The sequence below is a fragment of the Nonomuraea sp. NPDC049129 genome (genome assembly GCF_040648495.1).
Classification (GTDB): domain Bacteria; phylum Actinomycetota; class Actinomycetes; order Streptosporangiales; family Streptosporangiaceae; genus Nonomuraea.
Genome location: NZ_JBEZDU010000030.1, coordinates 1 through 111,868, shown reverse-complemented (window position 1 = coordinate 111,868; position 111,868 = coordinate 1). Strand labels below are relative to the sequence as shown.

At 69.6% G+C, this 111,868-nt stretch carries 104 protein-coding genes and 1 pseudogene (1 of these 105 cut by a window edge); 54 read left to right on the top strand and 51 right to left on the bottom strand.

What is annotated here, in order from left to right:
* The 7 genes from AB0B64_RS51670 to AB0B64_RS51640 form a co-directional block, all read right to left on the bottom strand.
* Window positions 1-155: the 5' portion of an ABC transporter ATP-binding protein gene (locus AB0B64_RS51670; protein WP_357946131.1), read on the bottom strand. The gene continues 856 nt to the left of window position 1, outside the view; only the first 155 of its 1,011 coding nucleotides appear in the window; it begins with the start codon at window positions 153-155; its stop codon lies beyond the left edge, outside the window.
* Window positions 152-1,141, bottom strand: coding sequence for an ABC transporter ATP-binding protein (locus AB0B64_RS51665; protein ID WP_357946133.1), 990 nt, complete (start codon window positions 1,139-1,141; stop codon window positions 152-154). Before AB0B64_RS51665 ends, AB0B64_RS51670 begins: the two co-directional genes overlap by 4 nt.
* Window positions 1,142-1,143: 2 nt before the next feature.
* Window positions 1,144-2,049, bottom strand: a complete 906-nt coding sequence (locus AB0B64_RS51660; protein WP_357946135.1) for an ABC transporter permease — start codon at window positions 2,047-2,049, stop codon at window positions 1,144-1,146.
* Entirely contained in the window at window positions 2,046-3,053 is a 1,008-nt protein-coding gene (locus AB0B64_RS51655) for an ABC transporter permease (RefSeq protein ID WP_357946137.1), read from the bottom strand. Before AB0B64_RS51655 ends, AB0B64_RS51660 begins: the two co-directional genes overlap by 4 nt.
* 3 nt (window positions 3,054-3,056) lie before the next feature.
* Entirely contained in the window at window positions 3,057-4,880 is a 1,824-nt protein-coding gene (locus AB0B64_RS51650) for an ABC transporter substrate-binding protein (protein WP_357946139.1), read from the bottom strand.
* Between the two features lie 150 nt (window positions 4,881-5,030).
* Complete coding sequence (locus AB0B64_RS51645) at window positions 5,031-5,993, bottom strand: zinc-binding alcohol dehydrogenase family protein (protein WP_358197731.1); 963 nt, start codon at window positions 5,991-5,993, stop codon at window positions 5,031-5,033.
* Window positions 5,994-6,008: 15 nt separating this feature from the next.
* Entirely contained in the window at window positions 6,009-7,199 is a 1,191-nt protein-coding gene (locus AB0B64_RS51640) for a M20 family metallopeptidase (protein ID WP_357946144.1), read from the bottom strand.
* Window positions 7,200-7,252: 53 nt separating this feature from the next.
* Between AB0B64_RS51640 and AB0B64_RS51635 the strand changes: the two genes are divergently transcribed.
* Together AB0B64_RS51635 and AB0B64_RS51630 are read left to right on the top strand one after the other, a co-directional pair.
* On the top strand, window positions 7,253-8,041 hold the full coding sequence (locus AB0B64_RS51635) for an HAD-IIA family hydrolase (protein WP_225291503.1): 789 nt from the start codon (window positions 7,253-7,255) through the stop codon (window positions 8,039-8,041).
* A gap of 42 nt (window positions 8,042-8,083) precedes the next feature.
* Complete coding sequence (locus AB0B64_RS51630; protein WP_358197716.1) at window positions 8,084-8,707, top strand: hypothetical protein; 624 nt, start codon at window positions 8,084-8,086, stop codon at window positions 8,705-8,707.
* On the opposite strand, the gene AB0B64_RS51625 is transcribed toward AB0B64_RS51630, so the two are convergent.
* On the bottom strand, window positions 8,670-9,137 hold the full coding sequence (locus AB0B64_RS51625) for an NUDIX hydrolase (protein WP_357946149.1): 468 nt from the start codon (window positions 9,135-9,137) through the stop codon (window positions 8,670-8,672). The two genes, AB0B64_RS51630 and AB0B64_RS51625, sit on opposite strands and share 38 nt — an antisense overlap.
* 83 nt (window positions 9,138-9,220) lie before the next feature.
* On the opposite strand from AB0B64_RS51625, the gene AB0B64_RS51620 reads away from it, so the two are divergent.
* Window positions 9,221-10,141, top strand: coding sequence for an acyl-ACP desaturase (locus AB0B64_RS51620; protein WP_357946373.1), 921 nt, complete (start codon window positions 9,221-9,223; stop codon window positions 10,139-10,141).
* Window positions 10,142-10,165: 24 nt separating this feature from the next.
* Here AB0B64_RS51620 and AB0B64_RS51615 read toward each other — a convergent pair whose 3' ends face one another.
* Window positions 10,166-11,158: an aldo/keto reductase gene (locus AB0B64_RS51615; RefSeq protein WP_358197699.1), complete on the bottom strand. Its 993-nt coding sequence runs from the start codon at window positions 11,156-11,158 to the stop codon at window positions 10,166-10,168.
* Between the two features lie 117 nt (window positions 11,159-11,275).
* Here AB0B64_RS51615 and AB0B64_RS51610 point away from each other — a divergent pair, with 117 nt between their 5' ends.
* Window positions 11,276-11,839, top strand: a complete 564-nt coding sequence (locus AB0B64_RS51610) for an NAD(P)H-dependent oxidoreductase (RefSeq protein ID WP_358197692.1) — start codon at window positions 11,276-11,278, stop codon at window positions 11,837-11,839.
* A 13-nt stretch (window positions 11,840-11,852) separates the two neighbouring features.
* Here the strand turns inward: AB0B64_RS51610 and arfB are convergent, their stop codons facing one another.
* Window positions 11,853-12,260 (bottom strand): alternative ribosome rescue aminoacyl-tRNA hydrolase ArfB, encoded by a 408-nt coding sequence (gene arfB / locus AB0B64_RS51605; protein ID WP_225291497.1) that lies wholly within the window; start codon window positions 12,258-12,260, stop codon window positions 11,853-11,855.
* Window positions 12,261-12,373: 113 nt separating this feature from the next.
* Between arfB and AB0B64_RS51600 the strand changes: the two genes are divergently transcribed.
* On the top strand, window positions 12,374-13,201 hold the full coding sequence (locus tag AB0B64_RS51600) for a hypothetical protein (protein ID WP_358197682.1): 828 nt from the start codon (window positions 12,374-12,376) through the stop codon (window positions 13,199-13,201).
* Between the two features lie 44 nt (window positions 13,202-13,245).
* Here the strand turns inward: AB0B64_RS51600 and AB0B64_RS51595 are convergent, their stop codons facing one another.
* Window positions 13,246-13,524, bottom strand: coding sequence for a helix-turn-helix transcriptional regulator (locus AB0B64_RS51595; protein ID WP_358197675.1), 279 nt, complete (start codon window positions 13,522-13,524; stop codon window positions 13,246-13,248).
* 160 nt (window positions 13,525-13,684) lie between these two features.
* On the opposite strand from AB0B64_RS51595, the gene AB0B64_RS51590 reads away from it, so the two are divergent.
* From AB0B64_RS51590 to AB0B64_RS51570, 5 genes are all read left to right on the top strand, one after another.
* Window positions 13,685-14,503 carry a hypothetical protein gene (locus AB0B64_RS51590; RefSeq protein WP_358197665.1) on the top strand — a complete coding sequence of 273 codons (819 nt, stop codon included), beginning with the start codon at window positions 13,685-13,687 and terminating at the stop codon, window positions 14,501-14,503.
* The gene (locus tag AB0B64_RS51585; protein ID WP_357946166.1) at window positions 14,500-15,081 is read left to right on the top strand and encodes an HAD family phosphatase; all 582 of its coding nucleotides are present in this window, start codon (window positions 14,500-14,502) and stop codon (window positions 15,079-15,081) included. The genes AB0B64_RS51590 and AB0B64_RS51585 overlap by 4 nt, the downstream gene beginning before the upstream one ends.
* 102 nt (window positions 15,082-15,183) lie before the next feature.
* Window positions 15,184-16,965 carry an HSP90 family protein gene (locus AB0B64_RS51580; RefSeq protein ID WP_357946169.1) on the top strand — a complete coding sequence of 594 codons (1,782 nt, stop codon included), beginning with the start codon at window positions 15,184-15,186 and terminating at the stop codon, window positions 16,963-16,965.
* Window positions 16,958-18,685, top strand: a complete 1,728-nt coding sequence (locus AB0B64_RS51575; RefSeq protein WP_358197651.1) for a hypothetical protein — start codon at window positions 16,958-16,960, stop codon at window positions 18,683-18,685. Before AB0B64_RS51580 ends, AB0B64_RS51575 begins: the two co-directional genes overlap by 8 nt.
* Before the next feature lie 65 nt (window positions 18,686-18,750).
* The gene (locus AB0B64_RS51570) at window positions 18,751-20,277 is read left to right on the top strand and encodes an alkaline phosphatase D family protein (RefSeq protein ID WP_358197641.1); all 1,527 of its coding nucleotides are present in this window, start codon (window positions 18,751-18,753) and stop codon (window positions 20,275-20,277) included.
* Window positions 20,278-20,380: 103 nt separating this feature from the next.
* Here the strand turns inward: AB0B64_RS51570 and AB0B64_RS51565 are convergent, their stop codons facing one another.
* Window positions 20,381-22,045 carry an efflux RND transporter periplasmic adaptor subunit gene (locus AB0B64_RS51565; RefSeq protein WP_358197636.1) on the bottom strand — a complete coding sequence of 555 codons (1,665 nt, stop codon included), beginning with the start codon at window positions 22,043-22,045 and terminating at the stop codon, window positions 20,381-20,383.
* 177 nt (window positions 22,046-22,222) lie between these two features.
* Here AB0B64_RS51565 and AB0B64_RS51560 point away from each other — a divergent pair, with 177 nt between their 5' ends.
* From AB0B64_RS51560 to AB0B64_RS51535, 6 genes are read left to right on the top strand one after another with little or no spacing between them, the layout of a single operon-like run.
* Window positions 22,223-23,335 (top strand): biotin/lipoyl-binding protein, encoded by a 1,113-nt coding sequence (locus tag AB0B64_RS51560; RefSeq protein WP_358197624.1) that lies wholly within the window; start codon window positions 22,223-22,225, stop codon window positions 23,333-23,335.
* The gene (locus AB0B64_RS51555; protein WP_357946184.1) at window positions 23,332-24,063 is read left to right on the top strand and encodes an ABC transporter ATP-binding protein; all 732 of its coding nucleotides are present in this window, start codon (window positions 23,332-23,334) and stop codon (window positions 24,061-24,063) included. Before AB0B64_RS51560 ends, AB0B64_RS51555 begins: the two co-directional genes overlap by 4 nt.
* Complete coding sequence (locus AB0B64_RS51550) at window positions 24,060-25,334, top strand: ABC transporter permease (RefSeq protein WP_358197610.1); 1,275 nt, start codon at window positions 24,060-24,062, stop codon at window positions 25,332-25,334. Before AB0B64_RS51555 ends, AB0B64_RS51550 begins: the two co-directional genes overlap by 4 nt.
* A 22-nt stretch (window positions 25,335-25,356) precedes the next feature.
* The gene (locus AB0B64_RS51545; protein ID WP_357946190.1) at window positions 25,357-25,887 is read left to right on the top strand and encodes a hypothetical protein; all 531 of its coding nucleotides are present in this window, start codon (window positions 25,357-25,359) and stop codon (window positions 25,885-25,887) included.
* The gene (locus AB0B64_RS51540; RefSeq protein ID WP_225291483.1) at window positions 25,884-26,576 is read left to right on the top strand and encodes a response regulator transcription factor; all 693 of its coding nucleotides are present in this window, start codon (window positions 25,884-25,886) and stop codon (window positions 26,574-26,576) included. The genes AB0B64_RS51545 and AB0B64_RS51540 overlap by 4 nt, the downstream gene beginning before the upstream one ends.
* Window positions 26,577-26,602: 26 nt before the next feature.
* The gene (locus AB0B64_RS51535; RefSeq protein ID WP_358197595.1) at window positions 26,603-28,129 is read left to right on the top strand and encodes a HAMP domain-containing sensor histidine kinase; all 1,527 of its coding nucleotides are present in this window, start codon (window positions 26,603-26,605) and stop codon (window positions 28,127-28,129) included.
* A gap of 8 nt (window positions 28,130-28,137) precedes the next feature.
* Here AB0B64_RS51535 and AB0B64_RS51530 read toward each other — a convergent pair whose 3' ends face one another.
* The 3 genes from AB0B64_RS51530 to AB0B64_RS51520 all read right to left on the bottom strand — a co-directional run bounded on the left by AB0B64_RS51530 (window position 28,138) and on the right by AB0B64_RS51520 (window position 32,764).
* Window positions 28,138-30,405 (bottom strand): arylsulfatase, encoded by a 2,268-nt coding sequence (locus AB0B64_RS51530; RefSeq protein ID WP_358197584.1) that lies wholly within the window; start codon window positions 30,403-30,405, stop codon window positions 28,138-28,140.
* 137 nt (window positions 30,406-30,542) lie between these two features.
* Entirely contained in the window at window positions 30,543-31,307 is a 765-nt protein-coding gene (locus AB0B64_RS51525; protein WP_358197577.1) for a FadR/GntR family transcriptional regulator, read from the bottom strand.
* Complete coding sequence (locus AB0B64_RS51520) at window positions 31,304-32,764, bottom strand: amidase (RefSeq protein WP_358197569.1); 1,461 nt, start codon at window positions 32,762-32,764, stop codon at window positions 31,304-31,306. The genes AB0B64_RS51525 and AB0B64_RS51520 overlap by 4 nt, the downstream gene beginning before the upstream one ends.
* Window positions 32,765-32,883: 119 nt before the next feature.
* Between AB0B64_RS51520 and AB0B64_RS51515 the strand changes: the two genes are divergently transcribed.
* Genes AB0B64_RS51515 through AB0B64_RS51490 form a run of 6 tightly spaced genes read left to right on the top strand, consistent with a single transcriptional unit; the run spans window position 32,884 to window position 38,339 of the window.
* Entirely contained in the window at window positions 32,884-33,063 is a 180-nt protein-coding gene (locus AB0B64_RS51515; protein ID WP_357946204.1) for a hypothetical protein, read from the top strand.
* Window positions 33,060-34,586 carry an ABC transporter substrate-binding protein gene (locus tag AB0B64_RS51510; protein ID WP_358197558.1) on the top strand — a complete coding sequence of 509 codons (1,527 nt, stop codon included), beginning with the start codon at window positions 33,060-33,062 and terminating at the stop codon, window positions 34,584-34,586. Before AB0B64_RS51515 ends, AB0B64_RS51510 begins: the two co-directional genes overlap by 4 nt.
* 16 nt (window positions 34,587-34,602) lie before the next feature.
* On the top strand, window positions 34,603-35,553 hold the full coding sequence (locus AB0B64_RS51505; RefSeq protein ID WP_358197553.1) for an ABC transporter permease: 951 nt from the start codon (window positions 34,603-34,605) through the stop codon (window positions 35,551-35,553).
* Entirely contained in the window at window positions 35,550-36,428 is an 879-nt protein-coding gene (locus AB0B64_RS51500) for an ABC transporter permease (protein WP_358197545.1), read from the top strand. The genes AB0B64_RS51505 and AB0B64_RS51500 overlap by 4 nt, the downstream gene beginning before the upstream one ends.
* Window positions 36,425-37,474 carry an ABC transporter ATP-binding protein gene (locus AB0B64_RS51495; protein ID WP_358197536.1) on the top strand — a complete coding sequence of 350 codons (1,050 nt, stop codon included), beginning with the start codon at window positions 36,425-36,427 and terminating at the stop codon, window positions 37,472-37,474. Before AB0B64_RS51500 ends, AB0B64_RS51495 begins: the two co-directional genes overlap by 4 nt.
* The gene (locus AB0B64_RS51490) at window positions 37,467-38,339 is read left to right on the top strand and encodes an ATP-binding cassette domain-containing protein (RefSeq protein ID WP_358197527.1); all 873 of its coding nucleotides are present in this window, start codon (window positions 37,467-37,469) and stop codon (window positions 38,337-38,339) included. Before AB0B64_RS51495 ends, AB0B64_RS51490 begins: the two co-directional genes overlap by 8 nt.
* Window positions 38,340-38,448: 109 nt before the next feature.
* Here AB0B64_RS51490 and AB0B64_RS51485 read toward each other — a convergent pair whose 3' ends face one another.
* On the bottom strand, window positions 38,449-39,843 hold the full coding sequence (locus AB0B64_RS51485) for an FG-GAP and VCBS repeat-containing protein (protein ID WP_358197515.1): 1,395 nt from the start codon (window positions 39,841-39,843) through the stop codon (window positions 38,449-38,451).
* A 67-nt stretch (window positions 39,844-39,910) separates the two neighbouring features.
* Between AB0B64_RS51485 and AB0B64_RS51480 the strand changes: the two genes are divergently transcribed.
* Entirely contained in the window at window positions 39,911-41,140 is a 1,230-nt protein-coding gene (locus AB0B64_RS51480) for a cytochrome P450 (protein WP_357946223.1), read from the top strand.
* Here AB0B64_RS51480 and AB0B64_RS51475 read toward each other — a convergent pair.
* From AB0B64_RS51475 to AB0B64_RS51460, 4 genes are all read right to left on the bottom strand, one after another.
* A complete protein-coding gene (locus AB0B64_RS51475) occupies window positions 41,130-42,530 on the bottom strand; it encodes an MFS transporter (protein ID WP_357946225.1) in 1,401 nt (466 codons plus the stop codon). The genes AB0B64_RS51480 and AB0B64_RS51475 overlap by 11 nt on opposite strands.
* A 132-nt stretch (window positions 42,531-42,662) precedes the next feature.
* On the bottom strand, window positions 42,663-43,265 hold the full coding sequence (locus AB0B64_RS51470; protein WP_358197493.1) for a TetR/AcrR family transcriptional regulator: 603 nt from the start codon (window positions 43,263-43,265) through the stop codon (window positions 42,663-42,665).
* A 469-nt stretch (window positions 43,266-43,734) separates the two neighbouring features.
* Window positions 43,735-44,376 carry a biliverdin-producing heme oxygenase gene (locus AB0B64_RS51465; RefSeq protein WP_357946229.1) on the bottom strand — a complete coding sequence of 214 codons (642 nt, stop codon included), beginning with the start codon at window positions 44,374-44,376 and terminating at the stop codon, window positions 43,735-43,737.
* Between the two features lie 103 nt (window positions 44,377-44,479).
* Window positions 44,480-45,307, bottom strand: coding sequence for an alpha/beta hydrolase (locus AB0B64_RS51460; protein WP_358197483.1), 828 nt, complete (start codon window positions 45,305-45,307; stop codon window positions 44,480-44,482).
* Window positions 45,308-45,750: 443 nt separating this feature from the next.
* On the opposite strand from AB0B64_RS51460, the gene AB0B64_RS51455 reads away from it, so the two are divergent.
* The 4 genes from AB0B64_RS51455 (at window position 45,751) to AB0B64_RS51440 (ending at window position 49,531) form a co-directional block, all read left to right on the top strand.
* Complete coding sequence (locus AB0B64_RS51455; RefSeq protein WP_358197473.1) at window positions 45,751-46,605, top strand: SDR family NAD(P)-dependent oxidoreductase; 855 nt, start codon at window positions 45,751-45,753, stop codon at window positions 46,603-46,605.
* Between the two features lie 351 nt (window positions 46,606-46,956).
* Entirely contained in the window at window positions 46,957-47,901 is a 945-nt protein-coding gene (locus AB0B64_RS51450) for an acyltransferase domain-containing protein (protein ID WP_357946237.1), read from the top strand.
* A 34-nt stretch (window positions 47,902-47,935) separates the two neighbouring features.
* Entirely contained in the window at window positions 47,936-48,061 is a 126-nt protein-coding gene (locus tag AB0B64_RS51445) for a hypothetical protein (RefSeq protein ID WP_357946240.1), read from the top strand.
* 405 nt (window positions 48,062-48,466) lie between these two features.
* Entirely contained in the window at window positions 48,467-49,531 is a 1,065-nt protein-coding gene (locus AB0B64_RS51440; RefSeq protein WP_358197453.1) for an LLM class flavin-dependent oxidoreductase, read from the top strand.
* Between the two features lie 97 nt (window positions 49,532-49,628).
* On the opposite strand, the gene AB0B64_RS51435 is transcribed toward AB0B64_RS51440, so the two are convergent.
* The 5 genes from AB0B64_RS51435 to AB0B64_RS51415 form a co-directional block, all read right to left on the bottom strand.
* Entirely contained in the window at window positions 49,629-50,951 is a 1,323-nt protein-coding gene (locus AB0B64_RS51435; RefSeq protein WP_358197444.1) for a phenylacetate--CoA ligase family protein, read from the bottom strand.
* A gap of 151 nt (window positions 50,952-51,102) precedes the next feature.
* A complete protein-coding gene (locus AB0B64_RS51430) occupies window positions 51,103-54,873 on the bottom strand; it encodes a hypothetical protein (RefSeq protein ID WP_358197435.1) in 3,771 nt (1,256 codons plus the stop codon).
* A gap of 197 nt (window positions 54,874-55,070) precedes the next feature.
* Window positions 55,071-55,403: a hypothetical protein gene (locus AB0B64_RS51425; RefSeq protein WP_358197426.1), complete on the bottom strand. Its 333-nt coding sequence runs from the start codon at window positions 55,401-55,403 to the stop codon at window positions 55,071-55,073.
* Window positions 55,404-55,724: 321 nt separating this feature from the next.
* Complete coding sequence (locus tag AB0B64_RS51420) at window positions 55,725-56,381, bottom strand: response regulator transcription factor (protein ID WP_357946251.1); 657 nt, start codon at window positions 56,379-56,381, stop codon at window positions 55,725-55,727.
* The gene (locus tag AB0B64_RS51415; RefSeq protein WP_358197415.1) at window positions 56,378-57,643 is read right to left on the bottom strand and encodes a sensor histidine kinase; all 1,266 of its coding nucleotides are present in this window, start codon (window positions 57,641-57,643) and stop codon (window positions 56,378-56,380) included. The genes AB0B64_RS51420 and AB0B64_RS51415 overlap by 4 nt, the downstream gene beginning before the upstream one ends.
* Window positions 57,644-57,812: 169 nt before the next feature.
* Between AB0B64_RS51415 and lon the strand changes: the two genes are divergently transcribed.
* Together lon and AB0B64_RS51405 are read left to right on the top strand one after the other, a co-directional pair.
* Entirely contained in the window at window positions 57,813-60,173 is a 2,361-nt protein-coding gene (gene lon / locus AB0B64_RS51410) for an endopeptidase La (protein WP_358197408.1), read from the top strand.
* A gap of 107 nt (window positions 60,174-60,280) precedes the next feature.
* A complete protein-coding gene (locus AB0B64_RS51405; RefSeq protein ID WP_358197400.1) occupies window positions 60,281-61,423 on the top strand; it encodes a Fic family protein in 1,143 nt (380 codons plus the stop codon).
* Window positions 61,424-61,526: 103 nt separating this feature from the next.
* Here the strand turns inward: AB0B64_RS51405 and AB0B64_RS51400 are convergent, their stop codons facing one another.
* A complete protein-coding gene (locus AB0B64_RS51400; RefSeq protein WP_358197388.1) occupies window positions 61,527-62,069 on the bottom strand; it encodes a TIGR03086 family metal-binding protein in 543 nt (180 codons plus the stop codon).
* Here AB0B64_RS51400 and AB0B64_RS51395 point away from each other — a divergent pair.
* Window positions 62,068-62,940, top strand: coding sequence for a helix-turn-helix domain-containing protein (locus tag AB0B64_RS51395; RefSeq protein ID WP_357946263.1), 873 nt, complete (start codon window positions 62,068-62,070; stop codon window positions 62,938-62,940). The genes AB0B64_RS51400 and AB0B64_RS51395 overlap by 2 nt on opposite strands.
* A gap of 63 nt (window positions 62,941-63,003) precedes the next feature.
* Here the strand turns inward: AB0B64_RS51395 and AB0B64_RS51390 are convergent, their stop codons facing one another.
* Window positions 63,004-63,444, bottom strand: a complete 441-nt coding sequence (locus AB0B64_RS51390; RefSeq protein ID WP_358197378.1) for a MarR family transcriptional regulator — start codon at window positions 63,442-63,444, stop codon at window positions 63,004-63,006.
* 110 nt (window positions 63,445-63,554) lie between these two features.
* Here AB0B64_RS51390 and AB0B64_RS51385 point away from each other — a divergent pair, with 110 nt between their 5' ends.
* The 8 genes from AB0B64_RS51385 (at window position 63,555) to AB0B64_RS51350 (ending at window position 73,043) form a co-directional block, all read left to right on the top strand.
* Window positions 63,555-64,721, top strand: a complete 1,167-nt coding sequence (locus AB0B64_RS51385) for an FUSC family protein (protein WP_358197374.1) — start codon at window positions 63,555-63,557, stop codon at window positions 64,719-64,721.
* Complete coding sequence (locus tag AB0B64_RS51380) at window positions 64,705-66,000, top strand: alpha-amylase family glycosyl hydrolase (RefSeq protein ID WP_357946272.1); 1,296 nt, start codon at window positions 64,705-64,707, stop codon at window positions 65,998-66,000. Before AB0B64_RS51385 ends, AB0B64_RS51380 begins: the two co-directional genes overlap by 17 nt.
* A gap of 276 nt (window positions 66,001-66,276) precedes the next feature.
* Complete coding sequence (locus AB0B64_RS51375) at window positions 66,277-67,221, top strand: ATP-binding cassette domain-containing protein (protein WP_358197367.1); 945 nt, start codon at window positions 66,277-66,279, stop codon at window positions 67,219-67,221.
* A 241-nt stretch (window positions 67,222-67,462) separates the two neighbouring features.
* Window positions 67,463-68,119, top strand: a complete 657-nt coding sequence (locus AB0B64_RS51370; RefSeq protein WP_358197364.1) for a methionine ABC transporter permease — start codon at window positions 67,463-67,465, stop codon at window positions 68,117-68,119.
* 9 nt (window positions 68,120-68,128) lie between these two features.
* Complete coding sequence (locus AB0B64_RS51365) at window positions 68,129-68,953, top strand: MetQ/NlpA family ABC transporter substrate-binding protein (protein WP_357946281.1); 825 nt, start codon at window positions 68,129-68,131, stop codon at window positions 68,951-68,953.
* 133 nt (window positions 68,954-69,086) lie between these two features.
* Window positions 69,087-69,683 carry a hypothetical protein gene (locus AB0B64_RS51360; protein ID WP_358197357.1) on the top strand — a complete coding sequence of 199 codons (597 nt, stop codon included), beginning with the start codon at window positions 69,087-69,089 and terminating at the stop codon, window positions 69,681-69,683.
* 108 nt (window positions 69,684-69,791) lie between these two features.
* Window positions 69,792-71,327: an AMP-binding protein gene (locus tag AB0B64_RS51355; protein WP_358197355.1), complete on the top strand. Its 1,536-nt coding sequence runs from the start codon at window positions 69,792-69,794 to the stop codon at window positions 71,325-71,327.
* Window positions 71,328-71,699: 372 nt separating this feature from the next.
* Window positions 71,700-73,043 carry an MFS transporter gene (locus AB0B64_RS51350; RefSeq protein WP_358197349.1) on the top strand — a complete coding sequence of 448 codons (1,344 nt, stop codon included), beginning with the start codon at window positions 71,700-71,702 and terminating at the stop codon, window positions 73,041-73,043.
* 50 nt (window positions 73,044-73,093) lie between these two features.
* Here AB0B64_RS51350 and AB0B64_RS51345 read toward each other — a convergent pair whose 3' ends face one another.
* A complete protein-coding gene (locus AB0B64_RS51345; protein WP_358197343.1) occupies window positions 73,094-74,938 on the bottom strand; it encodes a serine hydrolase domain-containing protein in 1,845 nt (614 codons plus the stop codon).
* Between the two features lie 167 nt (window positions 74,939-75,105).
* Between AB0B64_RS51345 and AB0B64_RS51340 the strand changes: the two genes are divergently transcribed.
* From AB0B64_RS51340 to AB0B64_RS51315, 6 genes are all read left to right on the top strand, one after another.
* A complete protein-coding gene (locus AB0B64_RS51340) occupies window positions 75,106-76,257 on the top strand; it encodes a histidine kinase (RefSeq protein ID WP_358197336.1) in 1,152 nt (383 codons plus the stop codon).
* Window positions 76,235-76,888 carry a response regulator transcription factor gene (locus tag AB0B64_RS51335; protein WP_358197328.1) on the top strand — a complete coding sequence of 218 codons (654 nt, stop codon included), beginning with the start codon at window positions 76,235-76,237 and terminating at the stop codon, window positions 76,886-76,888. The genes AB0B64_RS51340 and AB0B64_RS51335 overlap by 23 nt, the downstream gene beginning before the upstream one ends.
* Before the next feature lie 89 nt (window positions 76,889-76,977).
* Complete coding sequence (locus tag AB0B64_RS51330; RefSeq protein WP_358197322.1) at window positions 76,978-77,817, top strand: MaoC/PaaZ C-terminal domain-containing protein; 840 nt, start codon at window positions 76,978-76,980, stop codon at window positions 77,815-77,817.
* Window positions 77,814-78,200, top strand: coding sequence for an OB-fold domain-containing protein (locus tag AB0B64_RS51325; RefSeq protein ID WP_357946302.1), 387 nt, complete (start codon window positions 77,814-77,816; stop codon window positions 78,198-78,200). Before AB0B64_RS51330 ends, AB0B64_RS51325 begins: the two co-directional genes overlap by 4 nt.
* Window positions 78,197-79,345 carry a thiolase gene (locus AB0B64_RS51320; RefSeq protein WP_358197313.1) on the top strand — a complete coding sequence of 383 codons (1,149 nt, stop codon included), beginning with the start codon at window positions 78,197-78,199 and terminating at the stop codon, window positions 79,343-79,345. The genes AB0B64_RS51325 and AB0B64_RS51320 overlap by 4 nt, the downstream gene beginning before the upstream one ends.
* Before the next feature lie 101 nt (window positions 79,346-79,446).
* Window positions 79,447-80,349 (top strand): SDR family oxidoreductase, encoded by a 903-nt coding sequence (locus AB0B64_RS51315; protein ID WP_358197309.1) that lies wholly within the window; start codon window positions 79,447-79,449, stop codon window positions 80,347-80,349.
* Window positions 80,350-80,629: 280 nt separating this feature from the next.
* Here AB0B64_RS51315 and AB0B64_RS51310 read toward each other — a convergent pair whose 3' ends face one another.
* Together AB0B64_RS51310 and AB0B64_RS51305 are read right to left on the bottom strand one after the other, a co-directional pair.
* A complete protein-coding gene (locus tag AB0B64_RS51310; protein ID WP_358197304.1) occupies window positions 80,630-82,138 on the bottom strand; it encodes an alpha/beta fold hydrolase in 1,509 nt (502 codons plus the stop codon).
* Between the two features lie 11 nt (window positions 82,139-82,149).
* Entirely contained in the window at window positions 82,150-82,392 is a 243-nt protein-coding gene (locus AB0B64_RS51305; protein WP_358197300.1) for a hypothetical protein, read from the bottom strand.
* 215 nt (window positions 82,393-82,607) lie between these two features.
* Here AB0B64_RS51305 and AB0B64_RS51300 point away from each other — a divergent pair, with 215 nt between their 5' ends.
* Window positions 82,608-83,021, top strand: coding sequence for a VOC family protein (locus AB0B64_RS51300; RefSeq protein WP_358197296.1), 414 nt, complete (start codon window positions 82,608-82,610; stop codon window positions 83,019-83,021).
* Window positions 83,022-83,053: 32 nt separating this feature from the next.
* Here AB0B64_RS51300 and AB0B64_RS51295 read toward each other — a convergent pair whose 3' ends face one another.
* From AB0B64_RS51295 to AB0B64_RS51275, 5 genes are all read right to left on the bottom strand, one after another.
* Window positions 83,054-83,350, bottom strand: coding sequence for a UTRA domain-containing protein (locus AB0B64_RS51295; protein WP_358197292.1), 297 nt, complete (start codon window positions 83,348-83,350; stop codon window positions 83,054-83,056).
* Window positions 83,347-83,472 carry a hypothetical protein gene (locus AB0B64_RS51290; RefSeq protein ID WP_358197287.1) on the bottom strand — a complete coding sequence of 42 codons (126 nt, stop codon included), beginning with the start codon at window positions 83,470-83,472 and terminating at the stop codon, window positions 83,347-83,349. Before AB0B64_RS51290 ends, AB0B64_RS51295 begins: the two co-directional genes overlap by 4 nt.
* Entirely contained in the window at window positions 83,469-83,789 is a 321-nt protein-coding gene (locus AB0B64_RS51285) for a hydrophobin family protein (protein WP_358197284.1), read from the bottom strand. Before AB0B64_RS51285 ends, AB0B64_RS51290 begins: the two co-directional genes overlap by 4 nt.
* A gap of 647 nt (window positions 83,790-84,436) precedes the next feature.
* Window positions 84,437-84,853, bottom strand: a complete 417-nt coding sequence (locus AB0B64_RS51280; RefSeq protein WP_358197280.1) for a DUF5713 family protein — start codon at window positions 84,851-84,853, stop codon at window positions 84,437-84,439.
* Between the two features lie 52 nt (window positions 84,854-84,905).
* Entirely contained in the window at window positions 84,906-85,265 is a 360-nt protein-coding gene (locus tag AB0B64_RS51275) for a hypothetical protein (protein WP_358197276.1), read from the bottom strand.
* A 371-nt stretch (window positions 85,266-85,636) separates the two neighbouring features.
* Here AB0B64_RS51275 and AB0B64_RS51270 point away from each other — a divergent pair, with 371 nt between their 5' ends.
* The gene (locus AB0B64_RS51270; protein WP_358197272.1) at window positions 85,637-87,163 is read left to right on the top strand and encodes a hypothetical protein; all 1,527 of its coding nucleotides are present in this window, start codon (window positions 85,637-85,639) and stop codon (window positions 87,161-87,163) included.
* Between the two features lie 185 nt (window positions 87,164-87,348).
* On the top strand, window positions 87,349-88,590 hold the full coding sequence (locus tag AB0B64_RS51265; protein ID WP_358197268.1) for a trypsin-like peptidase domain-containing protein: 1,242 nt from the start codon (window positions 87,349-87,351) through the stop codon (window positions 88,588-88,590).
* Window positions 88,591-88,677: 87 nt separating this feature from the next.
* Here AB0B64_RS51265 and AB0B64_RS51260 read toward each other — a convergent pair whose 3' ends face one another.
* The 7 genes from AB0B64_RS51260 to AB0B64_RS51230 all read right to left on the bottom strand — a co-directional run bounded on the left by AB0B64_RS51260 (window position 88,678) and on the right by AB0B64_RS51230 (window position 93,829).
* Entirely contained in the window at window positions 88,678-89,418 is a 741-nt protein-coding gene (locus tag AB0B64_RS51260) for an ABC transporter permease (protein ID WP_357962343.1), read from the bottom strand.
* Window positions 89,411-90,292, bottom strand: coding sequence for an ABC transporter ATP-binding protein (locus tag AB0B64_RS51255; RefSeq protein WP_358197260.1), 882 nt, complete (start codon window positions 90,290-90,292; stop codon window positions 89,411-89,413). The genes AB0B64_RS51260 and AB0B64_RS51255 overlap by 8 nt, the downstream gene beginning before the upstream one ends.
* Window positions 90,289-90,609, bottom strand: a complete 321-nt coding sequence (locus tag AB0B64_RS51250) for a transcriptional regulator (RefSeq protein ID WP_357962348.1) — start codon at window positions 90,607-90,609, stop codon at window positions 90,289-90,291. The genes AB0B64_RS51255 and AB0B64_RS51250 overlap by 4 nt, the downstream gene beginning before the upstream one ends.
* The gene (locus AB0B64_RS51245) at window positions 90,606-91,235 is read right to left on the bottom strand and encodes a hypothetical protein (RefSeq protein ID WP_357962351.1); all 630 of its coding nucleotides are present in this window, start codon (window positions 91,233-91,235) and stop codon (window positions 90,606-90,608) included. The genes AB0B64_RS51250 and AB0B64_RS51245 overlap by 4 nt, the downstream gene beginning before the upstream one ends.
* Before the next feature lie 82 nt (window positions 91,236-91,317).
* A complete protein-coding gene (locus AB0B64_RS51240; protein WP_357962354.1) occupies window positions 91,318-92,052 on the bottom strand; it encodes an FAD:protein FMN transferase in 735 nt (244 codons plus the stop codon).
* Window positions 92,049-92,474: an FMN-binding protein gene (locus AB0B64_RS51235; protein ID WP_357962357.1), complete on the bottom strand. Its 426-nt coding sequence runs from the start codon at window positions 92,472-92,474 to the stop codon at window positions 92,049-92,051. The genes AB0B64_RS51240 and AB0B64_RS51235 overlap by 4 nt, the downstream gene beginning before the upstream one ends.
* Window positions 92,475-92,485: 11 nt before the next feature.
* Window positions 92,486-93,829 carry a ferredoxin reductase family protein gene (locus tag AB0B64_RS51230; RefSeq protein ID WP_358197245.1) on the bottom strand — a complete coding sequence of 448 codons (1,344 nt, stop codon included), beginning with the start codon at window positions 93,827-93,829 and terminating at the stop codon, window positions 92,486-92,488.
* A gap of 100 nt (window positions 93,830-93,929) precedes the next feature.
* Here AB0B64_RS51230 and AB0B64_RS51225 point away from each other — a divergent pair, with 100 nt between their 5' ends.
* Both AB0B64_RS51225 and AB0B64_RS51220 read left to right on the top strand, forming a co-directional pair.
* Complete coding sequence (locus AB0B64_RS51225) at window positions 93,930-94,637, top strand: response regulator transcription factor (protein ID WP_358197242.1); 708 nt, start codon at window positions 93,930-93,932, stop codon at window positions 94,635-94,637.
* On the top strand, window positions 94,634-96,037 hold the full coding sequence (locus AB0B64_RS51220) for a HAMP domain-containing sensor histidine kinase (RefSeq protein WP_358197237.1): 1,404 nt from the start codon (window positions 94,634-94,636) through the stop codon (window positions 96,035-96,037). The genes AB0B64_RS51225 and AB0B64_RS51220 overlap by 4 nt, the downstream gene beginning before the upstream one ends.
* 61 nt (window positions 96,038-96,098) lie before the next feature.
* Here AB0B64_RS51220 and AB0B64_RS51215 read toward each other — a convergent pair whose 3' ends face one another.
* Entirely contained in the window at window positions 96,099-96,365 is a 267-nt protein-coding gene (locus AB0B64_RS51215; RefSeq protein WP_357962369.1) for a DUF1876 domain-containing protein, read from the bottom strand.
* 105 nt (window positions 96,366-96,470) lie between these two features.
* On the opposite strand from AB0B64_RS51215, the gene AB0B64_RS51210 reads away from it, so the two are divergent.
* Together AB0B64_RS51210 and AB0B64_RS51205 are read left to right on the top strand one after the other, a co-directional pair.
* Window positions 96,471-97,481 (top strand): HEAT repeat domain-containing protein, encoded by a 1,011-nt coding sequence (locus AB0B64_RS51210; RefSeq protein ID WP_358197230.1) that lies wholly within the window; start codon window positions 96,471-96,473, stop codon window positions 97,479-97,481.
* Window positions 97,482-97,527: 46 nt separating this feature from the next.
* On the top strand, window positions 97,528-98,193 hold the full coding sequence (locus AB0B64_RS51205; RefSeq protein ID WP_357962375.1) for an AIM24 family protein: 666 nt from the start codon (window positions 97,528-97,530) through the stop codon (window positions 98,191-98,193).
* 63 nt (window positions 98,194-98,256) lie between these two features.
* Here AB0B64_RS51205 and AB0B64_RS51200 read toward each other — a convergent pair whose 3' ends face one another.
* From AB0B64_RS51200 to AB0B64_RS51185, 4 genes are read right to left on the bottom strand one after another with little or no spacing between them, the layout of a single operon-like run.
* Window positions 98,257-100,368, bottom strand: coding sequence for an alpha-galactosidase (locus AB0B64_RS51200; RefSeq protein WP_358197224.1), 2,112 nt, complete (start codon window positions 100,366-100,368; stop codon window positions 98,257-98,259).
* An 11-nt stretch (window positions 100,369-100,379) separates the two neighbouring features.
* Window positions 100,380-101,237, bottom strand: coding sequence for a carbohydrate ABC transporter permease (locus AB0B64_RS51195; RefSeq protein WP_357962379.1), 858 nt, complete (start codon window positions 101,235-101,237; stop codon window positions 100,380-100,382).
* The gene (locus tag AB0B64_RS51190) at window positions 101,234-102,148 is read right to left on the bottom strand and encodes a sugar ABC transporter permease (RefSeq protein WP_357962382.1); all 915 of its coding nucleotides are present in this window, start codon (window positions 102,146-102,148) and stop codon (window positions 101,234-101,236) included. The genes AB0B64_RS51195 and AB0B64_RS51190 overlap by 4 nt, the downstream gene beginning before the upstream one ends.
* Complete coding sequence (locus AB0B64_RS51185) at window positions 102,145-103,470, bottom strand: sugar ABC transporter substrate-binding protein (RefSeq protein ID WP_357962385.1); 1,326 nt, start codon at window positions 103,468-103,470, stop codon at window positions 102,145-102,147. Before AB0B64_RS51185 ends, AB0B64_RS51190 begins: the two co-directional genes overlap by 4 nt.
* A gap of 200 nt (window positions 103,471-103,670) precedes the next feature.
* Here AB0B64_RS51185 and AB0B64_RS51180 point away from each other — a divergent pair, with 200 nt between their 5' ends.
* From AB0B64_RS51180 to AB0B64_RS51170, 3 genes are all read left to right on the top strand, one after another.
* Window positions 103,671-104,813 carry an ROK family transcriptional regulator gene (locus tag AB0B64_RS51180; RefSeq protein ID WP_357962388.1) on the top strand — a complete coding sequence of 381 codons (1,143 nt, stop codon included), beginning with the start codon at window positions 103,671-103,673 and terminating at the stop codon, window positions 104,811-104,813.
* Window positions 104,814-104,846: 33 nt separating this feature from the next.
* Window positions 104,847-106,565 (top strand): beta-galactosidase, encoded by a 1,719-nt coding sequence (locus AB0B64_RS51175; RefSeq protein WP_358197214.1) that lies wholly within the window; start codon window positions 104,847-104,849, stop codon window positions 106,563-106,565.
* Between the two features lie 138 nt (window positions 106,566-106,703).
* Complete coding sequence (locus tag AB0B64_RS51170; RefSeq protein ID WP_358197213.1) at window positions 106,704-107,696, top strand: aldo/keto reductase; 993 nt, start codon at window positions 106,704-106,706, stop codon at window positions 107,694-107,696.
* A gap of 66 nt (window positions 107,697-107,762) precedes the next feature.
* Here AB0B64_RS51170 and AB0B64_RS51165 read toward each other — a convergent pair whose 3' ends face one another.
* The 4 genes and pseudogenes from AB0B64_RS51165 to AB0B64_RS51150 all read right to left on the bottom strand — a co-directional run.
* Complete coding sequence (locus AB0B64_RS51165; RefSeq protein ID WP_357962396.1) at window positions 107,763-108,362, bottom strand: TetR/AcrR family transcriptional regulator; 600 nt, start codon at window positions 108,360-108,362, stop codon at window positions 107,763-107,765.
* The gene (locus tag AB0B64_RS51160; RefSeq protein WP_357962402.1) at window positions 108,359-110,698 is read right to left on the bottom strand and encodes a YhgE/Pip domain-containing protein; all 2,340 of its coding nucleotides are present in this window, start codon (window positions 110,696-110,698) and stop codon (window positions 108,359-108,361) included. The genes AB0B64_RS51165 and AB0B64_RS51160 overlap by 4 nt, the downstream gene beginning before the upstream one ends.
* Before the next feature lie 5 nt (window positions 110,699-110,703).
* Entirely contained in the window at window positions 110,704-111,261 is a 558-nt protein-coding gene (locus tag AB0B64_RS51155) for an ATP-binding cassette domain-containing protein (protein ID WP_357962399.1), read from the bottom strand.
* A gap of 332 nt (window positions 111,262-111,593) precedes the next feature.
* Window positions 111,594-111,868 (bottom strand): annotated as a pseudogene (locus tag AB0B64_RS51150) (hypothetical protein); the annotation flags it as partial.

Genomic DNA, 111,868 nt, shown 5'->3' with positions numbered 1-111,868 from the left:
AGCGTGGTCTTGCCGCAGCCCGACTCGCCGATGAACGAGGCGGACCCGCCCTTGGCGATCGCGAAGTCCACACCGCGCAGCGCCGGGACCTCCCGCTTGCCGAGCATGTTGCCGCGCTGCTTGAACGTCTTGGTGATGCCCGTCCCGGTAATCACGAAGCGTGCTCCTTCACCGTCACCGCGTGGCAGGCCACGAACCTCGCCCCGTCCGCCACCACCGAGGGATCGACGGTGTCGCACACGTCCATCCGCAGCGCGCAGCGCTCCCTGAACACGCAGCCCTCCTTGGGCACCGTCGCCAGCGTCGGCGGCCGTCCCGGCAGTGCGCGGGCCTCGTCGATGTCGCCGACCAGCCGGGGGATCGCGTTGATCAGGCCCCTGGTGTAGGGATGGCGGGGCGCGCCCAGCACCTCCCTGGTGGGCCCCTGCTCCACCAGGCGTCCGCCGTACATGACCGCGAGCCGGTCGGCCACCTCGGCCACCACGCCGATGTCGTGCGTGATCACCAGGGTGGTCAGGCCGCGCTCGGCGTGCACCTCGCGGACGATCTTCAGGATGTTCGCCTGGGTGATCATGTCCAGCGCGGTCGTCGGCTCGTCCAGCACCACCAGGTGCGCGTTGAGCACCAGCGCCAGCATGATGCCGACCCGCTGCCGCATGCCGCCGGACAGCTCGTGCTGGTGCGAGTCCAGCACCCTGGCCCCGTCGAGGCCCATCCGGCCCAGCAGTTCCCTGGCCTCGCGGACCAGGCCGGGCAGGTCCTGGACACCGTGCGAGCGGCCCAGGTCGAGCAGCTGCTTGCCGACCGTCTTGAGCGGGTTGAGGGAGTTCTGGGCGGCCTGGAAGACGTACCCGATGTGGGCGCCCCTGGCCTTGCGCAGCTCCTCGCCCGCGAGCCCGACCACGTCGCCGAGCCCGTCGATCTCCACGCTGCCCGCCGCGATCCTGCCCGGCGGCTGCACCGCGTTGAGCAGCGACAGGGCCAGCGTCGACTTGCCGGACCCCGACTCGCCGACGATGCCGGTGATCGTGCCGGGCTCCAGGGTCAGGCTGATGCCGCGTACGGCGGGCAACTCGCCCGCCGGCGTCTTGTAGACGACCGTGAGGCCGTCGATGCGCACTCCCGGCGCTTGGTCCGCCACTGCTACTCCTCACGCAGCCGGGGGTTGAAGATCTCGTCCATGGCGTCGACCACGAGCACGATGCCAAGGGTGAGCAGCAGGATCGCCAGCAGCGGCCCCAGCAGGTAACCGAGCGCGTTCGGCGTGATCATGGCGCCCGCCTGGAACACGGCCAGGTTGAGCATCACGCCCCAGTTGTTCGCCTCGTACGGCAGCACGCCCAGGAAGAACAGGCCCACCTGCGCGTAGACGGCGCCGGTGACCGCGATGAGCATGTTCATCGCGATGTACGGAGCCATGCTGGGCAGCAGTTCCTTGCTGATGATGTGCCTCGTGGACAGGCCCAGCCCGCGCGCGGCCTCGATGAAGCCGCGTTCGCGCAGGGAGAGCGTCTGGGCGCGGACGGCCCGCGCCACCCCGCCCCAGCCGAGCAGGCCGAGCACCAGGCCCATCTGGATCGGGCTGCCGAACTTCCAGACCATCGCCAGGACCAGCAGCAGCGGCAGGCCGGGGATGGTGAGCTTCATGTCGGTGATCCGCATGAGCACGCTGTCCCAGCGGCCCCGCTTGAACCCGGAGAACAGGCCGAGCGTGGTGCCGAAGACCACTGTGATGACCGCGGTCACCGCGGCGCTGAGCAGGACGTAGCGGGAGCCGGTGATGACCAGCGCGAGCACGTCCCTGCCCTGGGGATCGGTGCCGAACCAGTGCGCCCAGCTCGGCGCCTGGGTGATGGCGTTGGTGTCGCCCGGCAGCTGGTCCGGATAGAACATCGGCCCGAAGGCGCCCATGAACGCGAAGCCGGCGATGATGATCACCCCGGCCAGCCGGCTGGGCTTGCGCTTCATCACGCGCCAGACGCCGAGCCAGAAGTTACGGCGCATGGTCGCGGCGGCGGACGCCGTCTCAGGGATCAGCACGGTGCTCATGTCGAGTCCTCTCCGCTGCGCACCCGCGGGTCGATCACCGTGTAGAACAGGTCGGCCACGATGTTCGCCACGATGACGGCGGCGGTGATCAGCAGGAACGCCCCGCCCATCAGCGCGTAGTCGCGGGTGTTGATGCTCTCGATGAGCAGCCACCCGAGTCCCGGATAGTTGAAGATCTTCTCGATGAATACCGCGCCGCCGAGGAGCAGCCCCAGAGACAGGGCGAGGATGGTGAACAGCGGCAGGATCGCGTTACGCGCGATGTAGCGGAAGATGATCGAGCGCTTCATGCCGCGCAGCTCGGCGGCCAGGATGAAGTCGTCGCCGAGCACGGTGACCACGCTCGACTTCATCGCCAGCACCCAGCCGCCGTAGGCCGACAGCGCGTAGGTGGCGATCGGCAGCACCGCGTGCTCGGCCAGCGAGCCGAGGTAGCCGGCGTTGAAGCCCGGCTCGAACATGATGTCCACCGGCCCGTCGGCGGGCAGGATGGGGATGAGCGTGGCGAAGATGACCACGAGCAGCATCGCCAGCACATACTGCGGGATGCCGTGCAGCAGCGAGCCGGAGATGGCCAGGGCGTCGCCCAGCTTGCTCTTGCGCTTGATGGCCGCGTAGACGCCGAGGATGACGCCGACGAGGAAGCTGAGCAGCGTGCCCCCCAGCACCGGCAGGATGGTCCACTTGGCCGCCTCGCCGAGCACGCCGAGCACGGGCTGGCCCGGGCGGCTGACCGAGGTGCCGAGGTCGAAGTGGAGCAGCCCGCCGATGTAGTCGGTGTACTGCTGCCACAGCGAGCCCGTCGGCTGGAACCCGTACAGCACCTTGACGGCCTGTGTGGCCGCCTCCGGAGACATGCCGCTCTGGAGCAGCTTGTCGTACTGGGCCGCCATGGGGTCGCCCGGGATGTTGTTGATGATGAAGAAGCTGATCGTGGCTACCACGATGATCATGACGAAACCGCGGGCCAGGTGGCCCGCGAGTCGCCGTGCGATAAGCGTCATAAGTTACTGCTTCGACTTGACCATGCCGAGCTGGATCCACACACCGGAGGCGAGCACGCCGGTGCCGAGACGAAGGATCTCGTCGTCGTGGGGCCAGCCGGTGAATCGGCTGTTGTTGACGAACTGGTTGTTGACGTAGTCCCAGAGCTGGATGACCGGCAGGTCCTGGTTGGCCGCCGTCGCCAGCTGCGCCATGATCGGCTTGGCCGCCTCCTCGTTGGCCGAGTTCAGCTTGCCGGTCAGCTCACCCGGGTCGATCTTGGTGCCGTTGACGTCGATCTGCTCGGGGCCGCCCATCCAGTTGCCGTTCTTGCCCGCCGGGGAGTGCTCGATCTTGCCCGCGACGTTGGTCCAGCCGTTGGAGGCACCGTAGAGGCGCTGGAAGATGTCGTACGGCGCCGGGCCGAGCGCCATGAGCCAGAAGCCCACGTCGTACTTGCCGGCCGACAGCTCCTCAAGGTAGACGGGGTAGTCGGGGGTGGTCTGGATCTCCGCGTCGATGCCGGCCTTGATCAGCTGGCTCTTGATGTTCTCCTGCGCCGACAGCCAGTCGGAGAAGCCGGCCGGCGCGTGCATGGACACCTTCCACGGCTTGCCGTCGGCCAGCGTCCACTTGCCGTCCTTCTTCGTCAGCCCGGCCGACTTGAACTCCGCCTCGGCCTTCGCCGCGTCGGGCTTGTACGGGTCGAGCTTCGGCAGCGTGTCGGGGATCCAGGCCTGCGCGGCCTTCTGGTGGATGCCGCTGGTCGTGACGGCCGGCGTGCCGCCCTCGGGCGAGGCGACCTTGGTGACCTGGTCGCGGTCGATGAGGTAGGCGAGGCCCCTGCGCACGTGCACGTTGTCATAGGGCTTCTTGGACTGGTTGAAGGCCATGCTCACGGCCACCGGCGAGTAGCCCTTGATGACCTCGTTGCCCGGGCCCTGCTTGATCCGGTTCATCACGTCCGTGGGAGCGGCGACGAACCCGGACTGGTCGAGCTTGCCGGCGGTGAGGTAGTTCCAGATCTGCTCGTTGCCGGTGTAGTTGAGGAACTTCACCTGCGCCGGAGCCACGTTGGCGGCGTTGTAGAAGTTCTTGTTCTTGACCAGCAGGGCTTCTCCGGGGTTGACCCGCTCCAGCACGAACGGACCGGCGGAGACGTCCTTGGGCGGGGCGAAGGCGATCACCTTCTGGCCGATGGCGGTGATCTCCGTGCGAGCCGCCTCCGCCGCCGCGCCGTCACCCCGGGCGGCCTTGAGCTTGTCCCAGAAGTCCGCGGGAAGAACGCTGCTCCACACGTGGGCGGGCAGGACGGCCGTGTCGAGCACGCCGCGAGCGAACTTCGGACTGGGGTTCGCCATGTCCTGCGTGATCTTCAAGGTCTGGGGGTCGACGACCGTGACCTCCGCGGCGGTGCCCGCCGCGCCCGGGGTGACCGAGAAGGCGGTGCTCCCCTGCGTGTAGGCGATGCCGATGGACATCTTGACGTCCTCGGCGGTGACCGGCTTGCCGTCGGACCACTTGGCGTTCGGCTGGAGCTTCAGCGTGATCGCGGAGTTGTCCGGCGCGATCTCCCAGCTCGCCGCGATGCCGGGCAGGGCCTGGTTCGGGTCCGTCAGGTGGTTCTTGACCCACGCGATCCGCATCGCGTTGAAGCCCGAGAAGGAGTTGCCCTTGGGGTTGTACGGGTTGGCCGGCGCCGAGGCGTCGAGGCCGGGCCGGTTGACGTCGATCGTGGTGAAGAGCCCGCCACCACCGCCCGAGCTGGACTTGTTGGTGGAGCCACTGCTGCACGCTGTGGCAGTGGCCAGGCCCAGCAACGCTACTACCGCTGCTAGTCGCTTCATGTACCGCTCCGGGGAGTGTCGGACCTGCTTGAGGATCGCGTGGGATTAGCCGGACCCTACGGTCACGCACAGGTCACGTCAATAATCTCCAGGTGTTGTGAGGCTAATGTAACTTTCCTTCATGCCCCATGTCGATGGCGCTCGGCGCCATTAGCCCAGCATAAGCACCGCAGCCCCGTTGACCTGCCCGTCTGCCAGATCGCGGAGCGCGGAGGCGGCCCTGCCGAAGGGATAGGGCGTCGTCATCACGTGCGGCGGACGCCCGAGTGACAGGTCGAGATAGGCCCGTCCGTCGGCCCTGGTGTTGGCGGTCACGCTCCGTAGCGTCCGTTCCTGGAAGAGGTGGCGCTCGTAGTTCAGCGTGGGGATGTCGGTGAGGTGGATCCCGGCCACGGCGAGCGTGCCGCCCCGGTCGAGCGCCGCCAGCGCCACGGGCACCAGATCGCCCACGGGCGCGAACAGGATGGCCGCGTCCAGCGGCTCGGGCGGCCGGTCTCCGGCGGAGGCGGCGCCCAGCTCCAGGGCCAGTTCCCTGGCGGCGCTTGACCTGGTGACCACGTGGACGACGGCCCCATGGGCGATGGCCGCCTGCGCGGTCAGGTGGGCGGACGCGCCGAACCCGTAGACCCCGAGCCGGCCGCCTTCCGGCAGGTCGGCTCGGAGCAGCGCCCGATAGCCCACGATCCCGGCGCACAGCAGGGGCGCCAGCTTCTCGGCGGGCGCCCCCTCGGGCAGGGCGTAGACGTAGGCGGCGGGCACCGTCAGATACTCCGCGTAACCGCCGTCGGCATCCCACCCGGTATAAGCGGACGAAAGGCAAAGATTTTCTTTACCGTCCAGGCAGTAGCGACAGGCCCCGCAGGTCCATCGGAGCCAGGCGACCCCGACCCGCTGCCCGACGTCCCCGTCCCCGCCGACCACGTGCCCGACGACCTGGTGGCCGGGCGAGATCGCGGGGTGACGGGGCGGCAGGTCCCCTTCGACCAGGTGCAGGTCGGTCCGGCACACACCGCAGGCCTCGACCTGGACCAGCACCTCCCCGACGCCCGGCTCCGGCATGGGCTTGTCCACCATGACCAGCAGCCGGTCCGGATCCGGAATCCATGCCTTCATCGGGCCCCCTTCAGCTCAGGACGCCAGCCGGGACAGCGCCAGGGAGGCGTACAGGGCGGCGCCGTCCGGCAGCACGGAGTCGTCGAATTGCGCCTCGGGGGAGTGGTTGTACGGCGCCGTGGCCGGATCGCGGTCGGGCGGGCACGCCCCCAGGAAGACGAATGCCCCGGGGATGGCCTGCAGCACGTACGAGAAGTCCTCCGAGCCCATGACCGGCTGCGGCGAGACGAAGTAGCGTCCGGGCCCGAACAGCTCCTCGGCGGTCCTGGAGACGAAGTCCGCCTCGGTGGGATCGTTCACGGTGACCGGGTAGCCCATCCCGAACGATGCCTCGACCGACAGCCCGTGCGCGGCCGCGACGCCCTCGACCACCTCCACCAGCCGCCGCTTCACCAGCTCCCGGTTGCCCGGCGAGAACGTGCGCACCGTCGCCTCGAAGCGCGCCTCGTCCGGGATCACGTTGTCGGCCGTGCCCCCGTGGAAGGACCCGACCGTGACCACGACCGGATCGAACACGTCGAACGTCCTGGTCACCATCGCCTGCAGCGACGTCACCATCTCGCAGCCCGCCTGGATGGGGTCGAGCGCGCGGTGCGGGCTGGAGCCGTGCCCGCCGCGCCCCTTCACCGTCACCTCGAACACGTCGGCCGCGGCCATGAGCGGCCCGGGCCGGGAGGCGAACAGGCCCGGGGGCAGCATCGAGGAGACGACGTGCATCCCGTACGCGGCGACGGGCCGCGCGCCCGCCGCGTCCAGCACGCCCTCCTCGATCATGTGCTTGGCGCCCTCATGACCCTCCTCGCCCGGCTGGAACATGAAGATGACGTCCCCGGCCAGCTCCGCCCGCCGCGCGCTGAGCAGGTGCGCGGCGCCGGCGAGCATGGCGGTGTGCAGGTCGTGGCCGCACGCGTGCATCTGCCCGTCGATCTGCGACCGGTAGGGCAGATCATTGCGCTCGGTGACCGGCAGCGCGTCCATGTCGCCGCGCAGCAGCACCGCCGGACCCGGCCGGCCGCCCCTGAGCACGGCGGTGATCGAGCTGAGCGCCTTCCCGGTGGTGATCTCCAGGGGCAGCCCGTCGAGCGCCGTCAGGACTTTCTCCTGGGTACGCGGCAGCGCGAGGCCGATCTCGGGAGTGGTGTGCAGTGACTGACGCAGCCGGACGAGCTCGTCCCGCAGGTCCCGCGCGGATTCAATGAACGACATGAACAACATTCTTCATGTGCTGGTCGGGAAGTCGATAAGGGACACTCTGTACGATGGGCCGCGTGACTCAGCGTAAGCGGATCAACTCCTGGCTTTCCGACATGGACGGCGTTCTCGTACACGAGGGCCGGCCCGTCCCGGGTGCGGATGTGTTCATCAAGCGGCTCAGCGAGTCCGGCAAGAAATTCCGGGTGCTGACGAACAACTCCATCTACACCCAGCGGGATCTTTCGGTACGCCTGGCGAACGCCGGTCTGGAGGTGCCCGCCGAGTCGATCTGGACCTCGGCGCTGGCCACCGCCCAGTTCCTCGACGACCAGCGGCCGGGCGGCTCCGCCTACGTGATCGGCGAGGCCGGGCTGACCACCGCGCTGCACGAGGTCGGCTACGTGCTGACCGACCTCGACCCCGACTACGTGGTGCTCGGCGAGACGCGTACCTACAGCTTCACGCAGATCACCCGGGCGATCCGCCTCATCGAGGGCGGCGCCCGCTTCATCGCCACGAACCCGGACCCGGTCGGCCCGTCCACCGAGGGCTCGCTGCCCGCCTGCGGCGCGGTCGCCGCCATGATCACCAAGGCCACCGACGTCGAGCCCTACTTCGTCGGCAAGCCCAACCCGCGGATGATGCGCAGCGCGCTCAACGAGATCGAGGCGCACAGCGAGACCACCGCGATGATCGGCGACCGGATGGACACCGACATCGTGTGCGGGATGGAGGCCGGGCTCTACACGATCCTGGTGCTCACCGGCGTCACCCAGCGCGAGCAGATCGACCGCTTCCCCTTCCGGCCGTCGCTGGTCGTCGACTCGGTGGCGGATCTCATCGACCTGATCTGAACCTGACACTGGTTGGCAGGTAAGCCTGGCAAGGTGCCCCGTATGACGCATATCTACCTGGAGGTCGGCCCCAAGAAGGTCTTCGCCTGCTCGCTGGAGTGGCCCGGCTGGTGCCGCGTGGCCAAGGGCGAGGAGGCGGCCATAGACCTGCTCGTGGACTACGCGCCGCGTTACCGGGTGATCGCCGAGCGGGCCGGGCTGCCGTTCGAGCCGGGCGATCCCGTGGTGGTCGCCCGCGAGCCGGGCAGCGAGATGACCGACTTCGGCGCGCCGTTCGCGATCCCCGAGCTCGACCAGGAGCCGATCGACGCCGAGACCGCGGGCCGCCGGGTGGCGCTGCTGCGCGCCGCCTGGGAGCTGTTCGACGAGGTCGCCGCCGAGTCGCCGGAGGAGCTGCGCAAGGGGCCGCGGGGCGGCGGGCGCGACCTGTCGAAGGTCATGGCGCACGTCGCGGAGGCGGAGCGTGCCTACGCCCGGAAGGTGGACGTACGGCACAAGCCCTACAAGAGCCCGGCGGACCGCGACGCCATGCGCGAGGAACTGGCCGAGGTGCTGTCACGCCCCTGGCAGCCGCCGCAGACCACCGGCTGGCCGCCCGCCTACGCCGTGCGGCGGACCGCCTGGCACGTCATCGACCATCTGTGGGAGATCGAGGACCGCCGATGAGACGCGGCAGCGCGCTGATGTTGCGCGACAGGTAGGCGGCCACGGCCTCGGGGACGACGTGCCGGGAGGTGATCTCCGCCTCCCGCAGCGGCAGCCGTACGACCTCGTAGACGCCGCGCGACGGGTCCTCGAACTCGGGCCCGTGCCGCAGGGCCGGGTCCATGTCGACCAGGCGGCAGCCATATACGTGCTGAGTCTTGACCTCGCCCTGCCACGGATAGGTGACCGTGGTCAGCGGGGTCACGCCCGAGACCGTCGCGCCCAGCTCCTCCAGCAGCTCCCGGTGCAGCGTGTGCTCCAGGGTCGCGTCCTCGGGCTCGACATGGCCGCCGGGCACGGACCAGTAGACCTGGCGGCCCGGGACCGTCCGGCGGAAGATCACTAATTGCTCGTCATGGTCAAGGAGGACGCCACGGACACTCGGTCGCATACGACCACCCTATTTGGCCGGTATGACCTTCGGGTAGCCTAACTTACGGTACCGTAACCTACAGGGAGACGATCTTGAAGGCGATGACGCAGACGCAACTTCTGCACGAGCTGGAGCCCGTGGTCGCCGGGGAGCTCGACCGCCATAACGCGATGGCGAAAGAGTGGTTCCCGCACGAGTACATTCCGTGGAGCGAAGGCCGCGATTTCGACGGCGTCTACGGCGGCGAGGCCTGGCAGGACAGCGACTCGAAACTTCCCGAGGCCGCCCGGGTCTCGCTCATCGTCAACCTCCTCACCGAGGACAACCTGCCCAGCTACCACCACGAGATCGCCACGACGTTCGGCCGTGACGGCGCGTGGGGCACCTGGGTGCAGCGCTGGACCGCCGAGGAGGGCCGGCACGGCGTCGCGATCCGCGACTACCTCACGGTGACGCGCGCGGTCGACCCGGTCGCGCTGGAGCGCGCCCGCATGACGCACATGGAGGCGGGCTTCGCCACCGAGTACGGCACCATGCTGGAGCAGCTGGCCTACGTCTCCTTCCAGGAGCTGGCCACCCGCATCGCCCACCGCAACACCGGCCGGGCCTCCGGCGACGAAGGCTGCGAGCGGCTGCTGGCCAGGATCGCCGCCGACGAGAACCTGCACATGCTCTTCTACCGCAACCTGCTCAAGGCCGCCTTCGAGCTGGACCCCAACCAGACCATGCGCGCCGTGACCGACGTCGTGAAGACCTTCCAGATGCCCGGCTCCAGCATCGAGGGCTTCACCCGCAAGGCGATGATCATCGCCCACGAGGGCATCTACGACCTGCGCCTGCACCTCGACGACGTGCTCATGCCGGTGCTGAAGCAGTGGTCGGTGTTCGACAAGACCGGCCTCGACGCGGGCGGGGAGCAGGCCCGGGAGGAGCTGGCCGAGTTCCTGGCCAAGACCGAGGCGACGGCGGCCAGGTTCGTCGAGCGCCGGGCCGAACGCAAGGCTCGCGCCGCCCAGCGCTGATCGAGAGTCCGGGCCCTTTGCCGATCACCAGCCGTAGCCGAAGGGTTCGCGCGGCCGGTAAGGGGCCTCCAGGCGGGCGACCTCGTCAGGGGTGAGGACGAGGTCCACGGCGGCGAGCGCGTCGTCGAGGTGGCCGGGGCGCGTCGCCCCCACGATCGGCGCGGCGACGGCGCTCGCCGCGTGCCCGACCGCCGTGCCGTTGCCGGGCTTCTTGCCGAGCAGCCAGGCCAGGGCCACCCGCGCGGGCGGCACGCCGCGCTCCCCGGCGACGGCCCGCAGCGCCGCCACGACGCCGTCGTTCTCGGGCGCACGGTCCTCGTGGGCCGCCCTGGTGGTGGCCCGCCCTTCCCCGCCGGCCAGCAGGCCGCGGGCGAGCGGACTGTACGGCAGCACGCCCAGCCCCTGGTCGGCACAGTAGGGAAGCACCTCGCGCTCCTCCTCCCGGTAGGCGAGGTTGTAGCGGGTCTGCATCGCCACGAACCTGGTCAACCCCGCCGCCTTCGCCACGTGCTGCGCCTTGGCCAGCTGCCAGCCGTACATGAGTGAAGCCCCGATGTAGCGGGCCTTGCCCGCCCTGACCACGTCATCCAGCGCCCGCATGGTCTCCTCGACGGGCGTCTCGTCGTCCCAGCGGTGGATCTGGTAGAGATCCACGTGATCGGTGCCGAGCCGCCGCAGTGACGCGTCGATCGAGTCCAGGATGTGCTTGCGCGACAACCCGCGATCGTTGACCCCCTTGCCCATGGGGTAACCGACCTTGGTCGCCAGTACGTAGTCCTCGCGGCGGTCGAAGAGCCGGCGCAGCAGGCTGCCGGTGATCTCCTCGCTGACGCCCCCGGAGTACATGTCGGCGGTGTCGAAGAAGGTCACCCCGCCCTCCACCGCCCGGCGCACGATCGGCTCGGCGGCCTCCTCGGGCAGGAACCAGGGCGAGGCCGCCGGGTCGCCGTAGCTCATCATGCCCAGGCCGATCCGCGACACCTTCAGGCCCGACGTTCCCACGCGTACGTATTCCATCGGCCCATCATCGGGTAAGCCCGTGCCCCCTCTTGACCCGGAGATGGTCTTGGACATCCGCGACATCGGGAAGGTTCAGGACTACGGGCCACACATCAACATCCCTGGGAGTGAAGGGTGAGAATCTTCGGGATCGCCGCGAGCCTCCAGGCGGGATCGTTCATCACCAAGTTGCTGGAGGCGATGGAGGGTGAGCTGCCCCGGGGGGCGCGCCTGGAGTGCTGGCGGGGGCTCGGCACGGTCCCGCCCCACTCCCTCGGTCCCGTACCGGAGCAGGTCGCTGGCCTGCTGCGCAAGCTGGACGAGTCCGACGCGGTGCTGATCACCGCGCCCGAGCACAGCCTGCTCCCGGCTGAGCTGGGCCACGCGCTGCGCTGGATGTCGACCGGCGGGCGCCTGGCGGGCAAGCATGTCGCCGTGATGAGCGCCAGCGTGCGCGCCTGCGGCGCCATGTGGGCGCAGGCCGAGCTGTTCAAGGAGCTCACCGGCGCCGGCGCGGTCGTGATGGGCACGGAGCTGGTGCTCTCGCCCACCTGCCCGCACTTCGACGACCAGGGCCGTCTGACGGCACTCTACCTGCGCGACCAGGTACGGGAACTGGTCGGCCAGCTCTGCCCCGTTCCGCACAGGACGCGGCCCGTGTTCACGCCCCGGCTCGTCCTGGCGGGCCCTTCGGCATAGTCCCGGCTACGGGTCAGGGGCTGCGGCGCAGGCGTTTCACGTCGGAGCGGAGCTTCTTGGTGGCGATGCGGCGCTCGACCGAGCCCCGGCTGGGCTTGGTGGCGCGGCGGCGCTTGGGCGGGGGCGCGATGGCCTCGCGGATGCGCTGGGCCAGGCGCTGTTCGGCGGCCTCGCGGTTGCGCAGCTGGGAGCGGTATTCAGAGGCGGCGATGGTGATCGTGGGGGAGCCGAGCCGGTCGAGGGCGCGGGCCTTGAGCTCCGGCGGCAACGCCGTGGTGGCCGACACGTCGAAGACGAGCTCCACCCGGCTGTCCGTGGTGTTGACACCCTGGCCGCCCGGGCCTGAAGAGCGGGAGAAACGCCAGACGAGCTCGGCGTCCGGGATGACGACCGAGTCGTTGACGACCAGCGGGCCGGGCATGGCGGGGTGCTCCTGTTCTCCGAAGTGGAATGTCACCGTACCTGAGCGACATATGCCCAAAGCAATGGGATTTCCAATCACAGACGCCGCTGCGACTATGGAATGAACGATCTGTGGGGGAGGCCGATTCCGTGGTGCACGTGACGGCGGTGCAGCTGGCCCTGGTGCACGTGACGGCGACGCAGATAGCCCTGACAGTGCCCTTGGCCATCGCCTCCGCCACCGGATTCCTCTTACTCCGCTGCCAGGGCAAGGGCCGGCCGTTCGGGCCCGGCGGCTGGTGGCTGGCGATCGTCATCATCCTGCTGACCGGGCTGGTCTCCTCGGCCGTGGCGCTGGTGGGCGGCGAGCTGCTGAACAACTACCTGTCCACGGTGCTGGGCGCGGTCGCGCCGGGCGGCCTGTGGCTGAGTCAGGTGCGCTCCCGCGAGGACGACCGGCGCTCGCTGGCCAAGGAGGCGGCGACGTTCTGGCTGGTGTCGTTGCTGGCCAAGCTCGACCAGGCGATGGCAGAGGACCAGCGGGTCTGGTGCGAGAAGCGGGTCGACGACTCGTGGAGCGTCTACGAGCTGAGCCTGGCCGCCAACCGCTACCACGAACGCATCGGCGAGCGGCTCTCGGTGGAGGAGCGCAGGAAGGAGCGGGTGCACGCCAGGCTCGACGCGATCGAGCGGCGGCTGGACGTGGCCGCGCTGGTCGAGGACGGGGCGTCGCGGTCCAAGGTGATCACCGCACTGCGCGGCTCCCGGCACACGCGGCTGGCCAGGTATGAGCGCTACATCAATGATCTGACCCGGTTACACGGCATCCTTCGGCATGACGCCGAGAACGACGTGCTGCGGCTGCTGGCCTCGGCCTATCGGAGCGGGTATCGGTCACTGCCCAGGTTCGTACCGCCGACGCGGTCGCGAATCGCCACGTCGCTCAGACCGCACCCATGAGACGCGCTGCTCACGCCGCCCCTATGAGACGGGCCGCTCAGGCTTCACCCACGAGAGCCGCGAGTCTCCTCGGCGAGCAGGATGGACTCCTCCTCGGCCTCGCTCAGCGTGAACTCGATGCGGGCGCCGAGCGCCTTGACCACGGCGCCGAGAGTGCGGAGCGTGAGGTTCTCGTCCCCCGACAGGATCTGGCTCACCCGGCCCGGCGACACGCCCATCGAGGCGGCCAGATCGGCCCGCGAGACCTTGTGTTCACGCATATACCACGTGATCTCGTCGACGGCGTCCTGGGCGAGACCGCCCGGGCTCACCTCGTCAGGCATGCTCCGGCGAAAGGCCATCTCGGTCTCGCTCTCAGCGGTCGGTTCCTGGTGACTCAACTTTAGCTCTACCTAAACCTTTAGGCAAGACTAAACCGGCAAACGATCTGCAAGTGAGGTGTGTCACCATCTCCGGGAATCACGGGGAAACAGGGAGGGCGCTGTGGCGGGCATCGTCGGCGTGCACGGGATCGGCAAGTACAACTACTACGTAGCGGCGGGCAACTCCGCGACCGGGGCGGCCGAGGCGATGCGCCGCAAATGGGACCGCTACCTACAGGCGGCGCTCGGGGGAGAGCACCGGGCGTACTTCAGCGAGGTGGCCTACTTCTCCCATCTGCTGCACGACGGCCGGCCCAAGGAGGGCCCGCAGGCGTTCGCGGCCATGCAGGGCTCCGCCCACCAGGTGCTCGTCGACTGGGCCAGGAACATGGGCCTGGGGGAGCGCTTCACCGGAGCGCTCAAGTTGTTCACCGGGTGGCTGCTGGCCCGGCTCGACAGCAGGTCGGCGGCGTTCGCGTCGCTGTTCGCGCCGGAGGTGGCGGCCTACCTGACCGACCCGGCCCGGCGTGAGAGGTGCCAGGAGGCCGTCCGCGACACGATCAGGAAGCACAGCCCCCGGGTGGTGATCGCCCATTCGCTGGGCAGCGTCGTGGCCTACGAGACGCTCTGGGCCAACCCCGACCTCGAGGTCGACCTGCTCATCACTCTCGGCAGCCCGCTGGGCATGCGCAACGTGATCTTCGAGCGCCTCCTGCCCGCCCCGATCAACGGCCTCGGCTCCCGGCCCGCCGGCGTCAAGCGCTGGGTGAACATCGCCGACAAAGACGACATCGCGGCCATCCCACCCGATCTGTGCGGCAGCTTCACCGGAGTGGACGTCGAAGAGCTGGTCAATCTCGACTGGATCGACTTCCACACCGCCGAGAAATACCTGGGTTGCCCGGCACTCGACCCGCATCTGCGACCATTCCTGCCATGACGTGGATTGTCTTCGACTACGGCAACGTGCTGTCCCTGCCCCAGTCCGAGTCCGACGCCGACGAGATGGCCCAGGCGGTGAACGCCGATCCCGAGGCGTTCAAGCGGGCCTACTGGGAGCACCGCCTGGAGTTCGACCGGGCGGCGCTGTCTCCGGCCGCCTACTGGTCGGCGGTGCTCGGCCGGCCCGCCTCCATCGCCGAGATCGCCCGGCTGGTCGCGATGGACGTAGCCAGCTGGGCCTACCCGGACGAGGGGACGGTCGCCATCCTGAACGATCTCCTGGACGACGGCGGCAACGTGGCCCTGCTGTCCAACGCGCCCGCCTGCCTGGCCGACGGCCTGGACGGGCTGCCGTGGATCGCGAACATCAAGCACCGCTTCTACAGCGGCCGGATGGGCCTGGTGAAGCCGGACCGGGAGATCTTCGACCGGATGGCGGCCGACCTCGACGCCGACCCGGCCGAGATCGTGTTCATCGACGACCGGGCGGAGAACGTGGCCGGGGCCGAGCGCGCGGGCATGACGGGCGTCCACTTCACCTCCGCCGAGGCGCTGCGGGAGGCGCTCAAGGCGTGAGGCGTTCAAGGCGCTCAAGGTGTGAGGCGTTCAAGGCGTTCAAGGTGTGAGGAGCGTTAATCGAGCGGCGGGTTATGTCTTGTGTGATTTATGGTGTTTCAAATGGAGAGCGCGTTTAATGTCGATCTGCGCGGCGTGGTCGACCTGCTCAGCCGCCACCTGTACTCGAGCCCCCGCGTGTACGTACGCGAGCTCCTCCAGAACGCGGCTGACGCGATCACCGCACGCCGGGCGGCCGACCCGGAGGCGCCCGCCACGGTGACCATCGAGGTGGCCGATGGGCGGCTCAGCGTGCACGACACCGGCATCGGCCTCACCGAGGACGAGGTCCACGTGCTCCTGGCCACCATCGGCCGCTCTTCCAAGCGCGACGAGCTCGGTTTCGCCCGGCACGAGTTCCTCGGCCAGTTCGGCATCGGCCTGCTGTCCGGCTTCCTGGTGGCCGATGAGATCAGCGTGCGGACCAGGTCGGCGACGGGCGGCCCGACCGTGCTCTGGACCGGACGCTCCGACGGCCGCTACGAGGTGGCGCCGGCGGGGGAGGAGCGGGACGAGCCGGGCACCACGGTCACCCTCGCGGCGCGGCCGGACGCCGCCGAGTGGGTGACGGAGCGGACGATCACCGAACTGGCGGAGCTGTACGGCTCGCTCCTGCCGATCGACGTCACCGTGAACGGCCGCCGCACCACCGTCGGTGCCCCGCCCTGGCAGACAAAGCACGCTTCTCCCGCGATAAGACGGAATTTCCTGCAAAAGCATTGCGCGGAGCTGTTCGGGTTCACGCCGCTCGACGTCGTCGACCTCCACGTCCCCGAAGCCGGGCTCACCGGCGTGGCCTACATCCTGCCCACTCCGGCGAACCCGGCCATCCGCGGTGGCCACCGCGTCTACCTCAAGCGCATGCTCCTCACCGAGAGCGCCGACGGCCTGCTGCCCGACTGGGCGTTCTTCGCCCGCGGCGTCGTCGACGCGGCCGAGCTGCGGCCCACCGCCAGCCGCGAGGCGCTCTACGAGGACGACCTCCTCGAACACACCCGCCTGGAGCTCGGCCGCCAGCTGCGTGCCTGGCTGGTCCGGCTGGCCGAGACCGACCCCGACGGCCTGCGCGCCTTCCTGGGCCTGCACCACCTGGGCGTCAAGGCCCTGGCCCTGCACGACGACGAGATGCTCAGGCTGGTCGATCAATGGCTGGAGTATGAGACCAGCGCCGGGCGGATGACGCTCGCCCAGTTCAGGTCGAGGCACCCGAACGGCCGCTACACCACCAGCGTCGACGAGTTCCGCCAGCTCGCGGCCGTTTCCGGCGCGCAGGGCGTCGGCCTGGTCAACGGCGGCTACGTCTACGACAGCGAGATCCTGCCCCGCCTCACCCGCATCGACCCGGACGCCCGGCTGGCCCGCCTCGACCCCGGCGAGCTGGTCACGCACCTGGGCCCGGCGGACCTCGAGGCGGAACTACGCGCCCGCCCCTTCCTCGGCGCCGCCGCGCGGGTGCTCGACCCGCTCGGCTGCGAGGTGGTGCTGCGCGACTTCGACCCGGCCTCGCTGCCCGCCCTCTACCTGACCAGCCGCGCGGCCCAGCACCACGCGGAGCTGCGCGAGGCCCGCGACCTGGGGGACGAGCTCTGGGCCGACGTGCTCGGCGCGATGGAGCGCACGCTGGCGGTGGACCGGCCGAGGCTGGTGCTCAATCACCGCAACCCGCTGGTCCGCCGCGTCACCGGGCTGCCGGACCTGACGCTGGCCGCCACCGCCGTCGAGGCGCTGTACGGCATGGCGCTGCTCCACGGGCATCACCCGCTGCGGCCCGCCGACACCGCGGCGCTCAACCGTTCGTTCCTCGGCCTGCTCGACTGGGCCGTGCAAGGGGGCACGCATGGCTGACCAGGTCGAGACGCTGCTGGCGGAGGCGGCGCGCCTGCCGTACGGGGAGGCCAGGACCGTGCTGGCCGAGCGGGCGCTGCGCGAGGCCGAGGCGCTGCGCGAGCCGGAGCCGGCGATCGCGGCGCGGCTCGCGCTCACCCAGGCGTACCAGTACGGCGGCGAGCCCGCGAAGTCGTTCGCCACCTTCTCCCGGACCGTGGCCGCCTACGACGCCGAGCCCGGCCGGTTCACCGAGTGGCAGGCGCGCAGGGTGCTCTGGCAGTTCAAGTGGATCATGAGCGACATGCGCAGGTTCCCGGAGATCCCGCTGCGGCGGGCGCTGGACGCGCTGGACGACATGGAGCGGCGCTACCGCGAGGCCGGGGCGCCCCAGGCCGTGTACGCGCAGCGCTGCCGCGTCGCGCTCCACCTCGGCGACGAGCCGGGTGTCGAGGAGTGGCTGCACCGCTGGGAGACCGCGCCGCGCGACGACCTGTCCGACTGCCGCGCCTGCGACCTGGGCGGCCGGGCGTACGTGCTGGCGTCGCTGGGCCGGTACGAGGAGGCCGTGGCCGTCGGCGGGCCCGTCGTCGCGGGCGAGTTCTCCTGCGGAGTGCAGCCGCAGAGCATCCTGTGCACCCTGCTCACGCCGTACCTCAAGACCGGGCATCTGGACGAGGCCGCGGAGGCGCACCGCCGGGCGTACCGCATCGTGCAGGGACAACTCGGATATCTGGACGACATCGGCGACCACCTGGAATTCTGCGCGCTGACCGGAAACGAGACGCGCGGGCTGGAGATCCTGGAGCGGGAGCTGCCGCTGCTGGAGCGGCCGCCGTCGCCGGCGCAGGCCCGCTCGTTCATGACGGGCGCCGCGCTGGTGCTGCGCCGCCTGATGGAGACGGGCCACGACGGTCTCACCGTACGGCGGGCCGGCCGTGACGTGCCGGTGCCGGAGCTGCACGCGGAGCTGGCGGCCGGGGCGCGGGAGATCGCCGCCCGCTTCGACGTCCGAAACGGCGACGACGTCCACACGCGTCGCGTGGCGGCCACCCTGGCGGCCGAGCCGCTGGTCGCCCACCTCCCGCTCGTCTCGCCCGCCCGCCGCGGCGAGCCGGCCGGACGGATCAACCCGGCGGACACCGACAGCCGTACGGCGATCCGCGAGCTGTTCGAGCTGGGCGAACACGACGCCGGGCTGGCCGCCCTGCGCGCGGCGGGCGACCCGGCCGCGGCCATGGAGACGGCCAAGGAGCTGGCCGACCTCGATCTGGACGTGGAGGCGGCACAGGCGTACGCGGCGGCGGCGGACCTCTACCGGAACGCCGGCGAGCTCCTCGCCGCAGGCTGCGCCATGAGGCAGCGCGCGAAGTGCGTCTACTTCGCCAGCGACGACTTCGCCGAGATCAGCGAGGCGTACGCCCAAGCCAGAGCCGCCCTGACCGCGGCGTCGGAGGCGGGGGAGCGGGACGCGGGGGAGCCGGGCACAGGACCGTCGGACACGGGGCAGTCGGACACGGGGCAGTCGGACGCAGGGCGACGGCGGGAGGCGGTCTGGGAGCTCGCCGGGCTCGGCTACGACGAGGCCGTCGCCCTCGAGTGGGCCAAGTGCCACGAGGCCGCGGCCGAACGCTGCCAGGAAGCCCTCGACGCCTATCTGGCCCTCGACGATCAGATCGGCGCCATGCGAGCCCGCGAACTTCTGGAAGGACTGCGACAAGAGACGGAGCAGGAGGACTGACGCTGTTCATCCAGCCTTGACTCCATTGTCACAACCCTGTCAGTCGAGGTGGACATACCTGGACCGTGGACCGCAGATCCTTCCTCGCCGCGGCGGCAGTGACGTTCCTCGCGCCATCCCAGCAGGCAGCAGCAGCCTCTTTCCAGCAGACCAGAACCCTCAAATCCGACCCGTTCAACCTAGGCGTCGCCTCCGGAGATCCGTCCACCGACGGCTTCGTCCTCTGGACCCGCCTCGCCCCGAACCCCCTCGCCGGAGACGGTCGCGGCGGCATGCCCTCCCGTGATGTGGACGTCGACTGGCAGGTCTCCACCGACGAGCGCTTCTCGAAGATCGTCAAGTCCGGTACGGCCGAGGCCCGGCCGGGCGCCGCTCACAGCGTCCACGTCGAGGTCGCCGGCCTGGAGCCGGGGCGCGACTACTTCTACCGGTTCAAGAGCGAGGGCAGGCTCTCGCCCGCCGGCCGTACCAGGACCACGCCCACGGGAGAGGTGCCGCTCACGTTCGCGGTCGCCGCGTGCGCGCACTACGAGCACGGCTACTACACCGCCTACCGGAGGCTGGCCGAGCAGGAGCCCGAGCTGGTGGTCTTCCTCGGGGACTACATGTACGAGTACGGCCCCAGCGGCTACACCGCGCTGGCCGGCCGGGTGCGTACGCACACGCCGGGCAAGTGCGAGACGCTGGCCGACTACCGGCTGCGGCACGCCCAGTACAAGAGCGACCACGACCTCCAGCGGGCGCACGCGGTGGCGCCGTGGCTGGTGGCCTTCGACGACCACGAGGTGGAGAACAACTGGGCCGGGTCCGTCTCCAGCACCGACGCTCCCCACTTCACCCGGCGCCGGGCGGACGCCTTCCGGGCGTACTACGAGAACATGCCGCTGCGCCGGGCGAGCCTGCAGGGCGCGGTGCTGCGGGTGAACCGGCGCGTCTCCTGGGGGTCGCTGGCCCGCTTCCACCTGCTCGACACACGGCAGTTCCGTGACGACCAGGCGTGCCTGGACGGGGTACGCGCGGGGTGCGACGAGCGGCTGTCGGCCGGGCGTACGCTGCTGGGCGCCGACCAGTGGCGCTGGCTGGAGGACGGCCTGCGCGGCTCCGGCACCCGGTGGAACCTCCTCGGGCAGCAGATCCTGATGGCGCAGCGCGACTACAAGGTCGGGCCGGGCCGCGAGGTGAACCTCGACGCGTGGGACGGGTACGCCGCCGAGCGGACCCGGCTGCTGGGCTCGCTGTCCGGCACCTCGAACCCGGTCGTGCTGACCGGCGACGCCCACATGCACCACCTGGCCGACCTCAAGACCGACTTCGACGACCCCGATTCGCCCGTGGTGGCCAAGGAGCTGGTGACGTCGTCGATCGCCAGCGACGGGGACGGGTACCGGGACCGGACGTGGATCGCCGAGTCGCTGCAGGAGAACCCGCACATCTCCTACATCGACCAGCGGCGGGGCTACCTGATGGCCAAGGTCACTCGTGACGATATTTCGGTAGATTTCCGGACGTTGGATTACATCTCGCGCAAGGGCGCCCCGGCCAAGACCGCCCACAGCCTCACCATCCCGGCCACCACCCGAGCCCGAGCCTGAGCCCGTCCGCGCGTTCGTACCTGAACGTTCGCTGTCAAACGGCTGAGGGTTCGCTCAACGGAAACGCGGCCGAGCCACCCCATGTGGCCCGGCCGGTGGGTGGTCAGCTCTCCGGCCAGCTGTCGTCCGGGAACTCGCCCGTGCTGCTGTCCGCCATGACCACCTGGTCGCTCTCGCTCAGGCCCGAGGTGATCTCCACATATTGGTCCCCGCGCACCCCGGTGCGCACCGCCCGTACCGCGTCGCGTCCGCCCGAGCGTACGGTGACCACGCTCGTACCGTCGGCCCGGCTCTTCACCGCCTCGGCGGGTACGTAGATCCCGTCATTGGCCGTGCCTGTCGTCACCGACACCGAGGCGGTCTGCCCGAGCATCAGCCCGCGCGGCGGCTGGTCGAAGGCGAGCGTCACCGAGTAGCGGACGAGCTGGTCGCTCACGGTCGCGGTCGGCGCGATGCGGGTGACCGTGCCCGGGTACTTCTGCGCGCCCCGCGTGGCCAGGGTGATGCTCGCCTGCTGGCCGAGCTTGAGCTTGTTCACGTCGGACTCGGTGACCAGCGCGTCGACCTGGAGCTCGTTCAGGTCGCCGAGGCTGATGAACGTACTGGTGCCCGCCGTGTCGCCGACCGATCCCGCCACCGACAGAACCGTGCCGGACGCGGGGGCCACGATCCGGGTGCCGCGCACCGCGTCGGCGGCCTGTTCAAGGGCGGCCTGGGCGCGGTCGACGTTCGCGCTGGCCTGGTCTTCGCTGATGCCGCCCTTGCCGTTCGTGCCGGCGCAGGGGCTGCCGCCCTGGGACTGGCGGGTTCCGGGCGTGGCCTTCCCGGTCGGCCGGCCCGAGGCGCCGGTCGACGGCTTTCCCGTGGGCCTCCCGGTGGCCTTACCTGTGGGCTTGCCGGTGGCCTTGCCCGTGGGTTTCCCCGTGGGTTTGGCGGACGGCTTGCCGGTGGAGGTGCCGGTCGGCGAGGCTGACGGCCGGCCGCCCTCCGGCGTGGCCGTGACGGTCGCGGTGACGGTCGCCGTGGCCGTGACGGTCACCGTGACGGTGGGCTGCGGCTCGGGGCCGCTCGGCGTGGGCTCCGGCGTCGGCGTCCATGTGGGCCGCGGGGTCGGCGTCGTGCCCGGAGTGAGCGTGGTGGTGGGGCCGGCGTCCACGACAGGAACCGCGGAAGGCCCGAAGGCGCCCCTCCCGGTGCCTGTCGAAGGCCCGAAGGCACCCCCGCCGGTGCCTGTCGAAGGCCCGAAGGCACCCCCGCCGGTGCCTGTCGAAGGCCCGAAGGCACCCCCGCCGGTGCCCGTAGAAGGTCCGAAGGCGCCCTTGGCGGCGACCGCCCCGGCGACGGAGGCGGACGTGCCGCCGCTGCTCGGCGCGCACGAGGCCGTGCTGGTGGCGGCGGCCGAGGCGGTGTCGAGGGCTTCCTCGGCGGCGGCCAGGTCGGCGGTGGCGGCCGTGTAGCCCTCGCGGGCCGCCCGGCTGTCCACCCGGGCCAGCACCTGCCCCTTCTTGACCTTGGCGCCGACCTTGACGTAGACCTTGGTCACCGTTCCGGAGCCGCCGAAGCCCAGGTCACGCCGCGAGCCGTCCACGGTGTTGCCCGCGGCCGTGACCGAGGCGGTGACGACGCCCCGCTTGGCCGCCGCCAGCCGTACCTGGGCGGCGGGCTCCGAATCGTCACGGAGCGCCAGCACCAGGCCGGAGCCGGCCACCAGGACGGCCAGGGCGAGCCCGCCGAGTTTGAGCGCCTTCGGCGGGATAGTCGATCTCATGAAGGCCCATCATGGCGTGAACAGGTGGGTACGAGGCTGCGAGCGGGCTCAGAGTTGTCTGTGTGTCTCCGTATGCTCCGGTTTTGTCAGCGAACCTTCAGCTAGCTCCCGGCTCCAGCGCAGACTGGTGTGCAAGGGTCACCGCCTGTGAAGGTGTCGACAAGGCGCAGAGCGCTGATGACCAACGGAGCCCTGAGCGTGCTCCTGCTGGGCGGGGTCGCGTTCGCGTACGCCCAGCTCGGCACGGGCGAGGTGGCGAGTGAGACGGTCACTCGCACGGTGACCGCCGGGCGCGGCACCGTGACCGCCTCGGTGTCCGCCTCGGGGGCGGTGGAGAGCTCCAAGAGCAGAGCGCTCGCGTTCGGCACGAGCGGCACGGTCGAGCGCATCTACGTCAAGGCCGGTGACAAGGTTCGCAAGGACGACATCCTGGCCAGGCTCGACGACGCGGCGGCGCAGGAGAGCCTGTCGGCCGCCCGCGCCACATACAACAGCGCCGTCGACGACGGGACCTCGACCGCCCAGCTCTACGCCGCCTACATCAAGGCGCGCAACGCCTACCGCGAGGCTCAGCGGACGGCCGCGGCGACGGTGCTGCGAGCGCCGTTCGGCGGCACGGTCACGGCCGTCAATGGCACCGTCGGCGGTTCCTCCAACGGGTCCGGCACGTCCACCACTCAGAGCACCGGCCAAAGCACCGGCCAGAGCGGGCAGGGCGGCAGCCAGTCGGGCAGCGGATCGGGATCCGGGTTCATCGATCTGGCCGACACCGGCAAACTCCAGCTGGTCGGTACCTTCACCGAGTCGGACGTCAGCAAGCTCAAGGTCGGCCAGGCGGCCACTGTCACGTTCGACGCGCTGCCGGGCGTCACGGCCACCGGCAAGGTCACCCAGATCGAGCCGGTCGCCGCCACCAGCAACAACGTCGTGCAGTATCCGGTGACGATCTCCTTCACCAAGGTTCCCAAACAGGTGCGACTCGGGCAGACCACCACCGTGGAGGTGGTGACCGGCGAGGCGGAGAACGTCATCTCCGTACCTTCCACCGCGATCTCCACCAGCGGCGGACAGAACACGGTCACCCTGCTCAAGAACGGCCAGCAGATCAGAACCCCGGTAGAGGTGGGCGTACAGGGCGCCTCGCTGACCGAGATCAAGTCCGGCGTCTCCGAAGGCGACCAGATCGTCCCGCCGGCCACCACGACCACGGGCACCGGCAACAACCAGCGGCAGGGCGGCTTCGGCGGCGGCTTCCCCGGTGGCGGCGGCGTGCCGGGAGGCGGGCGATGACCGCTCCCGTCCTGCGCGTGCAGAACCTGGTCAAGGAGTACGGCGAGGGCGACGCCAGGGTACGGGCGCTGCGCGGGGTGAACCTCGACGTCGAGCAGGGAGACTACGTCGCCATCATGGGCGCCTCCGGCTCCGGCAAGTCGACGCTGATGAACATCCTCGGCTGCCTGGACGTGCCCACCACCGGCCGCTATCTGATCGACGGCGCCGACGTCGGGCAGCTCGACGAACACCAGCTGGCCAAGCTGCGCAACCGCCGGGTCGGCTTCGTCTTCCAGTCCTTCAACCTGATCCCGCGCATGAGCGCGCTGGCCAACGTCGAGCTGCCGCTGGTCTACGGCGGCATCGGCCAGGCCGAGCGGCGCAGGCGCGCGCTGGCCGCGCTGGAGCAGGTCGGCCTGTCGGACCGCGTCCACCACGAGCCCAACCAGCTGTCCGGCGGCCAGCAGCAACGCGTGGCCGTGGCCAGGGCGCTCATCACCGCCCCCGCCCTGCTGCTGGCCGACGAGCCCACCGGCAACCTCGACACCGCCTCCACGCAGGACGTACTGGAGATCATGGACAGGCTCAGCGACTCGGGCCGCACCATCGTGCTCATCACGCACGAGAACGACGTGGCCGCGCACGCCAAGCGGGTGATCAGGCTGGTGGACGGCGAGATCGTGGAAGACGTCCGGCAGGGCCCCATCGACGGGCCACCGCCGCGGATGGCGGAGGTCGCTCGATGAACCAGTTCGAGGTCCTGCGCTTCGCCCTGCGCGGGCTGCTGGCCAACAAGATGCGCAGCTCGCTGACCACGCTCGGCATCCTCATCGGCGTCGCCGCGGTCATCATGCTGGTCGCCGTCGGCGAGGGCTCCTCGCAGAGCATCCAGAAGAACATTCAGCGGCTCGGCGCCAACACGCTGACGATCTCCCAGTCCTTCGCGGGCGGTGGCGGTGGTGGCGGCGGCTTCGGGCGGGCCGGCGGTGGCGGACCCGGCGGCGGGCAGCAGAACACCGGCCCGCGTACCCAGGCCAGGCCGCTCACCCTCGCCGACGCCAAGGCCCTGACCGACAAGACGGTGGCCCCGTCGGTCAAGTCGGTCTCGCCGGTCGTGACCGCCTCCTCGGCCGCCACCACCTACGGGGCGGCCAGCCACTCGATCGCCCAGCTCGTCGGCACCTACCCGAGCTACTTCGAGGCCACGAACAAGCCGGTGACCAAGGGCACGTACTTCTTCAACGACGACGTCCTGGCCGCCAGGAAGGTCGTTGTGCTCGGGCAGACCGTGGTCGAGGAGCTGTTCGGCACGCTCGACCCGATCGGCAAGCAGGTGACGGTCTCCGGGGTGCCGTTCACGGTGGTCGGCGTGCTGAAGGAGACCGGGTCGACGGGCGGTCAGGACGCCGACGACGTGGCCATCGCGCCGCTGCCGGCCGTACAGCAGAGCCTGACCGGGTTCGGCTCGCTCAACTCGATCGTCGTGCAGGCCGGCGGCTCGACGGCGACGGAGTCGGCGCAGTCGGAGGTCACGGCCATCCTCAACCAGCGGCACGGCATCACCGGCACCGCCTCGGCCGACTTCCGGATCCTCAACCAGGCCACCCTGCAGGAGACCGTCAGCGCGGCGACCGGCACGTTCACCGTGCTGCTCGGCGCGGTCGCGGCGATCTCGCTGCTGGTCGGCGGCATCGGCATCACCAACATCATGCTGGTGACCGTCACGGAGCGGACCAGGGAGATCGGCATCCGCAAAGCCATCGGCGCGCCCAGGAGCGCGATCCTGGGCCAGTTCCTGATGGAGGCCACGCTGCTCAGCCTGGTCGGCGGGCTCTCCGGGGTGCTGGTGGCCTTCCTGGGCACCCGCTTCACCGTCGCGGGCATCCAGCCGGTGCTCGTACCGTCGTCGGTCGCGCTCGCGCTGGGCGTCTCCGTCGGCATCGGATTGTTCTTCGGCAGCTATCCCGCCAACAGGGCGGCCAAGTTGAGGCCGATCCAGGCCCTGCGCCATGAGTGACGGACCCCCGAAGGAGACAGAAATGGCCAAACTCGACGGCTCGCCGTATCCGGACGATCTGGACAGCGAGCTGGCCGTCCAGTCGCGCAAGCCGATGTCGAAGGTGACGCTCGGACTGATCGCGGGCGTGGTGCTGGTGGCCGGGGTGGTGATCGGCATCCAGGCGCAGAAGGCGCTGGGCGCCCCCGACACGACCGCCGCCATGCAGCCGGGCGGCCGGCAGCTGCCCGGCGGGTACGGCCAGCAGGGCAGACAGCCCGGCGGGTACGGCCAGCAGGGCAGGCAGCCGGGCGGGTACGGTCAGAGGATGGGCGGCGCGGGCGGCGGCACCGTGGGCACGGTCGAGAAGGTCGAGGGCGGCAAGATCTACGTCAAGACCATGGACGGCTCCACGGTCACGGTCACCACCACCGACGCGACCACGGTCCAGGTGACCAAGCCGGGCAAGCTGGCCGACCTGCGGACCGGCACCAACGTCGTGGTCCGCGGCGAGAAGGGCGGGGACGGCTCGGTGGCCGCCACCTCGATCAGCCAGGGGGGAGTCGGCAGATGACCGAGCCGGAGGCCAGGCTGCTGGTGGTGGACGACGAGCCCAACATCAGGGAGCTGTTCTCCGCCAGCCTGCGGATGGCCGGGTTCGAGGTGCTGACGGCGGCCGACGGCAAGGAGGCCCTGCGGGTGGCCGAGCAGAGCACGCCCGACCTGGTCATGCTGGACGTCATGCTGCCCGACCTGGACGGCCTGGCGGTCGCGGGCAGGCTGCGGTCCCGCGGCCGCCGGGTCCCGGTGCTGTTCGTGACGGCCAAGGACACGCCGGAGGACCGGCTCGCCGGGCTGGGGCTCGGCGAGGACTACGTGACCAAGCCGTTCAGCCTGGAGGAGGTCATCGCCCGCATCCGCGCGGTGCTGCGCCGTACCCGGCGGGGCGCGCCGCCGCCGAACCGGCTGCGCATCGCCGACCTGGAGTTGGACGAGGAGACGCACGAGGTGTGGCGCGACGGCGTCCAGGTGCGGCTGTCGCCCACCGAATACCGGCTGCTGCTCTACTTCATGCTCAACGCGGGCCGGGTGCTGTCCAAGACGCAGATCCTCGACCACGTCTGGAACGGCGACTGGCGCACCGACGTGGGGCTCGTCGAGTCGTACGTCTCCTATCTGCGCCGCAAGATCGACACCGGCGAGCGGAGATACCTGCACACCCTGCGTGGCGTCGGCTACATCCTGCGCCCGCCCAAGGATTGACCGCGGCTTCCCGAATGGCTTCCCGAATGGCAGGACTGAGGAGGTATCTCGCGCGGACGCCGCTGTGGCTGCGGCTCGTCTCGGCGACCTTGCTGATGGTCACGCTGGCCATCACGCTGACCGGGCTGTTCGCCGTACGGCTGCTGCGCGGCTATCTCGTCGAGCGCGTCGACCAGCAGTTGCGTGCCGCCAGCGTGCCGTGGCGGGGCGCGCCGCCGCCTCCTGAGCCGCAGCCGGGCCCACGCCCGCAGCGTTTCTTCGGCCTGTTCCACTCGGTGCTCGTGGACTCCACCGGCGTCAAGATCCGGACCATGACCGAGTCGACCGAGACGCACATCCCCAAGCTGCCCAGGCTCACCAGCACCGACGTCGCGCTCATGGCCGGGCAGCCGTTCACCGTCGAGTCGCAGGACCCGCAGGGACCCTCCTGGCGGGCCGTGGCCATGCCGGGCCGCGACGGCGACAGCAGGATCATCGCGATCAGCCTGGGCGACCTGGACGACACGGTCTCCCAGCTGCTGCTCATCGTGGCGGGCGGCGGCGGCGGGACCCTCGTGGTGCTCGGTTTCGCCTGTTACTGGCTCGTACGGCGGAGCCTGCGCCCTTTGGGGGAGATCGAGCGGACCGCCCGCCACATCGCGGACGGCGACCTGTCCCGCCGCGTACCACTCTGGTCGGCCACCACCGAGGTCGGCAAGCTCGGCCGGGCCCTGAACGGCATGCTCGCCCGCATCGAGGTGGCCGTGCGCGAGCGCGAGGCGGCGGCCGAATCGGCCCGCGAGTCGGCCCGGTCGGCCCAGCGCTCGGAGGAGCTGACCCGCAGGTTCATGGCCGACGCCTCGCACGAGCTGCGTACCCCGCTCACCTCGATCAGGGGGTTCGCCGAGCTGTTCCGGCTCGGGGCGGACAAGGACCTGGCGGAGGCGACCCGGCTGCTGAGCCGGATCGAGGGGCAGGCCGCGCGGATGGGCCTGCTGGTCGAGGACATGCTGCTGCTGGCCAGGCTCGACCAGCGCCGCGAGCTCGGCGAACAGCCCGTCGACGTGCTCAGCCTCGCCGCCACCGCGGTGATCGACGCCCAGACGCTCGCGCCGGACCGGAAGATCGAGCTGGTCATGCTGTACGGGAGCGAGGGGCCGGTGTTCGTGACCGGTGACGAACCGCGGCTCGGGCAGGTGCTGGGCAACCTGGTGGGCAACGCGCTCAGCCACACGCCGCCGGGCACGGCCTTCACCGTCGGGGTCGGCGCGCGTGACGGGCAGGCCGTCGTCGAGGTGGCCGACGAGGGGCCCGGGTTCTCACCGGAGGTGGCCGAGCGGGTGTTCGAGCGGTTCTACCGGGCCGATCCGGCGCGCAGCTCCGGCGGTGCCGGGCTGGGGCTGTCGATCGCGGCCACGCTCGTGGAGGCGCACGGGGGCAGCGTGTCCGCGTCGAGCGAGCCGGGCAAGGGCGCCACCTTCCGCGTCACGCTTCCGCTCGCCCCGTCGTCCCAGGCCACCCGTCCTCAGCGTCAGCCGAGCGGGCAGGCCACGTCTCAACCGCACGGGCTTTAGCCCACTTTTCAGTCGATTCGCTCGAAGGGTTCCTTGCTTTCTTCGTCCGGCGCGACCGTGAAGACGACCTTCTCCAACTTTCCGGTGAACGCGAATTCGCCGTCATAGTTGGGTGAGGAGGGGGACAGGGTGTCCCGGCCGATGTCGAGGCCCTGCCATCCCAGGAAGTGCGGGAGGACCCGCGCAATGGCCTCGGTGCCGACCGGCTTTCCTGACACGTACAGATGTCCGACGCCCCGCATGTCACCGGTCTTGACGAATTCGAAGGTCAGCTCCGCCGGGCCGATCGGGAGGTCTTCCGCCGAGGTCACCGCGTACCGGGTGCCGAGGAAGTTGTACTCGTAGACCAGCCGGTTGTCCTTGACATACAGGACGTATCCGCTGCTGATGTTGCCCAGGGACACCAGGACACCCTCGTCTGCCGCGGTGGTCCGGTCGACGAACGCGGTGATGCGGTGCCCGCGGTTCATCACTGGCGGCACCGCGGCGCCGGGCAGATGAGCCATGCCGGGGTAGTAGGTGAAGGTGGTGCGCATGCGTGGAGAGCCGGGGCGCGGAATCTTCGCCCGGTAGGCGAATCCGTGATCGTCCAGCGGCAGCACATCGTATTTCCCGGCTTCCGCCCAGAAGCGGGAGACCATCTTCTCCAGTTGCTCGGGCCGCGCCTGCGCCAGGTCGTTGCATTCCGAGAAGTCGGTGTCGTGGTGGTAGAGCTCCCATCGGTCCGCGTCGAAGGGCGTTCCGCGTTGGTGGAAGGCGACGGCTTTCCAGCCGTCGTGCCAGACCGCGCGATGCCCGAACATTTCGAAGTACTGGGCTTCCTTGCGCGTCGGCTCGGTCGGCGAGTCGAAGGTATAGGCCATGCTGACACCGTGTATCGGCAGTTGCGGGATGCCGTTGTAGACCGCGGGAGCCCGCAGACCGAGCAGTTCGAAAAGGGTCGGGACGATGTCGGTGACATGGTGGAACTGCTGCCTGATCTCGTCGGTGCGCGGCAGCCCCCGAGGCCACCGCACGATGAGCGGGCAGCGGACGCCACCTTCGTGGGTGTTCTGCTTGTAGCGCTTGAACGGCGTGTTGCCCGCCTGCGCCCAGCCCCAGGGGTAGTTGGAGTGAGCTCGTGTGGTGCCGATCTCATCGATCCGCGCGACCATCTCCTCGAGGTCCTCGGGGACGCCGTTCTGAAATGCCGTCGGGTTGAGCGAACCCTTCTGACCGCCTTCCTGGCTGGCCCCGTTGTCCGAGAGCAGGATGGTGATGGTGTTCTCCATCCGGCCCATCCGCTCCAGGAACTCCATCAGCCGGCCGATGTGGTGGTCGGTATGGTCGACCATCGCCGCGTAGGCCTCCTGAAGGCGTACGGACAGCTTCTTCTCGTCGTCCGACAGTTCGTCGAAGGGAACGACCCCGGGGTTGCGCGGCGCCAATTCGGTGCCGGGCGGCAGGATGCCCCGTTCGATCTGGCGGGCGTGCCGGGTGGCGCGCTCTGCGTCCCAGCCGTGGTCGAACCGGCCCCGGTACTTCTCCAGGTATTCCCGGGGAGCCTGGTGCGGGGCGTGCGCCGCGCCGAAACCCAGGTAGAGGAAGAAGGGCTTGTCCGGAGTGACCGAAGTCTGGTCGGTGATGAATTCGATGGCCCGGTCGACCAGGTCCTCACTGAGGTGATAGCCCTCTTCCGGGCTCTTCGGCGGAGCCACGGCGTGGTTGTCGTAGAACAGTTCCGGATAGAAGCTGTCCGTCTCCGCTTCCAGAAATCCGTAGTAGCGCTCGAACCCGCGAGACAGCGGCCACTGGGTGTACGGCCCGGACGCGGTGGTCTGTTCCATCGGCGCCAGGTGCCACTTGCCCACGGCCATGGTGTTGAAGCCGCTGTCGCGCAGCACCTCGGACAGCGTCGCGGCGGCCCTGGTGATCCGTCCGCGACCGCTGGGGAAGCCGGTGTCGAAGTTGGACAGCATGCGCATACCGACGGAGTGGTGGTTCCGGCCGGTCAGCAGGGCGGCCCGGGTCGGCGAACACAGCGTGGTGGTGTGGAAGTTCGTGTAGCGAAGGCCGCCGGCGGCCAGGGCGTCCATGGCCGGGGTGTCGATGTCAGAGCCGAAGCAGCCGAGGTCGGAGAAGCCGACGTCGTCGAGCACGATTATCACGACATTGGGTGTGTCCTCGGGAAGTGCCTGCGGTTCGGGCCACCACGGAGTCGACTCCTCGTAGGTCATGCCGATCTTGCCGTGGAAGGTACCGCTCGCGGCCGGCGGATGCGGAGAGGCGTTGGTCATCCAGGACGCTCCTTTGCGTGAACATGTGACCGCAGCGGGGTCCGCACTCATCACATCTGCTGAGCGGCGCGGCGATCGGACAGGTGGGATTCGAAGGCTTGGCGCGGTCGGCAGCCCCTGGAGGTTCCGAGGAAGGTTCAGGGCTCTTCGTCCACGAGCGCGAGCAGCAGCCCTTGCTCGTTCTCGGTGACGTAGCCGGCGTAGTAGTCGTAGAGATTGCGCCGCGAGATGCGTGCCGCCGCCAAGCCGTCCCGTTCCCTGATCGCCTCCAGCACCTCCTGGTGGTGGTGGAGCGACTCCCGCATGAGCGCCGTGCTGTTGAGCGCGTGGGCGACCTTGTCCGAGATCAGCGAGAGGACAGCGTCCCGGACCACCTGGTTGCAGACCTCGATGAGGGAGTTGCGGCCGGCCCGGGCCACCGCCTCATGGAATGCGACGTCCGCCTTGCTGAACTCCTCGTACCCTGCCTCGATCGCGTCCGACATGACGGCAATCGTCCGTTCCATGGAGGACAGCTCCTCCTCGGACCGCAGCCGAGCCGCCAGCAAGCTCGCCGACCCGTCGAGGATCATGCGGAACGAGATCAATTCGGCCATCGACATGTTGTCGAACTGGACGAGCCGGGTCATCTCCTTGGTCAGACCGGCCGACGAGAACGGCAGGATCTCTGGGCCGTTCGGGTCACCCGGACGCGAGCGGACGAGCCCGTTGCTCTCCAGCACGCGCAAGGCCTCTCGCACTGTGGGGCGGCTCGCCCCGAACTGCGTCACCAGCTCTCGTTCGCTCGGCAGCCGTTGACCGGGCTTCAGGTCACCTCGAGCGATCGCTTGCTCGATCTGCTCGACGATGCGCTGGTAGAGCCGTACCGGCGAAACCTGCCGGAACTGTGCCCCGTCACTCATGGCTTCTTCCCCTCGAGCGTGGTCCATGTCGTCTTCTCCCCGGTGGGCGCCCCGGGGACGCTGTCCGGCCAGCGCGGGACCGCATCGGCAGGTCGGTTCCGTTCGTACCACGCCGCCGCCCTCAAGACGCCGAGATCGTTGAAGCGACGGCCCGCGATCTGCACCCCGATGGGCCGACGGTCCGCCGTAAAGCCGCAGTTGACGGTCGCCGCGGGTTGCCCCGACATGTTGTACGGCGCGGTGAAGCCGATGTGGGACATGGTCTTCCCGTCCCCCATGAACGGCATTGGCTGCTCAGCGGGAAACGCCGCCACCGGAGCGACCGGTGAGAGCACGAGGTCGTAGGGAAGCGTCGCCGCCACGGTCCGCGCCTGGATGCGCATGATCTGCTGGTAGCACTGGAGTAGCCTTGTGCCCGATATGTCCGCACCCCCCTGGCACCATTGGATGACGTAGGGGTGGACGCGCAGCCCGGCCTCGGGCGCCAGTTCCCGGAAGTCGTTCCAGGACCGCACCCGCCAGAACAGATCCAGGTCGTCGAGGAGATCTTGGCTCATGAACGGCTCGACCGGCTCCACGACGGCTCCCGCCGCCTCGAAGACCGCGGCGGCGCGGTTCACCGCAGCGAGGATCTCGGCGTCGCATGGCTCCCCGCAACCGGCGTCCAGGTGCACGCCCACCCGCAGCCCGCGTACATCGCCGTCCAGCGCCGACCAGTCGATGTCCTGCGGTGGCAGGCTTGACCAGTCCCGGGGATCCGGCCTGCTCAGGACACGCATGAACAGGGCCGCGTCCGACACGGTGCGCGTCATGGGGCCGGCGGTGCGCCCCAGGTACGGGGTGTCCAGCGGGATCCTCCCGTAGCTGGGCTTGAGCGTGGCGAGGCCCAGCCAGGTGCCCGGCAGCCGGATCGAACCCCCGATGTCGGTGCCGACGTGGAGCGGGCCGTATCCTCCGGCGGCCGCGGCCCCCGCACCGGAACTGGAACCGCCCGTGGTCCAGGCGGCGTTCCAGGGGCTGCGCGCAATGCCGTGCCGGCTGGAGACCCCCGAGGAGAGCATGCCCCAGTCCGGCATCACGGACGACCCGAGTATCACCCCACCGGATTCGACGACCCGCGCGGTGATGGGCGCGTCCACCTCGGGGATGACCGGCTCGACCCCCGCGTTGCCCGAGGGCATGGGGACGCCCCTGCGGGCGATGTTCTCCTTCAGCGTCACAGGCACGCCGTCGATCGGCCCGAGCGGTTCCCCCGCCGCCCATCGGGCCTGGCTGGCCAGGGCCGCCTTGCGGGACTCGGCTGGATCCCGCACCCAGAACGCGTTGAGCACGCTCTCACGCGCCTCGATCACCGACTGGACGGCGTCGTGGACTTCGACCGGCGACAAGGTGCGGTCAGCGAATCCGGCCACCATCTCGACGGCCGACATGGCGGCCAGACCGTGTTCCGTGAGCACCCGCTCTCCTTCGGTCGCGATGCGTGGGGCATTGGAACCCTTGACAAGTGCAGCTTCAGTCGCCACGGTACCTGCAAGTGAGCTTACTGGTCAGGCCAGTCATGCGGAAGGTGGCGTCTATGACGAGGGACACCAAGGTCGTGCGGCTCGCCCTCATACCGGGCGACGGAATCGGCCCTGAGGTCGTCGCGGCGACCGTGCCCGCGCTCCAGAGCGCGCTGGAGGTTGACGGCCACCGGCTCGACGTGACCTCGTTCGACCTCCTGAACACGATGGAAAGCCAGGGGTGGAACCTATGAAACCCAACAAGCAGCGGACGCGGCACCTCGGGACGGTCGCGGCCGCGGTCGCATCGCTGCTGCTGACAGCCTGCTCGGCCGGGTCCACGACAGCGGGAAACAGCACCGGCGGCCCTGCGGGCGACACCCTGAAGATCGGCCTCGTCGCCGAGCCGGCCAACCTCGACTTCACCAAAACCGAAGGTGCGGCCATTCCGCAGGCACTGCTGTACAACGTCTACGAGAACCTGGTGAAGGCGGACCAGTCCGGGAAGATAGAGCCCGATCTGGCCACGTCGTGGACCCTGTCCAAGGACCGCAAGACATACACGTTCCAGTTGGTGAAGGACGCCAAGTTCAGCAATGGCGCGCCGTTCACGGCCGAGGACGCCAAGTTCTCCATCGAACGCGTCACGTCCGGCTGGACGATAGCGCTGAAGTCCCGGATGGACGTCGTCGACACGGTGCAGGCGGTGTCGCCCACCGAACTGAAGGTCACCCTGAAAGAGCCGAGCAACAACTGGCTGTACTGGATGACCACCCGCGTAGGCGCGATGTTCAGCCGGACCGGCGTGAGCAAGCTGGCCACCGAGCCGGTGGGCACCGGCCCATACGCGCTGAAGTCGTGGACCCGCGGCGACTCGATCACGCTGGCCCGCAATGATGGCTACTGGGGGCCCAAACCGCACTTCGCGTCGGTCACCCTCAAGTACTTCAAGGACCCGACGGCCATGCACAACGCGCTGCTCACGGGCACCATCAACGTGATCGGCACGATGCAGCCCCCGGATGCTCTGGACCGGTTCCAGAACAACCCGAAGTACCAGATCATCGAAGGCTCGACCAACGGCGAGGTGGTCCTCTCCTTCAACAACGGCTCGGGCCCGCTGAAGAATCTGAAGGCCCGCCAGGCAGTCCGCTACGCCATCGACCACAAAGCCCTGGTGGACACCTGCTGGGCAGGCCGCGGCAAGCTCATCGGCAGCATGGTCCCGCCGACCGACCCGTGGTACGAGGACCTCGCGAACGAGTATCCGTACGACATCGGCAAGGCCAAGAAGCTCCTCGAGGAGTCCGGCGAAGCCGGCACCACGCTGCGGCTGCGGCTTCCGACGCTGCCTTACGCCACCGCGTGCGGCACCGTGGTCAAGAGCCAGCTCGAACAGGCCGGGTTCAAGGTCGAGCTCGACCAGCTGGAGTTTCCCGCCGCCTGGCTGACCACCGTGTTCAAGAACGCCGACTATGACATGTCCATCATCTCCCATGTGGAGCCCCGCGACATCTATACGGTGTTCGGGAACAAGACCTACTACACCCGCTACGACAACCCTGAATTCCGCGCGTTGCTGAAGAAGGCGGACGAGGGCACTCAGGAGCAGGAGATCGCCCATATGCGGGAGGCCGCCCGGCTGCTGTCCAAGGACGCCGCGGCCGACTGGCTGTTCCTGCTGCCGAACCTGATGGTGGCGGACAAGGACATCACCGGCCTGCCCGTGAACTCCGTCTCCGAGTCACTGGATCTCACCGGTCTGGGCCGCTCGTGAAAGGCGGCGTCAACCGATGATCGTCCGTCTGGTGCAGCGGGTCGCGATCCTCCTGGCCAGCCTTGTCGTGAGCTCCGTGATGGTGTTCGCGTTCATGGCGGTGCTGCCAGGGGATCCGGCCCGTGTCGCCCTCGGCGTCAACGCGTCGGACACGGCGGTGGCGCAGCTGCGCGCGGAGTTCGGGCTCAACCGGCCGCTCGCGGCCCAGTACCTCAGCTGGGTACACGGACTGGTGACCTTCGACCCGGGGAACTCCTACATCTCACACACGCCGATCGGCCCGCAGATCGCCGACCGCCTTCTGGTCACCCTGTGGCTCGTCGGCACCGCGATGGTGCTCGCCTGTGTCCTGGCGGTCCCCATGGCCACGCTCATGGCCATGCGGCACCGCAGGCCGTCCGGGCTCATTCTCTCGGCCCTGTCCCAAGTCGGCGTGGCCGTCCCGGCCTTCCTCGCGGGCATCCTCCTGATCACCGTGTTCGCGGTGGGGCTCGGGTGGCTGCCGGCGAACGGCTGGACACCCCCGGCGCAGGATCCGGTCCTGTTCCTCAAGCAGCTGGTGCTGCCCGCGCTGTCCCTCGGCCTGGTGCAGGGGGCGGTGCTCACCCGCTACGTACGCAGCGCCGTGCTCGACGTCCTCCGGGAGGACTATCTGCGCACCGCTCGCGCCAAAGGACTTCGCCCGACGCGGGCACTGCTGCGGCACGGCCTGCGGAACGCGGCGGTGCCCGTGGTCACCGTCATGGCGTTGCAGCTCGCCACGCTGCTGGTGGGCGCGGTCGTCATCGAACGGGTCTTCGTCATCCCCGGGCTCGGCAGCCTGCTGCTGGACAGCGTCTCCAACCGGGACCTCATCATGGTGCAGGACGTGGTCATGATCATCGCAATGGCGGTGCTGCTGGTGAACTTCCTGGTGGACGTGATCTACCTGATGATCGACCCACGGCTCAGGGCGGGTGCGTCATGAGTGCTCTGGACACGGAAGCCGCTACCGCGTCCACGGTGCCCGACGGCCGTCGGCGGCGCCGCCCGATAACAGGCAGCCTTCTGGTGGGCGGTCTCATCGTCTCGGTCGTGCTCGGCATGGCGCTGCTGTCCTTCGTGTGGACCCCGCACGACCCGACCCTGGTGAACGCCATGGCGCGGCTGCGGAAGCCGTCGCTGGAGTACTGGTTCGGCACGGACAAGTTCGGCCGCGACGTGTTCAGCCAGATCCTGGTGGGCTCGCGCACCACGCTGTTCGTCGGCTTCGTGGCGGTGGGAGTCGCCGCCCTGGTCGGAGTGCCCCTTGGCATCGTCGCCGGGATGGCGCCCCGCTGGTTCGGCGAGCTCCTGATGCGCGGCAACGACCTGCTTCTCGCCTTCCCGGCGCTCCTGCTGACCATCATGTTCGCCGCCGTGTACGGCGCCAGCACGCTGGTCGCGATGGTCGCCATCGGCATCGCGTCCATCCCCCATTTCGCCCGGCTGACCCGCAGCGGCACGCTGCAGGTCATGAAGACCGAGTACGTCATCGCGGCGCGCGCGGCGGGCCGCAGGCCGTTCTCGATCGGCCTGCGGCATGTCCTGCCCAACGTCAGCAGTCTCGTCATCGTCCAGTCGTCGGTCGGTTTCGCCATCGCCGTACTCGCCGAAGCCGCGCTGTCCTTCCTGGGCTTCGGCACCCCGCCCCCGGTACCGTCCTGGGGCCGGATGCTGCAGGAGAGCCAGGAGATGCTGTGGTCCGCTCCCCGGCTCGCCGTGTTCCCGGGCATCGCGATCGCGGTGGCGGTGCTCGGATTCAACCTGCTCGGTGACGGCCTGCGCGACCGTTTCGACCCCAAGCTGGAGGACCGCCGATGACCCCGGCACCTGACACGACGCCGGCCGCCGGGCCGGACGACGTCCTGGCCGTGCGGAATCTCGACGTCGCGGTGGGCGGCCTCAAGCTCCTCGAAGATGTCGACTTCACCATCCGGGCCGGCGAGCGGGTCGGTCTGATCGGTGAATCGGGGTCGGGCAAGTCGCTGACCGCACTGAGCGTCATGGGGCTGCTGCCTGAGGGACTCCGGGCCACGGGTTCGGTGCGGCTCGCCGGAGTCGACCACGACCTGGTGGGTGCCGACGAGGCGCGGATGTCCCGGGTGCGGGGCAAGGAGATCGCCATGGTCTTCCAGGAGCCCATGACCGCTCTGAACCCCACCATGAGGGTCGGGCGGCAGATCGCCGAGGTGCTGCTGATCCACCGGACCAGGCCCGACCGCGCGTCCGCCCAAGCCGCCGCCGTGGAACTGCTCGCCCAGGTGGGGCTGCCCGATCCCGCGGCCGCCGCGACCGCCTACCCGCACCAGTTCTCCGGAGGCCAGCGGCAGCGGGTGGTGCTGGCCATCGCGCTCGCGAACGACCCCGCGCTCCTGGTCTGCGACGAACCCACCACCGCGCTCGACGTCACGGTGCAGGCGCGGGTGCTCGACCTGATCGTGCGGGGTGTCCAGGAACGCAGGTCGGCCATGCTCTTCATCACCCACGACCTGGCCGTGGTGGCCACCGTCTGCGAGCGGGTCATGGTCATGTACGGCGGGCGGTTGATCGAGTCCGGCCCGGTCCGGGAGGTGTTCACGCGCCCCCGGCACCGCTACACCCAGGGCCTGATCGGCGCGTCGGACCTGACCGTGGTCGACGACCGCGGTCGGCTGGCCACGATCGGCGGGTCGGTTCCGCCGGCGGGCCGGTTTCCCGCCGGATGCGTCTTCAGAAACAGGTGCGCTCAGGCGACCGACGTCTGCGCCACCAGGCCCGAATGGGTCCCTACCGGGCCGGACTCCGGCTACGCCTGCTTCCACCCGGTATCCGAGAGCGGCGCACGCGGGACCGGCACACCCATGAACCAGGAGGCCGGCCGTGGCTGAGCAGCCGACCAGCGCCCCCCTCGCACCCGGGTCGCAGACCGGCCCCGCGGACGCCATCAGCGTCCGTGACGTCACGCGCGACTACCGACGGCCTCGTACCTCGCTGCGCCACCCCAGCCCGCCGGTGCACGCGCTGCGCGGCGTCAGCTTCGCCGTCCCCCAGGGGCAGCGGTTCGGCATCGTGGGCGAGTCGGGGTGCGGCAAGTCGACCCTGCTGCGCATTCTGGCCGGGCTCGACCGCCCCACCAGCGGCAGCGTCGCGATCGACGGCCGGGACATCACCGGGCTCCGGGAGAGCCGGCTCCGGTTCGTCCGCGAGCGGCTCCAACTCGTGTTCCAGGACCCGATGAGTTCGCTGGACCCGCGCATGCGCGTTGGCGACATCGTGGCCGAGCCGCTCGTCGCGCAGGGGCACCGGAACCGCAAGGAGCGGGTGGCCGAGTTGCTCGAGGCCGTCGGCCTGCGAGCCGACGCGGCGGACCGGTATCCACACCAGTTCTCCGGCGGCCAGCGGCAGCGCATCTCGATCGCGCGCGCTCTCGCCCCCCGCCCGAAGATCATCGTGGCGGACGAGCCGGTGAGCGCCCTGGACGTGTCCGTCCGGGCCCAAGTGCTCAACCTCATCGCCGACCTCGTCGACGAGTTGTCCCTCACGCTGGTCTTCGTCTCCCACGACCTGTCCGTGGTACGTCATGTGTGCGACCGGGTCGCGGTCATGCATGCCGGGGAGATCGTGGAGATCGGGTCCACGGAGCAGGTGTACGAGGAACCGCAACATTCCTACACACGCAGGCTCATCGCCGCCGTTCCGACTCTGGGCAAGGCACTGTCCGGTGTGTCGGCGGCCGACCTCAACCGGGAGTAGCGACCGTGACCGCCCACGTCCAACCCGCCGGCGGCGACTGGCCCGTGGGGAGTCCCGCGGGTCTTCCCATCGGCGACAAGTGTGTATCGCCTCGCCTCTCAGACTGGGATCAGCCGAACGCGTAGCCGTACAGGCCGGGGCCGCTGCTCAGCTCGCGGACCTTTCTCGGGAGCAGTCCGGGACGCAGGCCCGTCTGACGCGAGCCGGGCACGTACAGCACCTTGCCCTGGTCCGGCGCCGCCACCACCAGCCCGTACAGCGGACGTTCCTTGGTGAGCTGCCGGTAGCGCCCGCCGAGCGCGGGCAGCGCGGCCAGGGACGCGCCGAAATCGCGCCCCTTGCCCTTGATGAGCAGGTTGCCGTCCTTCGTCAGCCCGCCCTTCCTGGCCCCGGCCAGCACTTGGACCCCCTTCTCTCCGGGTACGCCGACGGCCAGCTCGTCGTCGCCGTCGCCGTTGAAGTCCCCGGCCGCCAGCGCGGCGCCGAACCGGTCGTAGTAGCGGGGCGTGCCCTTGAGCAGCCGTTGCGTCCACATCTCCGACCGGGCGCCGCGCAGCAGCGCGCTCCCGCTCCCGTACAGGACGTGCACGGCCCCGTCGCCGTAGTCCATCGCCCGCTGGTTGGCGCTCAGCCCTTCGCCGGGTACGCCAACGGCCAGGTCGTCGTGCCCGTCGGCGTCGAAGTCGCCGGTCGTCAGCGCCGCCCCGAAGGCGTCCCACTTCTCCGCCGAGCCCTTGATCCCGGGGCTGCTCTGGGTGAGCAGCCCGGCCCGCCGGCCCCGCACGTCGATGACGGTGACGGAGCCCTGGCCGTCCTGGGTGACGCTGTCGGCGGGGGCGCCCACGGCCAGCTCGGCCCGCCCGTCGCCGTTGAAGTCGCCGGTCGCCAGGGCCGCGCCCCACTGGTCCGTCACGCTTGCCGCCTGCCGTACCCAGGGGGTCTTCTGAGTGATCTGGTACGGCTTGCGGCCCTTCATCCAGTAGATCGTGACGCCCCCGCCCGTACGGTGGCCAGGGGCGCCCACCGCGAGCTCGTCGCGTCCGTCACCGTCGAAGTCACCGGCGGCCAGCGACGCCCCGAACCGGTCGCTCGACGGCTTCGCCGGCGCCAGCTCCTTGCCCGGCCGCAGGCCCGTGGGCGAGCCGTGGAACAGCTCGACAACGCCGTTGCCGTCGGCCCCCGGCACGCGCTCGCCCACGAACTCCTCTGACACGCCCACCGCCAGGTCGGCGCATCCGTCCGCGTTGAAGTCGCCCACCGCCAGAGCCGAGCCGAACGAGTCACCCGGCTCGGCGCCCTCCTGGGTCAGCTTCTCCTTGCGCCCGCTGCCGTAGACGACCGTCACGGAGCCGGCCCGCCGGTTGTCGTAGGGGGCGGCCACCGCCAGATCGGGACGGCCGTCGCCGTCGAAGTCGGAAGGGGATCCGCCACACGACGGAGCCGCGGCGTGACTCGTACCCGAAACGAGGGGAAGAACCAGGCAGGCGGCTAGCAGTGCGTTCATACAGGTAGGTATTTCCGCCCCGACCGAACCAGGTCTTAACGCTACGGGAACGTGCCAGGATAGGCGGGTGGACATCGACCTCGCGGATCTGGGTTTCTGGCGCCAGTCCCCCAAGGCCCGGCATGAGGCGTTCGCCAGACTCCGGCAGTTAGAGCATCCCGTGTTCTTCCCAGAGAAGAAGGTGCCCTTCCTCCGGTCAGGCAGCGGCTTCTACGCCCTGGTCAGGCATGCGGACGTGGTCGAGGCCAGCCGCGACGCCAAGGTCTTCTCCAGCGAGCCCGCCGTCACCAACCCGGAGCCGCCCGGCTGGGTCAAGCAGGTGTTCGGCGAGTCGATGGTCAACATGGACGACCCGCGCCACGCCCGGCTGCGGCGCATCGTCACCCGCTCGTTCAGCCCGCGCATGCTCTCCGGTCTGCAGGACGACATCGAGGCCGCGTGCGAGCGGATCGTCGACGACGTCATCGAGCAGGGCCCGCGCGACTTCGTCGGCCAGGTCGCGGCCCGGCTCCCCATCCACGTCATCTGCGACATGATGGGCATCCCCGACGACCTGCGGGCGAAGGTCCACGAACACGTAGACGTCTCCACCGCCTACACCGGCGTACGCCCCAGCCTGGCCCGCAGCGTTCAGCTGGCCGGCCAGAACATGCTGGCCCTGCTCGCCCTCCAGCGCATGGTGATCAAGCTGGGGCACGAGCGGGCCGCCGATCCCCAAGGCGACCTGGTGTCCCTGCTGGTCACCGCCAACCCCGACGGCGAGAAGCTCACCGACCGCGAGCTCGGCTCCTTCTTCGCCCTGCTCCTGGTGGCGGGCAACGAGACCGCGCGCAACACGATGGCCCACGGCATCAAGCTGCTCACCGACAACCCCGCGCAGCGCGACCTGCTGATGGAGGACTTCGACGGCCGCATCGGCAACGCGATCGAGGAGATGGTCCGCTATGTGTCGCCGATCATGCAGTTCCGGCGCACGCTGACCCAGGACTACTCCCTGCGCGGCCTGGAGCTGAAGAAGGGCGACAAGGTGGTCCTCTTCTACGGCTCGGCCAACCGTGACGAGACCGTCTTCCCCGATCCCGACAGTTTCGACATCACCCGCGAGACCAAGCCGCACGTCGGCTTCGGCGGGCCGGGCCCGCACTTCTGCCTGGGCGCCAACCTGGCCAGGCAGGAGATGCGGACGATGTTCCGCGTGCTGCTGACCAGGTTGCCGGAGATCCGCGCGGTCGGCGAGCCGGAGCTGCTGCTGTCCAACTTCGACAACAGCGTCCGCAGTCAGGGGTTCACGTTCTGAGCTGCTCTTCCGGGGCCAGGACGTTCCTTCTGATCGTCAGGAAGGTGATCAGTGCCGCGACGACCATCATCGCGGCGCTGATCAGCATCGCGGTGTGGAAGCCCGCGTTGAAGACGGGCGGGTTCTTGAAGGCGTCGCCGACCAGGCCGACCAGGGGCGGCACGGCGGCCACCGCGAGCAGGCTGCCGGTACGGGCCACCGCGTTGTTGACGCCGCTGGCCGTACCGGCGTGGCGCTCTTCGACGGTGGCCAGCACGGTCGCGGTCAGCGGCGCCACCGCCGCCGACAGACCGAGCCCGAACACCGTGACCGCGGGGATGACCTGAAGAACGTACGAGGCGCCGAAACCGATCGTGCTCATCAGGAGGAAACCGAGCCCGGCCACCAGGATGCCGATCGTCATGGGCCAGCGCGGGCCGTAGCGCTTGGCCACCTCACCGGCGCGCGCCGACAGCAGCAGCATCAGGATGGTCGTCGGCAGCAGCGACAGCCCGGCCGGGGTCGCCGCGAACCCGGACACCACCTGCAACTGCACGACGAGCAGGAAGAACACCACGCCCATGGCCGCGTACATGATCAGCGTCACCACGTTCACGGCCGTGAACACCCGGTCCCGGAAGATGCTCACCGGCACCAGCGCGTCGGGGGACCTGCGCTTCTCCAGCACCACGAACGCCACGCCCAGCGCCACCCCCGCGATCAGCGGGATCGTCGCCCCCTTCTCGATCAGGCCGTAGGTGAGGAATGCCAGGGCCAGCGCCGCCAGCACCGCCCCCAGCACGTCGAACCGGCCCGCGGCCTGCTCGTCCCTGCTCTCGGGCACGTGCCGCACCGTGACCAGCACGACCAGCGCCGCGACGGGCAGGTTGAGCAGGAACGCCCACCGCCAGCCCGCCGTCTGCACCAGCACCCCGCCCAGCAGCGGACCGATCGCGGCGGCCACCCCACCCAGCCCTGACCAGGCGCCGACCGCGCGCGGCCGGTCGTCCCTGACGAACGACGCCTGGATGATCGCCAGCGACCCCGGGGTGAGCAGCGCGCCGCCGACGCCTTGCAGCGCGCGGGCGGCCACCAGGAACTCGACGTTCGGCGAGAGCCCGCACAGCGCCGAGGCCAGCGCGAACCAGACCGTGCCGATCAGGAACACCTTGCGCCTGCCGTAGCGGTCACCGAGCGAGCCGCCCAGCAGGATCAGCCCGGCCAGGGTGAGCGTGTAGGCGTTGATCGTCCACTGCAGGCCGGCCATGTCCGCGTCGAGGTCGTCGCCGAGGAAGGGCAGCGCGACGTTCACTACGGTGCTGTCGAGCATGGCCATCCCGGAGCCCAGCACGGTGGCCGCCAGGATCCAGCGCCCTCGGGCGGATTTGAGCGCTACGTGGTCGTCCTGCATGAGGGCAATCCTGTCACCTCTTTCGGTGCATAGCGGTCAGCCCCTCCCCGGAGAGGCGCGACCCGGGACCCTCAGCGTTGCCCGGAACCCTCAGCGGTCGTCCGCCGAGGGCGAGGGAGAGCCCCAGCCCCTTCACGGAGAGGTGCTGCCCAGGGCCCTCAGCACGAAGCCCGTCACCAATGCCTCCGCCGCCTCGACGGTGACCGCGCCGCTGATCAGGGGCACCCGCTCGGCGCCGATCACCGCGATGATCATCCGGGCCGTCGCCTCGCCGTCGACCACCTGGAAATCGGCCGACTCGATCCCGCTCTCCAAGATCCCCACCAGGATGCGCTGCATGGGCGCCACGTGCTCGGCGAGCTGCTGGTAGGCGTCAGGGCCGAGGGCGGCGCTGAGATCCGCCGCTCCCGGGTGCGGGTGCGCCAGCAGGCCGGTCAGCTGCAGCCGGACGAACACCCGTAGCCGGTCGGCGGGGGAGGCGACGGCCGGCAGTTCCTGCTCGTAGCTTTCGATGAAGTAGCTGGTGACCCGCTCGGTGAAGGCCAGCAGCAGGGCGGCCTTGTCCGGGTAGTAGTTGTAGAGGACGGTCCGGGTGATCCCGGCCTCGTTCGCCACGTCCGTCATGGAGATGGCGTCGATCCCCTGCACCCTCGACAGGCGGGCGACGGCCTCGAGGATGCGATCACGCGTCTGGGCTCGGTGCTCACCGATGGTGGCTGCGGAGATGCGGGGCATGCGTCCATGGTAGGCCGGTGCCCATCCAGCTATAAGCCGACTTCTATAGGCCGGACTTCGCGCACGAGAGGCGGGGGATGGACCAGCCTCTGGAAGGCGGCGCGGTCACGTACCGTGGGCGGCGGACCGGCCCCTCGAAGGCAGCGAGGTCAGCCCCGCCAGCGGCGGACGCTGAGACCCGCTCGGCACCCCGCGTCCTCTCGCATTCTTCGCCCCGCGCCCCCTCGCATTGTCACTGGCATTTCACCGGCAGTTGTGCAGTGTGGCGAATGCGGTGGTGTGCCGTATGCGTTGGTACCGGTGGTACGCGTGGTGCCGGTGGTACCCGGTCCGGGTGGTGCCGGTGGTACGGATCTGGGTGATACGGGTCGATGTGGTAGGGGTTGTGCCCTGCCACCCATGGTGCCCTTGCTGCAGGTGGTGTCCGTGTGCCTTGCTACGCGGGGAGCGAGAGGTGCGGTGGTGTGCCCTACGCGGCGGCCTTGACCACGTGGAGCAGCTCGCCGAGTACCTCGGTGTTGAGCTGGTAGGCCAGCTTGACCTCACGGATCACGCGATGCTGCTCCCGCTCGCCGAAGGGCAGCGCGTCGAGGCGGGCGCGATATTCGCTCTTGAATCGGGGCAGGCTGCCGACCTCGTCGAACAGGTAGAAGTCGACCCCGCCGCCCTTCTGGTAGCCGTAGATCTTCTGCAGCTCCATCCGGATGAACTGCCCGCCCGACAGGTCGCCCATGTAGCGGGTGTAGTGGTGGGCGATATAGCCGCCCGGCCAGTCGGCCACCTGCTCGATCCGCGCCACCAGGGTCCGGGTCGCCTTCGAGGGTACGATCCGGTCGCGCCAGCCGGCACCGTAGACGGTCTGCAGGTCACGCTCCAGCGCCTGCTCCCGATAGAGCTCCGGGAAGACGAACCGGCCGGCAACCGGGTGATCGGCCAGGGCCTTGGCGGCGCCGTCGAGGGCGAGATAGGCGAAGTAGTGCTGGGCGACGAGCTCGCCGTAGTCGTGCTCGCTCAGTCGGCCGCCCATCAGCTCTTTGAGGTAGCTCTCATCCTCGGCCGACTCGTGGTCGCTCCAAGTGGCGTTCTTCAAGGTCTCGGAGAACGACGTCACGCTTCACCCCAATGTGTTGCCAGGTCTTTCATGACAAAGTGTCACAAACCCTGGACGGGCCCGTCAAGTTGATGACGACACTCTGTCATTAAACCCGACCCTGTCATGCTGGCGCCGCAGCCGTCACATCGCCGGGGCGGCCGAGGGCGATCAGTGTGAGATTGCGCAACGACGGCGTGCCTGGTGTGAAGTAGTCACTGTGCCCGCCGGGACCCACCTCAAACACCCGCGCCCCGTACCCGGGACTCAGCGCGTCGGCCCCGAAACCAAGCGGCCCGAGCTTCACCTTCGGCACGAACCTGATCCAATCACTACCACCCACACCCGCCCACACTCTGGTGACAGACGGCGTCGGGCCGGACACCCTGTGGTTGGACGGCGGGCGATACGACGCGTCGGACAAATGGTGGTCGGACGGTGCTCCATCGGACGGTGCTCCATCGGACGGTGCCCCGATGCCGGGGCTTCCGAACAGCGCCATATCCGCGACGGGCAGGTCCGTCCCGGCCTTGGCGCACACCACCGAGCCGTAGCTGTGGCACAGTAACGCGATCGGCGCGGACGTCCGCGCGTGCAGCTCCATGACGGTACGGCGCAGCGCCTTAGCCCCCTCGACGGCCGCCGTGTCGGTGATGGCGCCCAGGCTCCACGTAGGCGGCGCGTCATAACCGAGCCAGGCGATCACAGCCAGCCGCTCGCCGTGGCCCACCTTGGCGGCCTCGGCCAGCAGCGCCCGCGCCGCGCCTCCGGGCCGCTTCGTACTCGCTTCGAAGGTGGCAACCGTGGTGTCGGCCCCCGGCACCACGATGGCGACCCGATCGGCGGTGGCCAGGTCGCCGTAGACCTTCACAAGCCGGCCACTGTGCTGGCCGGGCAGCGCCAGGACCGCGCCGAACGCGAGACTTCCGGCGAGCGTGAGGATTCTGAGCATGCTCGGAAAGCTACGAAAGAGAGGCCGTCGACCGCGTCACCGCTGGGGCTGAACTCTCTTGTAGTACCTGGGGGTGACAAGGCCGTCGGCAAGCACATGGTGGGCGATCTGGGTCGTGTCCTCCCGTTGTACGAACGGAAGCGGCGGTGCTGCTTGGTAGCGATGAAGGCGACGCCGCGGCGGGCTGATCGTCCGACGGCCGGGGCGGCCGGCGAGGGCCGGGTAGGGCGAGGGCCGGGTAGGGCCGGCGCGTCATGGCTTGTCCTCGCGATAGGTCATCAGGCGGGAGCCACGAGGACGGGTCGGCGGGCTGGCCGGGGTGCTGGGGTGGGGCGGGACCTGGCGGATTCTATGGCGCAGATCACATAGCCGCACCTGTCACAGGGATCAGGTCGTCGGCGTCTCGTGTCCGGCAGCAAGCAACGGAAGAATGGAAGGTCATCATGAGCAAGGTCTGGTTCGTCACTGGTTCGTCCCGCGGCCTGGGCCGCAGCTTTGTCGAGGCGGCGCTGTCTCGTGGCGACAAGGTGGCCGCGACCGCCCGCAAGACGGAGAGCCTTGACGACCTGGTCGCCGCCTACGGCGACGCGGTGCTCCCGCTTGCGATGGACGTGACCGACAAGGTCGCTGTCTTCGAGAACGTGACGCGGGCCGCCGAGCACTTCGGCCGCCTGGACGTCATCGTGAACAACGCCGGCTACGCCCAGGTCGGCGCGGTCGAGGAGCTGACCGAGCGGGAGCTGCGCGACCAGCTGGAGACCAACCTGTTCGGCGCGGTGTGGGTGGTCCAGGCCGCGCTGCCCTACCTGCGCGAGCAGCGCTCGGGACGCATCATCCAGCTGTCCTCGGCCGCCGGCCTCATCGCCATGCCGCTCGGCGGCGCCTACCACGCCTCCAAGTGGGCCCTGGAGGGCTTGAACGAGGCTCTCGCCGGTGAGGTCGCCGACTTCGGTGTCAAGGTGACCATCATCGAGCCCGGCGGCTTCGCCACCCGCTCCGGCAAGAACCCCGACCCGCTCGACAACGGCCACATGGCCGAGCCCGACCCGGCCTACGCCGGCCTCCGCCGGCGCCTCGGCGCGATGGCCGGCAAGCAGCCCGCCGGCGACCCGGCCGCGGCGGCCCAGACGCTGCTCAAGCTGGTGGACTCCGACAACCCACCGCTGCGGATTCTCTTCGGCCAGGGCTTCCACCCGATGATCCAGCAGGCCTACGCCGACCGGCTCAAGATGTGGGCCGACTGGCAAGACCTTTCGTTGGAGGCCCAGGGCAAGACCGACCAGCAGGCCGCGGTTTGAGCCTTCCAGGTCTGAGCCGCGTCGTCCTTCTCGGCTCGATGTACGCCCCCGGCTGGTGGCTGGTGCTCAATAGGGGCACCTCCCGGTTCCTGGTTGTGAGTGCGTGAGCTGTACGGCCGGCGCCGGCCGTACAGCTTTCGGGCCAGAGGTTGCTCGGCTCGAACGGCGGTGTCGGGACAGCTGCCCTCTCCTGAGGACACGTTCGTCGCCCTGTCCACCGGCTGAAGGCAGTTGGTGACCCTGCTCGCAGTCCTCTCGCGTCGAGGAGAGAAGGAGATCAGCAAAACAGGACAAGAGGTAGATCCCTTGACTTTCCTCCGTAGCGTTGCCGGTGATCGTAGGATCGTCCGCGTGGATCTGGACGACGTCGCCGCCCGGCTCGGGGTACCCGTCGAGGACGTCGACCGCGTACACCGGCTCGCCGGCGACCGGCCGTCGGCTCCGCTGCCCGCCAAGGCCGACGCGCCCGCGATCCTCGACCGGCTCGCGGTGCGGCCGGACGACGCCGCCGAGATCATGGCGGGCTGGCCCGACCCCGACTCTCCCTTGTGGACTGCGGAGCTGCGCTGGCTGCTCGACCGCTCGATCGCCCTGGTCCGCGCCGATCTCGGGGGCCACGGCTGGCTGCCGCCCGGTCCGGAGCTGCCGCGCGAACGGGGCCCCGCCTGGCGGCATCTCTACGTGTACGCGTACCTGGCCCTGGTCGACGTGGTCACGGCGTACCACCGCGACCACGGCATCGCCGATGCCGTCTCGTGGGCGACCCTCGCGGATCTGGGCCGCAACCTCGCGATCGACCGGCGAATGCGGCGTGAGGGCTGGCCGGTCATGCAGAGCTGGCTGACGCTGCACGCGCGCGGCGGCATCTACGAGCTGGGCCGGCTGCAGCACCAACGCGGCGGCACCACCATCGGCCTGCACATCCCCGAGTCGGGATCGATGACCCCGGAGGCGGTCGCGGCGTCGCTCGACGAGGCCCGCGCGTTCTTCCCACGCCACTTTCCCGACGAGCGCTACACGACGTTCTCCTGCGGCTCGTGGCTGCTCGACCCGCAGCTACTGGAGTACCTGCCTGAGGACTCCAACATCGTCCGGTTTCAGCGAAGGTTCGAGCTGGAACCCTACGAGGAGCCGGAGGGGCAGGACGCCGACGTCGAGGTGCTGCGGTTCGTGTTCCGCACCCTGACCACGCCGCTCGACCGGCTACCGCGCCGCACCGTGCTCCAGCGCGCGATCGTCGACCACCTGAAGGCCGGCCGCCACTGGCGCATCCGCCGCGGCCACTTCCCGATCTAGCCGAGCCGAGACATCCACAGAGTGGTCGTGTGCGATGAGGTTGACGAAGGCCGCCATCGAGGTGCTCAGCCGCTCCCTGGCCCAGCCCGCCCGCGCGCGCGGGATCACCGTCAACGCCGTCGCCCTCGCGAACGTGTTCTCGGGCTACAAGATGCGTTGATGCCGCGACACCGTACGGCAGCCAGACCCATCTTGTGTGCCCGGCTCACGGGTGTGAACGGCGACAACCCCGGGTGATCGAAGACTCCGGGTGGAGTTACCAGATCGCCAAGGACGAATGGGCGTTCGTGACGAGGGGTGGCTGCCTACCTCGGGGTTGAGGTCGGCACCGGGTGTCGCCGAGCATGTCGCGCGGCCGTTTGTCGGCGTCGGTCGCGGTGAGGCGGAGTGACGGTTGCGGTGGAACCTGTCGGTGTTCAGGGTGAGTTGTCGGGTTCCGCCTTCGATGTCGCCGTACGACATCCGCAACCGCTCGGCGCCGACTGTCCCATCGACCTCGACGTGCTCGATCCGCCGTCTGGTGTCAGGCTGAGTGCGCTCGATTTTCCGCGCCTTGGAGGTTTTGATGCGTGCAGGCGTCGTGGTCACCGCACACCCCGGTGTGGAGGAGCTCGCCGTACAGGCCGAGGAGTTGGGCTTGCACAGTTTCTGGCTCAACGACACCCCGATGGTCCACGGCGACCCCTTCGTCGCCCTGGGACTGTGTGCGAAGGCCACCAGCCGCATCAGGCTCGGCATCGGCGTGACCTCACCGGCGCTGCGCTCGGCCCCGGCCGCCGCGAGCGCGTTCGCCAGCCTCAACGCCCTGGCGCCAGGCCGGATCATCTGCGGGATCGGCACCGGAAACACCGCCCGGCGCACACTGGGCATGCGGCCGACCACTACAGCCATGATGGAGAACTTCACCGCCGCACTGCAGGACCTGTGCGCCGGAGGCACCATCGAGTACCGCGAAGGTGACCGAGTCCGCAACGTCCGGTTCCTGCACACCGGGGCGCACGCGAACACGGCCGACCCGATCGAGTTCGTCGTGGCCGCGCTAGGACCGAAGGCCGCCGCCGTCGCCGGCCGCCGCGGCACCGGCCTGATCTCCTTCGGCCTGCTGGACCCCACCGCCTGGCAAGCACTGCATGACACCCGCCGCCACGCCGCTCACGACACACCACACGGCCCCGACTCCCGCGTGGACTCCTACCTGGTCACCGCGCTGCACATCCTCGAGGAGGACGAGGACCCCAGCGGCGACACGGTCCGGGACGCAACCGGCCACATCGTCCTGTCGCTGCTGGCCTTCGCCGCCGACACCGCCGCCGACGCACGCGCTTTCGCCGAGCAACTCGGCCCCGAGGAACGCGAGGCGGTGTGGCGCCTCCTCGACCGGCGCGGTACCACCGCCACCGCACCCGACCGGCACACCAAGCTCTACCCCAACTACCTCGGACGCATCGCACCGGAGGACCGGGACCTGATCCTGCCCTCACTGATGAACACCCTGGCCCTGGTCGGCACCCGCGACGACCTCCGCGCCCGCATCGCCACCCTGGAACAGGCCGGCGTCGACGAACTGCTCATCCAGCCGGTCATCGACCCACCCATCGAGATAGCCCAGCTCGCGAAACTCCTCACCTGAGCGGACCCAACTGCCATGGGAGCTTCCAGCGGATCTTGTCACCGGTGTTCCGGTGGACATGATCGACCGGTCTGGGATCAGCCTGCCGGGACGGTCGTCACGCTCGGGTGTAGCGGTGTTTGGTGCCGGGCGGGAAGTACTCGGGGTCGCCCAGCTCACGTAGCCGGATGAACGGCGCCTGCTGGGCCATCGGTACATAGGCCGCGAACTCGCTGTTGAGCCGGAGCAGCTGTTCGAGGATCGACTCGCCCACCAGCCTCGCCGTCTCCTCCGATGGCTTCTCGCCGGGCATGAGCTCTACTGTCACCGTCAGGTGCCGGTCACGCCGGTCGTCCTCGACCGCCTCCATGACGAACTTTCCGGTCACCAGCGAGCTGACCGCCGGCTGCTGCAGCCCTACGGAGATGTTCTCCGGGTACACGTTCGCGCCGTAGTAGGACACGGTGAAGTGGCTGCGCCCGAACACGTAGACGAAGGGCCGGGACGGGCCGGTCGCCGAAGGCTCGAAGCCGAGGTGCCGTACGAAACGTGACATCCGTTCGAACGGCACGATTCCGCCCTCGTCAGCGATGTGATAGCGGATCAGGGGGATGCCATTGTCGCCCGAGAACACCAGCGTGCCCTCGTGCTCCTCGAAGAAGCGGACCTCGGGGTCGTACTGGACGAGCGTCGGCAGCCGCGACTCCCCGAACAGCTCCCTCGCGGCCCCGGGACGGCCGGCCAGGAACCGGCGGATCTCCACAGAGAGAGGCGTCTCGTTGCCCAGTACGCCCGCGTCGGCCGTGCCGTACAGGGAGGCGATACCGCGCACCGGGTCCGCGATGCCCGCCCTGTCCGCCACGAGCGTGCGCCACTCCTCGCTGAACACCTCCCCGGCCGTGACGAGCTTGACGTTCCACCTGGACCAGGGCAGTCCCGCGTCGATGACGTCCTTGAGGAAGGGCGGATAGCCGAGGAGTACGACCTGGTCGAAGTACGGGGCCAGTTGCGGGAGTACGCGAAGGATCTCCCGCTTGTCGCTCCCGGGGGCGACCACAGTGATCGGGTAGCCGCGCTCTGCCAGGTGGCGGCAGCAGGCCACGGTGAACAGCCCGCCCACCCAGGTGCCGAGCGCGAAGCAGACGACGGCCAGCGTTCTGCGCTCCCGGGCCTCGAAGGAGTCCCGGAACACCTCCTCGAACCGCGCGGCGATCACCCGCTCGTCGGACACGGAACGCGGCCAGAACGACGGCGTACCCGTCGAACCGGACGAGACCGCGATCATGTCGCCGATCACGCCGTCGCGGCAGAGCCGGGGGAGTGGGTGGCGGTTGAGGTAGCCGTCCTTGGTGAGCAGCGGCAACCGCGCGAAGTCGGCCATGCTCGACACCTGGTCCGGACTGACACCCTGCTCGGCGAGGAACTCCCTATATGCGGGCACCGACGCGGACACCTGATGGAATAGCGCAAGCGGGTCCATTTCTCAGACGGTAGATCCTGTTTGCCGTTGACGCACGCGGTCATCCCGCCTGCCTCCAGGGAGCGCTTCGCTCGGCCGATCTCCAGGCACCTTCATCGCTGAACAGCCGAGGTCAAGGGGATGGTTCGAGGTAGATCTTGCGTTCTTCGGGGGTCAGTTCGCGGATGGTGCGCTTGGCGGCGAGTGCCTGGACCTGGTGCATGGGACCGCATACCTCGCAACGCCAGATCCGTACCGTGGCGTCGTCGTAGGTCGACAGTAGCCGCAACCCGTCCGGGCTGAACTTCACGGAGTTGACCGTAGTGCCGGAGCCGCTGAAGACCACTGGCTCGCGCCCCTCGGCCGGCATCCAGATCCGCACGGTGTTGTCATTGCCACTGCTGATGACCTGCTGCCCGTCCGGGCTGAAGCCGACGCTCCACACCACGCCCTGATGGCCGCGCAGGACGATCGGGTCTCCGGTCCCGCCGGTGTTCCAGATGCGGATCGTGCCGTCGTTGCCCCCGCTGACCAGCCGCCGCCCGTCCGAGCTGAGGGCGAGGCACCACACCAGGCCTTGGTGGCCGCGCAGCATGACAGGTTGACCGGTCCCGTCGGCGTTCTGGATCAGGATCGTGCCGTCCACGCCTGCGCTCGCCACCCGCCGCCCGTCGGGGCTGAACACGACATACCGGACCTGGCTCTGAGGGCTTTTCATGATGACCGGCGCTCCGGTCCCGTCAGTGTGCCAGACGCGTACAGTGCCGTCGTCACCTCCGCTGACTACCCGCGTGCCGTCCGGGCTGAAGGCGGCGTTCCACACGTTTCCACTGTGGCCGCGCAGCACGACAGCCTGGCCGGTCCCGTCGGCGTGCCAGATCCGTACCGTGCTGTCAGCACCTGTGCTCGCCAGTCGCCGCCCGTCCGGGCTGAAGGCGACCCCGAGGACGTCCGCCTTGTGGCCGCGCAGCACCAGCGCGTCACCGCTGCCGTCGATGTTCTGGACGCGGATCGTGCCGTCGATACCGGCACTGGCGACGCGTCGCCCGTCCGGGCTGAACACGGCGTCGTACACGGCCCCGGTATGACCTCGCAGGATCATCGCGTCACCGGTGTACGCCACGTCCCACAGTCGCATCGTCCCGTCATCGCTCGCGCTCGCGAGCGTACGCCCGTCTGGGCTGAACGACGCGTTCCACGTCGTACCACGATGGCCGCGCAGAATGAGCGGGTCGATGTTGCTGGCCATGTTCCAAATCCGGACCGTGCCGTCGTTGCCTACGCTGGCGATCCTCCGGCTGTCGCGGCTGACCGCCGCACCCTCCACCGTGCCGTCGTGCCCGCGCAGCACCGCTGGTGCATTCTGTCCGGTCACGTCCCACACCCGCACCGTGCCATCGGTACTGGCGCTGACCAGGTTCCGCCCGTCCGGGCTGTACTGCAGTCCTTCCACAGAATTCTCGTGGCCGCGCAGCACGACCGTTTTCGCCTTACCGGCCGGGTCCCAGATCCGGACGGTGCCGTCGCCGCCGCTGCTGGCCAGTCTCCGCCCGTCCGGGCTGAACACGACCTGCAGAGCCCGCCCATCGTGGCCGCGCAGCACCTTGGGAGCACCGCTTCCCGCAGATGAACTGCCGGTCCACCTGCCGCCATCCGGTGCTTTCCAGATCCGCACCGTGCCGTCGTCCCCGGCACTTGCCAGGCGTTGCCCGTCGGGGTTGAACGAGACGCCCCACACCGGACCACGATGGCCGCGCAGCACCAGCGGATCGCCACCGCCGGCCCAGTCAGACACGCTGACCGTTCCGTCGATGCCGCCTGTCGCCAGGTAGCGTCCGTCCGGGCTGAACACGGGGTTCCACGCCTCACCGGCATGGCTGTGCAGCACCACCGGATCTCCCGTGGGCAGCCCTCGTACGGACACCTGCCAGACCCGTACGGTGCCGTCTCCGCTGCCGGCGGCCAGATGCCGCCCGTCCGGGCTGAATGCGACGCCGCAGACCTTGCCCGCGGCGATGGGCACGATGAGCCGGATCCGCGAGTCGACGGTGGCCTGCCGGAGTACCGCCGTGGCCTCCTCCGTTGGGCTGACCGCGTATGCCCGCCGGGCCAGCAGCAGCCCGAGCTGCGGGTCCAGCTGGAGCTGGCCACGCGCGTCCGCCGCCAACTGGCGAGAGTACGCGAGATCTCGCTCCTCCTCCGCGCGGTTCGCGTTCCCCAGCGCCATCACGGCCAGCGCTCCGACCACGGTCGCCACCACCACCAGGCTGATCAGAGCCGCGCGCACACGACGGCCCGCCGCCGCCCGCTCCCGGCGCGCGCGTGCCCTGCTGGCCGCCAGGAACGCGTGTTCCAGGTCGTTGAGCCGGTCGAGCGCGCGGTCCTCCCAGGCCGCCAGTCGCGTTCCCCGGTACAGCAGCTCGTTCTCGCGCCCGTGCTGCTCCCACTCGGCGGCGGCGTCGGTGAGCCGCCGCTGGAGCCGGACGAGTTCCCGGTCTTCGGCGAGCCAGCCCCGCAGCCTCGGCCAGGAACGGATCACCGCCTCGTGAGCCACCTGGACGCTGTCCTCGTCGACGGTGAGCAGCCGCGCCGCCGTCAGCCGGGACAGTACGGCCGCCATCGCCGCCCCGTCCGGCCCCGCCAGCAGCTCCGCCGGCGGGACGCGCCTGCGCGTGTCCTCGGTTCCCTGCCCCAGCGCCGTCAGGCGGAGGAACGCGTTCCTGGCCAGATTTCGCTCACCGACGTCGAGCCCGTCGTAGATCTGCTCGGCGGTCTGCGCGATGGCGCCCTGGATGCCTCCTGCTTCCCGGTACCCCGCGAGCGTCAACGTGCCGCCTTTGCGGCGCTTCCACGTCTCCAGCAGGGCGTGGGAGATCAGTGGCAGCGCGCCGGGCTCGCCTCTCGCGTCGCTGAGGATGGTCTCGACGAGCGCCCGCTCGACCTTGAGCTCTGCCCGGAGCGCCGGGCCGATGATCACCTGTCGGAGGTCGTCGTCCTCCATGGGACCGATCAGCAGGTGCCGGTCGCGCAGCATGGCCACCAGCGGCGGGTGTTCAGCGCACCGGGCGTAGAAGTCCGCGCGGATTCCCAGGACGACGCGGGCTCGATCGTTGGTCTCCTCCGCCGCGGCGAGCAGCGAGTCCAAAAAGAGGGATCTCTCCTTCTGGTCGTCGCAGAGGCTGAAGACCTCCTCGAACTGGTCGACGACGATCACGATGCGCACGCTCTTCGGCCTGCCCGCCAGTATCTGTCCGATCGCCAGCCGGACGTTCGAAGGGGCGGCCACCAGGTCGGCGTACAGGGAGGGAGCGGAGGTTCCGCTGAGGTTGGCCAGGCCCACCGCGAGTTCGTCCAAGGGGTGCGCGCCTGGCGTGAGAAGGAGCGTCGGCCGGTGGAGGTTTTCCGAGGCGGCGCTGTTCCGCAACGCCGGAAGCAGGCCGGCTCGAAGCAGGGAGGACTTGCCGCTTCCTGAGGCGCCGAACACCGCGAGCAGGGATGTGTCGCGTAATCGCGCGGAGAGTTCGTTCACCAGCTCGCGCCGGCCGAAGAACCGGTCCGCGTCGTCAGGATCGAAGGTGACCAGGCCGAGGTACGGCGCGTCCTGGTCCATCTGGTCCTCCGCACCGGCGTCGGTGTCGGCCAGCTCCGCGGCGACCTCTCGCCAGAGTTTCTCCCAGGTCTTGGTGTCGCCGCCGCAGGCCTCGACATAGGCCAAGGTGACCGCCAGCGTGGGAAAGATCCCCCCACCTGCTGCCTCGGACAGTGCGGTCACCGAGTAGTGCGCGCGCCTGGACAATTCGCGGTAGCTGGACCGAGGGGCCCCGGCGCGTAACTGCCTCAGCGCGTGCGCGAACCGCTGTAACGGGCCTGCGTCAGGGTCGAGCGGTCGTTCCGGTCGTCCCATGAACCCGCCCCCATGGCCGTACGATCGCCGGTTGTCGAACTGCGAAGTTCGGCGCTTGACAACCGGAATCGACTATAGCCATCGGGAGTTGATTACGCGATGAACCGCCCGTCCCGCCCCCGTGGAAGACGGGCGGCTCCAACGCGACTTACGCCCGGTAATGCCGGCGACAGCCTAGGGCTGGGCTGGATCCGGCCTTACAGGTCGTAGTGCAGGTCGGTCTTGCCATTGCTTGGGTTGTAGGTGCAGTAGTAGTCGATGCCGGTTTGCGAGTGCAGGTAGGACGCTCTGCTCAAGCAGTCGTAGCAGCTTTCGTAGTTCGGGGGCACCCACACGCTGTTCGGATTGGCCTCTGTCCTGAGGTGGCATCGGTTTGGGGCGAGGATCGTGGAGGCCTCGCTGCTCGACGAGGTGCTCGCGGTCGAGGCATACGACAGGCCGGGTACGGAGGCGATGACAGCGGTTGCGAACATGGCTGCCGTCACAAGGCCCAGACCGCTCGCGAGCTTCCTGCGCGACTGTCGTTCCATGTCGATTCCCTTCGTCGGGTGACTCGGTAAGCCGTATCCCCTGGTCTAGCCGTCCCGAAATTGTCCAGCGCGCGTACGGCGTGCTGGACAAACAACTCTTCGGAGGCGGGTCGGTGTTGGAACTTCTAACAGGTGAAACGCATTTCTTTGATATGCGTGTGAGTTAACGCGGGTTTAGGCTCTGGTTTCCGGATCGGCGCATGCCCGATGTGGGAATGCCACAAAAGCCGCCAGAGCGCGTCACCTTCCTCAGGGAACCCCGCGTTGCTCCGTACCCAGTCCCGCAGAGCTCACGGGTCACTTCGTTCGTCGCGTACGCGGTCAATCGCCCGGTCGTACCAGTCCCGTCTCGTACGCGTACACGATCGCCTGCGCCCTGTCGCGCAGCCCCAGTTTCATCAGCACCCGTCCCACATGCGTCTTGACGGTCTGCTCCGCCACCACCAGCTTCTCCGCGATCTCCTGGTTGGACATCGCCTGCGCGACCAGCGCGAGCACCTCCGTCTCGCGCTCCGTCAGCTCCGCCAGCCGCCGGACCGTCGGCGCTCGGGGCGCGCCCAGCCGGGCGAACTCGTGGATCAGCCGCTTGGTGACCGCCGGGGCGATGAGGGCGTCGCCCGCCGCGACGACCCGCACCGCCTCGGCCAGCTGGACTGCCGAGGCGTCCTTGAGCAGGAACCCGCTCGCTCCCGCCCGCAGCGCCTCATAGACGTAGTCGTCGAGGTCGAAGGTGGTCAGGATGAGGACCTTCGGGCCGTCGCCCGACGACAGGAGCCGCCTGGTCGCCGTCAGCCCGTCCATGACCGGCATGCGTACGTCCATGAGCACCACATCGGGCCGCAGCTCGGCCGCCCGTCGCACCGCCTCCTCGCCGTTGGCCGCCTCGCCCACCACCTCGATGTCGGACTGCGCGCTCAGGAACACCGTGAACCCGGTGCGCACCATTCCCTGGTCGTCCGCGATCAGCACCCGGATCACGCCGTCTCCTCCGCCCCGGCGATCGGTAACGTCGCGGTCACCTGGAAACCGCCCCCTTCGATGGGTCCCGCCTCTAACGTGCCGCCGAGCAGCGCCGCCCTTTCCCGCATGCCCACCAGCCCCTGTCCAGTCCCTTCCGGGCCGCCCGCCGTGGCGCCGGCGCCGTTGGTGACGTGGAGCCGTAAGGCGTCGCCGTCGCATGCGACGACGACCGCGACCGTGGCGCCGGGCGCGTGGCGCATCGCGTTGCTCAGGGACTCCTGCACGATCCGGTACGCGGAAAGCCCGACGGTGGGCGGCAGCGCCCCGAGCGGCTGCTTCGGCAGCTCGACCCCCACGGTGAGCCCGGCGGCGCGGGCGTTGGACACGAGCTCGTCCAGCCGGTCGAGGCCGGGCTGCGGCGCGGTGTCGGTGCGGCCGTCCTGGTCGCGCAGCACACCGAGCACCTGGCGCAGCTCGGCGATGGCCTCCAGGGACAGGCTTCGGATCTCGGCCAGGCCCGCCTCCAGCAGGGCGGGATCGCCGGCCGCCTTGAGCGGCACGGCCTCGGCCTGGATGGCGATCACTGACATGTGGTGGGCGACCACGTCGTGCAGCTCCCGCGCGATCCTGGCCCGCTCTTCGAGCACGGCTTGGGCGCCTTCGGCGAGCCGCGAGCGCCGTTCCTCCTCGGCGAGCCTGGTCGTGGCGTTACGGCGTACGCGCACGTTGTAGCCGAACAGCAGGGAGACCGTCACCATGATCGTGACGAGGACCATCGAGTCGGGATGGACGATCCACGCGGTCAAGACGCTGATCACCCACACGGCGACGGTGATCCGACGGTCGCCGCGCACGGCAACCGAGTAGGTCACCAACAGGTACATCACCGCCAGCCCGACCGTGTAGGGCGGATAGCTGGTGCCGACTGTCTGCGTCACCCAGAACGCGAACGGCAGCTGGACCATGGCCACCCGCCAGGCGCCCAGCGGCCACCGATCGCGCAGCGCCACGGGCAGGGAGAGAGCAGCGGAGGCGAGAGAGAGTAGCGAGTCGTCGACTGGCGGCTTGGCGCCGTCGTTCCAGTTGACGAGCTGGGAGAACGTGGTGGCGAACAGGATATAGGCCACCAGGATGTCCGCCACCTGGACCAGGTCGACGTGGCCGGCCAGTGGCTGCCAGCGGGGCAGCCGGAAACGCAGCCAGCGCGATCGGGGCGGCGGGGGGTCCGCGTCGCCCTGGAACAGCGCCAGCGCGAAGGGCCGCACCACTGCCGAGAACACGCGATCACCCTACGGGGGCGTGGCCGGGCGGGCATCAACCCTGGGTCGTCATCCTCAGGTATGACTGGCTTACATGATTACGATCGCCGTGAGCGAACATCGGCAACCCTGGGAACAATCAGAGGCTCTAATGACTTGAGTCGGTATAACTCAACCCTTTGGAGTTCGTATGAGTGAGAGCTTGATCCTCCCGGTCCTGCCGCTGGACGACGAGGTCGTCCTGCCGGGCATGGTGGTTCCGCTGGACCTGTCCGACTCCGAGGTGCGGGCTGCCATAGACGCGGCCCAGGCATCTGGTGGCAACAAGCCGCGGGTCCTCCTCGTTCCCCGGATCGATGGCCGTTATGGCGCGGTCGGCGTGCAGGCTGTTGTCGAGCAGGTCGGGAGGCTGCCCGGTGGCGAGCCCGCCGCCGTGGTGCGCGGCGTCGACCGCGTGCGCGTCGGCACCGGCACGACCGGCCCCGGCGCCGCCCTTTGGGTGGAGGCCATCACGATCGACACCGTCCCCGCCGGTGAGCGCGCCCAGGAGCTGGCCAAGGAGTACAAGGCCCTGGCCACCACGATCCTGCAGAAGCGCGGCGCCTGGCAGGTGGTCGACCAGGTCAACCAGATCGACGACCCGTCGGTGCTGGCCGACAGCTCCGGCTACACCCCTTGGCTGACGACGGCCCAGAAGGTCGAGCTGCTTGAGGCCGCCGACCCGGCCGAGCGGCTGGCCAGGCTGGTCGAGTGGTCGCGCGAGCACCTGGCCGAGCTCGACGTCGCCGAGACGATCCGCAAGGACGTCCAGGAGGGCATGGACAAGCAGCAGCGTGAGTTCCTGCTGCGCCAGCAGCTCGCCGCGGTCCGCAAGGAGCTCAAGGAGCTCAACGGCGACTCCACCGAGACCGAGGAAGAGGACTACCGGGCTCGCGTCGAGGCCGCCGACCTCCCGGAGAAGGTGCGCGAGGCCGCGCTCAAGGAGGTCGACAAGCTGGAGCGTACGTCCGACCAGTCTCCCGAGACCGGCTGGATCCGTACCTGGCTCGACACCGTCCTCGACCTGCCCTGGAACGAGCGGACCGAGGACAACTACGACATCACCGGCGCCCGTGCGGTGCTGGACGCCGACCACACCGGCCTCGCCGACGTGAAGGACCGCGTCATCGAGCACCTGGCCGTGCGCAAGCGCCGCCAGGACAAGGGCTTCGGCGTGGTGGGCGGCCGTCGCAGCGGCGCCGTACTCGCGCTCGCCGGGCCTCCCGGAGTCGGCAAGACCTCGCTGGGCGAGTCCGTCGCGCGGGCGATGGGCCGCAAGTTCGTCCGCGTCGCGCTCGGCGGCGTCCGTGACGAGGCGGAGATCCGCGGTCACCGGCGCACCTACGTCGGCGCGCTGCCCGGCCGCATCGTCCGCGCCATCCGCGAGGCCGGTTCGATGAACCCGGTCGTCCTGCTCGACGAGGTCGACAAGGTCGGCTCCGACTACCGCGGCGACCCGACGGCGGCCCTGCTCGAAGTGCTCGACCCGGCGCAGAACCACACGTTCCGCGACCACTACCTCGAGGTCGAGCTGGACCTGTCCGACGTGCTGTTCCTGGCGACGGCCAACGTCCTGGAGGCCATCCCCGGGCCGCTGCTCGACCGCATGGAGGTCGTCACGCTCGACGGCTACACCGAGGACGAGAAGGTGGCGATCGCCCGTGACCACCTGCTGCCCCGCCAGCTCGACCTCGCCGGCCTGACCGCCGACGAGGTGGGCGTCGAGGACGCGGCACTGCGCAGGCTGGCCGCCGAATACACCCGGGAGGCCGGCGTACGGTCCCTGGAGCGCTCGGTCGCCCGCATCCTGCGCAAGGTCGCGGCCAAGAACGAGCTGCCCGTCACGGTCGGCGAGGACGACCTGGTCGGCTACATCGGCCGCCCCAGGTTCGTGCCGGAGTCGTCGCTGCCGGAGGCCACCCAGCGCACCTCGGTGCCCGGCGTGGCGACCGGCCTGGCGGTCACCGGAGCGGGCGGCGACGTCCTCTACGTCGAGGCGTCGCTGGCCGAGCCGGAGACCGGCGAGACCGGGCTCACGCTCACCGGCCAGCTCGGCGACGTGATGAAGGAGTCGGCCCGGATCGCGCTCTCCTACCTGCGCTCGCACGGCGCGGAGCTGGAGCTGCCGGTCACCGCGTTCAAGGACCGCTCGGTCCACGTCCACTTCCCCGCGGGCGCCGTGCCCAAGGACGGCCCTTCGGCGGGCGTGACGCTGACGACCGCGCTGGCCTCGCTCCTGTCCGGTCGTACGGTACGCAGTGACGTGGCCATGACCGGTGAGATCTCCCTCACCGGCCGGGTGCTGCCGATCGGCGGTGTCAAGCAGAAGCTGCTGGCGGCGCACCGGGCGGGCATCACCACGGTCCTCATCCCGGCCCGCAACGAGCCGGACCTGGACGACGTGCCCGAGGAGGTGCGTAACGAGCTGACGATCCACCCGGTCAGCGACGTGCGCGAGGTCCTCGACATCGCCCTGACGCCGGCTCAGGTCGCCTCCACGGTCGCGGCCTGACCTGTCACCCATCTGCCCCGTCGTACTTCGGTACGGCGGGGCTTTTGGCTTTTGGACGAATTATCCGTTCGTTTGACTGAATGATTCGTGCATGCTTTCCTGGCTTCATGCTGTACGGCACACCCGCATTGGAGGCCGCCGACAAGGGCGTGCTCGCGGAGATCGAAGATATGCGGCGAGACTTGAAATATCGCCTGGCCGAGACGCACCGTTGGGACGGACAGCTCCGCCGGCAACTGCAGGCGCGGGCGATTCAAGGGTCCAACTCGATCGAGGGCTACCGGGCCAGCGTCGAGGACATCGAGTCGATCATGGCGGGGGAGGAGCCGCTGGAGACGTCGGCGTCGGTGACACGGGAGATCGCAGGTTACCAGCAGGCGCTGACCTATATCCAGGCGTTGTCGCGGGCGCCGGTCTTCCGATTCGACGTGGGCGTGCTCAACGCGCTCAACTTCATGATGATCGGCCACCATCGCAACAAGACACCAGGCGTGATCCGACCGGGTGGGATCTACATCCGGGATTCCGAGTCGGGCGAGGTGGTCTACGAAGGCCCCGACGCCGACCTTGTCCCGGGGGCGATGGACGACTTGGTCGCGTGGCTCAATGACGGTGACCAGGACTGCCCTAGTTATGTCCGGGCGGCCATGGCCCACTTCAACCTGGTCAAGATCCACCCCTGGCGTGACGGCAACGGCCGGATGTCCCGCGCGCTGCAGACGCTCGTCCTGGGCCGGGACCAGATCACGCTGCCGGAGTTCTCCTCCATCGAGGAGTGGCTCGGCCAGCAGCGCACCACCATCGACTACTACGACGTGCTCGGCCAGGTCGGCGGGCGGCGATGGAGCCCTCACGGGAGCACGTTGCCGTGGGTGCGCTTCTGCCTAAAGGCGCATCACATGCAGGCCCAGCGGGTCCTCCAGCGTCTCGGCGAGGCCGGGGAGATCTGGATGCTGCTGGAGGAGCAGGTCGACGCCGACGGTCTCAACAGCCGGAGCGTCTCCGCCCTCTACGAGGTGTTCGTCAACAGGCGTCTGCGCCGGAGTCGCTACCAGGCCGACGAAGGGCTCAGTCAGGGCCAGGCCGCCCGCGACCTGCGCGACCTTGCCGCCAAGGGCTGGCTCCAGCCGTACGGCGAGACCAAGGGCCGCTTCTACGCCCCCGGTCCGCGCATGGCCAGGATCAAGGCCGACTTCGCCGAACGCGTCACCCCGCTGCGCGACCCCTACATGACTGACGCGAACGCGTAGCGTGGCCGACCCACGAACCGCAGACCGCCGACCGCCGACCAATCGCGGGCCCCCGACCGACCGCAGACCCCCGACCGACCGCAGACCCCCGGCTAACCGAAGATCACGGTGTCCAGGCCGGATCCCGGCCGATGAGGCCCAGTAGGCGGTCAAACGCCGGGGCGTCGTCCGGTACCGCCACCGGCGGCCCGAAGACGCCGCGCTGCCTGCCCATCTCCACCATCCGGTCGGTGAAGTCCAGCGCCCGCGTGACCGCCTCGGGCTCCGGCTCGTACTCCTGACCGGTGGCCTTGGCCAGGTCCCAGCCGTGCACGACCAGGTCGATGAGATACATGTGGGCCAGCGCGGTCATCGGCATCCCCATGTCGGGGCTGGTCCCCTCCCACGCCTCGCGCCGTGACCAGGCGGCGAGCGTGCGTTCCGCTCGCTCGGGGAAGTCGCCCGCGTAGGGCCCCTGCTCCAGGCGCGGTCCCTTGCGCGCCAGCGACTCGAACATCTCCGCCACCCACTCCAGGTGGTTGATCAACTCTTTGACGTCGAACTTCGCGCATGGCGTCGGTGACCCGAACTGTTCCTCTCGCACCGCGGCCACCAATCCCGAGGCACGTTCGGTGGCACGCGTCATCAGCGGCATCATGTCGTCCATGGCAGCCATGGTGCCCCGCCCACCGCAGGCGCGGCTTGTAGAAACGCGACAGCGCGGCTGGGTCGACCCGTACGCGGGACTCAACGCCTTCAATTTCTCCCGCCAGGCGCCATTGCCCGAAATTTCGGCGTATGTGGAGCACTTCTGGGTCGTCACCTGGACCGACCTCCCCGAGCCGTACGAACAGCGCATCGTCTCCCATCCCACCGTGAACATGACCATCACCCAGGACTTCCACCGGATCGCGGGAGTGATCAGGGGCGGGTTCTCGTACACGATGCGGGGCAGCGGCCGAGTGATCGGCACGCGCTTCCGCCCCGGCGGCTTCCGGCCGTTCCTCGGCGGCCCGGTCTCCGAGCTGACCAGCCGCTTCGTGGAGATCGGCGAGATGTTCGGTGCGGCGGGCACGACCTTGGTCGAGCGGGTCCTGGCAGAACCCGACCCCCGGGCCGCTATAGCGCTAATCGAGACGTTCCTGCTGAGTAAGGAGCCGGAACCGGATCCGCTGGCCGAGGAGGTCGCGGCGCTGGTGGCGATGGTGGAGGACGACGTGTCCATGACCAGGGTCGACGAGCTGGCCGCCAACTCGGGGCGGTCGGTGCGCTCGCTGCAGCGGTTGTTCCGGGACTATGTCGGTATCGGCCCCAAGTGGGTGATCCGCCGTTTCCGGCTGCACGAGGCCGCGGAACGCGTCTACCAGGGCCTCGATCTCGCCACACTGGCCACCGAACTCGGCTACACCGACCAGGCGCACCTGACCCGAGACTTCACCGCCGCGGTCGGCATGCCACCCGCGGCCTACGCCCGGCTCAGAGGCTATACACCTGATCCTCACGTCCGCCAAGAGTCCTCTCCCCTGACCGGGAGGTAGAGGCGCGCGGTTGGTCTAGTCGGGCGGTTGGTCTGAGCGGGCGGTGGAGGCGGGCGGCTGGTCTTATCGGGAGGTAGAGGCGTGCAGCTGGTCGAGTAGTTCGGCGGCGACGGCCAGGATGCGGCACTCCGCCGGGGTGAGCCGCTGTGCCATCGCCTGGGCCAGCCACACGTCCGTGGTGCCGGCCTGCTCAGTGAGGATCGCGGTGCCGCGTTCGGTGAGGACGATGTGGTGCCGGCGGCGGTCGTCCTCGTCGCGAGAGCGGCGGATCAGGCCCTGCTCGTCCAGCGCGGCCAGGACGCGGGTGACGGACTGCGGTTGCAGGTGTTCGGCCGATGCCAGCTCTCCGGCGGTCATGGCGCCGCGCCGGTGCAGGTGGCCGAGCAGCGAGAGGGCCAGGGCGCCGAGGCCGTGTGCGGGGCGCTCCTCGCGCAGGCGCCGCGCCAGGCCGACGGCTGCGCGGCGGAGTGACACGGCCGTGGCTCGTAGTTCCGCGTCGTCCATGATTATTACGTTAGCACTTACTAAATGCCCTTCTGTACTTGGTGTTCACGTGATATTTACTACGCAATGCGTATAGATAGTGCTAGGCTCCCGCGTCGGGAGGTGTCGACGTGGGGATCGAGACGCGACGTATGATCGCCGCCGCGCTGGGGCTCGGCGGGCCGGTCGCGTGGGGTGTCGCCGCCGGACATCCCGACCTGGGCGCGCTGGCCGCCATCGGCGCCCTCGCCGTGAGCGGGGTTTCCCTGAGCGGAGGCCGGGCGGTGGTGACCCTGAGCGGAGGCCGGGCGGTGGTGAGCGGAGTCTCCGTGGGCGGAGGCTTGGCGGGCATGACACGCGCCGACGGCGTCGCCGCACCCACCAGGGGCGCCTCTTTGGCTGAGGGGCTGGTGCGCGGAGGTTACGCACTGGTGGCCACGACCGGGGCGGGGCTCGTCGGTGTCATCGCTGGCGGGCACGGCTGGATCACGGCGGTGACCGTCGTGCTCGTCGCGGCCGTGGTGGCGGTGGTGGGCGGGATGAGCCGTCCCATGGCCGAGCACACGACGCGCTTCATCGTCTTCATGGTCATCACGACCGGCCTGGGCGCCCAGGGCGCCGCTCCCGTCGCCGCCGCCGTATTGCTCGCCGAAGGGGCGATCTGGGGCCTACTGGTCACGGCCCTCGTCACGGCACTGCCCACCGCGCCAGCCACCGCACCGCCCACCGCGGTGGGCGCCCGAACACGACGACCACCCCAAAGGGAACGCACATCCACGAGCAGAGCGCTTCTGAAGCGCTGGTGGCGGACGCTCGGGACCGTGCGCGGCTGGCAGTACGCCATCCGCCTGACCACCTGCCTGGCCGCCGCGGAGGTCATCGGCCGGGTGTGGCCGCAGCCGAACGCCTCCTGGATCGCCGTCACCGTCGTGATCGTGGTCAGGCGACAGCTGGACGGCGCGCTGCGGCGGGCGATCGAGCGGGCCGCGGGCACCGCCGCCGGAGTGCTGGCCGGGTCCGCCGTGCTGCTGTGGGTGCCGCCGTCGTGGCTGTTCGTGCTGCTCGTCTCGGTACTGGCCGCGGTCCGCCCGGTGCTCAAGGATCGCCAGTACACCCTGTACGCGACCGTCATGACGCCGCTCGTCCTGCTGCTCATGGAGGGCGGCGGAAGAGTGGCCCCCGCCACGATCGGGTACCGGCTGGCGGACACGGCCATAGGCTGCGTGCTGGCTCTGGGGATCGGCTATCTACCCTGGACAGTACGCCGGGAGAGGAGCGTACGTGCCATCGTGGACTGACCATGCGATCTGGTGGCAGGTCTACCCGCTCGGCTTCACCGGAGCGCCGGCCACCGCCCAGGAGGGTGTGCGGCACCGGCTGCGCCACCTGGAGGCGTGGCTGGACTATGTCGTTGAGCTCGGCTGCTCGGGGCTGCAGCTCGGGCCGATCTTCGCCGCCGAGACCCACGGCTACGACACCGTCGATCACTTCAGGATCGACCCGCGCCTCGGTGACGACGCCGACTTCGACTCCCTCGTCGCCGAGGCGCGGCGGCGCGGGCTCCGGATCATCCTCGACGGCGTGTTCAACCACGTCGGCCGGTCGTTCCAGGCGGACGAGCGATGGTTCAGGAGGGGGCCCGACGGCTACGAGGTGTTCGAAGGGCATCCGGGGCTTATCGCGCTCGACCACGCCGAACCGGCTGTGCGAGACCACGTCGCCGCCGTACTGAACCACTGGCTCGACCGCGGCGCGGCGGGCTGGCGGCTCGACGCGGCCTATGCCGTGCCGGCGTCGTTCTGGCGGGAGGTGCTGCCCGAGGTGCGGGCGCGGCACCCGGAGGCGTGGTTCGGCGGCGAGGTGATCCACGGCGACTATGCCGGATATGTCGCCGAGTCGGGGCTCGACTCCGTCACCCAGTACGAGCTGTGGAAGGCCATCTGGAGCTCCCTGAACGACCGGAACCTCTTCGAGCTGGCCTGGGCCCTCGACCGCCACGACGGATTGCTGGACAGCTTCGTCCCCCTCACCTTCGTCGGGAACCACGACGTCACCAGGCTCGCCACCCGCCTCGAGAATCCCCTCCACCTCGGCCACGCCCTGGCCGTGCTCTTCACCGTCGGCGGCCTGCCGAGCGTCTACTACGGCGACGAGCAGGCGTTCCAGGGACTGAAGGAGGAGCGGGCGGGTGGTGACGACGCGATCAGGCCGGAGTTCCCGGCGGAGCCCGGCGGCCTCGCCCCGGACGGGATCGAGGTCTACCGGTTGCACCAGCGGCTCATCGGCCTGCGCAGGCGCCACCCGTGGCTGGTCAGAGCCCGTACCACCGCCGAGCACCTGACCAACACGGCCGTGGCCCTTCGCTCCCGCCCGCGCGACGGCGGCGGCGACGGGACGGAGATCGTCACGCTGCTGAACCTCGGCGACCAGCCGCACCACTTCCCGATCGGCCGGGCCGACCCGGCCGAGCCGCGGCACGGCGTGATCGATCCGGCCGTCGTCCCGGCGCACAGCTGGAGTGTCGTGACGCAGGTCACCGAGGAAGTAGGGAATAGCGGGAAGCAGTCAGGCCGTTAACAATGGCGTGAACGAGGCATACGTGACAGACCAGAGCGCCCGCAGCGGCGCCGGATGTTGCTGTATGGGGCGAATGTCCGCTATGGGCTGCCAGGTCCGCTAACCAGCCGTCCCTCCTCGAAGGTCACCCATGCTTACTCCCATTTTCGTGCTGCGCAGGTTGAGCCACCTGCCCTTCCACCCCGGCACCCGTTAGACCGCCCGCCCGCGGGCCCTCCAACGATGTTGATGTCGATTTCAGCGGCGTGCTGCCGCTCTTAGTGGTGGGGATTTTTCGTGATTCAGGCGTCCGGCCTGCGCAAGGTGTACGGGAACACCGTCGCTCTCGACGGCGTCGACATACACGTACGCGAAGGTGAGATCTACGGCGTGCTCGGTCAGAGCGGTGCGGGCAAGAGCACCCTCCTGCGCTGCGTCAACCTGCTCGAACGCCCCACCGCGGGCACCGTCACCGTCGCCGGACAGGACCTGACCGCGCTGCGCAGCGGCGAGCTCAACCGCGCCAGGCAGCGCATCGGCATGATCCACCAGCACTTCGCGCTGCTCTCCTCGCGCACGGTCGCCGGAAACGTCGCCTTCCCGCTGGAGGTCATGGGCGTGCCCAGGGCCGAGCGGGAGCGCCGCGTCGCCGAACTCCTCGACCTGGTCGGCCTCGGCGGCCGGGGCGGCGACCGCCCGAACCAGCTCTCGGGCGGGCAGAAGCAGCGCGTCGGCATCGCCAGGGCACTCGCGGGCAACCCGTCGGTCCTGCTGTCGGACGAGGCCACGTCGGCGCTCGACCCGGCCACCACGCAGTCGATCCTGGCCCTGCTCAAGCGGCTTAACACCGAGCTGGGCCTGACGATCCTGCTGATCACCCACGAGATGAACGTCGTCAAGAGCGTCTGCGACTCGGTCGCCATCATGTCGGACGGCCGCGTCGAGGAATCGGGCACGATCGCCGACCTGATCAGGACGCCGGGATCGCGACTGACGCGCGAGATCTTCCCGCTGCCCGAACCGGCGCCCGCGGGCTCGGTCACGCTCACCTTCACCGGCGACCCGCGACAGGCGGTGGTGTCGGAGGTGGTGCGCAAGTTCGACGTGGACGTGAACATCCTGGGCGGCTCGATCGAGGACCTCGCGGGTGGCGCCGTCGGCCGCCTGCGGGTGTCCTTCTCGGGGGGCGAGGAGGCCGGCGCGCTGGACTTCCTGCGCTCGCGGGGGGTGCTGGTGTCGTGATGAAAACCAACATTCTTCTTGTACGGCACAGCACGGTGGGCCCCACCCGCCGTCCGGGGCGGGCGTCTGTCCAGGGACACGCTCCTCCGGTGGAGGTGGCTGAGCGCCGTGACGTGCGCCTTCTTGGCCCCGGTCCGTGGTTTTCCGGAAAAGGCCCCGATCTCTGGCTTTCGGAGGAGGACCCGGTTCGTGGGTCTTCGGGGGAGGACCCGGTCCGTGAGTTTTCGGGGGAGGAGTCGGCATGACCTGGGATGAGATGGGGCCGTTGCTCTGGGAGGCGGCCGGGCAGACCGCGCAGATGGTCGGCTGGTCGACCCTCTTCACGGTGCTGTTCGGGCTGCCGCTGGGCGTGGCGCTCGTGGTGTTCGATCGCGGGGGGCTGCGGCCGGTGCCGGCGTTGAAGTCGGTGCTGGGCGTCGTGGTGAATGTGGGGCGGTCGCTGCCGTTCATCGTGCTGATGATCGCCATCATTCCCTTCACCCGGCTCGTCGTGGGCACCACCATCGGCACCGCGGCCGTGGTCGTGCCGCTCACCGTGGGGGCGGTGCCGTTCTTCGCCAGGCTGGTGGAGACGGCGCTGCGCGAGGTGGGCGCCGACGTGGTGCAGGCGGCTCAAGCGATGGGCGCCGGTCGTACGACGATCGTGCGCAAGGTGCTGCTGCCCGAGGCGCTGCCCGGCCTCGTCGCCGCGGTGACCGTCACCGTCGTCGCGCTCATCGGCTACTCCGCCATGGCCGGGACCATCGGCGGGGGCGGGCTGGGGGACCTCGCCGTCAGGTACGGGTACCAGCGGTTCGAGACCCTGCTCATGATCGTCACTGTCGTGCTGCTCGTCGTGCTGGTGCAGCTGATCCAGAGCCTGGGCGACCTGGTCGCCCGCCGGCTATCGCATAAGTAAGGAAAAACAATGAAATTTCGGACCATTGTGGGCGCTATTGCCCTTGCCCTGTTGCTCGCCGCATGCGGAACGTCGCAGGGAGCGACCAGCAAGACCGCCGAGTCGGCCGACACAGTGCTGAAGGTGGGCGCCAGCCCGGTCCCGCACGCCGAGATCCTGAACTTCGTCAAGCAGAACCTGGCTCCGGCGGCCGGGCTGAAGCTGGACATCGTGGAGTTCACGGACTACGTGCAGCCGAACGTACAGCTCAGTGAGGGCCAGCTGGACGCGAACTTCTTCCAGCACAAGCCCTACCTGGACGACTTCAACGCCTCCAAGGGCACCAAGCTGAGCTTCGTGGCGCCGGTGCATCTTGAGCCGCTGGGGCTGTACTCCAAGAAGGTGACCGCCTTGGCCGCCCTGCCGCAGGGCGCCACCGTGGCCGTGCCCAACGACGCCACGAACCTGGGCCGCGCCCTCAAGCTGCTCGCCGACAACGGCGTGGTCAAGCTCAAGGACGGCGCCGGCACCGCGGCGACCGAGCGTGACGTGACCGACAACCCGAAGAAGCTGGTGTTCAAGCCGCTGGAGGCCGCGCAGCTGCCCCGCTCGCTCGACGACGTCGACGCCGCGGTCATCAACGGCAACTACGCCATCGAGGCCGGACTCAAGCCCGCTTCGCAAGCCCTGGTGCTGGAGAAGGCCGAGGGGAACCCGTACGTCAATGGGCTGGTTGTGGCCGCTGGGCATGAAAAGGACGCGAATATCGTGACCTTGGGCAAGCTCCTTCAGGACCCGAAGGTCAAGGAATTCATCAAGCAGAAGTACGCCGGTTCCGTGATCGCTGCCGGATAATAACCGATAAATCCGGAAGATCGGGAAAATCCTCTTATCCCGTCACCTGTGGTGTTAAGTCGGTTGAAAGTGCGTGGCAATCGGTCAGACGTACGAAGGCTGGGTCAGCAATACCTCTCCCGAGGAGGCCCTCGTGCGATTCGTTTCGCGAATCCTGATCGGCGTCGCAGCCACCACCGTGGTGGCCATCGGCGCACCGGCAGCGGCCACTGCCACCACTGTCACCACCGCCACTCCAGCCACGACCTCGTCGAGCTTCTACGACGCGAGCTGGGGACCCTACTTCTCCAGCGATCACAAGGCCAAGGCGGAAGGCCACGTGAGCGTGGACAAGAAGCGGTTCAAGTTCTGGCACTGGAAGACGTTCTTCGTCAAGTCGAAGGTGTGCACCTTCGACAAGAAGACGCACAAGAAGCACTGCGAGTTCGTCGTCAAGAAGATCAAGAAGCGCGTGTGGGAGTGGCGGTTCAGCTACTTCTTCACCGTCGACAGCACTCTCACCAACTACAAGTGGTGGGGCCACAACAAGTGCGCGTGGGAGACCTTCAAGGTCGTCGGCAGCGACGGTCACGCGTCGTTCAGGTCCTTCTCCACGTGCGGCAGGCACCCCGCGGAGTTCTCCTTCTCGGGTAAGGACGCGGCCCACATCTTTGTGGACGTGAGCAGGGGCAACCGGCACGGACCGACAGGGTTCCACTCCGGGTGGCAGGACGTGTATCACGCCGCCTGAGCAGAACGCGGAGCCGCGATCTCGACGCTGAGATCGCGGCTCCGCCGTATTCACCGGGCCTTTCGGGATCGCTGGCATTGCGCGCACGTTCCCGAATAGTGTTCGGTCATGTACCCGGGAGCCATCGCGGCCGTCACCCCCGACAAGCCCGCTGTGATCATGGCCGGCTCCGGCCAGGTCCTCACCTACCGGCAGCTGGACGAGGAGTCGAACCGGCTGGCCCACCTGTTCCGCGCCGCCGGGCTACGGCCGGGTGACCACGTCGCCTTCATGCTCCCCAACCATCCCCTCTTCCTGGCCATCGCCTGGGCGGCGCAGCGGTCGGGCCTGTACTACACGGCGATCAGCTCCCGGCTGGGCACCGACGAGCTCGCGTACATCGTGAACAACTGCGGCGCCCGGGTGTTCATCTCGGACGCCAGCCTGGCGGAGGTCGCCACTTCGATCACCGCCGTGACGCCCGGTGTCGAGCTGCGCCTCATGCTGGACGGCGCCGCCGAGGGCTACGACTCCTACGAGCAGGCGGTGGCGGGTCAGCCGGCCACGCCGATCGCCGACGAGTGCCAGGGCTCCGACATGCTCTACTCCTCCGGCACCACCGGCAGGCCCAAGGGCGTCAAGCCCCCTCTGCCGCGTACGCCGCTGACGGAGCCGAACATGCTGCTCCAGCTCATCCAGGGCCTGTTCGCGCCGACGGCCGACAGCGTCTATCTGTCGCCCGCGCCGCTCTACCACGCCGCGCCGCTGCGCTACTGCCTGAGCTTCCAGCGGCTCGGCGCGACGATCGTGGTGATGGAGCGCTTCGATCCCGAACGCTATCTGGAGCTGGTCGAGAAGTACGGGGTGACGCATTCGCAGCTCGTCCCGACCATGTTCATCAAGATGCTCAAACTGCCCGCCGAGATCCGGAAAAAGTACGACCTGTCGTCCCTGCAGTGCGCCATCCATGCCGCCGCCCCCTGCCCCATCCCCGTCAAGGAGCAGATGATCGCCTGGTGGGGCCCGATCATCCACGAGTACTACGCGGGCACCGAGGGCAACGGCTTCCTCTACACCGGCTCGCAGGACTGGCTGGAGCACCGGGGCACCGTCGGCCGCTCGCTGCTCGGCACCGTGCGCGTCTGCGACGAGGACGGCAATGAACTGCCGGCCGGCGAACACGGCACGATCTACTTCGACAGCTCCACCCGCTTCGAATACCACGGCGACCCGGACAAGACCCGCTCCGTCCAGGACCCGCAGGGGAGGGGCTGGACCACGCTCGGCGACATCGGCTACCTGGACGCCGACGGCTTCCTCTACCTCACGGACCGCCGCTCGTACATGATCATCTCGGGCGGCGTGAACATCTACCCGCAGGAGGCGGAGAACATCCTGTGCCTGCACCCGAAGGTCGCCGACGTGGCCGTCTTCGGAGTGCCGGACGAGGAGATGGGCGAGCAGGTCAAGGCCGTGGTGCAGCCGGCGTCGATGGCCGAGGCGGGACCGGAGCTGGAGGCGGAGCTGATCGAGTATTGCCGGGCGCGACTGGCCCACTACAAGTGTCCCAAGTCGGTGGACTTCCGCGTGGAGCTCCCGCGCCACCCCACGGGCAAGCTCTACAAGCGGTTGCTGAAGGACGAGTACTGGCCCACCGGCGCGTAGGCCCCGCGCCCGCGCCGAGCGCGCGTACTTGACCTCTGACCGGCCGCTTTCTGTCAAGATCCGGCTAAAGATCGACCGCGCGCCCGCCGCCGAACGGGCGCTGCCGCGCCATTGACACCGCTGGGGAGACGACCTAGCTTGCTTATTGCAGACGTGTTTCGTCTAAATTAACCGCGGCTCCACCTATCTCTCCCCACGCCGCTTCCGAGAGCAGCTCCATCGCGGAGCTCCCCCGAAGCCGCAGCTCGGCTGCCGAAGCAGCCCGACCCCCCCTCACGTACCAAGTCGCCACATCGGACTTCCGCATTCTCGAGAGCGGATGGCCCGGTTCACTTCCCCCATTTCTCCTTCGCCCCCCGGAAGGAACCCATCATGGTGAGCGAGAGCGTCCCCTTGCAGCCCGAACCGATCACCGCACCGGCCACGGCGGGCAAAACCCGTCCAGTCGTGGCCTGGGGCATGACGGTGATGCTGGTCGGCGTCATGCTGATCGCCTACCTCGACAAGGCGATCCTCGGGCTCGTCGCCCAGCCGGCCATGGCCGACCTGGGGCTCACGGCGGCCGAGTTCGGGGCCATCAGCAGCGCCGCGGGCCTGCTCGGCCCGCTCTCGGTGTTCCTGTACGCACTGGTGGCCGACAGGCTGCCCGTCAAGACGACCCTCTTCACCGTCGTCCTCATCTGGTGCCTGCTCCAGCTGCCCGTGTTCTTCGCCGCGTCAGGAGGACTGCTCCTGGCGACGCGGTTCCTGCTCGGCCTGGCCGAGGGGCCCGCGACGCCGACGGCGTACGCGACCGCGTACAGCTGGTGGCCCAACGAACGGCGTGGCCTGCCCACGGCGCTGCTGACGACCGGGGCCTCGTTCGGCAAGCTGCTCTTCGCCCCGCCGCTGGCGCTCATCATCGCCGCCTTCAGCTGGGAGGCGGGGTTCCTCGCCGTCGCGATCCTCGGCCTGCTCTGGGCCGTGGGCTGGCTGTTCATCGGGCGGGAAGGGCCCTACAGCCAGGCGGTCACCACCAAAGCGCGGCCGGAGGCTCCGGCGGCGTCCGGACCGCGCGCGCCCGTCCGCGCCATCCTGCTGACCGGCACCTTCGCCGGGTTCGTGATCGCCAACAGCGCCGCCGCGATGATCGCGATCGTGGTCCTCACCTGGCTGCCCTCCTACTTCCAGCTGGGCCTGGGGTTCTCCGCGGTGACGGCGGGCTCGCTGTTCGGCGTGCCGAGCATCGCCGCCATGGTGTTCCTGTACGGGTGCGGCGCCTGGAGCGACCGGCTGCTCAAGCGAGGGACGACGGCCCGGCGCGCCCGAGGGCTGATGGGCGGCGCGGTGCTGGGGCTGGGCGGGGTCTTCCTCGCCGCCCTGCCCCTCGCCTCCGGAGTGGCGTTCCCGATGGGCCTGCTGATGCTGGGCTACGGGCTGGCCATGACCGTCAACGCCATGACCAACCCGGCTCTCGTGCAGATAGCGCCGGTGGGCCAGCAAAGAAGCGTCCTGTCGATCGGACTGGCCGTGACCGGCATCGTGGCGGCCGGCGGGCCGTTGCTCACGGGCCGCGTGCTCGACAGCGCGCGGGCGACGGGTGCGCTCGCGGAGGGCTACACCACGATCTTCGCGCTGATGGGCGGCATCGCCATCGTGGGCGGGCTGCTGTTCGCCCTGGTGGTGAACCCCGAGCGCGACGCGGCCAAGGTGGAGGCGGCCCGGCTCGCGCGCTAGCGGCGGTCCTGACGGCAGTCCAGCAGCCGCTGAGCCAGGCGGTCGAATGATCACAGGTGCCAGCCGAGCAGGTTCCAGTGCTGGCAGAACCAGAGGAGGGCGAGCAGTCCCGCCAGCACGACCACCTGGTGGCCGCGGGCCAGGACGCCCGCGTGCCGCCAGGCCCTCACGGTGGTGGCGACCCCGGCGACGGTGAGCGCGAGGACCAGCAGCGGCAGCACCAGGAGGACCTGGACGTCGGCCGGCACGCCGTACAGGATGCTCGTGTCGCCGGTCAGGACCAGCGTGAACAGCACCACGAACACCAGCCCGACCGCGGCGGCGAGCCCGGCCAGGACACGCCCGGCGCGCCAGGCACGCGGAACGGGACGCTTCTTGACCAGGCGGACCACAGCGGCCACCGGCAGGCCGAGCACGGCGGTCAGGGCGGTGACGGCGAACAGCAGGACGATGACGACGTTGACCGGCGGGGTGTCCCACCAGGGGACGCGTTGGTAGGCGGGGCCGTCCGTGGCCACGTACGCGACACCGCTTCCGCCGGTCACCAGCGCCAGCCGCCGCGTACCGCCGTCCTGCTGATAAAGCCCGGGCCCCAGCGGGCTCCACGTCGAGCCCCCGAAGACGAGCTTCCCGCCCGCCGCGCGCAGCCGGGTGGAGCTGGTCAGGGCGACCACCTTCTCGATGCTGGACTCGGCGGACCGGGTGAGCTTGTAGAAGCCTTCAACGGGCGTGACGGGAGCACCGCCGTCGGGCTCGGCGCGCTTTCCGGGCAGGAAGCGGTCGAAGAAGGCAGGAATGATCTTGGTGGCGGCGTCGGTCCCGCCCGGACTGTTGGTGGAGATGAACAGGCCGAGGTCGGCGTCGGGCACCAGCAGCAACGCGCTCTCGAAGCGCTCCCAGCCGCCGTCGTGCATGATCACGCGATGCCCGTTGAGCGTCTGCTCCTTGAACCCGTGGGCGTACCCGTCGATGCGCGGATCGGCCGCGAACGTCCGCCGGTGCATGAGTCGGCCCGTGGGCTCGTCGAGGATGCGCTGGTCGCCGAAGCGTCCGTCCCGCAGGTGGGCGATCATGAAGTGGGCCATGTCGTTCGCGGTGGCGCTGATCGACCCGTCGGGGGCGAGGTTGTCGAAGACGAACGGCTTGCGGCGGTACGCCCCGCCCTCGTAGTCGTAGCTGCGCGCCAGATCCGCGGCCAAGGGGGCGGGGACGGGCTCGGCGGCCGTGCTGTGCCGCATCGCGAGCGGGTCGAGGATGTGGTCGCGTATGTACTCGTCGTACGGCTGCCCGCTCACCCGCGACACGATGTATCCGGCCAGCGCCGCCCCATAGTTCGAGTACGCCGACACCTCGCCGGGCGGGCGCACCCGCGCGGGCATGTTGTCGGCGAGATAGTCCCCCAAGGGTGGCACGTCGTCCTTGCTCCGCGCCCCCACGCCGATCGTGCGGTCCTCGAATCCGGCCGTGTGGTCCATCAGGTCCTGCAGTGTGATCGGCCGGGGGTAGGTCGCGGGGATCCGGAACGCGGTGAGGTAGCGGTTCACGTCCGCCTTCAGGTCCAGCCTGCCGCGCTGGACCTGCTGCATCACCGCGGTCCAGGTGAACAGCTTGGTGATCGAGGCGATCCGGACCATTGAGGTGCCGGGGTCGAAGGGCCTGCGGTTCTCGACGTCGGCCAGTCCGTACCCCTTGCTGAAGAGGATCTTCCCGCCGCCCACCACCGAGACGACCGCGCCCGGCACGTGGTTGGCCGCCAGCCCGTCCGCCACCGCGGCGTCGAAGAAGGCTGCCAGAGCACGTTCGTCCGGAATATCGGTAGCTGCCGCGGCGGGACGCGGCACGAGGATCGTCAGTGCCGCGCACACCGCGACGAGCATCGAACGGAAGACATACACGGGACGACTCCTCACCCTGTCGAGGCCATCCACGGTGCGGCCGGCGAGGGGGCGGCCGCATCGCCATCGCGGCCATAGCCGTCTCCGACGAAAGTGGGAGACGGCCCGGCGTCCGGCACCGACGCTGGTATGAGGTGGCGCGCCGCCGCCCTGGCTACGCTGGACCGATGCTGTTGTACCGCGCGGCGTCGCGGCGGTCGGCCGCGCTCGGGCCACACGCGATCAGCGCGGCCTCCGTGGCGCTCTGCCTGTTCCTCACCGTCCTGGCGGTCAAGACGCCGTGGGCGCCGCTGCCGCGACCGGTCATCGCCGCCGCCGGGCTGGCAGGCACGGGTGCGGTGTGGTTCCGGGGCCGGTGGCCGGTCGCGGTGGCCGTCGTCGGGGCGGGCGCGTACGTGCTGTCGGGCAACCCGGGGCCGCTGCTGATCAGCCTGTTCTCCGGCGCGGGCACGCATTTCCTGGCGCTGGCGGCGATCGGCATGGCGGGGTTCCTGGCCCAGCAGTGGGTGGACGGCGGCCGGTTGGGCACGGACGCGCTGATCTCGGCGGTGACCGCCACCGGGGTCACGCTGGCGGCAGGGGCGTACGCCGCCACCCGCCGCGAGCTGACCCGATCACTGCGCGAGCGCGCCGAACGCGCCGAGACCGAGCAGCGGCTGCGCAACGAGCAGGCGAGGTCCGCCGAGCGCGGCCGGATCGCCCGGGAGATGCACGACGTGCTCGCGCACAAGGTCACGCTCATCTCGCTGCACGCCGGCGGCCTGGAGGTGAACGCGAGCGCCGGGCCGGAGCGCGTCGAGCGGGAGGCGGCGCTGATCCGGGTCAGCGCGCAGGAGGCGCTCGAAGAGCTGCGCAAGATCCTCGGCGTGCTGCGCGCCGGGCCCGACGATGACGACGACGGCTTCCCCGACCTGCGGCGGCTGGTCGACTCCTGGGTATCGATCGGCGGCACCGTCACCCTGCACGGCGATATCGGCACGTGGCCGCCGGAGACGGCCAGGGCCGCCCATCGCCTCGTCCAGGAGGGCCTGACCAACGCGCACAAGCACGCCCACGGAGCCCCGATCACGGTCACGGCGACCGGGAGCAGGGAAGACGGTGTCACGATCGCGGTGGTCAACGGACGATCGCTTCAGCCAAGTCTGGAGACCGGCGCCGGGGTCGGTCTGGTGGGCCTGGCGGAGCGTTTCCGGCTGATCGGCGGAAGGGTGCGCGGCGGGCCCGACGATGCGGGAGGCTGGCGTCTTGAGGGCCGGCTGCCGTGGCACGCCGCGGACGCATCGCCGGGGGAATCACATGATCAGGACGCTGCTGGTTGACGACGAGTCGCTGATCCGCGCGGGGCTGCGGTTCATCATCGAGTCCGCACCCGACGTGGAGATCGTGGGCGAGGCCGAGGACGGCAACCAGGCCGTCGAGGCGGTCCGCCGCCTCGGGCCCGACGTCGTCCTGATGGACATCAGGATGCCCCGGTTCGACGGCCTGGCCGCCACCGGGGCCATCCGCCGGCTCGACCGGGCACCCGCGGTGATCATCCTGACCACGTTCGACAGCGACGAGCACGTCTTCGCCGCCCTGGAGGCCGGGGCCTGCGGGTTCCTGCTCAAGGACACCTCACCGCACGACCTGATCCAGGCGATCCGCCTCGCGCACGGCGGCGACTCGATGCTGTCCCCGCGGGTCACCCGGCGGCTGATCCACCGGCTCACCACTGACCAGCCCATTCGGCGCCGCCGTGACGCGCTCGCCCGGCTGGAGGCCCTGACCTCCCGCGAGCGCGAGGTGCTCACCGAGGTCGGGTTCGGCCGCTCCAACACCGAGATCGCGGCCCGCCTGAACATGAGCGAGGCCACGGTCAAGAGCCACATCTCCCATCTGTTCGACAAGCTCGCCGTCACGAACCGCGTACAGGTGGCCATCGCCGCCTACCGCGCCGGCCTGGTCGACTGACTCAGCCCAGCCTCGTCTCGAATAAAGATCTGGAACATCTTTACAGACGTCTTTCGTCTATATACATTTCGGGGGCGAAAGGAGTGAACATGTCGATGAACCTCGATGCCGTCGGACAGACCTGGGAGTCGGGCGAGCACACGTGGACCTCGAAGGACGCCATCCTGTACGCCCTGGGGGTCGGCGCCGGAGCGCAGGATCCGCTGGCCGAGCTGCCCTTCACCACCGAGAACTCACACGGGATCGCCCAGCAGGTGCTGCCCACCTTCGCCGTGATGCTCGGCGGCGGCGGAGGCGGCCCCAAACTGGGCGACTTCGACTTCGCGCAGATCCTGCACGCCGAGCAGTCGATCCGGCTGGCCGGCCCGCTGCCCGTGGACGGCCGGGTGCGCTCGACCTCCCACGTGGCGGGCATCTACGACAAGGGCAGCGGCGCGCTGGCCATCATGGAGTCCACGATCGTCGACGCCGACACGGGCGCGCCGGTCGTGGAGGTCAGAACCGGGATCTTCGTCCGCGGCGAGGGCGGTTTCGGCGGAGAGCGGGGGGAGTCGGCCCTGTGGGAGCGGCCCGACCGCCCGGCCGACCACGTCGTCGTCTACCCGACCCGCATCGATCAGGCGCTTCTGTACCGGCTGAGCGGGGACCGCAACCCCTTGCACTCCGACCCGTGGCTGGCCGCCCGCGCCGGCTTCGAACGCCCCATCCTGCACGGGCTGTGCACGTACGGGTTCACCGGCCGGGCCCTGCTGCACACGCTGTGCGGCTCGGACCCGGCGGCGTTCGGCGGGATGTCGGCCCGCTTCGCCGCTCCGGTGGTGCCCGGACAGGAGCTCGCCGTGCACATCTGGGACGACGGCCGGTTCATCACCAAGGTGGGAGACACCGTGGTGCTCGACCGCGGCGTGTTCACCGGGGCGTCGCGGTGAAGCCGCAGCCCACGCCGGAGACGGCGCCTTACTGGGAAGGCGCCCGCCAAGGCGAGCTGCGGGTGCAGCGCTGCGGCGCCTGCGACCGTCACTACTTCTACCCGCGCCCCTCCTGCCGCTACTGCTTCTCGCAGGAGGTGCATTGGGTGACCGTGTCCGGCCGGGCGCGCCTCGTGTCCTACGTCATCAACCAGCGGCCGATGAAGGGCCTGGAGGGACTGTCGCCGGTGATCGCGCTGGTCGAACTGGACGAAGGACCACGCCTCATGACCAACATCGTGGGCGTCGAGCCCACACCGGAGAACCTGCCGCTGGACCTGCGGCTACAGGTCTGCTTTCAGGATGACGTGCCGGTCTTCCAGCCGGAGGGAGTGACGGCATGAGCATGCACGGAGGCGATGTCGCGATCGTCGGAGCGGCGGAGACCGAGCAGGTCGGCGTACTGCCCGACGTCTCCATGATCGAGCTGCACGCGCGGGCGGCGCGCCGCGCCCTCAAGGACGCCGGCCTGACGCCGGCGGACGTGGACGGCATCGCCACCGCCGGCCCGCTGGCCATGGAGGTCTCCCACCACCTGGGCATCACGCCCCGCTGGCTGGACGGCACCATGGTCGGCGGCTGCAGCTTCATGCTGCACGTCCGGCACGCCGCCGCCGCGATCGCGGCCGGGGCCGCCGACGTGGTGCTCATCACGCACGGCGAGTCGGGCAGATCACGCGTGGGCATGCCGCAGTACGGCATGAACGCGGCCTCCGCCGGGGGCCAGTTCGAGATGCCGTACGGGGCGGTGCTGCCGTACGCCACCTTCACCCTGCCCGCCCTGCGCTTCCTGCACGAGCGCGACATGGGCCGGGAGGACCTGGCCCAGGTGGTGGTGGCCCAGCGGGAGTGGGCGGCCAAGAACCCGCGCGCCATGCGCCGCGACATCGTGACCGTGGACGAGGTGCTGGCCGGGCCGGTGATCGCCTACCCGTTCACCAAGGACATGTGCTGCGTGGTCACCGACGGCGGCGGCGCCCTGGTGCTGACCAGCGCCGAGCGGGCGGCCGATCTGCCCGGGCGCCCGGTGTACCTGCTGGGCTCGGGCGAGTCGGCCGAAGGCGCGCTGGTCTCCCAGATGGAGGATCCAGGCTCCAGCCTGGCCTTCCGGCGCTCCAGCGCGGAGGCGTTCGCCACGGCCGGGGTGAGCCACGGGGACATCGACCACCTGATGTGCTACGACGCCTTCGCCCACGTACCGCTGTACATGCTCGAGGACCTCGGCTTCGTCGGCCGCGGCGAGTCGGGCGCCTTCATCGCCGACGGCCACACCCGGCCGGGCGGCTCGCTGCCCATGAACACCAACGGCGGCGGGCTCAGTTACACCCACACCGGGATGTACGGGATGTTCGCCATCCAGGAGTCCGTCCGCCAGCTCAGGGGCGAGGCGGACGCGCAGGTGCCGGATGTGGAGATCGGGTTCGTGCAGGGCGTGGGGATGTTCTTCGCGGCCTCGGGGAGCCTGGTGCTGTCCAACCGCAGGCCCTGAACCTTTCCTGATCCAGAGCCGCAGGTCCTGAACCCGAACGCCAACCACAGGCCCTGAGCCAGAACGACCCAGCAACGCGACAACAGGAGGACAAAGCCCATATGAGCGGTATCTGTGAAGGCCGGGTGGCGATCGTGACCGGCGCGGGCCGCGGTCTCGGCCGTACACACGCGCTGGAGCTGGCGCGGCAGGGGGCCCACGTGGTGGTCAACGACCTCGGCGGCGCCACGGACGGCACCGGGTCCGACGCCGGCGCGGCGCAGCTGGTGGTGGACGAGATCGTGGCGGCGGGGGGCAAGGCCGTCGCCAACACCGACGACGTCGCCGACTGGCAGGGCGCGAAGCGGCTCATCGACCAGGCGATCGGCGAGTTCGGCGGCCTGGACGTCCTGGTGAACAACGCCGGCATCCTGCGCGACCAGACCATCGCGTCCATGACGGAGGAGAACTGGGACGCGGTGATCCGGGTCCACCTGCGTGGCACCGCAGGGCCGACCCATTTCGCCGCGGGATACTGGCGCGCGCGGGCCAAGGAGAGCGGGCAGCCACTGCGCGCAAGGCTCATCAACACCACTTCGGCCTCGGGCATCTACGGCAACTTCGGCCAATCCAACTATGGTGCGGCCAAGGCCGGCATCGCCGCGTTCACCCTCATCGCGGCCACGGAACTCGGCCGCTACGGTGTGACCGCGAACGCCGTCGCGCCCGCCGCGTTCACCCGGCTCACCGAGGCCGTCATGCCGGTCGATTACGCCGCCGGTCTCGGGCCCGAGCAGGTATCGCCGCTGGTGGCCTGGCTGGCCAGTACGGAGAGCGACGCCGTCACCGGGCGGGTGTTCGACGTCGGCGGCGGGCGGATCGGTGTCGCCGAGGCGTGGCGGCTCGGCCCGGAGGTGACCAAGCAAGACCTTTGGGACGCCGCGGACCTCGGCAGCGTGATCCCGGACCTGGTCGCCAAGGCCGCGCCCAACGTCGACATGAGCGGTCGACCGGCCGCCGGTTGACCTTCCCCACTGAGGTGGCGGCGTACTGCAGCGTCCGCGCCGCTACGAGCTCCGCTCCGACCTGAGGCCATACGAGCGCGTCGATGTACGCTGCCCCCACGAGTAACCTCCCACTCGGCTTGGAGGGCCATGTTCGGCATCGGCGTTATCGAGCTCATCATCGCGTTAGCCGCGATCCTGGCCATCGCGATGTTCGTTTTCGTGGTGATGGTCGCCAACCGCCGCAAGAGATGAGGCAGTAGCACCCTCGAGATGAAGCCGGCATAGCTGTGACGGGCAGTTAGTCGAAGGGGATGCCGTCGAAGGTGCCCGACAGGGACGGGTGGGTGGAGAACGCCGTCCAGGTCAGCGTTATCTCGTGGGTGCGCTCGCCGGTCTCGGCACGGAGCGTGGCGGTGGCGCGGCCGTCGGAGGTGAGCTTGATCGGTCCGCTGACCCGCAGGTCGCGCACGAACCGTACCTCGTCGAGTGTGATGTCCTGACCGAAGGTGACCTGGCCGCCGCGCAGCCCTGGTTCGTTCTGCAGCCTTGCATAGACGTAGCCGTTGGGGTTACGGCGGGCGGTGGCGTCCGTGGCGGTGGCGAAGGTGGCCGCGAGCACCCGCCGCTGGGCGATGCTGAGCTCGCGGGCCGGAGTCGGCGGCACCTCTTCGACGGTCTGGGGGAAGGCGCCGAGGGCGCGATAGTTCTCGCCGGTGCAGTGCTGGTCGGTCACCTTCTTGGTGGTCAAGAAGGTACGCAGCATGCCACGCACGCAATCACCCATCGGCGATGTGCCAGAGGTCAGCGCATGCGGCCCGAATGGGACCCGCACGATGGTCGCGTTCGGGAAGGCCCGCAGCGATTGGGTTACTTCGGCGGGGCTGTTCATGTCAATCTCCCCGGCCATCACCAGGACGGGTACGGCGGGCAGTGCCTGTCCAGCTGGGCGCGGCGGGCTGTGGCGCGGAGTCGGCCAGTTGACGCACGGCTCGACGCTACCGATCCCAGAGGGAAGAATGTCGGTGATCTGATACGGCCCCAGCGGGCGTACCCGCTCGTAATAGCGCTCGGCCTGAACCTGGCGCTCGGCCGCCGAGGCAAGCCGGTCGAAGGGGAACGTACCGTCGCCGCAGCGAAAGCCCAAATATCCGGCAACGTCCGGATCATTGGCCGGTGGAAGCGTCGCGGGAATCAGTCGGGCCAGGCGGTGCAGCGGAGCTGGGTCGCCGCGCAGATAGGCGTCCGCGGCCGCGGTGGCCTCCCGGCCGAACACCGGCTCCCACACGTTGCTGAGCGCTACGGTCTGGAATACCGACACCTTCGGATCGGGCCGCTCCCGCAGCCGATCCACCAACCGAGTCCAATTGTCGGAAGCGCTGCCCGGCAGCGCGTCGCACGCCGTCGACCGTGCGCAGACGAGATCAAGTTGGCGGAGCCTGGACCAGTAGTTCTTCCAGCTCGCGTATCCGTCGCGGTCCACGACCACGGAGCTGTCCAGGAAGATCGCGTCCAGGCTACCTGGATACCGAGCGGCGTACGCCTGGGCGTACAGGGTGCCGTAGGAATTGCCGTAGAAACTCACCTTGCCCAGACCAAGCGCCCGCCGAATCGCGTCAAGATCGTGCGAGGCCTGGTCGGCGGTGAAGTACGCGCCCCGCGGACCCACGCTCTTGGCACAGGCGGCGATGGTCTCGGGCTTCTCGAGGCCGGCTCCTGGGCAGAGCAGCGGCGAGGACTTCCCCATCCCGCGCGGATCCATGACCAGGAGGTTCTTGCGTTCGAGCACAGGTCCGAGTACCCGCTGCATCTCGGGAACGGTCAGCAGAGTCTGCCCTGGCCCCCGAGGTTGGCGACCACGGTCCCGTCGGCGTCCTTGGCCGGCATCCAGGCGAAGGCTACGGAAATGCGCTCGGAGGAGGGATTTTCCCAATCGAGAGGGACATCGAGGCTGCCGTCGCAGCGGGTGGTCGCATTCGCGCAGTCATGCGGGCCGGTCGAAGCGGCTGGGGTGCCAGGCAACAGGGCCGCAGCCAGCGCGAATCCCAAGGCTTTTGCGATCATGCCGATAGCTTCGTCTACCGTGCACCGGATTTCCTCGGCCTGCCGGAGGATTCCCCCTGGGAGCCAGCTCCCAGGGCTGTGAGCGACTAAGGGATGATCTCGGTGCCCTGCTCCAGGTAAGGACGCCTTATCGCCTGGTCGACGGGGTTGCCTGGAAGCCCTTTGGCACAACGATGAGATTTGCTGGAGTGTTCGGGAACTGCCAGAGTGACGAAATGTCGCGACTCGTTCCTGAACTGATCTGCTCCGACATCCAGGCCAGTCTGGCCTTCTATCGCCTGCTGGGCTTCGAGATTCGCTACGAGCGCCCCCAGGAGCGATTCGCTTACCTTGAACGTGACGGGGCGGCGGACTTGATGTTGGAGCAGCCGTGGAGTCAGGACCGTCTCTACCCACGCGCGGAGCTGGACCACCCGTACGGGCGTGGGATCAACCTGACGGTTGAGGTGGACGACGTGGAGCGGATTCACACCACGCTGCTTGCCGCCGGTTACGACATGTGGTTGCCGTTGGAAGAGCGCTGGTACGAAAGGAGCGTCGATGCCGTGGGCGTGCGCCAGTTCGCGGTGCAGGACCCGGACGGCTATCTACTGCGCGTCTCTCAGCAGCTTGGGACCCGCCCTCGATAGCCGCCCACGTGGTGCCGCGGTTGTAGATCGCCTCAGCTGTCGCCGACCGGCCCGTTGTAGACGAGCTTCGTAGACTCCGCGGGCACGATGATGTCGGCCACTTCGACCACCAGCTCGCCCGCGAAGTAGCTGCGTTCGACGACCATCACGATGCTGCCGGCGCTGATGCCGAGCGTCCGCGCCTCCTCCCGTGCGGCCGGCCGCGCCCACACTTCCTCGTCCCAGGTGTCGACCTGGATGCCGATCGCCGCCATCCGGTGGGTCACGGCGAGTCCCGCGTGCTGGCCGCCTTCCGGCACCGCGATCGGCGTACCCTTCGTGAGGCTCAACGGCTCCCAGCTGCCGTGACGATCCGCTCCTGCATGAGCCCGGCGAACGGCGACCCGGCCTGCCGCTCCCGGAACCAGCTGTGCACAAGGGAGCGGCGCTGGGCGGCGAGCTCACGGTTCACGGACAGGTGTGGTTTTTGGGCACCTGCCCGAACGCGACAACGCCGTTGAACGAGTTGTTCTGGGCGCAGAAGTTTACGCTCGGGTCACCGTTCGGCATCGGCCTGCACTGGACTCCCACAGGAGTATTCGGCGGGGCGACGATCCCAAGGAGCCCCAACAAAGTGCTGATTGCGGGGTCGCTGCTGTTTTGGACAGCGTTGCACGCCATTGGGATGGTTTGGGCGGCTTGGGCGAGGCCCGTGCCGGTAAGGGGAAGGGTGAGCGCGAGAGTTGCGATGGCCACGATGCCGCTGAGGCGGCCGAGAGGCATCTTCACCTTGACTCCTTAGAGGAAGTGGTGGACGGGTTCCATACAGAAGTGGGACTCCAGCAGCGTGTGCTCTGCCGCCTTTCAGTTGACGTGCCGGCAGGCGATCTGTCAGAGATCCGGTCGAAGCGGAACGACATCCGGCTTCGACATACCGAGCTCCCATGGTTCTGTTGGCGGTGACCGTGCAAACAGCGCGGCCTGAATTCGCGGTCGCGAACACGACCCCTTTCCCACTGGCGAGCCGGTCGATTTGCCGGTCATGGGCGAGCGGCGGCGGTTAAGCGTGGCTTTCAGCGGACGTGGGCAGCGCTCCGGCGCCGCCTTCCCCGACTGAACGATCGTGGCGTGACCGCGATCATTTTCTCCGCGCGACGAGCTCGGGACGGGTCACCGCGCATACGGGTTTAGGGAGCTTTTTATGAATCCTGCCCGTCCCGAGCGACGATCCAGATTGATGGATCGCGAGACGGAGGAGGGGCCCGTAGTGTTCTACGGGCAATGGCTTCTCTGGGGTCCCCGCGGAAAGTTCGAGTCTGTGAGGAGAGTTTTGTCGGGCAGGGCAACGCGGCGAAGCGCGGTAAGGGCCCTTACGCAGGTCGCGCACCAGCCCAAGCGCTGCGTCGGCCCCTCAGTTCATCGTGGTATCGACCACATCACCACTCGCGGGCGCCGATCAACGCTTCCATATCCGCGTCCGCGAAACCGTATGCCGACGCCACGAACCAAAAGTCCTCGGCGATCACTTCGCGCGCGACGGTCTCAATCTGACTGTCGGCCGCCTCGAACTCAGCCTCCAGCGCGTTGAACTCCTCCGTTGCGACCTCCGTGAGCAGATACAACGCCGCCAGATCCGAAGGCCGCTCGGCCTCGATCCGCTCGCACAGCCTCAGCAGGATCGCTTTCCCCTTGTCGACAACGTGATCGGGAAAATACCTGTCGTCGTACATGCCTCTGAGAAATGCGTGGTTGACCACTCGCTCGTTTGTGGGCGGCACCGGGATCCCCTGTTCTCCCCATCGGTCGGGTTCTTCGGCGGCTCCGGCTTCGCGTGCAGCGGATCTGATCGCCATCGGAGGCAGACTAGCGGCGCGCGGGATCAAACGTGCTCGTATCGGCCCACGTTCAAGGACGGTCGCCCCGGCTGACGAGTGCGTCGAAGAGAGGCCAGCCGTCCACCTCCGTCTCGCCAGGGCTTGCGGGCAGGGCGTCGCGCGTCGCTGTCTCGTCGAGGAGCCGCCGCACGACCCCCGGCTCGTGGAGGTTGAGCAGATCTCCGCGACCATTGGTGATCGAGCCCGCGTACCAGTGCCCCTCGGCGACATAGCGGCCGGGACCCGCGCGGAAGACGATGCGCAGGGTCACGTCGGCGCCCTCGCGGTGAAGAGAGAGGATCTCGCGGCATTCGGCATGTTTGTGATGTACCGACCACAGCCAGGTCGCATCACCGACGACGAGGCTACGGAGCCGACCGTTGGTCCCCATCCCTGCACTCTATGAGGCGAGATGCGCAGCAGGCTCAGTGGCCGGAGCTTCCCGGGGCCTGACCCTTTCGGGGAGAAGTGTGTAGCGGGTCGGCCGATACGCCCGACCTGCATCACTTTATGCAATTGACTGGATGCTTACAGTGATTGACGCTGGTTGTGGCCTCGCACAACGCAATGGCCGCCAGTACGTCAAGGAGCACATCGCATGGACTCGCCAGAATTCTTCACCCAGGTCTACACGGCCAGCCAAGCATGCATACCCGAAGGCGACCTGTGTAGCGGCATCGCTGGGCCGGTCGGCCGATGCTGCCCGGGGCTGGTCTGCTGCTCGCTTGCCCCCGACCTCTCCGTGTGCAGGCGCCGCTGTCGATGAAGATCGGCTGGGGGCCGCAGACGGTCCTGGCCGGGCTGGCGTCCGGTGGGGCGGTGCTGGTGCGCACCGATACCGCGATCGGCGCGTATCTCAACGCCCCGGCGGCTTGCTGGCTGCGGTGGATCGTCGCGATCGGGCTGGATGGATCGCCCGGGCAGGCGGCCCTGAGCTGCTTGCGGGTGTGGGCGAGCGCGGGCCTCATCACGCTGGACGACCAGGCCGCGATTCTGGTCGGTGATCCCGAGATCGAGGAGTACGAGGAGCGCGGGCGGGCACTGCGGCGTGACCTGCTTCAGCGGGCCGCCCTGTTCCCGCGAGTCGGCACGCCGATCCTGGCGGTCGGGGTGGGCCGTGACTGCGCCTACTGCGACCAGCTCCTGACCGACCTGGCCGCCAACGCGCCCTTGCGGGACGGCGGTGTGGTGGTGTCCGGCGACGATCGGATTCGGCTGTTCGGAGCCTTTTCCGGCACCGGACTCGATCGGCTGGCCGACCTGCCCGACCCGGCCAGCCTGCCCGAGACGGGCGAGTCGACCGACTTGCCCGACCTGCCCGACCTGGCCGATCTGCCCGAGCTGGCCGATCTGGCCGAGATGGCCCGAGCGGCCGCGCCCCTGGGCACCCCCAGCGGCGTGCTGCTCCACCCAGGCGCGCCCCCGCGGATCCTGGAGGGCTACCACCAGGTGAGTGCCATGATCGTGTCGACGCTCGGGGACGAACCCGACCGAGTGGTGATGGAAACCCCCAGTTCCTGCTCGGTGAACGTCACCTCCGGCGAGGGCACCTCGGTGCGGCCGGTCCGCGCCGGCGACCGCGTCGTGGGGATCGCCACCCGGGGTGCGGTCACCGGCGAACTCGACGGCTGGCTGTCGGCGCACACCGCCGACGCCGCGTACGCGCCGGCCACCCTCACCGTCGAACGGCCCAGAAACCTGTACCTGGTGTATCGGGGCGGCGCGATGATCGCCCGGCACAGAACGCCGGCCGACACCATCGCCTGCCTGCAGACCATGCTGGCCGGCTACGCGGACCACGCCGGCGCCGCCGAGGACGAGGCCGACGTCGACTGCGGGGTGCTGTGGCATCCCGCCCACGGGGCCGTGCTCATCCCCAATCACTGGCTGTCGCCGATGGCCAGGAAGTCCTCCCGGCTGCGCCGCAGTGGCTGGCAGCTGTGCCCGCAACCGTACGTCCGGCTCGGCATGCGCGACGGTCAGGCGTGGGCGCGGGTGCGTCCGCTCGGCGAAGATCCCCGGATGGCACCGGTCGCCTTCCTGGCCGTGGATCCACCGGCCCCGGCCATCGACGAGCGGCCCGCCCGCACCCCCAGCACCGAAGAACGCGCGGCGCAACTGGTGTGCTGGGCGGTCCGGCCGCTCACCCCGCCGCACCTGCGCGCCCTGGCCGCCACCGCCCACCACATCCCCATCCGTACACTGGGCCCTGACCCGATCCTCGCCCAGCTCCCCGACCTGGTACTCGCGCGAGGAGCCGACCCGCTCAAGCGGACGAGGGCCGATTAAACCGTCCCTGACCTGTGTGGTTGCCGCCCAAGGTAAATTTCCGACCAGGTTCATACGGATAACCGGGCCGTGACCAGCTGTGATAAGGCTGCCGTCAACCCTCTCATACAGTTCTGATCACCGGCTTAACCTGCACTTACGCGCTCCTTGGCACTCTTGAGTCATCGGTAATTGAGGAGATGACGATGAACGCGAACGAGCCTCGCGAGCAGGGCGCCGGCGGCTGGAGCCAGTTCGGCGACCAGCCGCCCTCCGCCGGGGGCTTTCCCCGGCGAGAGACCGTGATCATGAACCAGCCTCCGCCGCCCAAGCCGCCCAGGCAGGGCTTCTCCGTCGGGCGGAAGACGATCGCCGGGCTCGCCCTGGCGGCCATGGCCGTTGGGGGTGGCGCAGCGGGGGCCGTCGCCGCCACGGCGTTCCAGCCCACCACAGTCGTCTCCGCGCCGAGCCCGGTCTTCAAGCAGGCCTCCAACCAGCTCACCGTGGCCCAGGTCGCGCAGAAGGTGCAGCCTTCGGTCGTGATGATCCAGGGGCAGACCGGCGAGGGGTCGGGCGTGGTGCTGTCCGACGACGGGCTCATCCTCACCAACAACCACGTGGTCGTCGGCGCCGGACAGGGCGGGCAGATGACCGTCAAGTTCAACGACGGCAAGACGGCCAAGGCGTCGGTCGTGGGCACCGACCCGTCCACCGACCTCGCGGTCATCAGGGCCGACGGCGTCTCGGGCCTGACCAAGGCCTCGCTCGGCGACAGCGACCAGCTTCAGGTCGGCGACGCCGTACTGGCCATCGGCAGCCCGCTCGGTCTCGACGGGTCCGTCACGGCGGGCATTGTCAGCGCGCTCAACCGCACGGTCACCGTCGGCGGAGAGCAGGACCAGCAGCAGCAGCTTCCGCCCGGCTGGGGCCAGCAGCGGCAGCAGCAGCCGGGCCAGGAGAGCGGGGCGACGACGCTCGGCGACGCCATCCAGACCGACGCGGCCATCAACCCGGGCAACTCCGGCGGCGCGCTGGTCAACGCGGCCGGTCAGGTGATCGGCATCAACAGCGCCATCGCCACCAACGGCGGCAGCAGCGGCAACATCGGTGTCGGCTTCGCCATCCCGGTCAACACCGCCAAGCAGGTCTCCGACCAGCTCATCAGCGGTGGCAAGGTGACTCACGCGTTCTTGGGCGTGAGTGTCACCGACGCCACCGGCGACGTGCCTGGCGCGCTGATCCGCCAGGTCACCTCCGGAAGCCCCGCCGACAAGGCCGGACTGAAGGAGGGCGACCTCATCACCAAGATCGGCAACACGCCGGTGGAGGGCGGAGATACAGTTGTTGGCCAGGTCAGAGGTTTCAAAGTAGGCCAACAGGTTCAGATCACTTATATGAGGGACGGAAAGTCGAGTAACGTCTCCGTCACCCTCGAAGAGAAGAAATAACCGGACCCCCTCACGGACGGGTGTGCCGTCGAGATCGCTGCGGACTCGGCGGCACACCCCCCGTTCGAGGAGGGACCAGAGGAGGGGTCAGGAGAAGCGGCGGCCCTCGTCGCGCCGGTAGGCCCAGCCCGCGGCCAGCGCCGCGATCACGGTCCACACGCCGAGCATGATCACCGCGACCATGTTCGGCGAGGTTCCCGTCGTCACGGCCCAGATCAGCTCCCCGGCGCCACGGCTCGGCACGAACGGCGACACCTTCTGCACGAAGTCCGGCATGATCTGCGGCGGCAGGAACAGCCCGCCCAGGATCGCGATCGGGAAGAACACGACCTGCGACACGCCGATGGCCGCCTTCGAGGCCAGCACGAAGCCCAGGAACAGCCCGATCAGCATGAACGGCACCGCCCCGCCGAGCAGGGCGAGCAGCCCGATCAGCAGCTTGGGCACCGTGATGGTCGCCTTGGTGAGCAGGGCCGCGATCACCACTACCGGGATCGTCGACACCAGCATCGAGGCCATCGTCGTGAGGATCCGCCCGGCGAAGCGGGGGAACGGTCCAGCGGGCAGCGTACGTACGTAGGGGTTCCACGGTAGCTCGCGGTCCTGCGCGACCGTGATGCTGAGCCCCATGAGCGCGGCCGACATGGCGCCGATCAGCATCATCGACCCCGTCGCCCGCGTCGCGGCCACCGGATCGTCCCCCGTGAACGGCACCACGAACGCCAGCATCGACGCGGCCGGGAAGAACGAGCTGGCGACCAGGCCGATCGGCACCCGGATCTGCTCCAGCATCAGATAGCGGGTGTGGGCCAGGATCAGGCTAGACATGCTCGGTCTCCTTAGCGGTGATGGCGAGGAAGGCTTCCTCGAGCGAGGTCGGCCTGATCTCCAGACCGGAGAACGGCGTGCCGCTCCGTACCAGCTCGACGACCAGCCGGTCGGGGTCGGTGGTCACCAGGTTGATCCGGCCGTCCGTACGCTCGCTGGCGAGCACGCCGGGCAGTTCGGGCAGGTTCTCGGCGACCAGCGAGACGCGCCGCACCCCCACCATGTCGCGTACGGCCCGCACGGTGTCGTCGGCCAGCACCCGGCCGTGGCCGACGACCACGACCCGCTGGGCCAGGGCCTCGATCTCCTCCAGGTAGTGGCTGGTGAGCAGGACCGTGCCGCCGCTCTCATGGAAGTCCTTGACGCCGTCCCAGAGCGCGCGCCTGGCTTCCACGTCGAGGCCGGTGGTCGGCTCGTCGAGGAAGACCATCCGCGGGTTGCCGACGAAGGCCAGCGCCACGCCCAGCCGCCGCTTCTGGCCGCCGGACAGGCCGCCGATCTGCCGCTTGACCAGGTCGTCGAGGCCGAACCGGGCGAGTAACTCCCTTTTATCGGCCTTTTTCGGGTAATGGGCGGAGACGAAGTCGACGATCTCGCCGACCCTCAGTGATTCCGGCAGGCCCGTCTCCTGCGGCGTGACCCCGATGCCTCGGCGTACCACCGGATCCTGCGGGGAGCCACCGAGCAGCTCGACCGTGCCGGACGTCTGTTTGCGCAGGCCCACGAACAGGTTGATCAGCGTCGACTTGCCCGCGCCGTTCGGGCCGAGCAGGCCGACCAGCTCTCCCGCCCTGATGTCGAGCGAGACGCGGTCGAGCGCCAGCACGTCGCCGTAGCGCCGGGTGACCTCCACCGTTCTGGCGAGGATGGTCATGAAGTGCCTCCTGCGGAGTCGAGTAGAGCGCGGATCGCCTTGGTGTAGTCGTCGAAGGCGACCCGGCCGCGCTTGGTGAGCGAGACATAGGTGACCGGGGTACGGCCTTTGTGCGTCTTCGTGATCTGGACGTAGCCGACTTCCTCGAGCTTGGTCAGGTGGACCGAGAGGTTGCCGGCCGTCATGCCGAGCAGATCCTTGAGCGCCGGGAAGGCGATCTCGTCGCCCCCGCCCATCGCGTTGAGCGTCGCGACGACACGTAGCCTGGCCTGCGCGTGGATCACCGGATCGAGCTCCGGAACGTCACCGGCCGTCACCGGCACTGCCTCCGCCGCCACCACAGGCCCACGACGATCTGCCCGAAGCCGAGCAGCACCGCCGTCAGCAGCGCGTGCCAGCCGGGGCCGAGCAGCACGCCCAAGCCGTTGACGGCGGTCACGCCGACGCCGACGAAGAACATCGGCCAGTACAGGAAGATCGCGCCGCCGGCCATGTACATGACGCCCACCACCAGCATGGAGACGCCCGACCAGACCAGGCCGGCCTCCGCCTCCGGCAGCATCGGGCTGACCCGGATGGCGATGATTGACATCACCATCATCCCGGCGAACCACGTGTAGCCGTACATCGTGCCCCTGGCCGAGCTCTCGCCCCGGACGCCCGAGTTCATCCTGGTGATCTCGTACGCGGCCAGGGAGCCCGCGATCACCATGGAGATCATCAGGACGGCCAGCGCCTGTGTCTGGGAGATCGGCGCGTACGGCTTGCCGTCGAGCCCGTAGTGCAGGAAGAAGCAGGTGAAGCCGACCAACCACGCGACGCCCCAGGGGATGTACAGGAACAGGGGATCGCCCCTGAACCTTCGCACCGTGGCGGCCCGCTGCTCCTCGATGAGGCGCAGAGTCTCCTCCGGGCTGGGAGCTTGCTCACCGTCGTCTACCATGACAACTCCTCTTAGCCTCAAACTGGTTTGTACTTTAAACCAGCTTGCGCCGCCAACACAACCCGCGAGGCGAGGAGAGGGGTTAGAGGGTGGGAAACCCTCTGGTCCGCCAGGTGTCGCCGCTCGCGGTCACCGCGAACGCCTCCAGGTTGGAGGTCTCCTCCACCCAGTCGCGGGCGGTGTCGCCCATCGCGAACGCCGCCGTCGCGAAGGCGTCGACGGCGGTCAGGCGGGGGCCGACAAGAGTGATGGACAGCAGCGCGTCGGCGGCGCGCCCGGTGTGGGGGTCGAGGATGTGCGGGCCCCGCTCGGCGTTGCCCGAGGTGGCGATGGCCAGGTCGTGGCCGGTGACCACGGTGCAGAGGGCGCCGGGGCGGGCGGGGTGCGCGATGCCGATCCGCCACGGTGAGGGGTCGGGGCCGAGCTGGATGTCGCCGCCGCCGTTGACGCAGTGGCGGGGCGCCCCCGCCTCGGACAGGATCCGGGACGCCTCCTCGATCGCCCACCCTTTCACCAGGCCGGACGGGTCAAGGCGGCCACCGGGGTACATGGTGAAATATCCGTTTGTGTCGTGTTCTGTCTGGGCGCACAGCGAGAGCACTTGGGCCACCTCGGGCGGGCAAGCGGACAGCTCGATCTCGCCCCGGCCGAGGCGGCTGATCGCGCTGTCCGGCCGGTAGGTGGAGAAGACCGCGTCCACGTGGTGCAGCCAGGCGACCGCCCGCGCCACCGCCTCGTCGGCGGTGCCGTTGGAGTCGGCGTCGCGTACGTCGAAGGAGAAGACGGTCCCCATCGCGTGCTCGACGTGGCGGGTCACAGCCCGGCCCGGTCGATGGCGCTCTGCAGGGAGCGGGTGTAGCCGTCGCTGGTGTACGTGGCGCCCGAGACGGAGTCGATCTGGGCGCTCTGGGCGGTCAGGGCCTCCTCCTGGAGTACGGGCAGCGCCCTGTCGTTGATCTCGACGTCGCGCCGGTTCTCGTTCGGCGCCTGGAGTACCTGGACGTCGGAGATCTTGCCGTCGCTGACGCTGATCCGCACCTGCACGGGTCCCCAGCGCGTGTCGGCCACGTCGCCGTCGACCGTCCGGGCACCTGTGGATCCCTCAGCCGAAGTGGGAGCGGACGTCTGGGCGAGGGCGGCGGGTGGCTGAGTGGCCCCGGTGACGTCGTGCGGCTTGAACGACAGCAGCAGCACCAGGCCGATGACGGTGGTGACCACCGCGAGCAGCGCTCTCTTCATGGAGGGAACCCCTAGAACTCGAAAGACTCGTGATGGATCCGGTGGGCGGGCACGGCCGCCGACCGCAGCGCCTGGATCGCCGACCGCGTCATCTCGGGCGGCCCGCACACGTAAGCGTCGTGCTCGCGCAGGTCGGGGAGCAGGCGGTCGAGCCCGGCGAACAGCTCTGGGGACCTCGGGCCGACCGAGCAGTAGAGCCTGGCGTCCCCGCGTGCTCTGGCGATCTCCTCCAGTTCGTCCCTGAACAGCAGTTCCTCCGGCGTACGAGCGCGGTAGAGCAGGGTCACCTGCCCGGGCAGTGTCTCGAACAGGGTGCGCAGCGGGGTGATGCCGACGCCGCCGGCGATCAGCACCGACTTGCGAGCGCGGCCGAGACGCGCGGTGAACCCGCCGTACGGCCCCTCGGCGATGACCCGGGTGCCCGGCCGCAGCCGGGCGAGCGCCGCGCTGTGGTCGCCCAGCGCCTTGACCGTGATGCGCAGCCCGCCACGGTCCGGCGCGGCGGACAGCGAGTAGGGGTTGGCCGACCACCACAGGTCGCGGGTCAGGAAGCGCCACCGGAAGAACTGGCCCGGCTCGGCGCCGAGCCGCGCCAGGCTCCGGCCGGTGAGATGGATCGAGACGACCCCCGGCGCGTCGGCGCTGACGTGGGCCACCCGCAGCCGGTGGCGCGCCCACACCCGGACCGGGCCGAGGAAGCGGTACCAGACCAGCAGCGCGGCCACCCCGAGGTAGAGGGCGTACCAGGCGAACTGGGCCACTTGATCGCCGGTGAACTGGGCGCCGGTCGCCAGTTGGTGCCCGAACGCCAGCCAGGCCGCCAGGTAGGTGTAGAAGTGCAGGTAGTACCAGGTCTCGTAGCGCAGCCTGCGGCGGGCGGCGCGGGCCGACACCAGGGCCACCCCGAGCAGCAGGAGGAAGGCCACGGTCGCCTTCAGTACGTCGGGGAAGGCCAGCGCCATCGTGACCGCCTCGTCCACCACCCCGGCCTGGTCGGCGACCGCGTACCCCCAGATGATCGTCAGGACGTGCGCGGTGACCAGCCCGATGACGTACCGGCCGCCCATGGCGTGCCAGCGGGCCAGCCGGTCGCTGCCCACGCCGCGCTCCAGAGCCGGGACGCGGGCCATCAGCCCGAGCAGCACGGCCATGCCGTACCCGGACAGCAGGCCCGTGACGCGGCCGGCCTCGGTGAGCCAGCCATCCAGGCCTGTTACGGACGGCGTGCCGCGCCACCACAGGACGACGACCGCGACCGCGCCGGCCACCACGGCCGCCAGCACGGGCTCTGGTCGCAGGCGGCGGCGCGGCGGCGCTGTCAAAGCGGCCCGAGCCGGTGCTTGAAGAGTGGTCATGGGAGTAGACCGTGCCTGGCGAACCTCTGTTTTCCCTATGAACGGGCTCTTCAGCGGATTCTCAGAAGAACCTCGTATTTTGTGACGAATAGGAGGGAACATGAACAGCCTGCTGCGCCCGGACGGCACACCGATCCGCGTGCTCGTCGTGGACGACGAGCCGGACCTCCTCGAGGTGCTGGAGAAGACGCTGTGCCAGGAAGGCTGGCAGGTACGCACCGCGGCGAGCGGGGCCGCCGCGATCCGCGCGGCCGAGGAGTTCGCGCCGGACGCCGCGATCCTGGACGTCATGCTGCCCGACCTGAACGGGCTGGAGCTCATGAACCGGCTCCGGGCGCTGCGGCCCGAGCTGTGCGTACTGTTCCTGACCGCGCGCGACGCGGTCGAGGACCGGGTCGCGGGCATCACGGCGGGCGGCGACGACTACGTGACCAAGCCGTTCAGCCTGGACGAGGTGCTCGCGCGGCTGCGCGGGCTGCTGCGCCGGGCGGGTATGGCGCGGCCCGGCAACGAGGACCGGCTCGTCGTGGCCGACCTGTCCATGGACGAGGAGGCCAGAGAGGTGAGCAGGGCCGGTACGCCGGTCGAGCTGACGCCCACCGAGTTCGAGCTGCTGCGGCTGCTCATGTGCAACCCGCGCCGGGTGCTCAGCAAGGCGCAGATCCTCGACCACGTCTGGTCCTACGACTTCGGCGGCCAGGCTCACGTCGTGGAGCTGTACATCAGCTACCTGCGCAAGAAGATCGACGCGGGCCGCCGGCCGCTGATCCACACCGTGCGCGGCGTCGGGTACGTGCTCAAGCCGTGAACCTCGTCCCTCGCACGCTCAGGGCCCGGTTGATCGCCGGATTGCTCGTACTCCTCGCGCTGTCGTGCGCGGCCGTCGGCGTCGCCACGTCGGTGGCGATGGAGCGGTTCCTGCTCGCCCGCGTCGACCAGCAGATCGCCGCCGACGGCCCGCGGTTCGCCGCGAGCCTGGAACACGGCGAGGACACGCGGGGACAGGCGCGGGGTACGTTCGGCGCGCGGCTGGTCAACGGGCGCGTCACCCATGCGGCGGTGGTGTCGGAGCGGGACGGCACCCACCCCGGCCTCAGCCCTGACGACGAGGCGACTCTGGCGGCGTTGCCGGTCGGGGGGCCGCCGCAGACCGTGGACCTGTCCAGGTTGGACGACTACCGGCTCGTCGCCGCCGCGGGCCGGGACGGCGACGTCATGATCACCGGGCTGTCCCTGCACGGGGTCGAGGAGACGCTGAACCACCTGTGGCTGTTCGAGCTGGTGATGTTCGCCGGCGCGCTGACCGTCACGGGTGTCGCGGGCGCCCTGTGGGTACGGCTGGCGCTGCGCCCCCTGCAACGCATCGCCACGACGGCCCGCAAGGTCGCCGAGCTGCCCCTGGCCAGCGGCGAGGTGACTCTGGCCGAACGCGTACCCGACACCGACCCGCGCACCGAGACGGGACAGGTCGGCGCCGCGTTCAACCGCATGCTGGGCCACGTGGAGGCGGCTCTGGGCCGTCGGCACGCCGTCGAGCAGCGGCTGCGCGCCTTCGCCGCCGACGCCAGCCACGAGCTGCGCACGCCGCTGGCCGCGATCCGCGGGCACGCCGAGCTCGCCCTGCGCGGCGACGAGCCGATGGCGGACGGCGTACGGCACGCGCTCGGCAGGATCGACGCCGAGTCGGGGCGGATGAGCGAGCTGGTCGACGAGCTGCTCCTGCTGGCCCGGCTCGACGCGGGACGGCCGCTGGCCCGGGAGGAGGTCGACCTGTCCCGCCTGGCCATCGAGGCCACGGGCGACGCGCGGGCCGCCGGGCCCGGCCACCGCTGGCGGCTGGAGCTGCCGGAGGACCCCGTCACGGTGACCGGCGACGCGCTCCGGCTGCACCAGGTGATCGCGAGCCTGCTGAGCAACGCCCGCGTCCACACCCCTGACGGCACCACGGTCGTCGTGGCCGTACGGAGGCTGCCGGCCGCGGTGGAGGTCACCGTCGTGGACGACGGTCCCGGCGTGCCGGCCGGGCTGGAGGAAGAGATCTTCGAGCGGTTCTCCCGCGCCGACCAGGGCCGGTCACGCGCCACCGGAGGTGCGGGGCTCGGGCTGGCGATCGTCCGCGCCGTGGTGGCCGCGCACGGCGGCTCGGTGGACGTACGGAGCCGTCCGGGCCGGACCGAGTTCCGGCTGCTCCTGCCTTCGGAGGGCTGATCGTGAAGGCGCCCGGCGGGCTACCAGTGGGGCTTCTCGCCGGGCGTCTTCGTACGCGTGGTCAACGGGCCTCGATCGGGCCGCCGAGTGTGGCCACGTCCTCGGCGGCGTCGCCGAGGAGCTTGTCGGCCAGGTCCATCAGCGCCCGCCCCGCTGCCAGCTCGTCGCCGATCTCCGGCACCGCACGGTCCTCGGGGTTGCGCCTGGCCACGCCGACGCTCTCATGCCACCCGCTCTCCTCGGCGGACAGGACCGCACGGGCCAGCGTGCGCTCATCGGTGTCGTCCTCGCTGATGTAGATCTGCACGGTCCACTGCTTGCTCCGCATGATGCCTCCCTGTACGTCCTCGGTACGTACTGGGCATCTGCCCCCAGAGGATGCGGTGTCACGGACTTCCGGACACCGGCCTGCGCCATATGCCAGCATGTCCGCATGCTGGCGAGTCTCGACACGATCGACTGGGCCGACCTGACGCACGCCTACGGCCGCGCGAAGGACGTACCGGACCAGATCCGGGCCCTGTGCTCTCCCGATCCCGGCATCCGGGACAAGGCGCTGCACAGCCTGTACGGGAACATCTTCCACCAGGGCACCCGCTTCGAGGCGAGCGCCCACGCGGTGCCGTTCCTGCTGGAACTGGTCGCCGACCCCGAGACGCCGGACCGCCCGGCCGTGCTGCACCTGCTGACGCAGCTGGCCATCGGCTACGGGGAACAGCTCCTGCCGTCCGGCTATCCCCTCGACGACCATCGCGCCGTGGCGGCGGGCGGGGACCTGCTGCTGGCCGCCGGCAAGCAGTTCACGGACGTTGAGGATGAAGACGACGAGGATGAGGACGAAGAGGACGAAGAGGACGAAGACGAGGACGACGACTGGGGCGAGGATGTCGCCCTGTTCCAGTACCTCCAGACGCTTGAGTCGGCCGAGGAGGAGCGGCTGTTCGCGTACTTCGCGCTGATGGCGTATGACGCGGTCGGTGCCGGGCTGCCGATGTTCCGCGACCTGCTCGCCGACGCGGACGCCCCGGTGCGCGCCGCCGCGGCCTACGCCCTGGCCTGGTACCCCGAGGAGCGGGCCGCCAGCCTGCCGCCGCTGCTCAGGGCGGCGGCCGATGAGCACCCGGCGGTGGCCGCCACCGCCCTGGTCGCGATCGGCCTGCTCGGCGTGACGCCACCGCAGGAGACGGCCCCTGACCTGGCATCCGAGACGGCGACCGTGCTGGACGCCGCCCTCGATGATCCCCGCGACGTGGTGCGCTGGGGCGCGGCCATCGCGCAGGCCCGGCTGCGGGGCCCGGAGGCGGACGCCCGGGTCGCGGAGGAACTGCGAGGCTGGCTCGGCCACGACGACGCCGCGCACGAGGAGATCGCGTTCAACCACGGCGACCTCCGGGGCTATGCCGAGCTGGCGCTGCGCGAGCTCGGCGACGAGCCGCCGGCCTGACCCGGAGTCACTACGCTGGCGGGACCTCTTCACCGAAAGGCCGATCATGCGCAGCTCCGTCTTCGACAACCTCGATCCGCGCCAGGTTCCCGCCGGCTTCTCCCTGGCGAACGGCAAGATGCTCCGGGTCCAGCTCCCGCACGAGGTGCTGGCCAAGCAGGGCTCGATGGTGGCCTTCCAGGGCCAGATGGACTTCGAGTACGAGGGCGCGGGCGGCATCGGCAAGCTGCTCAAGAAGGCCGTGACAGGTGAAGGCGCGTCGCTGATGCGCGTGCGCGGCCAGGGCCAGCTCTATCTCGCGGACAACGCCGACGACATCCATCTGTTCTACCTGGAGAACGAGGGGCTGACCGTCAACGGGCGCAACCTGCTCGCCTTCCAGCCGCAGCTCACCTGGGACATCCAGCGGGTGCAGGGCGCGGGCGTCGCGGCGGGCGGGCTGTTCAACACCACGCTCACCGGTACCGGGTGGGTGGCGGTCACCACGCACGGCACGCCGGTGCTGCTGGACGCGGCGGCCATGCCGACGTACGCGGACGGGCAGTCGGCCGTCTGCTGGAGCACCGGGCTGCACGTCGGCGTTAACCGGACGATGAAGGCCGGTGCGCTGATCGGCCGGGGGAGCGGTGAGGCCATGCAGCTCGCCTTCCAGGGTCAGGGGTTCGTGCTGGTGCAGGCGAGCGAGGGCGTGCCGGTGGTGAAGTCGCAGTAGCCATCCGGCCGAAGGAGCAGTGGGGCGCTGCCCGGTGACGGCTCGGGATTGTCCGCGACCTTCTCAGCGGCTCCTGGCGACGACGTGGACCAGCACGGATTCGTCGGGGAACAGCGGCGGCACGGCGATGCCCGAGCCGGCCAGCGCGGAGCCGGGCAGGGCGAAGTCGCCGGTCGTCCAGGTCGGGGCGGTCCCGTGCGAGGTCACGGGCATGAGCGGGCGGACCGAGTAGACGGTCGCCGGGTCGAGCCCGGGCAGCCGGAGCCGGCCCGGCGGCCAGGTGGACGGGCGGTCCAGCATGGCGATCTCATAGACGGCCTCGGAGGCGTCGGCGGCGACGACGCCATGGGCCTGCACGCTTTCGGGAGCGTCATCCAGGCGGACCACCACGCCCGTGTGCAGCAGGTGGCGGTGCCTTTTGTGCAGGGCGACCCACGAAGCCAGGTCGTCCAGCTCGCCGTCGCTGAGCGTGGTGAGGTCCCATTCGATCCCGTAGTGGCCGAAGAACGCGGTGGTGGCACGGAAGGCGAGATCGTGGCGGCGGCCGGTGGTGTGGGAGCGGCCTGCGCCGATGTGGCTGCCGATCAGCTCGGGCGGCAGCAGCTGCCCGGTCCAGCGCATGATCTGCTGGCGTTCCGCGGGGTCGATGCAGTCGCTGGCCCAAACGCGGTCGGTACGCTCAAGAATGCCGAGGTCCACCCGGCCGCCACCGCCCGAGCAGGACTCGATCTCCAGGCGCGGGTGCTCGGCCCTGATCTCATCGAGCAGCCGGTAGACGGTGTGCGTCTGGGCGTGGACGGCGGCCCGGCCGCCTCTCGCCGTGGAGCCCGCGTCCACGAGGTCGCGGTTGTGGTCCCACTTGATGAAGTCGAGGTCGTACTCGCGGATCAGGGCGAGCAGCCGCGTCTTGACGTACGCGTACGCCTCGGGGTTGGTCAGGTCCAGCACCTGCTGATCGCGGGCGAGCGGCGGCAGGCGGTCGCCGGTCTGCATGATCCAGCCGGGGTGGGCGCGGGCCAGGTCGGAGTCCGGATTGATCATCTCTGGCTCGAACCAGAGCCCGAACTGCATGCCGAGCTCTCTGACCCGCTTGACCAGCGGCGTCAGCCCGTCCGGCCAGACGGCGGCGTCCACGGTCCAGTCGCCGAGCCCGGCCCGGGCGTCGCGGCGGCCGTGGAACCAGCCGTCGTCCAGCACGAACCGCTCGACCCCGATCCTGGCGGCCCGTCCGGCCAGCTCCAGCAGGCGGTCGAGGTCGTGCTCGAAATAGACGGCCTCCCACGTGTTGAGCATCACGGGCCGGGGCCCGGACGGGTGCGCGGGCCTGGCGCGCAGGTGCTCGTGGAAGCGGCGGGCCGCGGCGTCCAGGCCGCGCCCGTAAGTGGCGTAGAGCCAGGGGCTCCGATAGCTCTCACCTGGCGCCAGGATGATCTCGCCGGGCAGCAGCAGCTCGCCGCCGCCCAGCATGGTCCGGCCGCTGGAGGTGCGCTCGGCGTAGTGGCGGTGGTTGCCGCTGAAGCCGACGTGCAGGCCCCAGGCCTCGCCGCGCCGGAAGCCGAGGTCGGCGGTGCCCGCGAAGAGGACGGTGGCGGCGTCGGGGCCGGTCCTGCCGCGGCGGTTCTCGCGCAGGTGGATGCCGGTGGTGAGGGGGCGGCGCTGCGGGATGCGTTCCTTGGCCCACCGCCCGGCCTGGTCGAGGAGGTCCGTGGTGGTGCCGGGCACGGGGAAGGCGAGGTTGAGCGCGTCCAGGGTGTAGGGGGACCGGGACTGGTTGCGCAGGTCCGCTCGGGCCCGCAGGAGGCCTGAGTCGCCGAGCTCGATCGTGATCGTGAGGCCGAGGCGGGCGTGCTCGTCCCTGGCGGTGGCGGTGAGGGTCTGCCCGGTCCGCTGGTAGGCGACACTGGTGAAGGCGGGGGACCAGCTCTGTCCCTGGTGATGCCCGGACAGGCCGGGCAGGCCCATCCAGCCGGTACGCGCCTCGGGCACCAGCGGGATCCGTACGGGCACGTCGACGCTGACGTCGAGCCGCGGACGGAGATCGGCCGCCAGGTGGGCCAGTGCCTCGTCCTCGAGCGGGCCCAGGTCCGGACCCCAGTGCAGGATCGCGGGCAGGGCATCGGGCGGACACTCGATCACCACGGACACGCCGGCGGCTCTGAAGTGCAGAATCTCCATGGACGGCGGTTTCATCCTTTCAGTCCTCCGCTGAGCAGGTCCAGCCGCCAGAAGCGCTGCAGGCTCAGCAAGAGGACGATGAGCGGGATCACCGACACGGCGGCGCCCACGATGGCGATGCCGTACAGGGTGGGCTGGCCCGAACCCTTGCTGAGCACGGTGTACAGGCCCACGGTGATCGGGAATTTGGACTCGTCCGACAGCATGATGTAGGGCAGCAGGAAGTTGTTCCAGATCCCGACGAACTGCAGCAGGAAGATCGTCACCATGCCGGGCACCATCATGGGCAGCCCGATCGAGCCGAAGATGCGATATTCGCTCGCTCCGTCGATCCTGGCCGCCTCCATCGTCGAGTCCGGGACGGAGGCCATCGCGTAGACCCTGGCCAGGTAGATGCCGAACGGGGAGATGAGGCTCGGCAGCAGGACCGACCAGTAGCCGCCCACCAGATCGAGCTCGGACATGATCAGATATTGCGGGATGGCCAGCGTCATGCCGGGCACGAGGACGCCGGCCAGGATGGCGTAGAACAGCAGGCTCCGGCCGCGGAACTCGTACTTGGCCATGGCATACCCGGCCAGCGCCGAGATCAGGGTCGAGGCCGCGGCGCCGGCGATCGCGTACAGGGCGCTGTTGGCCGTCCACCGCAGGTAGAGGCCGTTCCCGTAGGTGAACAGGTCGCGCAGGTTGTCCAGCAGGCCCGTCCCCGGCGCGAAGGTGAACGTCGAGAACAGCTCGCCGCTCGACTTGGTCGAGGCCACGAGCACCCAGGCGACCGGCACCAGGCAGTAGATCGAGCCGAGGAGCAGGACGATGGTGGGCAGGATCTGGGCGCGCCGGTGCGTGAGCACGCTGTTGGCGGCACTCATTGCATCCCTCCGAACGCGCGCTTCTGGGTGACCTTCAGGAGCACGACCGAGACCACGAGCGTGCCCACCGCCAGCAGGACGGAGGCGGCCGAGGCCAGCGCCAGGTCGTCGCGGACGAAGGCGTCGCGGTAGATGTGCATCAAGGGCACCCAGTCCCCGGAGATCTCCGGCGTCATCGGTTTCACGGTGGTCGGCTCGCCGTACACCTGCAGCGTTCCGATCAGCGAGAACAACCCGGTGAGCACGAGGGCCGGCGCCACCAGCGGGATCTTGACCCGCCAGGCGATCTGCCATTCGGAGGCGCCGTCGATGCGCGCCGCGTCGTACAGCTCCGACGGGATGCCGCGCAGCGACGTGAAGATGATGATCATGTTGAAACCGACGCCGCCCCACACCGCGATGTTGGCCAGCGACGGGTAGATGCCGCCCGCCCCGAGAAACGGGATCTCGCCCAGCCCCAGCTCCCGGGTCAGGTAGCTGAACGGGCTGGTCGAGGGCAGGTACATGAAGCCCCACAGCAGCGAAGCCGTCACGCCGGGTACGGCGTACGGGATGAAGATCGCCGTGCGGGAGAACCTCTTGGCCCGCGACCCGGCGTGGTCGAGGAGCAGCGCGAACAGCAGCGCCAGCCCGAGCGTGAGCGGCACGCTGATCAGGCCGTAGAGCGCGAGCCGGCCGAAGCCGGCGAAGAACCCGGGGTCGGTGAGCGTCTTGACGTAGTTGTCGAGCCCGACGAAGACCTCTTCGCGCGTGCCGAAGATGCCCTTGCCGGTCAGCCTCAGGCCGCGCGCGCTGAGGTAGATCGCGTAGCCGATGGGGACCGCCAGGAAGGCGACGAAGAGCAGCACGGCGGGCGCCACGAAGAGATACGGAGCCCGGGACCTGCGCTCCGCCCTGGGCAGGGCGGTCATGGGCCGGCGACCTTGAAGCCGGTGGTCTTCATGTCCGCCACTACGAGGTTCTGCGTCTTCGTCAGCGCGTCCCGCAGTGGGGTGTGATCACGGACCGCGGTGGCGACGGCGTCCTGGAACGCGCTGCTGGCGGTGCTGACGTTCGGGCCCCAGCTGATGTGCGGAATCGTGCGCTGAGCCGCCTTCGTGGCGATGTCCCAGTAGTCCTTCTGGTTCGCCGTCAGCTTGGGCGGTGCGCTGGTTCTCGCGGCCTGCTGCCCGGCCAGCGACGCCGGGTACTCGCCCAGCTCGATCTGGACAGCGTTCGCCGCCTTGTCGGTGTTCATCCACTTGGCGAACGTGGCCGCGGCCTCGGCGTGCTTGGAGGTCTTCGTGACGGTCAGCGCGGAGCCGCCCTGGAAGGCCACCCGGTCGTCGCCCTCCTTCCACTGAGGGAGTGGCGCGATGGCCCAGTCGCCCGCCTGCTTCTCCGCGATGCCGTACAGCACGCCCGGCGCCCACAGCGCGCTCGGCCAGGTGAGGATCTTGCCCTTGTTCAGCTTGTTGTTCCACTCCGGGGTGAGCAGCGGCTCGGCCTTGACGAGGTCCTTGTCGATGAGCCCCTGCCAGAAGTCGGCCACCGCGAGGGAGGCCTGGTCGGCGATCCCCACGGTCCACGTCTGGTCCTGGACCTTCCACCAGGACGCGCCGGCCTGCTGGGCCAGCCCGGCGAAGTTGCCGAACTCCGCGGGTGCGAAGGACGCGAGGTAGGTCTCCGGGTCCTTCTTGCGTACGTCCGCCGCGACCTTCGCGAAGTCCTGCCACGTGGCCGGCGGCTCGATCTTCAGCTCCTGGAAGCGCTTCTTGTTGTAGACCAGGACCATCGGGCCGACATCCTGCGGCACTCCGTACACGGCGCCGTCGAAGCTGGTCAAGTTCCACACTTCCGGGCTGAAGGCGGTCTTGACGTCGCCGGTGTGGGCGGAGATGTCGGCCAGCGCCCCGGCCACGATCATGGAAGGCAGGGTGTCGTACTCGATGCAGGCGGCGTCGGGGCCGTTGCCCGCCCGGGTCGCCGTGAGCAGCTTGGCGGCGGTGTCCGTGCCGCCTCCCACGTCGGTGTGCTTGACCTGGATGTCCGGGTGTGACTTGTTGAACGCTTCGATCTTGGGCTTCTGAGTGGTGCCCCAGCACCAGAACTCCAGCGTGACCGGCCCACTGGCCGCTGCCGGCGTGCTGGCGCTCCCGGACGTCGTGCTCCCGGACGTGCCCGATGAGCAGGCCGCGAGGACGGCGGCCGTGCTGAGCGCCGCGATCGAGCCGGCGAGCCTCGTGATACGCATTCGTGCCTTCTTCCTACAAAGCGGGCTGGCTTTGTAACAGAGCCAACCTAGGGAGAAGGTGAGAGCCATGTCACTACTTGTGCACAGATTTCTTGCGTGTTATGTGAACACGCTGTGACGTAGTGGACATGCTAGCTTTGCCGCGAAATCAAGTGAGAGGGCTGGCGCTGATGCGGGTGGAGCCTCAAGGATGGTGCGGCATGTGGGACGTCTTGCCCGACGCGGCACGCTCCATCGTCAAGGAGCTCATCATCCACGGTCCGCAGTCCAGGACCGCGCTGGCCAGGACCCTGCGCCTGTCCACCGGCAGCTTGACGCGGCTGACCAAGCCCATGGTCGACGCCGGGCTCCTCGTCGAAGGCGACGTGGTCCACGACCCGGTCAACGGCCGCCCGACCCGCCCGCTGGACGTGGCCGCGGGCGAGCACTGTTTCTTCGGCGTCAAGCTGACCGCGGACCGCGTCCACGCGGTCGTCACCGACCTGCGCGCCCAGATCGTCGCGGCCCGCGACGAGCCGATCTCCGACCACCGCCCCCAGGCCGTGTGCCGCCAGATCAGGGGGCTGCTCGATGAGCTGTCCGGCGGCGAGCGGACGCCTGTCGGGGCCGGTGTCACGCTCGGCGGCGACGCCCGCTCGGCGGTCCAGCTCGGCGGTGAACGGCTGGTCGACTCGTCGTTTCTCGGCTGGCGGCAGGTGCCGCTCAAGTCACTGCTGGAGCAGGCTCTGGGCATCCCGTGCGTGGTCAAGAACGACGTGGCGGCGCTGGGCCACCAGCATCACTGGTTCGGGGCGGCCCGCGGGCTGCGCGACTTCGCGCTCGTCTCGATCGGGGCGGGAGTCGGCTACGCCTTGGTCGTACACGATCATCTGGTGACGGCGGCCGAGTCGGACCTCGGCATGTTCGCCCACCTGGTGCTGAACGCGGGCGGACCGATGTGCGGGGACGGCCACCGCGGCTGCGCCTCCGCCTACCTGGCCAGCGAGTCCATCGTGACCGCCGCCGGGCAGGGGCTGCGGCGGCCGGTGACATACGAGGAGGTGATGCGCCTGGCCACGGAAGGGGACAAGGTGTGCCTCGGCGTCGTCGCCGAAGCCGCGGACGCGCTCGGCAGGCTCATCGCCCACGTCGCGACGTTCTCCATGGTCAAGACGGTGATCGTGGCCGGTGAGGGCGTGGAGCTGGCCCGCGTCGCCAAGGACGGTCTCGACCGGGCGCTCAGCGCGAACCGGCGCGGCCGGGTGAACTCGGTCGACGTGCTGATCGAAGTGGACGACTTTCGCGAATGGGCCCGTGGCGGCGCGGTCGTGGCCATCCAGAGTTTCGTAACCGGCAGCGACTGATCAGCGGCCGTGACACCCCCAGTTGGAGAGAACATGTATTTCGGCGGAGACTACAACCCCGAACAGTGGCCAGAGGATGTCTGGCTGGAGGACGTCCGGCTGATGCGGGAGGCGAAGGTCAACCTCGCCACCGTGGGGGTCTTCTCCTGGGCCCGGCTTGAGCCGTCGGAGGGCGTCTACGACTTCGGCTGGCTCGATCGCGTCATGGACCTGCTGCACGCCAACGACATCCAGGTCAACCTGGCGACCCCGACGGCCTCCCCGCCGCCCTGGTTCGGCTTGGCCCATCCCGACGCGATGCCGGTGCGGGCCGACGGGACCCGGCTCACCCATGGCAGTCGTGACACGTACTGCGTCAACGCGCCCGCGTACCGGGTGGCCTCGCGCCGCATCGCGACGGCGCTCGCCGAGCGGTACGGCGCCCATCCGGCGACGGCCATGTGGCACGTGCACAACGAGTACGGCACGACCTGCCACTGCGATCACTGCGCGACGGCCTTCCGCGCCTGGCTGCGTGACCGGCACAAGTCCCTCGACGCGCTCAACGACGCGTGGACCACGGCGTTCTGGAGCCAGCACTACTCGGCGTGGGAGCAGATCATGCCACCACGGACCACCCAATACCGGTCGAACCCCGCCCACCTGCTGGACTACCGCCGCTTCTGCTCCGACGCGCTGCTCGCCCACTACCGCGAGCAGCGTGACATCCTGCGCGTCCATGGGCGGCAACCGGTGACCACCAATTACGTCATGGCGGGGTGGACGCCGCTGGACCACTGGAAATGGTCGGCCGAGGTCGATCTCGTGGGCATCGACCACTACACCGACGAGCCCGGCGACGGCGGGCTCGCCCAGGTCGCCTTCGCCTCCGACCTGGCCCGCTCCTGGGCCCGCGGGAAGCCGTGGCTGCTGATGGAGCAGGGCGTCGCGGCCATGTACACCCCCGATGGGACGCTCCCGCTGGAGCCGGGAGAGCACGCGCGGCGCAGCCTCGAGTACGCGGCCCGCGGGGCCACCGGAGTGCTGCACTTCCAGTGGCGCGCCTCCCAGGGCGGGGCGGAGCAGTGGTGCCAGGGCATGGTCCCGCACGCGGGCGCCGACAGCCGGATCTTCCGCGAGATCGCTGACCTGGGCCGGACGCTCAGCGCCCTTCCGCCTGCGGAGCCCGCCGAGGCGGAGGTGGCCATTCTCTGGGACGACGAGGCCGCCTGGGCGCTGCGGAACCCGGCCCTGCCCGTGACCGGGCTGGACTTCCGCGCGTCGGTGGAGCAGGCGCACCGGGCGCTGTGGCAGCGGGGCCTCGCCACCGACTTCGTCCACCCTTCTCACGATATTTCGCGCTATCGGGCGGTGCTGATGCCGTCCCTGTACCTGATCTCTGACGAGGCCGTCGCCAACCTCACCGCGTACGTCGAGGGCGGGGGCACCTTGATCGTGTCGTACTTCAGCGGCATCGCCGACCCCGAGACCCGCGTCCGGCTGGGCGGCTATCCCGGCGCGCTGCGCGACCTGCTCGGTGTCCGCGTCGAGGAGTTCCGCCCCCTGACCGGCCCCGTCGCGCTGTCCGACGGGACGGCCGGCGCCTTCTGGAGCGAGACCGTCCAGTTGACCGGCGCCACGGCGGTCGTGACCTACGCCGGCGGCGGCCCGGCGGTCACCCGGCACCAGGCAGGCGCGGGCAGCGCCTGGTACGTCTCGACCCAGCTGGACGCGTCCGGACTCGCGAACGTCCTGGCACAGGCCGGCGTCTAGCGCCGGTTCGCCCGCTTCCCCCGCCGGCGGAAGCACCGGCTCGAAGGAGACCGATGATCGACGTACTTGACCTGGAGTCCACTCCAGCTGGCAGCGTCTTCCCTGTTGCCATTTCCGCGAAGTCAGGAAGAGTACGAGATGAATGATTCATTCCGGATCTTGGGACGTAGCGGCCTGCGGGTGAGTGCGATCGGGTTCGGGGCATGGGCGATCGGCGGACCCTTCATGGCCCGTGGCAAGCCGGCCGGATGGGGTCAGGTGGACGACGAGGAGTCAGTGGCGGCCGTGCGCCGGGCGCTGGACCTGGGGGTCACTTTCTTCGACACGGCCGACGTCTACGGCACCGGACACAGCGAGCGGGTGCTCGGGAGAGCGCTGTCCGGCCAGTGGGACGAGGTCGTGATCGCGACCAAGTTCGGCCTCACCTTCGACGCGGCGACGCGGACGCTCACCGGCGAGGACACCTCGCCCGGATACATCCGGCGAGCCTGCCGGGCGTCGCTGGAGCGGCTGGGAACCGATCACATCGACCTCTACCAGCTGCACGTCGGGGACGCGCCGCCGGAGCGGGTGGACGAGATGATCGCCACGCTGGAGGAGCTCGTCGAGGAGGGCCTGATCCGGGCCTACGGCTGGAGCACCAACGACCCCGAACGGGCGGCCGCGTTCGCGAAGGGGCCGCACTGCGCCGCCGTGCAGCATGACCTCAACGTCCTGCACGACACCCCGGCGATGCTGGCGGTGTGCGACACCCACGAGCTCGCCTCCGTCAACCGGGGGCCGCTGGCGATGGGGCTGCTCACCGGCAAGTACGGCCGGGATTCGCGGCTGCCGATGGACGACGTACGCGGCGATTCTCCGCAGTGGATGACCTTCTTCAAGGACGGCCGGCCCGCCCCGGAGTTCCTCGCCATGCTGGACGCGATCCGCGACATCCTGACCTCGGACGGGCGTACCCTCGCCCAAGGCGCCCTCGGCTGGCTGCTGGCCCGCAGCGGGCGCACGGTGCCGATCCCCGGCATCAGGACGGCCGACCAGGCCGAGCAGAACGCCGGCGCGCTGCGGCACGGGCCGCTGGCCCAGGCTCAGATGGAGCAGATCGATGAGCTGCTGCGGCAACACGCCGGCTGAGGCGTTACCGGTACGGGCAGCGAGCTGACGGCCTACCAGGCCGTCAGCTCGCGCAGGCGGTAAGACTTAGTTGATGCGGCCGTGCAGGAGTTCGACCAGTGTCGCGTGAGTCCGCTCGAGTGGCCGGTCCGGATACAGCGCGCGGCGCTCGATGGCGACCGTCAGGACCATGCCGAACACGGCCGTCGCCGCCGTCTCCACGTCCAGGTCCGCCCGGATCTCGCCGTTCGCGGCGGCCCTGCGCAGCACGCTCGCGTAAACGCCGAGTGCGCTCTGGCGCAGCAGCGCCACTGCCTCCTGCCACACCGTCCGCCACATCTCGGCCAGCAGCACCCGGGCGAAGGCCCCGTGCTCCTCGAAGAACCTGAGCTGGCCGAGCACCACCGAGTCGAGCGCGTCCAGCGCGCTCTCCCCGGTGTCGGCCTCGGCCAGCGCCTCGGCGAGCATGCTGATCGAGTGCTCCAGCAGCGCCTCGAACAGCCCCTCCTTGCTGCCGAAGTTGTAGAACACGGTGCCCTTGGCCACCCCGGCCCGCTCGGCGATGGCGTCGACCGTGGTGGCCGCGTACCCATGCTCGGCGATCAGCTCCACAGCCGCCCTGAACACCTTCTGCCGGGTGTCCTGCCTGTTCCCGCGCCTGGCGGTGCGCTCGTTTCGTTCGGTCACAGCGCCAGCTGCGGGTGCAGGCGCTGGACGGACCAGATGCGGCCGCGCTCAACGGCGAGCGCGGTGAGCGCGAGCCCAAGCACGAGGAAAACTGACAGCACGCCGCAAGCCTGCCACACCACGGTGGGATCGCCACCGCTGATCAACCTGCGCAGCGCCGATACCACCCAGCTCATCGGCAGCCACGGCGAGATCGTCTGGAAGAACCCAGGCGACGTCTCGATGGGATACGTCCCGGCCGCCGAGGTGAGCTGCAGCATCAGCAGCGCCAGCGCGGCCACCCGCCCGGGCGGGCCGAGCAGCGCGTTCACCGCCTGCACGACCGCCATGAACGCGGCGGCCGCGAGCAGGAGCAGCCCGATGAGCCCGGCCCAGTGCGCCGCCTCCAGCCCGAGCCCGAACCGCAGGACCGCCACCAGCACGCCCACCTGCGCAGCCCCGAGCACCGCCGCCGGCAGCCAGCCCGCCAGCGCGATCCGCACCGCGCCCGTCGTGCCCGCCAGCCGCCGCTGGTTCAGCGGCTTCAGGACCATGAACGCGATCATCGCACCGACCCAGAGCGCCAGCGGCAGGAAGAACGGCGCGAAGCCGGTGCCGTAGTTGGGCACCTCGTTGTCAACGGTCTTGGCCAGCCGGACCGGATCGCTCATCACGTCCGCGCGGTCGTCGCGCTGCCCCTTGTCGTAGTCGGGAATCCGGGCGGTGCCGTCGCCGAGCCCGCCTGACAGCTTCTTCGATCCCTCGGCGAGCTTGGTCGCGCCCTTGTCCGCCTGGCCTGCTCCGTCGTGGAGCCGGTCCACACCGGTGCTCAGCGCGCTCGCGCCGTCGCTCAGCCTGACCAGCCCGCCGCCCAGGCGGCCGATGCCGTTCGTGACCTGGCGGGAACCGTCGGCCAGCTGGGTCGCGCCCTGATAGAGCCGGTCCGCGCCGGTCGCGGCCGTGCCCAGACTCGAGTTCACCTTCGCGGCACCGTCGGCCAGCTTGCCCAGGCCGGTGTCCAGGGCATTGAGCTGGTTTCTGGCCTGGTCCAGCCTGGAGCCGAGTCGGGGCGCCGCAGCCGCGATCTTGCGAGCCTGCTTCGCCAGCTCCCGCGCCTGGTTTTGCAGGTCCGCGACGCCGTCGGTCCCGGTTCCCGCACCGCTGCCGACACCGCCGCTGTCGCCGGTCCGGGCGGCGTCCTGGGCTTGGCCCGCATGAGTGGCGGCCCGGCGGGCGGCGGCTGCCGCGTTCCGCAGTAGGCCGCGCACCTCGGGGTCGGCGTCCGCGCCAAGGCGGTCGAGCGCGGCCTGAGCCTGCGAGCTCGCCTCCCTGGCGCTGTCGGCCGCGCTTCCCGCCTGGGCGTTCGCCTCGCGAACGCTGTCGGCCGCCGCGCTCGCCTGCGTCGCGCCGGTCGCCAACCCGCTGTCGGCGACCTTGTCGGCGGCGGCGGCGACCGCCTCGGCGGCCTGGGAGATCTTGGGGCCCCATTCGTCCAGCACGGGGACGTACGCGTCGGCGAGCTGGTTGACCGTGCGAGTCCGAGCGTGAACCTGCTGGTATGCCTGCCTCGCTCCGGAACTGAGGGGAGAAGTTCCTTCCGTATGGAGTTTGTGCAGGCCGTCGCGCAGGTGCCCGATCCCCTGCTGCGCCTGCGTGAGGCCCTGCGTGACCTGGGCCGAGCCATCACTCAGTCGGCCCGTGGCGGAGTTGGCGGTGTTCAGGCCGGCCGAGAGCTGCCGGGCGCCGCTCTCGGCCGTGCCCAGGCCGCTGCTGAGTTGCGAGACGCCGTCACCGAGCCGCACGACGCCGTCGTGCAGCTTGTCCGCGCCCTTGGCGGCCTCCGCGGTCTTGTCGTGGATGTCGCCGATCGAGACGAAGACGTTGTCGAAGTAGTCGTGGATCGCCGTACGCTCGGCCGCCGCCCGTACCTCGTTGAACACCGCGTCCGAGATGCTGCCCATGATGTAGCTGCGGCCCGTGTCCACGCGCAGGCCGAGCCGCGCCGGGCTCGGTACGGCGTCGTCGTCGCCGGGTGAGGCCAGCTTGGCACTGAAATCGGCGGGCACGGTCAGCGACAGATAGAACGTGCCGTCCGCCACCCCGTCGGCCGCCTGCTTCGCGGTGGACTCGTGCCAGCCGAGCACGTCGCGCTTCAGCAGCTCGCCGGCCAGGTCGCGGCCCGCGTGCAGGGTCTTGCCGGCGGCTTGGGCAGGTTGGTCCTCGACGACCAAGGCGACCGGTACGCGGTCCAGATTGCCCTGCGGGTCCCAGAACGACCACAGATACAGGCCTGCGTACAGGAGTGGCAGCACCACCACTGCCGCCAGCGCCGCCCTCGTCAGCCGCGACCGCAACATGCCCTTCACGACAGCTCCACCAACTGGTCGAAGCGGGCGGGAGGCGTCACGCATGAGGCCACCACCGCGTGGTCCAGCTCGCGCAGCAGGTTCCACAGCGCCTGCTGCCGCTCGACTGGCAGACCCGCGTCCACGTTGTCAGCGACGATCACCTTGGGTTCTTCCAGCAGCGCCAGTGCGGCACCCAGCCGCACGTGTTGCTCCCGATCCAGCTCCCGCACCAGCACTCGCTCCTGGCCCGCCAGCCCGACCCGCTCAAGAATCTCCTGGTACGGCCGACGTCGCCGCTCCCGCAGGTGTTCCCCGACCGTCAGCGACCGGTCCAGATCCGTCACGCCGTCGATCAGCGCCAACGCCACGGCTTTGCGGATGGCGCGTCGCCTGGCGTGCCCTGCGACGTTCAGGGCGCCTTTCGTGGGCTTCATCCGCCCGGCCAGCGTCAGCAGCAGGCTCGTGCGCCCACTTCCCGCCGAACCCGCGACCACCGTGAGCGTGCCCGCCCTGGCCTTCAACGAGACCTCCGGGTACACCCCCTCGATCGCCAGCCCTTCCGCAATGATCACCGCAACCACCCCTCTTTAAACTGACCAGTCAGTACAAAGATAGGGCAGTCCGCATGGCCGCACTCAAGGAGATGTGGTGGTATTCGTCACCTTTTGCGACTACCTTGAACAGCCCGGCGGCGGTCGGTACCACTGTGCTTGGGTGGCTCTGACCAGGGCTGGTATGGGGTGCGTGGGTTGCCCTTTGGGTGGGCGCCGGCTGTCAGGGAGAAGTAGTGGTCCGGGCGACGTGAGTGTGAAGCAGGCGGGGGGAGGGTTCGAATCCGTGGCCGACCTGCTGCTTCTCCAGGTAGAGCGGAACTTGTGGTCCTGGCCGCGGGCCTCGTCCGCGGTCACCCACTGGGCGGGGGCGCTGTGGGTCGCCAGCACTCGCTCCAGCATCGCTTGAGCCAGAGTGGGCCTTGGGTCGCGAACGTAGCGTGGTCGGCGACCGCATCGGCCTTCTCCACCATGGCCACCCGGTTGTCGTGCGTGACGATCACCAGAGTGATGCCGTCCGCGCGGGCCGTACAGGTGAGCTCGTCCATCAGCTGTTCGCCGGCCAGCGAGTCGAGCGCGCCGGTCGGCTCGTCGGCGAAGACCACGCGCGGGCCGGTGACCAGCGCGC

What these genes read in the sequence shown, in the direction of transcription:
- AB0B64_RS51255 (WP_358197260.1), bottom strand. Translation starts at nt 90,292, where the DNA reads ATGACCATCCTCGCCAGAACGGTGGAGGTCACCCGGCGCTACGGCGAC.
- AB0B64_RS51510 (WP_358197558.1), top strand. Translation starts at nt 33,060, where the DNA reads ATGAAACCCAACAAGCAGCGGACGCGGCACCTCGGGACGGTCGCGGCC.
- AB0B64_RS51180 (WP_357962388.1), top strand. Translation starts at nt 103,671, where the DNA reads ATGTGGGACGTCTTGCCCGACGCGGCACGCTCCATCGTCAAGGAGCTC.
- AB0B64_RS51260 (WP_357962343.1), bottom strand. Translation starts at nt 89,418, where the DNA reads ATGTCTAGCCTGATCCTGGCCCACACCCGCTATCTGATGCTGGAGCAG.
- AB0B64_RS51365 (WP_357946281.1), top strand. Translation starts at nt 68,129, where the DNA reads ATGAAATTTCGGACCATTGTGGGCGCTATTGCCCTTGCCCTGTTGCTC.
- AB0B64_RS51330 (WP_358197322.1), top strand. Translation starts at nt 76,978, where the DNA reads ATGTCGATGAACCTCGATGCCGTCGGACAGACCTGGGAGTCGGGCGAG.
- AB0B64_RS51530 (WP_358197584.1), bottom strand. Translation starts at nt 30,405, where the DNA reads ATGACCAACGCCTCTCCGCATCCGCCGGCCGCGAGCGGTACCTTCCAC.
- AB0B64_RS51640 (WP_357946144.1), bottom strand. Translation starts at nt 7,199, where the DNA reads ATGTCGTTCATTGAATCCGCGCGGGACCTGCGGGACGAGCTCGTCCGG.
- AB0B64_RS51525 (WP_358197577.1), bottom strand. Translation starts at nt 31,307, where the DNA reads ATGAGTGACGGGGCACAGTTCCGGCAGGTTTCGCCGGTACGGCTCTAC.
- AB0B64_RS51300 (WP_358197296.1), top strand. Translation starts at nt 82,608, where the DNA reads ATGTCGCGACTCGTTCCTGAACTGATCTGCTCCGACATCCAGGCCAGT.
- AB0B64_RS51660 (WP_357946135.1), bottom strand. Translation starts at nt 2,049, where the DNA reads ATGAGCACCGTGCTGATCCCTGAGACGGCGTCCGCCGCCGCGACCATG.
- AB0B64_RS51315 (WP_358197309.1), top strand. Translation starts at nt 79,447, where the DNA reads ATGAGCGGTATCTGTGAAGGCCGGGTGGCGATCGTGACCGGCGCGGGC.
- AB0B64_RS51440 (WP_358197453.1), top strand. Translation starts at nt 48,467, where the DNA reads ATGCGTGCAGGCGTCGTGGTCACCGCACACCCCGGTGTGGAGGAGCTC.
- AB0B64_RS51185 (WP_357962385.1), bottom strand. Translation starts at nt 103,470, where the DNA reads ATGCGTATCACGAGGCTCGCCGGCTCGATCGCGGCGCTCAGCACGGCC.
- AB0B64_RS51430 (WP_358197435.1), bottom strand. Translation starts at nt 54,873, where the DNA reads ATGGGACGACCGGAACGACCGCTCGACCCTGACGCAGGCCCGTTACAG.
- AB0B64_RS51655 (WP_357946137.1), bottom strand. Translation starts at nt 3,053, where the DNA reads ATGACGCTTATCGCACGGCGACTCGCGGGCCACCTGGCCCGCGGTTTC.
- AB0B64_RS51505 (WP_358197553.1), top strand. Translation starts at nt 34,603, where the DNA reads ATGATCGTCCGTCTGGTGCAGCGGGTCGCGATCCTCCTGGCCAGCCTT.
- lon (WP_358197408.1), top strand. Translation starts at nt 57,813, where the DNA reads ATGAGTGAGAGCTTGATCCTCCCGGTCCTGCCGCTGGACGACGAGGTC.
- AB0B64_RS51390 (WP_358197378.1), bottom strand. Translation starts at nt 63,444, where the DNA reads ATGGACGACGCGGAACTACGAGCCACGGCCGTGTCACTCCGCCGCGCA.
- AB0B64_RS51595 (WP_358197675.1), bottom strand. Translation starts at nt 13,524, where the DNA reads ATGCCTGACGAGGTGAGCCCGGGCGGTCTCGCCCAGGACGCCGTCGAC.
- AB0B64_RS51580 (WP_357946169.1), top strand. Translation starts at nt 15,184, where the DNA reads ATGGAGAGCGCGTTTAATGTCGATCTGCGCGGCGTGGTCGACCTGCTC.
- AB0B64_RS51540 (WP_225291483.1), top strand. Translation starts at nt 25,884, where the DNA reads ATGACCGAGCCGGAGGCCAGGCTGCTGGTGGTGGACGACGAGCCCAAC.
- AB0B64_RS51585 (WP_357946166.1), top strand. Translation starts at nt 14,500, where the DNA reads ATGACGTGGATTGTCTTCGACTACGGCAACGTGCTGTCCCTGCCCCAG.
- AB0B64_RS51335 (WP_358197328.1), top strand. Translation starts at nt 76,235, where the DNA reads ATGATCAGGACGCTGCTGGTTGACGACGAGTCGCTGATCCGCGCGGGG.
- AB0B64_RS51395 (WP_357946263.1), top strand. Translation starts at nt 62,068, where the DNA reads ATGGCAGCCATGGTGCCCCGCCCACCGCAGGCGCGGCTTGTAGAAACG.
- AB0B64_RS51515 (WP_357946204.1), top strand. Translation starts at nt 32,884, where the DNA reads ATGACGAGGGACACCAAGGTCGTGCGGCTCGCCCTCATACCGGGCGAC.
- AB0B64_RS51355 (WP_358197355.1), top strand. Translation starts at nt 69,792, where the DNA reads ATGTACCCGGGAGCCATCGCGGCCGTCACCCCCGACAAGCCCGCTGTG.
- AB0B64_RS51445 (WP_357946240.1), top strand. Translation starts at nt 47,936, where the DNA reads ATGAGGTTGACGAAGGCCGCCATCGAGGTGCTCAGCCGCTCCCTGGCC.
- AB0B64_RS51425 (WP_358197426.1), bottom strand. Translation starts at nt 55,403, where the DNA reads ATGGAACGACAGTCGCGCAGGAAGCTCGCGAGCGGTCTGGGCCTTGTG.
- AB0B64_RS51200 (WP_358197224.1), bottom strand. Translation starts at nt 100,368, where the DNA reads ATGGAGATTCTGCACTTCAGAGCCGCCGGCGTGTCCGTGGTGATCGAG.
- AB0B64_RS51305 (WP_358197300.1), bottom strand. Translation starts at nt 82,392, where the DNA reads ATGATCGCAAAAGCCTTGGGATTCGCGCTGGCTGCGGCCCTGTTGCCT.
- AB0B64_RS51545 (WP_357946190.1), top strand. Translation starts at nt 25,357, where the DNA reads ATGGCCAAACTCGACGGCTCGCCGTATCCGGACGATCTGGACAGCGAG.
- AB0B64_RS51495 (WP_358197536.1), top strand. Translation starts at nt 36,425, where the DNA reads ATGACCCCGGCACCTGACACGACGCCGGCCGCCGGGCCGGACGACGTC.
- AB0B64_RS51210 (WP_358197230.1), top strand. Translation starts at nt 96,471, where the DNA reads ATGCTGGCGAGTCTCGACACGATCGACTGGGCCGACCTGACGCACGCC.
- AB0B64_RS51560 (WP_358197624.1), top strand. Translation starts at nt 22,223, where the DNA reads ATGACCAACGGAGCCCTGAGCGTGCTCCTGCTGGGCGGGGTCGCGTTC.
- AB0B64_RS51555 (WP_357946184.1), top strand. Translation starts at nt 23,332, where the DNA reads ATGACCGCTCCCGTCCTGCGCGTGCAGAACCTGGTCAAGGAGTACGGC.
- AB0B64_RS51370 (WP_358197364.1), top strand. Translation starts at nt 67,463, where the DNA reads ATGACCTGGGATGAGATGGGGCCGTTGCTCTGGGAGGCGGCCGGGCAG.
- AB0B64_RS51170 (WP_358197213.1), top strand. Translation starts at nt 106,704, where the DNA reads ATGAATGATTCATTCCGGATCTTGGGACGTAGCGGCCTGCGGGTGAGT.
- AB0B64_RS51565 (WP_358197636.1), bottom strand. Translation starts at nt 22,045, where the DNA reads ATGAGATCGACTATCCCGCCGAAGGCGCTCAAACTCGGCGGGCTCGCC.
- AB0B64_RS51405 (WP_358197400.1), top strand. Translation starts at nt 60,281, where the DNA reads ATGCTGTACGGCACACCCGCATTGGAGGCCGCCGACAAGGGCGTGCTC.
- AB0B64_RS51620 (WP_357946373.1), top strand. Translation starts at nt 9,221, where the DNA reads ATGACGCAGACGCAACTTCTGCACGAGCTGGAGCCCGTGGTCGCCGGG.
- AB0B64_RS51535 (WP_358197595.1), top strand. Translation starts at nt 26,603, where the DNA reads ATGGCAGGACTGAGGAGGTATCTCGCGCGGACGCCGCTGTGGCTGCGG.
- AB0B64_RS51470 (WP_358197493.1), bottom strand. Translation starts at nt 43,265, where the DNA reads ATGCCCCGCATCTCCGCAGCCACCATCGGTGAGCACCGAGCCCAGACG.
- AB0B64_RS51455 (WP_358197473.1), top strand. Translation starts at nt 45,751, where the DNA reads ATGAGCAAGGTCTGGTTCGTCACTGGTTCGTCCCGCGGCCTGGGCCGC.
- AB0B64_RS51400 (WP_358197388.1), bottom strand. Translation starts at nt 62,069, where the DNA reads ATGGACGACATGATGCCGCTGATGACGCGTGCCACCGAACGTGCCTCG.
- AB0B64_RS51645 (WP_358197731.1), bottom strand. Translation starts at nt 5,993, where the DNA reads ATGAAGGCATGGATTCCGGATCCGGACCGGCTGCTGGTCATGGTGGAC.
- AB0B64_RS51215 (WP_357962369.1), bottom strand. Translation starts at nt 96,365, where the DNA reads ATGCGGAGCAAGCAGTGGACCGTGCAGATCTACATCAGCGAGGACGAC.
- AB0B64_RS51245 (WP_357962351.1), bottom strand. Translation starts at nt 91,235, where the DNA reads ATGGTAGACGACGGTGAGCAAGCTCCCAGCCCGGAGGAGACTCTGCGC.
- AB0B64_RS51160 (WP_357962402.1), bottom strand. Translation starts at nt 110,698, where the DNA reads ATGTTGCGGTCGCGGCTGACGAGGGCGGCGCTGGCGGCAGTGGTGGTG.
- AB0B64_RS51650 (WP_357946139.1), bottom strand. Translation starts at nt 4,880, where the DNA reads ATGAAGCGACTAGCAGCGGTAGTAGCGTTGCTGGGCCTGGCCACTGCC.
- AB0B64_RS51310 (WP_358197304.1), bottom strand. Translation starts at nt 82,138, where the DNA reads ATGCAGCGGGTACTCGGACCTGTGCTCGAACGCAAGAACCTCCTGGTC.
- AB0B64_RS51320 (WP_358197313.1), top strand. Translation starts at nt 78,197, where the DNA reads ATGAGCATGCACGGAGGCGATGTCGCGATCGTCGGAGCGGCGGAGACC.
- AB0B64_RS51230 (WP_358197245.1), bottom strand. Translation starts at nt 93,829, where the DNA reads ATGACCACTCTTCAAGCACCGGCTCGGGCCGCTTTGACAGCGCCGCCG.
- AB0B64_RS51630 (WP_358197716.1), top strand. Translation starts at nt 8,084, where the DNA reads ATGACGCATATCTACCTGGAGGTCGGCCCCAAGAAGGTCTTCGCCTGC.
- AB0B64_RS51350 (WP_358197349.1), top strand. Translation starts at nt 71,700, where the DNA reads ATGGTGAGCGAGAGCGTCCCCTTGCAGCCCGAACCGATCACCGCACCG.
- AB0B64_RS51265 (WP_358197268.1), top strand. Translation starts at nt 87,349, where the DNA reads ATGAACGCGAACGAGCCTCGCGAGCAGGGCGCCGGCGGCTGGAGCCAG.
- AB0B64_RS51225 (WP_358197242.1), top strand. Translation starts at nt 93,930, where the DNA reads ATGAACAGCCTGCTGCGCCCGGACGGCACACCGATCCGCGTGCTCGTC.
- AB0B64_RS51575 (WP_358197651.1), top strand. Translation starts at nt 16,958, where the DNA reads ATGGCTGACCAGGTCGAGACGCTGCTGGCGGAGGCGGCGCGCCTGCCG.
- AB0B64_RS51460 (WP_358197483.1), bottom strand. Translation starts at nt 45,307, where the DNA reads ATGCTCAGAATCCTCACGCTCGCCGGAAGTCTCGCGTTCGGCGCGGTC.
- arfB (WP_225291497.1), bottom strand. Translation starts at nt 12,260, where the DNA reads ATGCCCGGCCCGCTGGTCGTCAACGACTCGGTCGTCATCCCGGACGCC.
- AB0B64_RS51615 (WP_358197699.1), bottom strand. Translation starts at nt 11,158, where the DNA reads ATGGAATACGTACGCGTGGGAACGTCGGGCCTGAAGGTGTCGCGGATC.
- AB0B64_RS51235 (WP_357962357.1), bottom strand. Translation starts at nt 92,474, where the DNA reads ATGAAGAGAGCGCTGCTCGCGGTGGTCACCACCGTCATCGGCCTGGTG.
- AB0B64_RS51635 (WP_225291503.1), top strand. Translation starts at nt 7,253, where the DNA reads ATGGGCCGCGTGACTCAGCGTAAGCGGATCAACTCCTGGCTTTCCGAC.
- AB0B64_RS51280 (WP_358197280.1), bottom strand. Translation starts at nt 84,853, where the DNA reads ATGGCGATCAGATCCGCTGCACGCGAAGCCGGAGCCGCCGAAGAACCC.
- AB0B64_RS51340 (WP_358197336.1), top strand. Translation starts at nt 75,106, where the DNA reads ATGCTGTTGTACCGCGCGGCGTCGCGGCGGTCGGCCGCGCTCGGGCCA.
- AB0B64_RS51195 (WP_357962379.1), bottom strand. Translation starts at nt 101,237, where the DNA reads ATGAGTGCCGCCAACAGCGTGCTCACGCACCGGCGCGCCCAGATCCTG.
- AB0B64_RS51550 (WP_358197610.1), top strand. Translation starts at nt 24,060, where the DNA reads ATGAACCAGTTCGAGGTCCTGCGCTTCGCCCTGCGCGGGCTGCTGGCC.
- AB0B64_RS51625 (WP_357946149.1), bottom strand. Translation starts at nt 9,137, where the DNA reads ATGCGACCGAGTGTCCGTGGCGTCCTCCTTGACCATGACGAGCAATTA.
- AB0B64_RS51205 (WP_357962375.1), top strand. Translation starts at nt 97,528, where the DNA reads ATGCGCAGCTCCGTCTTCGACAACCTCGATCCGCGCCAGGTTCCCGCC.
- AB0B64_RS51485 (WP_358197515.1), bottom strand. Translation starts at nt 39,843, where the DNA reads ATGAACGCACTGCTAGCCGCCTGCCTGGTTCTTCCCCTCGTTTCGGGT.
- AB0B64_RS51190 (WP_357962382.1), bottom strand. Translation starts at nt 102,148, where the DNA reads ATGACCGCCCTGCCCAGGGCGGAGCGCAGGTCCCGGGCTCCGTATCTC.
- AB0B64_RS51275 (WP_358197276.1), bottom strand. Translation starts at nt 85,265, where the DNA reads ATGGGGACCAACGGTCGGCTCCGTAGCCTCGTCGTCGGTGATGCGACC.
- AB0B64_RS51175 (WP_358197214.1), top strand. Translation starts at nt 104,847, where the DNA reads ATGTATTTCGGCGGAGACTACAACCCCGAACAGTGGCCAGAGGATGTC.
- AB0B64_RS51475 (WP_357946225.1), bottom strand. Translation starts at nt 42,530, where the DNA reads ATGCAGGACGACCACGTAGCGCTCAAATCCGCCCGAGGGCGCTGGATC.
- AB0B64_RS51500 (WP_358197545.1), top strand. Translation starts at nt 35,550, where the DNA reads ATGAGTGCTCTGGACACGGAAGCCGCTACCGCGTCCACGGTGCCCGAC.
- AB0B64_RS51270 (WP_358197272.1), top strand. Translation starts at nt 85,637, where the DNA reads ATGAAGATCGGCTGGGGGCCGCAGACGGTCCTGGCCGGGCTGGCGTCC.